109 protein-coding genes (2 of these 109 running past the window's edge) are annotated in these 111,122 nt (G+C 62.9%); 49 read left to right on the top strand and 60 right to left on the bottom strand.

The window, feature by feature from the left end:
• From argC to G405_RS0109955, 9 genes are all read right to left on the bottom strand, one after another.
• Positions 1 to 755, bottom strand: the 5' portion of a protein-coding gene (gene argC, locus G405_RS0109995; RefSeq protein WP_022701379.1) for an N-acetyl-gamma-glutamyl-phosphate reductase. The gene continues 190 nt to the left of window position 1, outside the view; the window shows 755 of its 945 coding nt (coding positions 1-755); the start codon lies at positions 753 to 755; its stop codon lies beyond the left edge, outside the window.
• Positions 752 to 2,107, bottom strand: coding sequence for an acetylglutamate kinase (locus G405_RS0109990; RefSeq protein WP_022701378.1), 1,356 nt, complete (start codon positions 2,105 to 2,107; stop codon positions 752 to 754). Before G405_RS0109990 ends, argC begins: the two co-directional genes overlap by 4 nt.
• Entirely contained in the window at positions 2,104 to 3,111 is a 1,008-nt protein-coding gene (locus G405_RS0109985; protein ID WP_022701377.1) for an N-acetylornithine carbamoyltransferase, read from the bottom strand. Before G405_RS0109985 ends, G405_RS0109990 begins: the two co-directional genes overlap by 4 nt.
• Positions 3,112 to 3,216: 105 nt before the next feature.
• A complete protein-coding gene (locus G405_RS15690) occupies positions 3,217 to 4,794 on the bottom strand; it encodes a L,D-transpeptidase family protein (protein WP_022701376.1) in 1,578 nt (525 codons plus the stop codon).
• 138 nt (positions 4,795 to 4,932) lie between these two features.
• Positions 4,933 to 6,057: a ferritin-like domain-containing protein gene (locus tag G405_RS0109975; RefSeq protein ID WP_022701375.1), complete on the bottom strand. Its 1,125-nt coding sequence runs from the start codon at positions 6,055 to 6,057 to the stop codon at positions 4,933 to 4,935.
• Between the two features lie 274 nt (positions 6,058 to 6,331).
• Positions 6,332 to 7,270: a sterol desaturase family protein gene (locus G405_RS15685; RefSeq protein ID WP_022701374.1), complete on the bottom strand. Its 939-nt coding sequence runs from the start codon at positions 7,268 to 7,270 to the stop codon at positions 6,332 to 6,334.
• A complete protein-coding gene (locus G405_RS0109965; protein ID WP_156861460.1) occupies positions 7,254 to 7,715 on the bottom strand; it encodes a hypothetical protein in 462 nt (153 codons plus the stop codon). The genes G405_RS15685 and G405_RS0109965 overlap by 17 nt, the downstream gene beginning before the upstream one ends.
• Before the next feature lie 130 nt (positions 7,716 to 7,845).
• Complete coding sequence (locus G405_RS0109960) at positions 7,846 to 10,578, bottom strand: TonB-dependent receptor (protein ID WP_022701372.1); 2,733 nt, start codon at positions 10,576 to 10,578, stop codon at positions 7,846 to 7,848.
• A gap of 324 nt (positions 10,579 to 10,902) precedes the next feature.
• Positions 10,903 to 11,358, bottom strand: a complete 456-nt coding sequence (locus tag G405_RS0109955) for a hypothetical protein (protein WP_022701371.1) — start codon at positions 11,356 to 11,358, stop codon at positions 10,903 to 10,905.
• A 100-nt stretch (positions 11,359 to 11,458) separates the two neighbouring features.
• Between G405_RS0109955 and G405_RS0109950 the strand changes: the two genes are divergently transcribed.
• The 4 genes from G405_RS0109950 to G405_RS0109935 all read left to right on the top strand — a co-directional run bounded on the left by G405_RS0109950 (position 11,459) and on the right by G405_RS0109935 (position 17,076).
• Positions 11,459 to 12,607 (top strand): PQQ-dependent sugar dehydrogenase, encoded by a 1,149-nt coding sequence (locus G405_RS0109950; protein ID WP_022701370.1) that lies wholly within the window; start codon positions 11,459 to 11,461, stop codon positions 12,605 to 12,607.
• Positions 12,608 to 12,743: 136 nt separating this feature from the next.
• A complete protein-coding gene (locus G405_RS15680) occupies positions 12,744 to 14,027 on the top strand; it encodes a serine hydrolase domain-containing protein (RefSeq protein ID WP_022701369.1) in 1,284 nt (427 codons plus the stop codon).
• On the top strand, positions 14,024 to 15,631 hold the full coding sequence (locus G405_RS0109940; RefSeq protein WP_022701368.1) for a GMC family oxidoreductase: 1,608 nt from the start codon (positions 14,024 to 14,026) through the stop codon (positions 15,629 to 15,631). Before G405_RS15680 ends, G405_RS0109940 begins: the two co-directional genes overlap by 4 nt.
• 11 nt (positions 15,632 to 15,642) lie before the next feature.
• Positions 15,643 to 17,076: a coniferyl aldehyde dehydrogenase gene (locus tag G405_RS0109935; protein ID WP_022701367.1), complete on the top strand. Its 1,434-nt coding sequence runs from the start codon at positions 15,643 to 15,645 to the stop codon at positions 17,074 to 17,076.
• On the opposite strand, the gene G405_RS0109930 is transcribed toward G405_RS0109935, so the two are convergent.
• Positions 17,073 to 17,858: an EAL domain-containing protein gene (locus G405_RS0109930; protein WP_022701366.1), complete on the bottom strand. Its 786-nt coding sequence runs from the start codon at positions 17,856 to 17,858 to the stop codon at positions 17,073 to 17,075. The two genes, G405_RS0109935 and G405_RS0109930, sit on opposite strands and share 4 nt — an antisense overlap.
• A gap of 127 nt (positions 17,859 to 17,985) precedes the next feature.
• Here G405_RS0109930 and G405_RS0109925 point away from each other — a divergent pair, with 127 nt between their 5' ends.
• Positions 17,986 to 20,301, top strand: a complete 2,316-nt coding sequence (locus tag G405_RS0109925) for a penicillin acylase family protein (protein ID WP_022701365.1) — start codon at positions 17,986 to 17,988, stop codon at positions 20,299 to 20,301.
• A gap of 8 nt (positions 20,302 to 20,309) precedes the next feature.
• The gene (locus G405_RS0109920; RefSeq protein ID WP_022701364.1) at positions 20,310 to 21,068 is read left to right on the top strand and encodes an SDR family NAD(P)-dependent oxidoreductase; all 759 of its coding nucleotides are present in this window, start codon (positions 20,310 to 20,312) and stop codon (positions 21,066 to 21,068) included.
• A 128-nt stretch (positions 21,069 to 21,196) separates the two neighbouring features.
• Here G405_RS0109920 and G405_RS0109915 read toward each other — a convergent pair whose 3' ends face one another.
• Together G405_RS0109915 and G405_RS0109910 are read right to left on the bottom strand one after the other, a co-directional pair.
• Entirely contained in the window at positions 21,197 to 22,981 is a 1,785-nt protein-coding gene (locus tag G405_RS0109915) for an N-acyl-D-amino-acid deacylase family protein (protein ID WP_022701363.1), read from the bottom strand.
• Positions 22,982 to 23,007: 26 nt separating this feature from the next.
• On the bottom strand, positions 23,008 to 23,943 hold the full coding sequence (locus tag G405_RS0109910; protein WP_022701362.1) for a bile acid:sodium symporter family protein: 936 nt from the start codon (positions 23,941 to 23,943) through the stop codon (positions 23,008 to 23,010).
• A gap of 194 nt (positions 23,944 to 24,137) precedes the next feature.
• Here G405_RS0109910 and G405_RS0109905 point away from each other — a divergent pair, with 194 nt between their 5' ends.
• A complete protein-coding gene (locus tag G405_RS0109905) occupies positions 24,138 to 25,859 on the top strand; it encodes a M28 family metallopeptidase (RefSeq protein WP_022701361.1) in 1,722 nt (573 codons plus the stop codon).
• A 69-nt stretch (positions 25,860 to 25,928) separates the two neighbouring features.
• Here G405_RS0109905 and G405_RS0109900 read toward each other — a convergent pair whose 3' ends face one another.
• The 9 genes from G405_RS0109900 to G405_RS15675 form a co-directional block, all read right to left on the bottom strand.
• Positions 25,929 to 27,587 carry an AbgT family transporter gene (locus G405_RS0109900; RefSeq protein WP_022701360.1) on the bottom strand — a complete coding sequence of 553 codons (1,659 nt, stop codon included), beginning with the start codon at positions 27,585 to 27,587 and terminating at the stop codon, positions 25,929 to 25,931.
• Positions 27,588 to 27,691: 104 nt separating this feature from the next.
• Positions 27,692 to 29,002: a TadE/TadG family type IV pilus assembly protein gene (locus G405_RS0109895; RefSeq protein ID WP_022701359.1), complete on the bottom strand. Its 1,311-nt coding sequence runs from the start codon at positions 29,000 to 29,002 to the stop codon at positions 27,692 to 27,694.
• A gap of 108 nt (positions 29,003 to 29,110) precedes the next feature.
• The gene (locus G405_RS0109890; RefSeq protein ID WP_022701358.1) at positions 29,111 to 30,379 is read right to left on the bottom strand and encodes a pilus assembly protein; all 1,269 of its coding nucleotides are present in this window, start codon (positions 30,377 to 30,379) and stop codon (positions 29,111 to 29,113) included.
• A 116-nt stretch (positions 30,380 to 30,495) separates the two neighbouring features.
• A complete protein-coding gene (locus G405_RS0109885; RefSeq protein WP_022701357.1) occupies positions 30,496 to 31,680 on the bottom strand; it encodes an LL-diaminopimelate aminotransferase in 1,185 nt (394 codons plus the stop codon).
• A 128-nt stretch (positions 31,681 to 31,808) separates the two neighbouring features.
• Positions 31,809 to 32,549 (bottom strand): M48 family metallopeptidase, encoded by a 741-nt coding sequence (locus tag G405_RS0109880; protein ID WP_022701356.1) that lies wholly within the window; start codon positions 32,547 to 32,549, stop codon positions 31,809 to 31,811.
• A gap of 12 nt (positions 32,550 to 32,561) precedes the next feature.
• Entirely contained in the window at positions 32,562 to 32,927 is a 366-nt protein-coding gene (locus G405_RS0109875) for a hypothetical protein (protein WP_022701355.1), read from the bottom strand.
• An 88-nt stretch (positions 32,928 to 33,015) separates the two neighbouring features.
• A complete protein-coding gene (locus G405_RS0109870; RefSeq protein WP_022701354.1) occupies positions 33,016 to 33,690 on the bottom strand; it encodes a hypothetical protein in 675 nt (224 codons plus the stop codon).
• A gap of 119 nt (positions 33,691 to 33,809) precedes the next feature.
• Positions 33,810 to 34,169 (bottom strand): hypothetical protein, encoded by a 360-nt coding sequence (locus tag G405_RS0109865; protein ID WP_022701353.1) that lies wholly within the window; start codon positions 34,167 to 34,169, stop codon positions 33,810 to 33,812.
• Between the two features lie 9 nt (positions 34,170 to 34,178).
• Positions 34,179 to 34,601 carry a DUF4345 domain-containing protein gene (locus G405_RS15675; protein ID WP_169447515.1) on the bottom strand — a complete coding sequence of 141 codons (423 nt, stop codon included), beginning with the start codon at positions 34,599 to 34,601 and terminating at the stop codon, positions 34,179 to 34,181.
• Positions 34,602 to 34,702: 101 nt separating this feature from the next.
• Here G405_RS15675 and G405_RS0109855 point away from each other — a divergent pair, with 101 nt between their 5' ends.
• Positions 34,703 to 35,662: an AraC family transcriptional regulator gene (locus G405_RS0109855; RefSeq protein WP_022701351.1), complete on the top strand. Its 960-nt coding sequence runs from the start codon at positions 34,703 to 34,705 to the stop codon at positions 35,660 to 35,662.
• On the opposite strand, the gene gltB is transcribed toward G405_RS0109855, so the two are convergent.
• Positions 35,659 to 40,167, bottom strand: coding sequence for a glutamate synthase large subunit (gltB, locus tag G405_RS0109850; protein WP_022701350.1), 4,509 nt, complete (start codon positions 40,165 to 40,167; stop codon positions 35,659 to 35,661). The genes G405_RS0109855 and gltB overlap by 4 nt on opposite strands.
• On the bottom strand, positions 40,164 to 41,603 hold the full coding sequence (locus G405_RS0109845) for an NAD(P)-dependent oxidoreductase (RefSeq protein WP_022701349.1): 1,440 nt from the start codon (positions 41,601 to 41,603) through the stop codon (positions 40,164 to 40,166). The genes gltB and G405_RS0109845 overlap by 4 nt, the downstream gene beginning before the upstream one ends.
• 276 nt (positions 41,604 to 41,879) lie before the next feature.
• Between G405_RS0109845 and G405_RS0109840 the strand changes: the two genes are divergently transcribed.
• Positions 41,880 to 42,065 carry a (2Fe-2S)-binding protein gene (locus G405_RS0109840; RefSeq protein ID WP_022701348.1) on the top strand — a complete coding sequence of 62 codons (186 nt, stop codon included), beginning with the start codon at positions 41,880 to 41,882 and terminating at the stop codon, positions 42,063 to 42,065.
• A 5-nt stretch (positions 42,066 to 42,070) separates the two neighbouring features.
• Here the strand turns inward: G405_RS0109840 and G405_RS0109835 are convergent, their stop codons facing one another.
• A complete protein-coding gene (locus G405_RS0109835) occupies positions 42,071 to 43,207 on the bottom strand; it encodes a hypothetical protein (protein ID WP_156861458.1) in 1,137 nt (378 codons plus the stop codon).
• 326 nt (positions 43,208 to 43,533) lie between these two features.
• Here G405_RS0109835 and bfr point away from each other — a divergent pair, with 326 nt between their 5' ends.
• From bfr to G405_RS0109815, 4 genes are all read left to right on the top strand, one after another.
• Entirely contained in the window at positions 43,534 to 44,016 is a 483-nt protein-coding gene (gene bfr / locus G405_RS0109830; RefSeq protein WP_028284717.1) for a bacterioferritin, read from the top strand.
• A gap of 196 nt (positions 44,017 to 44,212) precedes the next feature.
• Positions 44,213 to 45,022, top strand: coding sequence for a ZIP family metal transporter (locus G405_RS16585; RefSeq protein WP_022701345.1), 810 nt, complete (start codon positions 44,213 to 44,215; stop codon positions 45,020 to 45,022).
• On the top strand, positions 45,022 to 45,672 hold the full coding sequence (locus G405_RS15665; RefSeq protein ID WP_022701344.1) for a ZrgA family zinc uptake protein: 651 nt from the start codon (positions 45,022 to 45,024) through the stop codon (positions 45,670 to 45,672). The genes G405_RS16585 and G405_RS15665 overlap by 1 nt, the downstream gene beginning before the upstream one ends.
• Before the next feature lie 66 nt (positions 45,673 to 45,738).
• Positions 45,739 to 46,281 carry a DUF3299 domain-containing protein gene (locus G405_RS0109815; protein WP_233346021.1) on the top strand — a complete coding sequence of 181 codons (543 nt, stop codon included), beginning with the start codon at positions 45,739 to 45,741 and terminating at the stop codon, positions 46,279 to 46,281.
• 215 nt (positions 46,282 to 46,496) lie between these two features.
• On the opposite strand, the gene G405_RS0109810 is transcribed toward G405_RS0109815, so the two are convergent.
• Together G405_RS0109810 and G405_RS0109805 are read right to left on the bottom strand one after the other, a co-directional pair.
• Positions 46,497 to 47,039 carry a GNAT family N-acetyltransferase gene (locus tag G405_RS0109810; protein WP_022701342.1) on the bottom strand — a complete coding sequence of 181 codons (543 nt, stop codon included), beginning with the start codon at positions 47,037 to 47,039 and terminating at the stop codon, positions 46,497 to 46,499.
• Between the two features lie 5 nt (positions 47,040 to 47,044).
• On the bottom strand, positions 47,045 to 48,517 hold the full coding sequence (locus G405_RS0109805; RefSeq protein ID WP_022701341.1) for a sodium/proline symporter: 1,473 nt from the start codon (positions 48,515 to 48,517) through the stop codon (positions 47,045 to 47,047).
• A 159-nt stretch (positions 48,518 to 48,676) separates the two neighbouring features.
• Here G405_RS0109805 and G405_RS0109800 point away from each other — a divergent pair, with 159 nt between their 5' ends.
• Positions 48,677 to 49,621 carry a DMT family transporter gene (locus tag G405_RS0109800; RefSeq protein ID WP_022701340.1) on the top strand — a complete coding sequence of 315 codons (945 nt, stop codon included), beginning with the start codon at positions 48,677 to 48,679 and terminating at the stop codon, positions 49,619 to 49,621.
• Complete coding sequence (locus G405_RS0109795) at positions 49,618 to 50,766, top strand: aromatic ring-hydroxylating oxygenase subunit alpha (RefSeq protein ID WP_022701339.1); 1,149 nt, start codon at positions 49,618 to 49,620, stop codon at positions 50,764 to 50,766. The genes G405_RS0109800 and G405_RS0109795 overlap by 4 nt, the downstream gene beginning before the upstream one ends.
• Positions 50,767 to 50,770: 4 nt before the next feature.
• Here the strand turns inward: G405_RS0109795 and G405_RS0109790 are convergent, their stop codons facing one another.
• The gene (locus G405_RS0109790) at positions 50,771 to 51,394 is read right to left on the bottom strand and encodes a TetR/AcrR family transcriptional regulator (RefSeq protein ID WP_022701338.1); all 624 of its coding nucleotides are present in this window, start codon (positions 51,392 to 51,394) and stop codon (positions 50,771 to 50,773) included.
• A 195-nt stretch (positions 51,395 to 51,589) separates the two neighbouring features.
• On the opposite strand from G405_RS0109790, the gene G405_RS0109785 reads away from it, so the two are divergent.
• Positions 51,590 to 51,796, top strand: a complete 207-nt coding sequence (locus tag G405_RS0109785) for a twin transmembrane helix small protein (protein WP_028284715.1) — start codon at positions 51,590 to 51,592, stop codon at positions 51,794 to 51,796.
• Here G405_RS0109785 and G405_RS16580 read toward each other — a convergent pair.
• Positions 51,793 to 52,890: a serine hydrolase domain-containing protein gene (locus G405_RS16580; protein WP_022701336.1), complete on the bottom strand. Its 1,098-nt coding sequence runs from the start codon at positions 52,888 to 52,890 to the stop codon at positions 51,793 to 51,795. The genes G405_RS0109785 and G405_RS16580 overlap by 4 nt on opposite strands.
• Positions 52,891 to 53,054: 164 nt before the next feature.
• Between G405_RS16580 and G405_RS0109775 the strand changes: the two genes are divergently transcribed.
• From G405_RS0109775 to G405_RS0109760, 4 genes are all read left to right on the top strand, one after another.
• Positions 53,055 to 53,630, top strand: a complete 576-nt coding sequence (locus G405_RS0109775; RefSeq protein WP_022701335.1) for a cob(I)yrinic acid a,c-diamide adenosyltransferase — start codon at positions 53,055 to 53,057, stop codon at positions 53,628 to 53,630.
• A 158-nt stretch (positions 53,631 to 53,788) separates the two neighbouring features.
• A complete protein-coding gene (locus tag G405_RS0109770) occupies positions 53,789 to 54,397 on the top strand; it encodes a YceI family protein (RefSeq protein ID WP_022701334.1) in 609 nt (202 codons plus the stop codon).
• 288 nt (positions 54,398 to 54,685) lie between these two features.
• Complete coding sequence (locus tag G405_RS0109765; protein WP_022701333.1) at positions 54,686 to 55,435, top strand: electron transfer flavoprotein subunit beta/FixA family protein; 750 nt, start codon at positions 54,686 to 54,688, stop codon at positions 55,433 to 55,435.
• Between the two features lies 1 nt (position 55,436).
• On the top strand, positions 55,437 to 56,378 hold the full coding sequence (locus tag G405_RS0109760; protein ID WP_022701332.1) for an electron transfer flavoprotein subunit alpha/FixB family protein: 942 nt from the start codon (positions 55,437 to 55,439) through the stop codon (positions 56,376 to 56,378).
• A 77-nt stretch (positions 56,379 to 56,455) separates the two neighbouring features.
• On the opposite strand, the gene G405_RS16575 is transcribed toward G405_RS0109760, so the two are convergent.
• Positions 56,456 to 57,157: a CPBP family intramembrane glutamic endopeptidase gene (locus G405_RS16575; protein ID WP_022701331.1), complete on the bottom strand. Its 702-nt coding sequence runs from the start codon at positions 57,155 to 57,157 to the stop codon at positions 56,456 to 56,458.
• A 126-nt stretch (positions 57,158 to 57,283) separates the two neighbouring features.
• Between G405_RS16575 and G405_RS0109745 the strand changes: the two genes are divergently transcribed.
• On the top strand, positions 57,284 to 57,787 hold the full coding sequence (locus G405_RS0109745) for a hypothetical protein (protein WP_022701330.1): 504 nt from the start codon (positions 57,284 to 57,286) through the stop codon (positions 57,785 to 57,787).
• Positions 57,788 to 57,792: 5 nt separating this feature from the next.
• On the top strand, positions 57,793 to 58,032 hold the full coding sequence (locus tag G405_RS0109740; RefSeq protein ID WP_028284713.1) for a helix-turn-helix domain-containing protein: 240 nt from the start codon (positions 57,793 to 57,795) through the stop codon (positions 58,030 to 58,032).
• A 59-nt stretch (positions 58,033 to 58,091) separates the two neighbouring features.
• On the opposite strand, the gene G405_RS0109735 is transcribed toward G405_RS0109740, so the two are convergent.
• The 3 genes from G405_RS0109735 to G405_RS0109725 all read right to left on the bottom strand — a co-directional run bounded on the left by G405_RS0109735 (position 58,092) and on the right by G405_RS0109725 (position 59,825).
• Complete coding sequence (locus tag G405_RS0109735) at positions 58,092 to 58,664, bottom strand: hypothetical protein (RefSeq protein ID WP_022701328.1); 573 nt, start codon at positions 58,662 to 58,664, stop codon at positions 58,092 to 58,094.
• Positions 58,661 to 59,161, bottom strand: a complete 501-nt coding sequence (locus tag G405_RS15650) for a hypothetical protein (RefSeq protein ID WP_022701327.1) — start codon at positions 59,159 to 59,161, stop codon at positions 58,661 to 58,663. The genes G405_RS0109735 and G405_RS15650 overlap by 4 nt, the downstream gene beginning before the upstream one ends.
• A gap of 70 nt (positions 59,162 to 59,231) precedes the next feature.
• Positions 59,232 to 59,825 (bottom strand): TlpA family protein disulfide reductase, encoded by a 594-nt coding sequence (locus G405_RS0109725; RefSeq protein ID WP_022701326.1) that lies wholly within the window; start codon positions 59,823 to 59,825, stop codon positions 59,232 to 59,234.
• Between the two features lie 57 nt (positions 59,826 to 59,882).
• Here G405_RS0109725 and argH point away from each other — a divergent pair, with 57 nt between their 5' ends.
• Genes argH through G405_RS15645 form a run of 3 tightly spaced genes read left to right on the top strand, consistent with a single transcriptional unit; the run spans position 59,883 to position 64,107 of the window.
• Complete coding sequence (gene argH / locus G405_RS0109720; protein ID WP_022701325.1) at positions 59,883 to 61,337, top strand: argininosuccinate lyase; 1,455 nt, start codon at positions 59,883 to 59,885, stop codon at positions 61,335 to 61,337.
• On the top strand, positions 61,334 to 61,531 hold the full coding sequence (lptM, locus tag G405_RS0109715; protein ID WP_022701324.1) for an LPS translocon maturation chaperone LptM: 198 nt from the start codon (positions 61,334 to 61,336) through the stop codon (positions 61,529 to 61,531). Before argH ends, lptM begins: the two co-directional genes overlap by 4 nt.
• Before the next feature lie 47 nt (positions 61,532 to 61,578).
• Positions 61,579 to 64,107, top strand: a complete 2,529-nt coding sequence (locus tag G405_RS15645; RefSeq protein ID WP_022701323.1) for a DUF4175 domain-containing protein — start codon at positions 61,579 to 61,581, stop codon at positions 64,105 to 64,107.
• 3 nt (positions 64,108 to 64,110) lie between these two features.
• On the opposite strand, the gene G405_RS0109705 is transcribed toward G405_RS15645, so the two are convergent.
• Entirely contained in the window at positions 64,111 to 64,956 is an 846-nt protein-coding gene (locus G405_RS0109705) for a zinc-ribbon domain-containing protein (protein ID WP_022701322.1), read from the bottom strand.
• 68 nt (positions 64,957 to 65,024) lie between these two features.
• Between G405_RS0109705 and ftsE the strand changes: the two genes are divergently transcribed.
• The 5 genes from ftsE to G405_RS0109680 are packed head-to-tail and all read left to right on the top strand — an operon-like array spanning position 65,025 to position 69,006.
• Positions 65,025 to 65,744, top strand: a complete 720-nt coding sequence (gene ftsE, locus G405_RS0109700) for a cell division ATP-binding protein FtsE (RefSeq protein WP_022701321.1) — start codon at positions 65,025 to 65,027, stop codon at positions 65,742 to 65,744.
• Entirely contained in the window at positions 65,741 to 66,643 is a 903-nt protein-coding gene (locus tag G405_RS0109695; RefSeq protein ID WP_022701320.1) for a cell division protein FtsX, read from the top strand. The genes ftsE and G405_RS0109695 overlap by 4 nt, the downstream gene beginning before the upstream one ends.
• A complete protein-coding gene (locus G405_RS0109690; protein WP_028284711.1) occupies positions 66,634 to 67,209 on the top strand; it encodes a YdcF family protein in 576 nt (191 codons plus the stop codon). The genes G405_RS0109695 and G405_RS0109690 overlap by 10 nt, the downstream gene beginning before the upstream one ends.
• 28 nt (positions 67,210 to 67,237) lie before the next feature.
• Positions 67,238 to 67,966: a lysophospholipid acyltransferase family protein gene (locus G405_RS0109685; protein WP_028284710.1), complete on the top strand. Its 729-nt coding sequence runs from the start codon at positions 67,238 to 67,240 to the stop codon at positions 67,964 to 67,966.
• Complete coding sequence (locus G405_RS0109680) at positions 67,963 to 69,006, top strand: DUF2125 domain-containing protein (RefSeq protein WP_022701317.1); 1,044 nt, start codon at positions 67,963 to 67,965, stop codon at positions 69,004 to 69,006. Before G405_RS0109685 ends, G405_RS0109680 begins: the two co-directional genes overlap by 4 nt.
• 76 nt (positions 69,007 to 69,082) lie before the next feature.
• On the opposite strand, the gene hisC is transcribed toward G405_RS0109680, so the two are convergent.
• Together hisC and G405_RS0109670 are read right to left on the bottom strand one after the other, a co-directional pair.
• On the bottom strand, positions 69,083 to 70,162 hold the full coding sequence (gene hisC, locus G405_RS0109675; protein ID WP_022701316.1) for a histidinol-phosphate transaminase: 1,080 nt from the start codon (positions 70,160 to 70,162) through the stop codon (positions 69,083 to 69,085).
• On the bottom strand, positions 70,159 to 70,944 hold the full coding sequence (locus G405_RS0109670; RefSeq protein ID WP_022701315.1) for a class I SAM-dependent methyltransferase: 786 nt from the start codon (positions 70,942 to 70,944) through the stop codon (positions 70,159 to 70,161). Before G405_RS0109670 ends, hisC begins: the two co-directional genes overlap by 4 nt.
• 104 nt (positions 70,945 to 71,048) lie before the next feature.
• Here G405_RS0109670 and gloB point away from each other — a divergent pair, with 104 nt between their 5' ends.
• Positions 71,049 to 71,816, top strand: a complete 768-nt coding sequence (gene gloB, locus G405_RS0109665; RefSeq protein WP_022701314.1) for a hydroxyacylglutathione hydrolase — start codon at positions 71,049 to 71,051, stop codon at positions 71,814 to 71,816.
• Here gloB and G405_RS0109660 read toward each other — a convergent pair whose 3' ends face one another.
• Entirely contained in the window at positions 71,817 to 72,938 is a 1,122-nt protein-coding gene (locus G405_RS0109660) for a hypothetical protein (RefSeq protein ID WP_022701313.1), read from the bottom strand. It lies immediately after the preceding gene.
• A 62-nt stretch (positions 72,939 to 73,000) separates the two neighbouring features.
• Here G405_RS0109660 and G405_RS0109650 point away from each other — a divergent pair, with 62 nt between their 5' ends.
• Positions 73,001 to 73,453 (top strand): cupin domain-containing protein, encoded by a 453-nt coding sequence (locus tag G405_RS0109650; protein ID WP_022701312.1) that lies wholly within the window; start codon positions 73,001 to 73,003, stop codon positions 73,451 to 73,453.
• 9 nt (positions 73,454 to 73,462) lie between these two features.
• Here the strand turns inward: G405_RS0109650 and G405_RS0109645 are convergent, their stop codons facing one another.
• Positions 73,463 to 74,194 (bottom strand): DUF4908 domain-containing protein, encoded by a 732-nt coding sequence (locus tag G405_RS0109645; RefSeq protein WP_084683456.1) that lies wholly within the window; start codon positions 74,192 to 74,194, stop codon positions 73,463 to 73,465.
• 70 nt (positions 74,195 to 74,264) lie between these two features.
• Entirely contained in the window at positions 74,265 to 74,987 is a 723-nt protein-coding gene (gene phbB, locus G405_RS0109640; RefSeq protein WP_028284708.1) for a beta-ketoacyl-ACP reductase, read from the bottom strand.
• 205 nt (positions 74,988 to 75,192) lie between these two features.
• On the opposite strand from phbB, the gene phaR reads away from it, so the two are divergent.
• Together phaR and G405_RS0109630 are read left to right on the top strand one after the other, a co-directional pair.
• Positions 75,193 to 75,789, top strand: a complete 597-nt coding sequence (phaR, locus tag G405_RS0109635; protein WP_022701309.1) for a polyhydroxyalkanoate synthesis repressor PhaR — start codon at positions 75,193 to 75,195, stop codon at positions 75,787 to 75,789.
• A gap of 94 nt (positions 75,790 to 75,883) precedes the next feature.
• The gene (locus G405_RS0109630) at positions 75,884 to 76,240 is read left to right on the top strand and encodes a hypothetical protein (protein WP_022701308.1); all 357 of its coding nucleotides are present in this window, start codon (positions 75,884 to 75,886) and stop codon (positions 76,238 to 76,240) included.
• A gap of 182 nt (positions 76,241 to 76,422) precedes the next feature.
• Here the strand turns inward: G405_RS0109630 and G405_RS0109620 are convergent, their stop codons facing one another.
• Both G405_RS0109620 and G405_RS0109615 read right to left on the bottom strand, forming a co-directional pair.
• Positions 76,423 to 76,911 carry a hypothetical protein gene (locus G405_RS0109620; RefSeq protein WP_022701306.1) on the bottom strand — a complete coding sequence of 163 codons (489 nt, stop codon included), beginning with the start codon at positions 76,909 to 76,911 and terminating at the stop codon, positions 76,423 to 76,425.
• 60 nt (positions 76,912 to 76,971) lie between these two features.
• Positions 76,972 to 77,700, bottom strand: coding sequence for a glycosyltransferase family 2 protein (locus G405_RS0109615; RefSeq protein ID WP_022701305.1), 729 nt, complete (start codon positions 77,698 to 77,700; stop codon positions 76,972 to 76,974).
• Positions 77,701 to 77,811: 111 nt separating this feature from the next.
• On the opposite strand from G405_RS0109615, the gene G405_RS16570 reads away from it, so the two are divergent.
• The 3 genes from G405_RS16570 (at position 77,812) to G405_RS0109600 (ending at position 81,071) form a co-directional block, all read left to right on the top strand.
• Complete coding sequence (locus tag G405_RS16570; RefSeq protein ID WP_169447514.1) at positions 77,812 to 79,515, top strand: ArnT family glycosyltransferase; 1,704 nt, start codon at positions 77,812 to 77,814, stop codon at positions 79,513 to 79,515.
• Complete coding sequence (locus tag G405_RS0109605) at positions 79,512 to 80,414, top strand: hydroxymethylglutaryl-CoA lyase (protein ID WP_022701303.1); 903 nt, start codon at positions 79,512 to 79,514, stop codon at positions 80,412 to 80,414. The genes G405_RS16570 and G405_RS0109605 overlap by 4 nt, the downstream gene beginning before the upstream one ends.
• Before the next feature lie 102 nt (positions 80,415 to 80,516).
• A complete protein-coding gene (locus tag G405_RS0109600) occupies positions 80,517 to 81,071 on the top strand; it encodes a DUF305 domain-containing protein (RefSeq protein WP_022701302.1) in 555 nt (184 codons plus the stop codon).
• Between the two features lie 13 nt (positions 81,072 to 81,084).
• Here G405_RS0109600 and G405_RS15635 read toward each other — a convergent pair whose 3' ends face one another.
• Genes G405_RS15635 through cysS form a run of 4 tightly spaced genes read right to left on the bottom strand, consistent with a single transcriptional unit; the run spans position 81,085 to position 84,255 of the window.
• Complete coding sequence (locus tag G405_RS15635) at positions 81,085 to 81,969, bottom strand: glycosyltransferase family 2 protein (protein ID WP_022701301.1); 885 nt, start codon at positions 81,967 to 81,969, stop codon at positions 81,085 to 81,087.
• Between the two features lie 14 nt (positions 81,970 to 81,983).
• A complete protein-coding gene (yidD, locus tag G405_RS16820; protein ID WP_084683453.1) occupies positions 81,984 to 82,340 on the bottom strand; it encodes a membrane protein insertion efficiency factor YidD in 357 nt (118 codons plus the stop codon).
• A 52-nt stretch (positions 82,341 to 82,392) separates the two neighbouring features.
• Positions 82,393 to 82,827, bottom strand: a complete 435-nt coding sequence (locus G405_RS0109590; RefSeq protein ID WP_022701300.1) for an iron-sulfur cluster assembly scaffold protein — start codon at positions 82,825 to 82,827, stop codon at positions 82,393 to 82,395.
• Positions 82,828 to 82,866: 39 nt separating this feature from the next.
• Positions 82,867 to 84,255, bottom strand: a complete 1,389-nt coding sequence (gene cysS, locus G405_RS0109585) for a cysteine--tRNA ligase (RefSeq protein ID WP_022701299.1) — start codon at positions 84,253 to 84,255, stop codon at positions 82,867 to 82,869.
• A 291-nt stretch (positions 84,256 to 84,546) separates the two neighbouring features.
• Between cysS and folE the strand changes: the two genes are divergently transcribed.
• The gene (folE, locus tag G405_RS0109580) at positions 84,547 to 85,176 is read left to right on the top strand and encodes a GTP cyclohydrolase I FolE (protein WP_022701298.1); all 630 of its coding nucleotides are present in this window, start codon (positions 84,547 to 84,549) and stop codon (positions 85,174 to 85,176) included.
• Between the two features lie 61 nt (positions 85,177 to 85,237).
• On the opposite strand, the gene G405_RS0109575 is transcribed toward folE, so the two are convergent.
• Positions 85,238 to 85,870, bottom strand: a complete 633-nt coding sequence (locus G405_RS0109575) for an FMN-dependent NADH-azoreductase (RefSeq protein ID WP_022701297.1) — start codon at positions 85,868 to 85,870, stop codon at positions 85,238 to 85,240.
• A gap of 105 nt (positions 85,871 to 85,975) precedes the next feature.
• Between G405_RS0109575 and G405_RS0109570 the strand changes: the two genes are divergently transcribed.
• On the top strand, positions 85,976 to 86,842 hold the full coding sequence (locus G405_RS0109570) for a LysR family transcriptional regulator (RefSeq protein ID WP_022701296.1): 867 nt from the start codon (positions 85,976 to 85,978) through the stop codon (positions 86,840 to 86,842).
• 61 nt (positions 86,843 to 86,903) lie between these two features.
• Here the strand turns inward: G405_RS0109570 and sppA are convergent, their stop codons facing one another.
• From sppA to G405_RS0109555, 3 genes are all read right to left on the bottom strand, one after another.
• On the bottom strand, positions 86,904 to 88,769 hold the full coding sequence (gene sppA, locus G405_RS0109565) for a signal peptide peptidase SppA (RefSeq protein ID WP_022701295.1): 1,866 nt from the start codon (positions 88,767 to 88,769) through the stop codon (positions 86,904 to 86,906).
• A gap of 96 nt (positions 88,770 to 88,865) precedes the next feature.
• Positions 88,866 to 90,593: an alkaline phosphatase D family protein gene (locus G405_RS15630; protein WP_022701294.1), complete on the bottom strand. Its 1,728-nt coding sequence runs from the start codon at positions 90,591 to 90,593 to the stop codon at positions 88,866 to 88,868.
• 136 nt (positions 90,594 to 90,729) lie between these two features.
• Positions 90,730 to 93,063 (bottom strand): TonB-dependent receptor, encoded by a 2,334-nt coding sequence (locus tag G405_RS0109555; RefSeq protein WP_022701293.1) that lies wholly within the window; start codon positions 93,061 to 93,063, stop codon positions 90,730 to 90,732.
• Positions 93,064 to 93,249: 186 nt separating this feature from the next.
• On the opposite strand from G405_RS0109555, the gene G405_RS0109550 reads away from it, so the two are divergent.
• Positions 93,250 to 94,254, top strand: coding sequence for an RluA family pseudouridine synthase (locus G405_RS0109550; protein WP_028284705.1), 1,005 nt, complete (start codon positions 93,250 to 93,252; stop codon positions 94,252 to 94,254).
• On the opposite strand, the gene G405_RS15625 is transcribed toward G405_RS0109550, so the two are convergent.
• On the bottom strand, positions 94,251 to 95,138 hold the full coding sequence (locus G405_RS15625; RefSeq protein WP_022701291.1) for a bile acid:sodium symporter family protein: 888 nt from the start codon (positions 95,136 to 95,138) through the stop codon (positions 94,251 to 94,253). The two genes, G405_RS0109550 and G405_RS15625, sit on opposite strands and share 4 nt — an antisense overlap.
• Positions 95,139 to 95,212: 74 nt before the next feature.
• Complete coding sequence (locus tag G405_RS0109540) at positions 95,213 to 95,731, bottom strand: GNAT family N-acetyltransferase (protein WP_022701290.1); 519 nt, start codon at positions 95,729 to 95,731, stop codon at positions 95,213 to 95,215.
• A 215-nt stretch (positions 95,732 to 95,946) separates the two neighbouring features.
• Here G405_RS0109540 and rpoH point away from each other — a divergent pair, with 215 nt between their 5' ends.
• A complete protein-coding gene (gene rpoH, locus G405_RS0109535) occupies positions 95,947 to 96,837 on the top strand; it encodes an RNA polymerase sigma factor RpoH (protein ID WP_022701289.1) in 891 nt (296 codons plus the stop codon).
• Here rpoH and G405_RS0109530 read toward each other — a convergent pair.
• Positions 96,834 to 97,568 carry a lysoplasmalogenase gene (locus G405_RS0109530; protein ID WP_022701288.1) on the bottom strand — a complete coding sequence of 245 codons (735 nt, stop codon included), beginning with the start codon at positions 97,566 to 97,568 and terminating at the stop codon, positions 96,834 to 96,836. The two genes, rpoH and G405_RS0109530, sit on opposite strands and share 4 nt — an antisense overlap.
• A 154-nt stretch (positions 97,569 to 97,722) precedes the next feature.
• Here G405_RS0109530 and G405_RS0109525 point away from each other — a divergent pair, with 154 nt between their 5' ends.
• Complete coding sequence (locus tag G405_RS0109525; protein ID WP_022701287.1) at positions 97,723 to 98,736, top strand: DUF481 domain-containing protein; 1,014 nt, start codon at positions 97,723 to 97,725, stop codon at positions 98,734 to 98,736.
• A 9-nt stretch (positions 98,737 to 98,745) separates the two neighbouring features.
• On the opposite strand, the gene G405_RS0109520 is transcribed toward G405_RS0109525, so the two are convergent.
• Positions 98,746 to 100,044 (bottom strand): trypsin-like serine peptidase, encoded by a 1,299-nt coding sequence (locus tag G405_RS0109520; protein WP_022701286.1) that lies wholly within the window; start codon positions 100,042 to 100,044, stop codon positions 98,746 to 98,748.
• A gap of 165 nt (positions 100,045 to 100,209) precedes the next feature.
• Here G405_RS0109520 and G405_RS0109515 point away from each other — a divergent pair, with 165 nt between their 5' ends.
• On the top strand, positions 100,210 to 100,773 hold the full coding sequence (locus G405_RS0109515; RefSeq protein ID WP_022701285.1) for a hypothetical protein: 564 nt from the start codon (positions 100,210 to 100,212) through the stop codon (positions 100,771 to 100,773).
• 6 nt (positions 100,774 to 100,779) lie between these two features.
• Here the strand turns inward: G405_RS0109515 and G405_RS0109510 are convergent, their stop codons facing one another.
• From G405_RS0109510 to G405_RS15620, 3 genes are read right to left on the bottom strand one after another with little or no spacing between them, the layout of a single operon-like run.
• On the bottom strand, positions 100,780 to 101,595 hold the full coding sequence (locus G405_RS0109510) for a PhzF family phenazine biosynthesis protein (RefSeq protein ID WP_022701284.1): 816 nt from the start codon (positions 101,593 to 101,595) through the stop codon (positions 100,780 to 100,782).
• The gene (locus G405_RS0109505; protein ID WP_022701283.1) at positions 101,595 to 102,668 is read right to left on the bottom strand and encodes an NAD(P)/FAD-dependent oxidoreductase; all 1,074 of its coding nucleotides are present in this window, start codon (positions 102,666 to 102,668) and stop codon (positions 101,595 to 101,597) included. Before G405_RS0109505 ends, G405_RS0109510 begins: the two co-directional genes overlap by 1 nt.
• Positions 102,665 to 103,108: a thioredoxin family protein gene (locus G405_RS15620; protein WP_022701282.1), complete on the bottom strand. Its 444-nt coding sequence runs from the start codon at positions 103,106 to 103,108 to the stop codon at positions 102,665 to 102,667. The genes G405_RS0109505 and G405_RS15620 overlap by 4 nt, the downstream gene beginning before the upstream one ends.
• A gap of 262 nt (positions 103,109 to 103,370) precedes the next feature.
• Between G405_RS15620 and G405_RS0109495 the strand changes: the two genes are divergently transcribed.
• A complete protein-coding gene (locus tag G405_RS0109495) occupies positions 103,371 to 104,558 on the top strand; it encodes an acyl-CoA dehydrogenase (RefSeq protein WP_022701281.1) in 1,188 nt (395 codons plus the stop codon).
• Between the two features lie 82 nt (positions 104,559 to 104,640).
• On the opposite strand, the gene G405_RS0109490 is transcribed toward G405_RS0109495, so the two are convergent.
• Entirely contained in the window at positions 104,641 to 104,856 is a 216-nt protein-coding gene (locus G405_RS0109490; RefSeq protein WP_022701280.1) for a hypothetical protein, read from the bottom strand.
• 187 nt (positions 104,857 to 105,043) lie between these two features.
• On the opposite strand from G405_RS0109490, the gene G405_RS0109485 reads away from it, so the two are divergent.
• Both G405_RS0109485 and G405_RS0109480 read left to right on the top strand, forming a co-directional pair.
• Positions 105,044 to 105,826 carry an enoyl-CoA hydratase/isomerase family protein gene (locus tag G405_RS0109485; RefSeq protein ID WP_022701279.1) on the top strand — a complete coding sequence of 261 codons (783 nt, stop codon included), beginning with the start codon at positions 105,044 to 105,046 and terminating at the stop codon, positions 105,824 to 105,826.
• Positions 105,827 to 105,914: 88 nt separating this feature from the next.
• Positions 105,915 to 106,667 (top strand): GntR family transcriptional regulator, encoded by a 753-nt coding sequence (locus G405_RS0109480; RefSeq protein ID WP_022701278.1) that lies wholly within the window; start codon positions 105,915 to 105,917, stop codon positions 106,665 to 106,667.
• Between the two features lies 1 nt (position 106,668).
• Here the strand turns inward: G405_RS0109480 and G405_RS0109475 are convergent, their stop codons facing one another.
• The gene (locus G405_RS0109475) at positions 106,669 to 107,841 is read right to left on the bottom strand and encodes a CaiB/BaiF CoA transferase family protein (RefSeq protein WP_022701277.1); all 1,173 of its coding nucleotides are present in this window, start codon (positions 107,839 to 107,841) and stop codon (positions 106,669 to 106,671) included.
• A 211-nt stretch (positions 107,842 to 108,052) separates the two neighbouring features.
• Here G405_RS0109475 and G405_RS0109470 point away from each other — a divergent pair, with 211 nt between their 5' ends.
• Positions 108,053 to 108,319 (top strand): hypothetical protein, encoded by a 267-nt coding sequence (locus G405_RS0109470; protein WP_022701276.1) that lies wholly within the window; start codon positions 108,053 to 108,055, stop codon positions 108,317 to 108,319.
• 36 nt (positions 108,320 to 108,355) lie between these two features.
• Here the strand turns inward: G405_RS0109470 and soxR are convergent, their stop codons facing one another.
• Positions 108,356 to 108,802: a redox-sensitive transcriptional activator SoxR gene (gene soxR, locus G405_RS0109465; RefSeq protein ID WP_022701275.1), complete on the bottom strand. Its 447-nt coding sequence runs from the start codon at positions 108,800 to 108,802 to the stop codon at positions 108,356 to 108,358.
• Between the two features lie 94 nt (positions 108,803 to 108,896).
• Here soxR and G405_RS16565 point away from each other — a divergent pair, with 94 nt between their 5' ends.
• Together G405_RS16565 and G405_RS15610 are read left to right on the top strand one after the other, a co-directional pair.
• Positions 108,897 to 110,045, top strand: coding sequence for a questin oxidase family protein (locus G405_RS16565; protein ID WP_022701274.1), 1,149 nt, complete (start codon positions 108,897 to 108,899; stop codon positions 110,043 to 110,045).
• Between the two features lie 48 nt (positions 110,046 to 110,093).
• Positions 110,094 to 110,582 carry a prepilin peptidase gene (locus G405_RS15610; RefSeq protein ID WP_022701273.1) on the top strand — a complete coding sequence of 163 codons (489 nt, stop codon included), beginning with the start codon at positions 110,094 to 110,096 and terminating at the stop codon, positions 110,580 to 110,582.
• On the opposite strand, the gene G405_RS0109450 is transcribed toward G405_RS15610, so the two are convergent.
• Positions 110,579 to 111,079 (bottom strand): hypothetical protein, encoded by a 501-nt coding sequence (locus tag G405_RS0109450; RefSeq protein WP_022701272.1) that lies wholly within the window; start codon positions 111,077 to 111,079, stop codon positions 110,579 to 110,581. The genes G405_RS15610 and G405_RS0109450 overlap by 4 nt on opposite strands.
• Positions 111,080 to 111,081: 2 nt before the next feature.
• Positions 111,082 to 111,122 carry the final stretch of a type II secretion system protein N gene (gene gspN, locus G405_RS0109445; protein WP_022701271.1) on the bottom strand. Its footprint extends 700 nt past the window's final position, so only the last 41 of its 741 coding nucleotides appear in the window; its start codon lies beyond the right edge, outside the window; its stop codon occupies positions 111,082 to 111,084.

Genomic DNA, 111,122 nt, shown 5'->3' with positions numbered 1-111,122 from the left:
TCATCCTGAACCCGGATCAAAGGCTGAGCGCCAAAGGCATCCTCATAGGCTGATCGGAACGCGTCCGCCGTCACCGGCTCGGAGAACTCCATCTGCGCGGTCAGCACGATGCCGCGGAAAAACGCCGCCACATGAGGGCTGAAACGCACCTCATGACCCAGATGACGGCTCATCTCGCGCTCATGGATATGCCCGATCAGCGCATACGGCATCAGATTGTCTTTGAGCGCGGTCACATCATTGCGGCGGTTCGGCGTGGTGCCGGCGCCGGAATAGCCGGAAACGCCGAACAGATGCGCTGGCCCCGCCAGCGCTTTGCGCATCGGGGCAACCGCCAATTGTCCGGCGGTGGCGTAACAGCCCGGATTTGAGATGCGCGTCGCGCCCTTGATCGGACCTTCGCCGTACAATTCCGGCAGGCCATAGACCCAGGTCTCGTCAAAGCGGTAATCAGCCGACAGATCGACGATGACCGTGTCCGGCTTCACCGCCTCGATCGCCGCCACATAGGGGGCGGCCTGACCATTGGGCATGGCGAGGATCACGCCGTCGCACTGGCGTTGAGCCACCTCTTCAGGGCTCAGCGCCTCAAACAGAAGGCCCGCAGGCGCTTCCGGGGCGAGAGCTGTGACCGGTTGGCCGTCCATGGCTCGAGACACGGCGAAATCGAGCGACAGATCATCGCGCTCCGCGATCAATCGGATCAGTTCGCGCCCGGTATGCCCGCGCGCGCCGACCAGTCCGAGGGTTTTCATGAGCCGCCCTCCTCAAGAGTCGCCGGCAGCGCAGCGATCCGCTCGACCCGCGCCGGGATTTTGGACAGATCATCCTCGCCGCGCCAGAACACCGTCCACGGCCCCGATTTCACCGCGCCATGACAGGTCGCGAAATAGAACTCGTTGACCGGATTGTTGGTGCGTGAGCGCCAGTAGAGCCGCGGCGCATACTCAATCAGACGCCGCCAGACAGCGCCGCCCAGACCCTCGCCGCGCGCTTCATCCAACACGGCGAACTTGTCGAGATAGACCATGTCGTCCAGACGCGTGGTGATCGCCGCCGCCCGGTAGTTTTCGGTGACGAAGGCATGATCAAAGTCGATGCTGTCGAAATATGAAGCGACCGGCGCGCGCCCGAACGCCTTTCGGATCAATTGCCGCGTGCGCTCTTGATCGAGCTGATCCAGCTTCTCGAGTTCCAGCATGCGCTCGCCGCGGCGCACCAGCGTTCCTGACCCGGCATGAGTGAACAGCTCTTTGGCCAGTTGATCCGGCCGGGTGATCGACACCGAGCTTGAGAGCGGCAGGTCATCGAGCAGGCGCTTGATCTCCTGCAGTTTCAGCCGCATGCCGCCCGCCACCCAGGATGACGCCATCAGGTCATCATAATCGGTGGCGAGGTTGATCGCGGAAATCGGTTGCTTGTTCGCATCCAGCAGCGCGCCCGTGCCGGTCAGGAAAACGACCTTGTAGGGCTGAAGCTTGTGCACCAGCGCGCGGACAGCGCTGTCCGCATTGATATTGACCAGACGTCCGTCAGCAGTGTCGCCCAGACAGGTCAGGATCGGCGCCTGACCGGCTTTCGCCGCCGCCGCCACCAGATCCAGCCGAACACCGGTGGGTTCGCCCACCCGGCCCAGCCCCGCCTCGTCGATCAGCTCGGCCTCAAAAACTCCGGAGGGCACCGCCGCCGCCCGGCCGCCGCAATCGCGCACGGCTTGCACCAGTTTCACATTCACCGCAGTCAGCGTGTCACGCACCACGCCAATGGCTTCAGGCGGGGTGATGCGCAGGCCGTCCTTGCGTTCTTCAGGGAAGCCCGCCGCCTCCAGCGTGGCGTTCAGTTGCGGGCCGCCGCCATGCACGACAATGGGCGCAAGCCCCACCGATTGCAGGAAAGCGAGCGCGGCGGCGAGCGCATCAAGGTCTTCCTCGATGATCGCGCCGCCGACCTTGACGACCGCAAAGCGTTCCTGGTCCAGCTCGGAAAAGCGGTTGAGATATTCGCGGATTTCCTTGCCGTCGCGCATATTGGACAACAGCTGCACGATGGCCGACCGGACCGGCGCATTGGCGCCGCCCCGTTCGGGAAACGATTTCACCTCAGTCATCCATCAGAATCCTGAACCAGGCGCTCCATCATCGCCTTTTGAACATGCAGGCGGTTCTCCGCTTCCTCGATGCCGAGGAAGGCCGGACTGTCGACCACGGAATCCGCAATTTTCACATTGCGGCGCATGGGCAGGCAGTGGCTGACGGTCGCATTATCGGTCAACGCCATCTTGGCGTCGTCGATCATGAAGCCCGCCCCTTTGGCGCGGTAGGGGGCTTCCCCCTCCCAGGCGCCGTAGAACGGCAGCGCACCCCAACTTTTGGCGTAGACCGCATGCGCACCAGCATAGGCTTCTTCAACGTCAGTGGTGACGGAGAAACGCGCGTCATTCTCACCGCAGAAGCGCTCGGCGGCGTCCATGTAGCGCTCATCAAGCTGATACACGTCATCGGGGATCAGCATCCGCACATTCATGCCCATCTTGGACGCCATCAGGATCGCGGAGTTGGCGACCGCGGTGTTGAGCGGCTTGGGATGCGGCACCCAGGTCAGAAGGAAATCCTTGCCCGACACATCGCCATGACGGTCCTGCAGCGCCAGCATCATCGCCAGCTCCTGACACGGATGGACAATGGTCTCCATATTGATCACAGGCACCGTCGCATGCTTGGCGTAGGCCGTGATCAGCGGATCTTCACGCTCGGCTTCCCAGTCCTGGAACTTCGGGAAACAACGAATGGCTATCAGGTCGGCATAGCGCGACAGAACGCGCGCGGCTTCCTTGATATGCTCTTCAGGACCGCCATCCATGATAGCGCCCTCTTCAAACTCCACTGGCCAGGTCTGGCCCTGCGCATCGAGAATGATGGCGTGACCGCCCAGCTGATGCACGCCGATGTCAAAGCTCGAGCGGGTGCGCAGCGAGGGATTGAAGAACATCAGGGCGACCGACTTGCCCTTCAGCGCATCGCCCATCGGGCTGGATCGGAGCTCTCGCGCACGATCAAGGATCGATTGCAATTCATTCCGGGACCAGTCTTCCGTCGACAGGAAATGGCGCATGGCTGCGGACCTTTGTCTGAACAAACAAAGTCTGCGGTGTAGTCAGAGACGACGAACTTGGCAAATACCGTGTGTAGACAGGCCGCCCCTGAACGGCTCCGCCTGTCAGGGCGAAGGGACGGCCCCCGGCTCGGGCTCATATTCCGGCTCGGTCCCCGGCTCAGCCTCCAGCTCACTCTCCGGCTCGCCCTCGACTTCCTCGTCAGCCTCGGCCTGCCGCTGCTCGGGCGGGATATACAGCGGTGGGTCCGACAAGGCTGCAACCAGGGCCGCATCACGGTCGTACACGTCATGAATAAAGCGGATCCGCCCCAGCTCATCAGACACAGCCGTAAAATAAAGGATATGAACCGGAACAACATAGCGAAGCCGGATGCGCCGCGTCTGGCCGGAGTCAAAGGCCCGGACCACCTCTTGTGCGCTCCAGCCCTCGCCCGCCAGAATCCAGATCGCAAGGTCTTCGGGGTTCTGAACCCGCACGCAGCCTGAGGAATCGTCACGCTGGGCGTTGGCGAACAATTCGCGATGCGGCGTGTCGTGGATGTACACATTATGCACGTTCGGGAAGAGGAATTTGACTCGGCCCATGGCGTTGTTCGGCCCGGGCACCTGAATGACCCGGTAGCGCCGGTTCGCCCAGTCCGCCTCATAGGGGTTTGTCCGCGCGCCGGTATCGAGATCCACTAGGCGATACCCCTGAGACAGAGCATAGGCGGGATTGGTGCGGAAACTGCGCAGCCAACGCGAGCCCAGGCTGGTCGGCGTCAGCCAATAGGGATTGATCTCGATGATGGACATGTCTTCAGAGAATATCGGCGTACGTGAATAGCGTCGTCCGATCATCACCTCATGGGTGCGCACGACCTCGCCATTTTCCCACGCCTCCAGACCATAATCGGCGATGTTCACTCTGATATGCCGCGCGCCCAACTCAGAGGGCAGCCAGCGCCAACGCTCCAGATTGACCCGGATCTGGTTGATGCGGCGGGCATCTCCAGCGTTCAGCTCCGACAGGGTGGACGCCCCCGCCTCGCCATCCGCCGCCAGATTGTGACGGGTCTGGAACCGGATCACCGCGCTTTCAAGCCGTGCGTCAAACGGCGCGCCCGGTGCGGTCTCGCCCGACAACAAGCCCAGTTGCCGCAAGCGGGCGCGCAAGGCGTCAACCCGCGGCCCCGCATCTCCCAGGCTTAGCGCTCCCTCGCCAGGGGGCACGCGTATTGGCGCGTCCTGCAAGGCCATGCGGCGCACCAGTTCAGCCCGCAAGGCCTGATAGTCGGGATGAGACGGCGCCAGCGCTTCAAGGCTTTCATATATCCCCGCCCCTTCGCGCGCCTCGGCGTAAACCGTGAGCAAGTCCACATCTTCGATGGGCGCGGTCCAGTCAGGATCGAGCGCGCGCGGATCAACCACGCCAAAGGCCAGATCTTCAGCAAGGGCGAACCAGACGGCGCGGGCGCGTTCATCACGGCTTTCGCCATAGGGTAAGGCACGCAAGGCGTCTGGATGCGGATAGGCGGACGGATCGAGTCCATGCGTCCACGCTTCAGCCAATGCATAGCCCAGCGCATCCACTTCCGCATCGGTCCAGCGCGCCGTCCAGTTGCGGCCCGTCGCTTGCGCCTGGCTGGCGCACAGCCAGATCAGCAGCGTGAGACCCGCAATCCAATTTCGCCAGACCATGATTGGTACGCCCCCTCAGACGGGCAAGTCTTAACAGGCGTTAAGGTCTCACTCCAGCAAGCAAGCGTCAAAAAAAACGCCGCCCCAGCGGAAATGCCAAGGCGACGAGTGAGGCAAGCTCAGAGCTGAGCTGTGAGGTTACTCCGCAGCCCCGGCCGCGCCCTCGGCCGCCACGGCGTGAATATAATCCCGGCGGGCCTTGGCGGCGTCCACCTGGCCGGTGCGGTCTCCGTCGATTTCACGGGCGATGCGCTCGTCTTCATCCTGAAGCGCCTGCGGGTCGAGTTCTGCGAAGTGCAGCACGCCCATATCTTCATACGCGCGCTGAATCTTCGGCCCCCACAGGCCGATATCCTTGACGATCGGCACGATGCGCTGGAACAACATGGTGCGGTAGAGTTTGACGATTTCGGAGTTCTCGGTGAATTCCTGGCACTCTTTTTCGGGCAGACCCAGGACCTCATAGATTTCCTTGGACTGTGTCATGCGATCCCGCATCAGATAACAGGCTTCAACCAGAAACTCCTCGCGCTCATCGCGTTCCTTCTGGGTCAGCTGAGGATAGTAATCGCGCAGCGATAACCGGCCGAAGGCCACATGCCGCGCCTCATCCTCCATCACATAGGCGTTGACCATGCGCGCCAGCGGGTTCTGCGCCAGGTCGCGGATGGTGCCGAAAGCGGCGAGCGCCAACCCTTCAATCACCACCTGCATGGCGAGATAGGTCACATCCCAGCGCGAATCTGACAGCGCGTCATTGACCAGCCTTTGCAAGGGATCGGTCATGGGATAGGCGACGCCGAACTTGCCCAGCAGCTTGCGATACGCCTCCACATGGCGCGCCTCGTCCATCACCTGGGTGGCGGCGTAGAACTTGGCGTCGAGATCGGGCACCGCCTGTACGATCTTGGAAGCAGCGAGAAGCGCCCCCTGCTCACCTTGAAGAAACTGCGAAATATTCCAGGCTTGAGTGTGGCGGCGCAAATCAATGCGCTCGGCCTTGTTCATCTTGTTCCAGACATCCGAGCCATAGATGGAGACCGCCTCGTCGGGCATCTCCATCGGGTTTTCAGGGTCCAGATCCAGCTCCCAATCGATGCGGTCCACCGCATCCCACTGCATGTCCTTGCCCTTTTGATACAGGTGCATGAGCGTGGTGCGGCCTTCGTCGAAGCGCCAGTCGAACACGGACTCAAATTCGTTCGGCACATGCCAGTGCGGGTCGATCCCGGGCATGGGATAAAGGTCACGCAAAGCCGTCATCAGGTCCTCCTGCCTGTTGCGAGAGGAGCCTGCGCGTCCGCGAATCTGCGATGAGCCGGACGCGCCAGCTCCACGCCGTCTGCTTGTCTTCGGCAAGCAATGAACGGCGTTCACTTCTCGACTTTGGATCAAGAGGCCGCTCTGTGTCCAGCACAAGACCGGGCATTTTCAATAAAAAAGGGAATTAATTTCGCCGCATAGCAGCATAGAATTCCAAGGCGATCCACGCTGTGCGTTGATCAATATCACTCTTCTTGCTTGCTGCACTGCACGCCTATTCGGCGGCGACAGGCGGATGCTTGTCAGACCGCGATGAAACGTCGCCCCCTTGTTCTTCCAGCCAGCGGGCCTTCAGCATGGCGGAGGTGTCCCGGCTGCCATCCGGCGACCATCCCGGCGGTCCAAGCCAATAGCCCAGCACTTCGCGTGGCGAGCGCGCCGTGCGGACATCCTTGATGATGCCCCACCATTCATGCAGACAGATCGTCAGCGGGTTATGGGTGCCCAGATTGCGAACGATGCCATAGCGGATCTCTTCTTCGTCGGTTTCAGGCTCGAACGTGCCGAACATCCGATCCCAGATGATGAAGACCCCCCCGTAATTGCGGTCCAGATAGCGCGGATTGGTGGCATGGTGGACCCGGTGATGGCTGGGCGTGTTCATCAGCCATTCCACAGGCCCGGGCAAGCGTTTGATCGCCTCGGTGTGGATCCAGAATTGATAGATCAGGTTGAACGCCGCCACGAAGGCGATCATGGCCGGCGGGAAACCGATCAAGACCAGCCAGCTGCCCAGAAAGATAAATTTCAGGGTCAGCGGATTCAGCCAAGGCTGCCGCAAAGCGGTCGATAGATTGTAGTGCTGGCTGGAATGATGAACCACATGGTCCGCCCACCACCAGCGCACGGTATGCGCCCAGCGATGGCTCCAGTAATAGACGAAATCATCCAGCACGAAGGCGATGACGAACCAGTACCAGGCCCAGCCAATGTCCAGGATCGCAAACTGTTCGACGAAGACGAACCAGGCCACAACGATCCCGCCCAGAAGCACGCCCGACACCGTATTGCCCAGCCCCATAATCAGACTGCCGGCCGTGTCGCGGGGCTCAAACCGGGTCCTGCCTGTCATCCGCCCGTAAATCATCTCGGCGATGACCAACAGGATGAAGCCGGGGATGGCCCATAAGATCGGATCAGGCAGATTTGGCATAACGCGCCTCATTTCCGGGTGCGCCGCCTGGCGCACGCACAAAGTCTTGCAGACGGTCCGCCCAGTCTGTCGCCTGACCGTCCCGGCCAAGCTCCAGCACCGCACGCGGCAAGGTGTAATCATAAAGCGTCAGCGTCAGGGTCGTCCCACTCACCTGGACCGAGCGCACCTCCCCAGGGCGTAGCGCGCGCACGACAGCATTATCGCCGCGCGCCAGAACCAGGCCCACGCGCCCGCCATCGGCCTCAAGACACAGATAACCGCACCGGTCAGGGGTCAAAACCTGTTGGCCCCCGACCTGGAAACCCATCACGTCGCGCTTGAGAAAGCGTTGCGCCTCACCTTCGGTGTTCAGACGCAAGCGTGTCCAGCCAAGGGCCATGTTCAGCAAAATGATCAGGCCGATGCCAAACGCCGCCCCGATTAAGGCGAGAACATCTGTCATGCTTTCATTCATGCCAAAAATTGAACGCTGTTCACCTCAAAAAAGCAAGGGGTAAAGCAAGGGGGCCTCACAAAGAAAAACGGCGCCGGAAAACTCCAGCGCCGTTGATCCATTACTCAGTGCGCATCGCCTAGAAGCGGGCGCGCAGGGTCACGCCATAGGTGCGCGGGTCGCCGGGATAGATGTTGAAGCTCGATCCCAGATAGCCCACCGACGGGAAGCCGCCCTTGGCGTAGTCTTCCTCGGTGAGGTTACGGCCCCAGAACTGCAGCGCCCAGCTTTCATCCGCCGCCGACAGCGTCACAGACGCATTGTACAGGGTGAAGGCGTCCTGATTGGCGATCGCCCGCGGATCCAGGCTCGCCACCAGATTGAAGTCCGACGTGTGCTGGGCTTCACCGCGCAGGATCAGGTCCAGGCGATCATTGACCGGGTGGGTGTAGGTGCCCGTGAAGGACGCCACCAGCTCAGGATTGCCGCGCTCGACGCCAGACAGGTCATTGAACGTGCCGGACTGACCCTGATCATTGACCCGCGGGGCGTTACAATTGGCGAAGGTCGGATCGGCCGGATCCCAGACCGGGCCGAACAGCGGCGAGCTGTCCGGGCAAGGGGCGAAGGGATATTCGCCGAACTTGTCATCCAGCAGATAGGTGCCGCCCAGAGTGAAGAACAACCGGTCGGTCGGCGCATAGCTGAAATCGAACTCGATGCCGCTGACTTCGATGGAGCCGGCGTTGTCGAGCGCGAAGCCCGTGCCCACAAAGGCCTCGGACTGGAAGTCTTCGATTTCCTGGTTGAAGTAGGTGACCGCATAGACGAGCGAGCCGTCCAGAAGCGAACCTTTCGCGCCCAACTCCCAGGACGAGGCGGTTTCATCCTCGAACTCGAAAATGCCGGTTTCCGCCGCTTCATAGGACAGGTTGAACCCGCCCGGTTTGAAGCCGGTGGAATAGCTCGCATAGATGTTGAACGTATCGGTCACATCATAGCTGAGGATGGCGTTGTAGGAGAAATTGTCGTCCGAACGAGACGTCGGATACTGGCTGGCGTCCACGGGTCCAAAATTCTGGAACGCAGCGAAGCCGTTGAGCAGGTTGAACGGCGTGTTGGCCAGAAAAGCCGCCACGGTCGGATCATATACCACGAACGGATTGGCGAGCGTCGCGCCAGGAATGCCGGAGGCCTGAAGCGCGCCTTCCAGCTGCGCCGCAAGGGTCGGATCGCCTGCGGCTTGCTGCGCCAGAACCGTGGTCAGCAGGAACGGGCACGAATTGCCGTCCGGGAAGGACGGGCAAAGCGACGCCTCAGGCAGGCGCAAATTGGCGCCCAGAGAGGTGAAGCTCAGAGCCGAGATCGGATCATTGATATTGATCCGGGTCTCCATCTCCTTGTCTTCTTCGGTGTAGCGGCCGCCAATCGTCAGGGTCAGACGATCCGTGAAGTTGATGTCAAACTGACCGAAGGCGGACCAGGACGTGGTGTCGTACTGGTAGTTCTCCTGCTCGAGCGCATCGCCTTCCTGCAGATAACCGCCGGCAGGCAGCAAGGGAACATTGTTGACGCCTAGCTGGTTGTTCGCACCCACCAGGAACTCGGTCAGCGTGACGCCGCCCGTGCCGGCCGGCAGACCAAAGGCTGCAGCCAGATCGGCCACTTGCGCGGCAGACGCCAGGTCGAAGAACGCCTTGGTGTCCGCGCCATAGACGAGACGCTGATTGAACTCGAGTTCGTTCTTGTAATAGAACCCGCCAAACATCCAGTCGATGAATTGGCCGCCATTTGAGGTGAAGCGCAATTCCTGGGTGAAGCTGTTGTATTCGTTATCGATATTGCGAGCGCCCAACAGATCGATATCGGAGAAGTCCGCATCGATGTTCTGGGATTCGTCATAGGTGCGATACGCGGTGATCGAGGTGAAGGTGAACCCGTCAAACTCATGATCGATCTGGGCGGACAGGCCGGCCGTATCGAGTTGAGTGTTCACATTGCCGTCGACCGCCATCTGACCATCAAAGGGATCGGCGGGCAGCGCCGTGCCGCCCAGCGCGATGATCGCGGCCTGGTCGATCGGGTCGTAATATCCGAACGGCGCCGCGCAGCAATTTTCATCAATGACGCCCATATCGGCGATGATACGCACTTCGGTCGCGTCAGTCGGATACCACATCAGCTGACCGCGATAGGACTGGCGATCGCGGTTGTTGAGCTCCTGGCGCTGCGCCACTGGCGAAACATTGTCCAGGTAGCCGGTATTGGTGTGGGTGGTGGCGTCCAGACGGAAAGCCAGCACGTCTTCAACAATGGGGCCGGTGACCGTGGCCTTGGCCACGAACTGGCCGAACTCGCCAAAGGTGACTTCTGCGTCACCGCCCAGTTCGAACTCGGGCTCCTTGGTGATGAAGCTCACCACGCCCGCCGGCGTGTTGCGGCCGAACAGCGTCGATTGCGGACCGCGGATGACTTCAACGCGCTCGATGGACAACAGATCGTTGATCGCTGCGCCTGCACGCGGGCGGTACACGCCGTCCACAAACACGCCCACAGAGGGCTCAAGCCCTGGGTTGAAGCTCGACGTACCGATGCCGCGCAGACTGAATTCGGTATTGGTGGAGGAGGCGAACTCGGCCACGCGCAGAGACGGGACGAGGGTTTGCAGATCCGCAGCGTCGCGGATTTGCGATTGCTGGATCGCGGTATCGGTGACAACTGCCACAGATACCGGCGTTTCCTGCAAGGTCTGTTCGCGTTTTTGCGCGGTGACGGTGATCACGTCCGGCTGCTGCGCCAGCGCTGGCGCAGCGACAACGCCCGCAGCGAGCGCCGTCGCCCCGAGAACGGCTGCTTTGGTCAAACGGTTCATACAGGTCTCCTCCCCTGATAGGTCTGGCGTCGCGATATTCTGTGTAGGATCGCTGTCCGCACTTACGCTTAGCTTATGCAGGCTTTGATCATTTTGTCATGCAAACTTCTTCTCAAGACCAGCCAAGCGTTGCGCAAACAGCACAGGCGCAGCCATAGCGTGCAGTGCAGCATTATCCTTATATACCTGAGATAGCTTATGTTTTTTGAGATAATGATTTTATGCTGCGCACAATAGATCATGCTATCAGGCATGACAGGCATTCATCGCCGCATCATGCGCCTTGAGACCGTGCCGCCATCGTTCGGCTTAGGAATCAGTCTTTTATGCTGTGTGTCTGGACCGCGGCGGCGCGGTCAGAAGGACGAAGACCACCCCCGCTAGGCCGCCCATGACCGCCTGGGTGAGCAGCCCCGCCATGCTGCGCGCGCCCGCAATAACCTGCACCCCGAAAAACACCTCTTTCATCAAGGTCAGCATCACCAGCATGCACACCAGCCCAGCCGCGCTGAACACCCATCCGCGCGGCACGGGCAGCACGCGCCCGGCCAGCGCGGCGACCGGCAGGGCGATCGCCAACCCGAGCGCAATGAAGATCGCATAGAGCGGCCCCAATCCGGTCAGGTCATCAACGACCATGGAGAGTGCATCCGCTGCGCCGATTTCCGCGCCGACCGCCATCAACCCCGCCAGTACGAACAGGCTTTGCGCTATGACGGCCAAGGCCACCAGAACCAGCACTGTCGCCAGATAGGCGCCGAAAACCCGCAATATCGTCATGGCCCATTCCCCCTTTGCGCGCACCGGTCATAGCGCTCATAGTGCTTTGAACTCGCGATTAAAGCGAGAGTGCCGCAAACACACGCGTGAGGGAACCATCATGATTCGGCTGATCCAATCCGTCATCGCCCCGACCGGGCTCGCGCTTGTTCTCGGCGCCGTCAGCGCCTGTTCCCAAGCGCCTGAAGCGGCGCCGCCTGCGGATGATCTCGACCCTGCAAGCTATCAGGTCGAACTGATCGCGGACGGCCTGCTCACCCCCTGGGACATGGCCTTCCTGCCCGATGGGTCCGCGTTGATCAGCGAACGCAATGGCGGCGTTAAACACCTCCGCGATGGCGTGCTGAGCGATGTGCCGGGCGGCCCGGATGACGTCTTCGCCGAAGGGCAGGCCGGACTGTTCGACCTGGCGCTGAGCCCGGACTTTGAAACTTCGGGCGTCGTTTATCTCAGCTATGCCTCCGGAACGGCGGACGCCAATACGCCCGCGCTCTATCGCGCCCGGCTCGAAGCGGACCGTCTGGTGGATGGCGAAACGATTTTCCGCGCCGACCCCTTGCGCAGCACAAGCGCTCATTATGGCGCACGGTTGGCTTTTTTGCCGGACGGCACGCTTTTAATGACCGCCGGAGAAGGCTTCGCCTACCGCGAAGAGGCCCAGGTGCGCAGCAATCATCTGGGCGCCGTGCTGCGGCTGAACACGGACGGTTCGGCGCCGACCGACAATCCCTTCGCCGATGAAGGCGGGGCCGCGGCCTATGTCTACAGCTATGGCCATCGCAATATGCAAGGCATCGCGCTGGACGCCGCAACGGGTACGATCTGGACCCATGAGCACGGTCCGCAAGGCGGGGACGAGCTGAACGCGCTGAACGCCGGCGCCAACGCCGGTTGGCCGATCGCCACCATGGGCCTGGATTACAATGGCGCGCGCATCTCGCCTTTCTTCGACCATGAAGGCTTTGACGCGCCGGAATGGGTGTGGACGCCCTCAATCGCACCCAGCGGGATGGCGCTTTATGACGGCGACCTCTTCGCCGACTGGCGTGGCGATCTGCTGGTGTCAGCGCTGGCGGGCCAGGCGCTGCACAGGCTGGATCTGGAAGACGGCGTCGTGGTTGGCGAAGAGCGCCTGCTCGCCGAGCGCGGGCAAAGAATCCGACAGGTGCTCAATGGTCCGGATGGCGCAATCTGGCTGCTGGCGGAATCCCCGGACGGTCAGGTTTTGCGGCTGACACCGGCGGAGTGACCGCGCGCCCGCGCAGACATGGACAGCCGGTTTTGACTGGCGCTCACTCTCTGAAAGGTGTTCACTCAAGGCTAACTGATTTGCCCGCCCCGCAGATTGCGGCGAGACCGGGCGAACATGTTCGGGGAGAGATTAAATGAAGCGTTTCCTGACAGCCGTAGTGGGCGCGTTGGTTTTGCTCGGGCTCGTGGGCGCAGGCTGGTATTACAGACCCTGGTCCGATTATGCGCCGGCCAAGATCCGGTCGCTGGACGACCCGGACCAGTATCCGCTGACCTATCAGCGCATGGACGAATTCCTGCCGAGCACCGGGATCGACGCCGTCGCGCCCTCGCCTTTCCCTCGCGACGTTCAATCGCTCGACATCACTTATGAATGGCAAGGCGAAACCAAAACGCTCGCCGAATACCTCGCCGAAGCCAAAGTCACTGGTTTGACCGTGCTGTCTGACGGCGAGGTGATCGCCCAGACCTATGCGTATGAGGCGGACGCCCAGTCACGTTTCACATCCTGGTCTGTGGGCAAGTCCTTTGTCGCCACCTTGATCGGCAAGGCGCTGCATGAAGGCCTGATCGAGAGCCTGGACGACCGGGTGGACCGGTATGCGCCGCAATTTGCCGGGACTGATTATGGCGCGACCAGCCTGCGCCATCTCCTGATGATGTCGTCGGGCATGGCGTTTAACGAGGAATATAGCGCCGACGCCCCCTCCGATGTGCGGCCGCTCTTTTTCAACGCCTTCATCATGCGCCGCAATCCCGACGACATGATTGCTCTGATCGAGCGCGATCGTGAGCCGGGCGAGGATTTTCATTATATCAGCCCCAACTCCCATGTGCTGTCGGCGGTCGTGCGTGGCGTCTATGAGGGCCGCCTCGCCGAAATCATGCAGCGGGAGCTGTGGGAACCACTCGGCATGAGCGATCCGGCGACCTGGCTGCAGCACAAGCCGGGCCCTGAAGGGGTCGCCATCGGGTATTGCTGCCTGCAGGCCAGCAGCGAGGATTATGCGCGCCTCGGCCAGCTCTACCTGCAGGACGGCGTCTGGAACGGCGAACGCCTGTTGCCGGAAGGCTGGGTGGATCTGGTGTCCACGCCGCCCACGCCGTCGCATGAGCCCGGCGCCAGCCGCTACGCCCATCGCGGCTATGGACTGCACTTCTGGATCCCGGAAAACTATGACCGTGAATTCTACGCCGCCGGGGTGTTCGGCCAGTATATCTGGATGGATCGCAACCGTGATCTGGTGATCGCCCAGAATGCCGGCGATGCGGACTGGGGCGAGCGGAACGTAGAAATGACAGCCGTCTTTCGCGCCATCGCCGAGACCGTCGCGCCGCTGACGCCTGCTTCGTCCACAGCCCCCATGACGCCTCCGATGGAAGGCGAGGTTCAGTCTCAGGACGGAGAGCCGCAATGAGCCGCGCAGACGACATGGAGTTTGATTATGTGATCGTCGGGGCCGGCTCGGCGGGATGCGTGCTCGCCGACCGACTCAGCCAGGATCGCGACGTGACCGTCTGCGTTCTGGAAGCTGGCGGATCCGACAACAAGGCCGTCATCAAGACGCCCATGCTGCTGCAGTTCGCCATCACCAACCCGGCGATCAACTGGGATTACTGGACCGAACCGCAGAAAAATCTCGGCGACCGCAAGCTCTACTGGCCGCGCGGCAAGGCGCTGGGCGGCTCCTCTTCGATCAACGCCATGCATTACATGCGCGGCGCGCTAGAGAATTACGACGATTGGGAAAGCACGTACGGCGCCGAAGGCTGGAATGGCGATGCGGCGCTGGAGGCCTTCAAGTCTGTCGAAAACAACGAAAACCATGGCGCGCCCTTTCACGGTCAGGGCGGCCCGCTGAACGTGAAGACCATTGGTCCGCTCAATCCGCTGACCGAGCGCTATTTCGAGGCCTGCCGCCAGCGCCAGATTCCTGACAATCCGGATCATAACGGCGCTCGGCAGGAAGGGTTCGGCCCTTATCAGGTGACCCAAAAAGGCGGCAAACGCTGGTCTGCGGCGGACGCCTTTCTCAAACCCGCAATGAACCGCCCCAATCTGACCGTCGTCACCGGCGCCCTGGCCCATCGCATCGTGATCGAGAAGGGTGAAGCCCAAGGCGTGCTGATCGAGACCGACGGCGAGATGCGCACCGTCACCGCCAAGCACGAAGTGATCCTGTCAGGCGGGGCGATCAATTCGCCCCATCTTCTGATGCTGTCAGGCATCGGCCCGGCCGACCATTTGCGCGAGCACGGAATCAGCGTCGAACACGATGCGCCCGGCGTCGGTGAAAACCTTCAGGATCATCTCGACATTCTTGCGCGCGCCCGAACAAAATCAGCGACCTCGATTGGCTATTCAGCGCGCAAATTTCCCGCCACGGCCCGTGATGTGATGCAGTGGGCGCTAACCGGCACCGGCAAGTTCACCGTCAACCCGGTCCAGGGCTGCGGGTTTGTGCGCTCCAGCCGGGCGCGGGATCTACCCGACATCCAGCTGGTGTTCATCCCGGCGCTGGCCAGCCCGCACGGTCGTGACACCCTGACAGGACACGGGATCAGCCTGCACGCCTGTCACCTCTATCCGCAAAGCACCGGACGGCTCAGGCTGGACAGTGCGGACCCGCGCGCGCCGATCCGCATTGATCCCAACTATCTCGACCATGAGGAAGATGTTGAGGTGATGACGGACTGCCTGGAGATCGCGCGCGACCTGCTGCTCAGCAGCGCGTTCGATGGCGAGTTTGATCATCTTGACCTGCCTGCAGACCCCCGCGCGGGCCGGGCCAGTCTGACTGATGAAGTCCGCCAACGTGCCGAGACGCTCTACCATCCCACCTCAACCTGCGCGATGGGGGGCGGAGCGCTCTCTGTCACCGATCCGCAATGCCGGGTGCGCGGCGTGAAAAGCCTGCGCGTGGTGGATGCGTCCGTCATGCCGCGTATAGTCGGCGGCAACACCAATGCGCCCACCATCATGATCGCCACACGCGCCGCCGATATGATCCGTGCGAGCTAGGAGACAGCCTCATGCCTGACACCAATATGCAGACCGCCACGGGCTCCATCGACGCCATGCAGGCGATCTTTCATCAGCAGAAGGCGGCGTTCGAAGCTGAACGCCATCGCCCGCTCTCTGACCGCAAAGCGGATCTGGAGAAGATCGAAGAGCTGGTCAAAACCCGTGGCGACGAGTTCGCCGCCGCCATCGACGCCGATTTCGGTCGACGCTCCAAGTCTGAAACCGCGTTGGCGGAGCTGGGCTTCACTATCGCCACGGCCAAACACAGCCGCCAGCATCTGACCAAATGGGCGAGCTCAAAGCCTGTCTCGGTGCCAATGACGCTGGCGCCGGGCAAGGCCTATGTGCGGCGTGAACCCAAGGGCGTGGTCGGCATCGTCTCACCGTGGAACTATTCCATGCAGCTGGCCTTCGCCCCGCTGGTCGCCGCGCTCGCAGCGGGCTGCCGGGTGATGATCAAGCCCAGTGAGTTCACCCCGCGCACCGCCGCATTGATCAAGTCCACCCTGGGCGAGTTGTTCAGCGAGGACCATGTGGCGGTCATCGAAGGCGGCGTGGAAGAGGCGAGCGCCTTCACCGCCCTGCCCTTTGACCATCTGTTCTATACCGGCTCCACTCAGGTGGGGCGCATCGTCGCCAAGGCCGCCGCGGAGAACCTGACCCCTGTGACGCTGGAGCTGGGCGGCAAATCGCCAGCCGTGGTCGCGCCGGATTTTGACGGCGCGGAAGCCGCAAAGACCCTGGCCTGGGGCAAGTTCCTGAACGCCGGCCAGACCTGCGTCGCCCCGGATTACGCACTGGTTCCGCGCGGGTCTGAGCAGGACTTCGCCAAGGCCGTGATGCATGAAACCGGCGAGATGTGGCCCGATGTGGCCACCAATGGCGACTACACCGCGATCATCTCCGAACGTCATCATGCCCGCTTGAGCGAGATGGTCGAAGAAGTGCGCCAGGCCGGCGCCGAAGTTCACCAGCTCGCTTTCAACAAGGCGGATGCCGGCAATACACGCATCTTCCCGCCCACCGTGTTGGTCAATCCTCCGCTCGACTCCAAACTGATGCAGGAAGAGATCTTTGGCCCGATCCTGCCTGTTCTGGGGCATGACGGACTGGAAGACGCTGCGCGCTTCATCAATGAACGCGACCGGCCTCTGGCGCTTTATGTCTACGCCAAGTCCAAGCAGACCGCGCGCGATTTTCTCGGACGGACGATTTCAGGCGGCGCGGCGGTCAACATCCCGCTTCTGCACCTGTCAGTGGAAGACCTGCCGTTTGGCGGCGTCGGCGCCTCCGGCTATGGCAGCTATCACGGGGAAAGCGGGTTCCTGACCTTCACCCATGAGCGCGGCGTGTTTGAAGCGCCGGTCTGGCACCCCAGCCGCCTGATCCGCCCGCCCTACGGCAAGATGTTTGAATTCTTCAAGAAGCTGCAAGCGGGCTAGCTTGCGATCGACCAGTTGATGTCAGAAATCGCCGGGGCGTCGTCCAGTTGCGGTTTGGAGAAATAATACCCTTGGAACAGGTGAATTCCCAGATCGAACAAGGCGCGCGCCTCGGCTTTGACCTCAATGCCTTCGGCGATGATCTTGATGTCAAAGCGCTCACAGATGTCCACCATGGCCGCCAGGATCGTACGCTTGACCGGGCTGATATGAACATTGCGCACCAACGCCATATCCAGCTTGATGATGTCTGGCATCACAGCCGCGAGAAGGGTCAGGCCCGCACCGCCGGAGCCGAAATCGTCCAGCGCCGTGAGGAAGCCCATATCCTTGTACGAGCGCACGATCATGGCGAAATGGTCGGGGTCGTTGACCGCTTCATGTTCCGTCATCTCGAACATGATGCGATTGATCGGAAACCCGTTCGCCGAAGCCGCCGCCAGGGTGGTCCGCAGGCACGTCGCGGGATCGTAAACGGCATTGGGCATGGTGTTCAGAGACAACAGCTCAGGCCGATCCGACAAAGCTGTACTGGCGGATTTGAGCGCCTGGATACGGCAATGCCGGTCAAAGGCGTGCATGTTGTCTGCGGTCACTTTGGACAGGACCGAGCCCGCAGACTGCCCTTCCGCGCCGCGCACCAAAGCTTCCTGCGCAAAGATCGTGCGCGTCTTGAAGTCGATGATCGGCTGAAACGCGAACCGCAGCCGCTCAGGGATCAGCTCAGCGCATCGGCAGACTGTTTCTTCGCACACAGGAGCAGCGGTCTTCGCGATGTTCATGGGACACCCTTGAATTTTTTTGTGACGATAACTGACACAACTTAATGAAGAATGTTCCGCCTGAAGAACGGGGCGCCAGATCTATGGCGCATTTAGAGTGACGACTTGGCCCTTGGGGAGGCCCAACATGAAAACCTGGATCATCCGCATAGTATTCGCAGCGATAGCGCTGGTTCTGATCACCGTTCTGGGCGTCAGCGCCTGGATGGTGGAGCGGTTTCACGCCTCCAAGCCCCGCCAGTCCGGCGAGGTCACGCTTTCCGTGCTGGATTCCCCCGCACACGTTGTGCGCGACGCCAACGGCATCGCCCACATTTTTGGCGACAGCGACGCCGATGTGATGGCGGCGTTGGGCTATGTGCACGCCAGTGAACGCTTTTTCCAGATGGACATGGCCCGGCGCTATATGCGCGGCGAACTCTCCGCCTTGTTTGGCGAGGAGTATCTGCGCGCCGACGCCCAGACCCGCACCTATGGCTTCCGTCGCCTGACCGAAGAGATCGTCGCCAACGCATCCGCAGACACCCGCGCAATGATGCAGGCCTATATCTCCGGCGTGAACGCGCGCCTGGCCGAGGGCTCGGTCGCGCCTGAATACGCTGTGCTTCGCACCGCGCCTGAAGCGTGGAGCCTGGAAGACAGCGCGGCGATTGTCGTGCTGCTGGCCCATGATCTGGCCGCTGGGGCGGGCGCTGACATGGATCGCGCCTTGCTCGACGATATTCTGTCCGCCGAGCAGCTCGCGCAGTTCACCCTGAACTTCCCCGACTGGGCGCCGACCATGCTCAAGGCCGAGGATATGCGCGCCCGCTTCGGCGAGGTGCAGACGCTGCCCCTGAGCGAGCCCGCCCAGCCGAGCGCGCAACCCGACAACCAGCCAGGCTCGAACGCCTGGGTGGTCTCTGGCGAGCGCTCTGAAACCGGACGCCCATTGCTGGCGAACGACCCCCATCTGGGCCTGAGCACCCCGGCGATCTGGTACTATGTGCGGCTGAACCTGTCTTACGGACCGGTCATCGGCGGCACCGTGCCGGGCGCGCCCTTCGTCATTCTGGGGCGCAACGCCCACGCCGCCTGGGGCTTCACCAATACCGGCTTTGACGTGATCGACATTCTCGAACGCGATCGCTCAGCCGAAGAGATCACAAGCCGCACCGAAACCATCCAGATCAAGGGCCGCTCCGACCCTTATGAGCTGACCGTCGAGGAAACCCGCGACGGCCCCGTGCTGGACCCGGAATGGTTTGATCTGCGCGGCTTTGACGAGGACGCCATCGTGGTGCGACGCTCCACTGTGACCGCGCCGGGCAACCGCGTGGCGGACGCCACCCTGGCGATCATGCAGGCGCAGACCTTTGACGAATTTGTCGAAGCGGGCCGCGGCTGGACCGCCCCCATGCAAAACATGCATTTCGCCAGCGTGGACGGCACGATCGGGTACACGACGGCGGGTCTATTGCCGATCCGCGATGAGAGCGGCGAGTGGACGGGCTTTATCCCGTTTGAAGAGCTGCCGCGCGTGCGAAACCCCGAAGGCGGGTTCATCGCATCGGGCAATAATCTGGTGGCGGGGCCAGACTATCCGTATCCGCTGCCGGGCTCGTACGCGACCTATCGTGCGCCGCGGATCGAGCGTGAGCTCATCGCGCGCGACCGTCATACGCTGGAAAGCTTCGCCGCCCTGCAAATGGATGTGACCAGCGAGCAGGCCCTGCGTCTGTTGCCCGTGCTGCTGGGGTCCGAGCCTGAAAGCCAGCTGGGAGCGGAAGCCCTGGCGCGGCTGGAAGCCTGGGACGGCGCGCTGGACATGGATGCGCCAGAAGCGCTGATCTATTCGGCCTGGCTGCGCGTCTTGTCCGGCGCAATCTGGAACGATGAGCTTGATACGCTCGCCTCCGCCTTCAACCAGCCGCGCCGCGCCTTCCTGGAAGAGGTTCTGGCCGGTGAAGCCTCGGCCTGGTGCGATGACGTGCGGACGGATGCGGTGGAGAGCTGCTCCATCACCGCCGGGCTGGCGCTCGACGCCGCCATGGCGGAAACCGCGGACGCCTTCGGGCCTGACATGAACAGCTGGCGCTGGGGCGACATGCATGTGGCCGATTTCGACCACCCGTTTGATTCCCTGCCGCTGATCGGGTCCATGTTCGCCAACCGCGTGCCCGTCCCCGGCGACGGCGCGACGATCAATGTGGCGCATTTCAGCTATGACTCAGGCAGTTATGATGTCTTCCACGCCGCCTCGCTGCGGGCGATCTATGATTTGTCAGACCTCAACAACTCGCTGTACATGTTCGCGCCGGGCCAGTCGGGCCACCCGCTCTCGGACCATCATGGCGACCTCGCCCCGCGTTGGGCGGCGGGCGAGTATTTCGAGATCCGGGATGACTGGGCCGTTGAAACCGCGCCCGAAGGCAGCCATGTGCTGACCCTGACGCCGCAATAGGACCCGCCATGATCAGCCTTGAGAACCAGACCCTTTTCGTCACCGGCGCCTCCCGCGGCGCCGGCGCCGGCATCGCCCGCCAGATCGCCGAAGCCGGCGGCAAGGTGATCCTGGGCTATGCCCGCAACACCGAAGCCGCCAAGGCCATGGCCAGCGAGCTGGGCGATCAGGCCATCGGTCTGGTGCAGGCCGATTTCTCAGCCCCGGACGCCGCCGAACCCGCCTGGAACGAGGCGAAATCCCTCGCTGGCGGCCCGATCCACGGCCTGGTGCTCAATCACGGCGTTTTTGAAGCGTCCAACGTCCACGACCCCGCCGACATCTGGCGGCAGAACTGGGCGCGCACGCTTCAGATCAATCTGCAAAGTTGCGCCGATCTCGCCCGGTGCGCGGCGCAGGATTGGGTGGACAGCGCGCAGGGCGGATCGCTGGTGGCGATCAGCTCTCGCGCCGCGCATCGTGGCGACGATGCGGACCATCCCGCCTACGCCGCGTCAAAAGCCGGGCTGATCGCGATGATCAAGACGCTGGCGCGCGCCTATTCTGGCCGGGGGCTGCTCGCTTACGCCATCTCGCCAGGCTGGATCGACACGGAAATGGCGCCGCAAGCCCCAGACGACCGCAAGGCCGCCCTCTCAGAAGTCCCCTATGGCGATATGGCGAGCCCGGATGAGCTGGGCCGCCTCTGCGCCTTCCTGCTGTCCGGCGCGTGCAAAAGCGCCACCGGCGCGACCTTTGACGTCAATGGCGCAAGCTATGTGCGTTAGGGGCTGAGACAGAGCGAGTGAACTCCTGGGGGAGCGTCAGCGAAGCCCCGGGACCTCGCTCCACAAAAAGCGCCACATCCTGATGGAGGCCCCGGCTCTGCGCTGCGCTTGGCCGGGGATTCACTTCTCTACTCCGCCGCCAGCGCTTCCTGTCGCCCGGCGCGGACCAGACGCCCGGGCCGAGCCTCCGTCACCTGATCATCCCGCACAACGACTTCACCGGAGACAATTGTCGCGCGATAGCCTTCAGCGTCCTGCAGAAGGCGCTGGCCGCCCGCGGGCAGGTCTTTGACCAGGCGCGGCGGGTGCAGGCGTAGCTTTTGGTAGTCGATGACGTTGAGGTCGGCCTTCATCCCCGGCTTGATCCGGCCGCGGTCTGACAGGCCCAGATAATCGGCGATGTCGCCGGTCAGCATCTGCACCGCGCGTTCGGGCGCAATACGCGGCCCACGGGTCCGGTCGCGGGTCCAGTAGCTCAACAGATAGCTGGGGAAGCTGGCGTCACAGACCGTGCCCACATGAGCGCCGCCATCAGACAGGCCCGGAATGGCGAGCGGGTGCTGCATCATGGTCAGCACATTGTCATAGCTCAGCTCGGTATAGTTATAGATCGGCAGATAGATCAGCTCGCGGCCGTCGCGGGCGATCACCGTGTCGAACAGCTCCTCCCACACCGACACGCCGCGCGCTTCGGCCTTGGCGCCGATGGCGTTCTCAGGCGGCTGCTCGTAATCGGGGTTTTCCGACAGGGTGAAGAGCTTGCCCGCCACCATCTCCATGTTTTCGATCAGAAGATCGGCGATGGGCGGGATCGAGCTGCCGGGACCGGCGAGCTTGTCTGATTTCTGGCTGAGGATCTTCTTGCGGAAGGCGTCGGTCTTCATCACCGCCACGCGCTCATCGAGCGGCAGATCGGCGATCTCCTTATAGGCCGGGAAGCCCATGAAGGGATGGAAGGTGCATTGCAGCCCGAGGAAGACGCCGATGGCGCGCGGGGCGACCTGGGCGCGCACGGTGTAGCCTTCTTCATCCAGCGCCTCGAGCCCTTTGAGGATTTTACGCCATTGATCCGGCGCGAAGTCGCGCTGCATCAGGGACATGGAGAAGGGGCGACCGCCGGCGGCGCGGACATACTCCTCGACCACTTTCCACTCCTCCTCGAACCGCGACTGGTCGCGCTCAAGGTCAAAGTCGGAGACGGCCTGGATGACGCCATGGTCGCGGCCCTTGAAGGCGCTGGCGATGCCGGTGAGTTCCTTGGTGGTGGCCTCGCTGGCCGGGGTCCAGTCGCCATCTGCGGTGCGGTGCAGATCTGACCGTCCGGTGGCGAAGCCGATGGCGCCGGCGTCCAGCGCTTCAGAGACGAGGTCGCGCATTTTCGCGATTTCCTCGTCATTGGCCTGCTGGTCAAAGCTGGCGCGCTGATCCATCACATAAACCCTGAGCGGATCATGGCCGACCATGGCCGCCACATCGAGGGTGCGCGGGGTCTTCTCCAGCGCGTCGAGATAATCGGGGAAGCTCTCCCAATCCCAGCTCAGCCCTTCGGCGAGCGCAGTGCCGGGAATGTCCTCCACCCCCTCCATCAGCTTGATCAGGCGCTCATGGTCGCTTTCGCGCACGGGCGCGAAACCGACGCCGCAATTGCCCATGACGGCGGTGGTCACGCCATGCTTGATCGACGGCTCCATGCGGTCGTCCCAGGTGGCCTGGCCATCATAATGGGTGTGCACGTCGATAAAGCCCGGCGTGATGATGCAGCCCTGGGCGTCGATCACCTCGTCGGCGTCGCCCGGCGCCTCGCCCACCGCAACGATACGGCCCGCCTTGATCCCGACATCGCCAATATAAGGTGAGCCGCCCTCGCCCTCATGGATCATGCCGCCGGTGATTTTCAGATCATAAGTCGCCATGGAAGCCTCCCGTAGAAATCATTGTTTCAAGGCGCCGTTCGGGCGCTCTTCTGTGCGCGGACCGCATCGAGCCCGCGATAAAACCCGGCGAGCATGCCGCCGCTGAACAAATGCCAGACCGCCCAGAGCGCGGTGATGGCCGCCGCCCCGCCCACGCCTTCAAACTGGCCGAGCAGGATCACAAGGCCGAGCCCGGTGTTCTGGATACCCACTTCGAAGGTCACCGAGCGACGTCCCGCCACGTCATACTGCAGAGCGCGCGCCGACAGCGTCCCGACGCCGAACGCGACGGCGTTGTGGATCATCGCGATCACCAGCACGGTTCCCGCCGTCGCGGTGAACAAAGCCCAGTTGGAGGCGACCCCGCCCACAACCATCACCGCCAGCCCGAACAGGCCTGCAGCCAGAAAGACCGGGCGCAGCCAGTGAGCCAGACGCGGATAGCGGTGCGCAATGCCCATCCCAACCGCCAGGGGCACGGCCAGCAACACAGTCATCTGCAGCACGAAGGGAATAGGCGACACCTCGATCGCATCCACCAGCGCGTCAGCGGGCGCGTAAAGCGAGGTCCAAAACAGGATCGAGATCGGCGTCAGAAGCGCGGCGGCGAGGCTGGAGGTCGCCGTCAGCGAGACTGAAAGCGCGGTGTCGCCCCGCGACAGATGGGTGAAGAAATTGGAGACATTGCCGCCCGGGCAACACGCCACCACGATCATCCCAAGCGCGATGGAGGGGGGCGGGTTCAATACATAGAGAAGTCCAAGCGTCGCGAGCGGCAACCCCAGAATTTGCGCCGCCGCGGCGCCCAGAAACCTGACGGGGCGCTGTTTGACCATGGCGAAGTCCGCCACATGCACGTTCAGCGCAACCGCGAACATCAAAACGGCCAGCAGCATCGGCAAGATCACTTGCGATCCGGGCGCCAGCTCAATCTGCACGGCGTCTAACGCAGCTATGTCCATAGCGCGCTGTCTCCTCCCCTGTGACCGGGTCTGCGGTCCCGATCCGCCCTCGCCTCTGAAACGGACAAGTGAACGGCGTTCACTTAATCCTCGCATCCTTTGACGCGTCCTGTCGAGACCTCGTCATGCCGGGCTTGCACGCGTATGGGATCAATGCACGATGCAACGCAGAGAATTTCATGTGGGGAGTCACCATGTTACGTTACTTAATAACGTCGAGCTTGGCCGCGCTGGCGCTGACCGCCTGCAGCCAGCCCGCCAACGCGCCGGCAACAGATGAGCAAAGCGAAGCCGCGCCCGCTGAAACGCAAGCCAGCAGCGCCTACCCGGCACATCAGGCGAGCGATGCGGCCATCACCGAAGCGGATTTCGCTTATCGGATCAGCGCGCTCGCCGATGACCGGTTTGAAGGGCGCGGCCCGGCGTCCGAACATGGCGAGCAGGCGGCGACCTGGATCGCCGAGGAAATGGACGCCGTCGGCCTTGAACCCGCAGGTACGGACGGCTGGTTCCAGCCTGTCCCGCTGATTGAATCCACCCTGGATGAAAGCGCGTCGAGCTTTGACATCACTGTGGATGGCGAGGCCATGGGGCTTCAGACCAATGTGGACGTGGTGTTCTGGTCCCAGAACCCTGAAGAACAGGTCAGTCTGGACGCGTCCGAGCTGGTGTTCGTGGGCTATGGCGTGGTCGCGCCCGAATATGGCTGGAACGACTATGAAGGCGTGGACGTCACCGGCAAGACGGTGGTCATCCTGATCAACGATCCGGGCTTCGCCGATCCGGACGCCGGCTGGTTCAACGGCTCGGCCATGACCTATTATGGCCGCTGGACGTATAAATACGAGGAAGCCGCCCGCCAGGGCGCCGAAGGCGCGATCATCGTCCACCAGACCGCCCCGGCCGCCTATCCCTGGGGCACCGTGCAATCAAGCTGGACCGGGCCGCAGTTCACCCTGGCCTCCTCCGCCGGTCAGGAACGCGCCGACGTTCAGGCCTGGATCACCGAGGACAAGGCCGTCGAGCTGTTCTCAGCGCTCGATCTCGATTTTGCGGAGCTCAGCGACGCCGCTGTCAGCCCGGATTTCACGCCGGTGGATATGGGCCGGGCGACGATGAGCGCCTCGCTCACGAACTCCCTGCGCACCCTGACCTCCAATAATGTGGCCGGGCAGGTCGAGGGATCCGAACGTCCGGACGAATACGTGCTGTTCATGGCCCATTGGGACCATATCGGCGTGCGCCTGAACTTCTCCGGCGACGACCAGATCTATAACGGCGCCATCGACAACGCCACCGGCGTCACCGCCATGCTGGAACTGGCGGAAGCCTACGCCAAATCGGACACGCCGCCTGAGCGGTCCGTGATCTTTGTCGCGGTCACCGCTGAGGAGCAGGGCCTTCTGGGATCGGAATACTACGCCCAGAACCCGCTGGTCCCGCTGGATCAGACCGTGGGCGGTTTCAACTTTGACGGCATCCTGCCGATCGGCCGTACGGAAGACATCGTGGTGATCGGTTATGGCGCGTCCGAACTTGAAGACCTGCTGCGCACAGAAGCGGAAGCGGACGGCATGTATCTCAGCCCCGATCCGAACCCGGAAGCGGGCTATTTCTACCGTTCCGACCATGTCACGCTCGCCCGTCGCGGCGTGCCGATGCTGTATGCGGATTCCGGCTCTGTCGCTGAAGAAGGCGGCGCCGAATATGGCGCACAGATCGAAGCGGCGTACCGCCTGCAGGCCTATCACAAGCCGGCTGACGAGTTTGATCCCAACTGGGATATGGGCGGTTTCGTGCAATCCACCGAGCTGGTCTACCGCGTCTCGCGCCGCCTCACGGACTCTGAGGACTGGCCGAACTGGTATGAGGACAACGAGTTCCGCGCCATCCGCGATGCGATGATGGATGAGTAGGCAACCCTAGACGCCGACAGCAGAAAGCCGGGCGGTCCTCCGCCCGGCTTTTTTGTGTCCGCCAGTGTCTTACTGCGCCGGATACAGCGTTGGCGAACCCGGGCCGACCGGCAGGTCCAGCACGAAGGCCCAGGTGAAGAAGAAACCCGACCAGGTCAGCAAGAAGAAGATCGAATAGGGCAGCATCATCGCGATCAACGTGCCAACGCCCAGATTTTTGTCATAGCGCGTGGCCCAGGCCAGGATGAGGCCGAAATAGCTCATCATGGGCGTGATGATGTTCGTGGAGCTGTCCCCGATCCGGTAGGCCGCCTGGATCACCTCCGGCGAATATCCGATCAGCATCAGCATGGGCACGAAAATGGGCGCCGTCACCGCCCATTGGGCCGAAGCCGAGCCCAGAGACAGATTGATCACCGCACACATCAGAATGAAGAAGAAGAACAGGGCCGGCCCGGTCATGCCGGTCTCTTGCAGGAAGTTTGCGCCCGTCACCGCGGTGATGGCGCCCAGATTGGTCCAGCCGAAAAAGGCCACGAACTGGGCCGCAAAGAACACCAGGACGATGTAGAGCCCCAAGGACGCCAACGCCGCGGCCATGGCGTCGATGATGTCGCGATCGGTCTTCATGGTGCCTGCGACACGGCCATAGGCGTAGCCCACGGCGATGAAGAAGATCAGGATCCAGACGACGAAGCCGGAAAAGAACGGCGACCGCATGACGCTGCCGGTGTCGGGGTCGCGCAACACCCCCCAACCGGGCAGAGTCTCCGGGACTGATCCGCCGGCTAGCAAGGGCATCCAGGCGGGAAAGCGTACATCGGGCAGCAGCGTGTAGGCCATGACCGCCAGTACGGCCAGGAAGGCGAGCCCCGCAGCGCCGAGCCCTTTTCTCTCCGGCTTGGCCAGAGGCTCCATCATGGACTTGTTCAGGATCGTCGGATCGGCACGCTCGGGATTATAAGCGCCGAGCTTGGGCTCGACGACGAAGATCGACACCAGCGAGCCTACAATCGTGATCAGGAAGGTGGACGCGATCATGAAAAACCAGTTCGCCGTCGCATTCACCGTATAGGCCGGGTCAACCAGTTGCGCGGCTTCTTCGGTAATGCCCGCCAGGAGCGGATCGACCGTCCCGATAAGCAGGTTCGCGCTATAGCCCCCTGACACCCCGGCGAACGCCGCCGCCATGCCCGCCAGCGGGTGACGCCCCAGCGCGTAGAAGATCGCGCCAGCCAGCGGGATCAGCACCACATACCCCACTTCGGAAGCGGTGTTTGAAACGATGCCGGCGAACACAACCGCCACTGTCACCACATGGCGCGGCGCGCCCAGCACCATGGCGCGCACGGCGGCGGACAGAAGGCCGGACTTTTCCGCGACGCCAACGCCCAGCATCGCCACCAGCACCACGCCAAGCGGAGCGAAGCTGGTGAAGTTCTCGGTCAGGCTGGTGAAAATACGCCGGACACCATCGCCATTCATCAGGCTGACCGCCCGGATCATGCCGTCCTCGGCGACGCCTCGAGACCCTGCAGGACGTGGATCCTCGACCGCCACGCCCATCCAGCCGAACACGCCCGAGAGAAGGACGATGCCCGCCGCCAGCAAGGCGAACAGGGTCACCGGGTGCGGCAACAGATTGCCCAGCCATTCCACAGCATCAAGGAAGCGTGTGAACGCGTTGCGCTTGGGCGCTTCAGGGGTTTGAGGCTGCGAATCCGCCATCTGTGACTCCATTGTGAATTTCAGGACACAATGAAGTCTGAGACGCCATGTTTTTCAACCGCAAGGAAACAAGGGATATTCAAGCCCCCTTCTTTTCTTGTCTCTTAACGGGTCAGGCGCAGGCGATTGATGTCGGCGGCGATGGAGGAAAACGCCTCGGCGATGTCGAGATTTTCCACCTGATAATAGTTCTGGGGCTTGTTGGCGCAGTTGCGCATCAGATCGCGATTGGTGTCGCCGCTCAGTTGGAACGCGATGGTGTAGATCTGCACGCCGTTCTCTTCGGCGACGTCACAAGCCTCGGCCATGTTCTCACGCGCCTGACGCGCCGAATAAATCTCATAACTGCGCGTGCCGGTCCGGCGACGGCCCCGCCAGTCGTAATAGGTATACTCTTCGGTCCGGTATTGCGCCGTGGCCTCACCGTCGGTCATCACGACGAGGATCTTGATCGTATCACGATCCGCATAGGAGGCTGGACGATCGGAGAAACTACCGCCCAGTTGCCCGCGCCAGGACGGGTCCAGCGCCCGAGCGCCCCACATTGTCGCCACGTCGAGACCGGTATTGCCGCTGGCGCGCAGGGAGTTGATCAGGCCGCGCAAACGCCCCTCATTCTGGGAGAGGAATTCAGATTCCATATTGCTGCGCGGGCAGAACGACGAGTGATTATTGTTCCACTGGATATCGCCATTGTACTCCGTGTACGCCATCTGCCGGTAAGGCAGCTCCATCTCGATCGGATAATCTGTTCCCATATCGACACAGCCTGACCGGCGTCGCTCATTATTGCGCCCGTCAATCAGATCGTCATTCACATCGCTCGGCGTCCGCACGCCGCCATTATAGGGGATGACAGAGATCGACGTGCGTTCCGCCGCATCTGCCGCCAGCACAATTTCCACAAACTCGTTCGCCGCATCGATCAGCGCATTGATCTTGCTGCCGCCCATGGAGCCCGACACGTCGAGCACCAGGGAAATCTCCACATCGCGCACCTGTTCGATGGCTTCGGAGAAGTGTTCCAGAGTGAGAGAGTTGATGCCGACCAGGCCCAGTATGGTGGTCGGCATGGAAACGCTGGCGGTCGCGGTCACGATGCGTGAATTGAGCGAGATGTCCGCGTTCACATCCAGCTGAAGGCTCGCCAGCAATTGCGGATGATCTTCCAGCGCGGCTTCCACATAGGCGCGCACCACATCAGCAGGGGCGCGATCCTGGGTCAGGGACGCCGCCGCCAAGGCGCCGGAATCCAAAGCGCTTTGCAGTTCAGAGCTGACCGTGGCGCTACGTGAAAAATCGAGCGCGCCGCCCACTGCCGTCACAAGAACGCCCGAGCACAGCGCCATGATGATGGCCACATTGCCGCGGCGGTCCGAAGACCAGCCAGAAAGAAAACTCAGGAGCGCCTGCATCTGAACGCCTTCGCCAAAACCGTTCCAAGCCGGAACATGCGAAGGTGGAGCTTGCAACAAACAGACCAAAAACCAGTTAAAACAATGGTTTATGAAAGATTAACAACTCTAGCGCGCCAGACGCAGGCTGTTGAGGTCCGCTGCAATGGCGTTAAAGGCGGAGGAAATGTCCAGGCTCTCGACCTGGTAATAGTTCTCGGTCTTGCTGGCGCATTCGCGCATCAAGGTGCGGTTGGTGGAGCCTGAAACCTGAAAGGCGATGGTGTAAATGTGCACGCCCGCGGTTTCCGCGTCGTCACACGCCGCTTCCATGTTCGCGCGCGCCGTAGCGGCGCTGTAAAGTTCGTAAGTGTACCAGTCGCCTTGCCAGTTTTGCGCCCGCCGATACTGGGCGGTGGCGGCGCCGTCCGTCATCACCACCAGAACTTTCATTGTGGATGTATCGTCATAGGCGGCCGGACGATCCGAAAAATCTCCGCCCAGACGCCCGCGCCAGACCGGATCGAGCGCCCGCGCGCCCCAGGCCGTCGCCAGATCAAGTCCGGTGTTCCCGCCTGCACTGAGCCCTTCGATCAGATCCAGCAAGACCGAACGGGTCTGCTCTAAAAACACCGTGGCCTCAGATTGATCCGGGCAGAATGAAGACGACCGCCAGCCGCGCTGGTCTCGATCCTGCCAGTCCAGCCAGTCATAACCATCAGACGCCAACTCCATCTCGACCGGGTCTGTGACCCCCAGCTCGATGCAGCCGCTATCATTGGGCGTGCCCGGCAAAAGGTCATTGGTGACTGTCGCCGGCAGACGCACCCCGCCATTATAGGGGATCACGGACAGGCTGGTCAGACCGTCCAGATCAGGGTCCATCATCAACAGGACAAACTCTTCGGCAGCGTCGCGCAAAGCGGAAATCTTGGAGCCGCCCATGGAGCCCGAAATATCAAGCACCAGCGAAATCTCCAGATTGCGCACCCGTTCATTGGCTTCCGAGGTGCGGTTCAGCGTCAGCGCGTCATAACCGATCAGGCCCAGCATCAAGGTCGGCACGCTGATCACGGCGTCGGCGGTCACCTCGCGTGAATTGATCGCCGTGTCCGAGCTGACCTGAACATTCAACCGCTCCAGCACGCCGTTATGTTCTGACAGGGCGGCGGTGATGTAATTGCGCACGACCGTTTCAGGGTCTTCGCCCTGGGTCAGCGACGCCGCCGCCAGAGTGCCGGCGTCCATGGCCGACTGGATTTCAGAGCCGATGGTGAAGGTGCGTGAATAGTCCAGCGCCCCGCCGACGCTGACCACCATCGGGGCCAGCAGCATGGCGAACATCATCGCCACATTACCGCGTGCATCGCTGAAAAATTTCGCCAGAAGCGAGCGCATGTCCAGACCCTTATTCGCGCCCTTGCGCAAAACGGATCCAGACTTCGCTTACCCCTATTAAAACATTGAAAAGAAACAGGGTAAATGCTGCGTTCACCCTGTTTCCAATCAAGGCGTTAGCCCTTGGCGAAAAAGCCTTTCAGGGCGCGGGCGGCCTGGCGGATACGTTGCTCGTTCTCCACCACGGCCAGGCGCACATGGGTGTCGCCGCGCTCGCCGAATCCCAGCCCCGGCGCCACCGCCACATCGGTCTCTTCCAGCAGCTTCTTGGCGAACTCCACCGAGCCCAGATGCGCGAAGGGCTCAGGGATCGGCGCCCAGGCGAACATGGTCGCGGGGGGACTCGGGATATGGAACCCGGCGCGGCCAAAGCTCTCCACCAGCACGTCCCGGCGTTTCTTGTAGGTCTCGCGCGCTTGCGCCACATGGTCCTGCGGCCCGTCGAGCGCCGCCACCGCCGCGATCTGGATCGGCGTGAACGCGCCATAATCAAGATAGGATTTCACCCGCTTGAGCGCATCCACCAGACGCGCCGAGCCCGCCGCAAAGCCCATCCGCCAGCCCGGCATGGAATAGGTTTTGGACATGGAGGTGAACTCCACCGCCACATCCTTGGCGCCCTCGACCTCGAGGATGGAGGGCGGCGGATTGCCGTCAAAATAGATCTCGGAATAGGCAAGGTCGGAGATGAGAACGAGATCGTTCTCTTTCGCGATCCGCACCGCTTCCTTGTAAAAATCCAGATCGACCACCTGCGCGGTCGGGTTGGACGGGAAGTTCAGCACCAGCGCCGACGGCGCGGGAATCGAGCGGCGGCAGGCATGCACCGCCTCGCGCAAGAAATCCTCAGGATCCTTGAAGCCCACCGGACGAACGGCGGCGCCCGCGATCAGGAAGCCGAACATGTGGATCGGATAGGAGGGATCGGGCACCAGGATCACATCGCCCGGCGCGGTGATCGCCTGGGCCAGGTTCGCAAGGCCTTCCTTTGAGCCCAAGGTCACGCACACTTCAGTGTCGGGGTTCAGCCCCACATCGAACCGGCGCTCATAATAGCGCGCCAGCGCCTTGCGAAGCGACGGTACGCCCTGGCTGGCGGAATAGCGGTGCGCGCGCGGATCCGCGGCGACTTCGGCGAGCTTGGCGATGATGTGCGGTGCGGGGGCAAGGTCAGGATTGCCCATGCCGAAATCAATGACGTCACGGCCTTCGGAGCGATAGGCCTGCTTCATCCGGTTCACTTCCGCGAACACATAAGGCGGCAAACGCCGCTCGCGGTAAAATTCTTCGTCGTGGGACATCGGTCAAATCGCCCTGCTGTACTGCAACATGCAGCCTACTCCGCCCGCCCCACAGGGCGTCAATGGGGCGCAGCTGTGGCGAAGCGAAGAATTGCACGGACAAAATCACGCCAACCCGGATAGGGCGACTAAAACGCCCCGCCCGCGGGCCGCGTATCGCGCAAGGCGCGCTGACGTCGCCGCTGATCCGGCATCAACTCATCGAGCAAGCGATGAAAGCGTGGCGAGTGATCCATCACCAGAAGATGGCACGCCTCGTGCGCGCAGACATAATCAACCAGACTTTCAGGATAGGCGATCAGGCGTGCGTTCATGCGGATCGAGCCGTCAGACGAACACGACCCCCAGCGCGCCTTTTGCTCGCGCACGCTGACACGCGGGCGTTTCGCGCCCAGCGCCTCGGCATAGGCCTCAAGCTTGGGCGTCATCAGATCGAGCGCCTCACGCTTGCGCCAGCGTTTCAGTGCGGCCAGCACCGCCTTGCGGCTTCCGGCAGGGTCGAGATGGCGGTCCACGCAGACGACCACCGCCTCCGCCTCGCGCATCACCGTGCTGCGCGCCTTGTCATGGGGACGCACGGTCAGGCGCAACTCCTCGCCCAGCCAACCGATCATTTCGCCGTCCACGCCTTTCAGCGCCGGCGGCGTGCGCGCTTGCCGTCGCTCCAGCCGGTCGATCACCCAGGAGGCTTTCTCGCGCACGACGGCGTCCGCCTCGCGCACGCTCACGCGTACGGGCAAAGTCACCGTCAGGCCGTCCTCGCTGACTTTCAGACCGATCGTCTTGCGCCGGGCCGAGCGTTTGAGCGTGTACATCAGCGCCCGGTCGGCCAGCTCGATCTGGCGCATCTGCATGTCAGGCCCGGCCATGCTGGCGACCGCCTAAGCCGTGCGCGGCGCGGTCAGCGCCACATAGTGCAGCCCCAGCAGCATCACCGCCCCGCCCACAAAGAGCCCGGCGAAGGGCGCATAGCCCACCTGCCCGACGACCAGCGCCATCACGGCCATGACCAACCCGTACACCGCCAGCGCCAGAACCACGATCCGGCCCAGCGCGCGGTCTTCCGCGCCGCGCCAGCGCGCCCGCGAGGTCCAGGTCAGAACCGGCAACACCACGAGAGCAAGGCCCAGCGCCAGATAGGCCGGCAAACCCGCGCCCGCGAGCGCGCCCTGGGCCACAAGCCCGCCCGCGCCCGCCAGCATCATCAGAACGCCCCAGACCAGGGGATGATTGATACGTTGCAACATGGGGCGAGCTTAGAACGTGTCGCCGACCCGCGCCAGATGAGGCGTTGGTCGCAGATGGGGAAAACGAACGAAACGCCCGCGCCCCGTCCTACTCGGTCGAGCGCACCGCGATCCGCTCCTGGGCGCGATCGAGCACGCCTTGGGAGAGCCCGGCCCAGAGCGGTCCCTCAAGGCGGGTTTCGATGATCTCGGCCATGGTCGAGCCCGTGGGCTCCAGATCCTCGATATAAATGATCATCAGCTCTTCCCGCGCGGTGTCGGGGTCCAGCAGATGCTTCATCGTCGCGTTAATGGTTTCCGCCGGCAGGGTGTAGCCCGCCTCGGCCAGCACGGCGCGCATCATGGCGTTATCCGAGCCGGGCTCGGGCGCATCGCTCGCGCCCTCTCCGAAACGGGCCCGAACGAAGAATTCGGCCTCGCCAAGCGTGCGCGTTTCCAGATCCGAGAGGTGAAAGTCATAGCTCGCCTCGGGCCGGTTCGGCAGATAGGCCTCAAACTGGATCCAGTAGAGCCGATCCACGATCCGGTCCTCTCCCGCTTCCACAAACAGGTGCATCTCTGCATCCACGACATCATAGAGCGCCCAGCGGCGCCCGCCCGCATAGACCGCGGTCTCGGGCAACTCAATGCGCGCGTCCGGCTGATAGGACGAAGACAGTGTGGCGCCTTCGGCCTGACGCATGGGCGCGGGCCAGGGCGCGTCGCAGTCAGTGGCGGCGCACGCCTGCAGGGCGAAGGTCAAAGCCAGAGCGCTCAAAGTCATGGGGTAGTCCGATGCTGTTCAAGTGTCGCGGGTGCAACCGTCAGCAGAGCGGACAGGCTCAGCTAAAGCCAATGAAACATTGGTAAGATCAGGGGTGTGGGGCTCCGGTCAGAACCGCTTCAGCTTGCGCCCGGCAGCTTTCGCGCCATCACCGCCAAGCCCACAAAGCCGACCAGACCGCCCAGTTGCAGGCCGATGCCGATCACGGCGGGGCCAAAGAGCAAGGCGGCGATGACGCCGCTGACCAGTGCTGCCCCGAGCGCGGCGAGGCTCGTGCGCGTTCGCCAGAGGGTGGGCGCTGCACGCCAGCGCTCACGATTGATGAAACCGACCCCGATCAGCGCTGCCGTGCCGACATAGGGCCCGAGCAGCGCGCTCCAGTGCGTGGTCACCAGAAGGCCCGCCGAGGCGGTCCAGGCGAGACCGATGACGAGCAAAGCCGCCGCCAGCCAGTAAGGGGTCTGCAAAAGGCGTGTCATGACCGAAGCCTAGGCGGGTTTAAGCCCCGCTTCCAGTGTGGAGGACTCCGATAGCGCTCCCATCGCCCAGACGCTGGCGAAGCCCAGGACCAGTTCGATCCCGAAAGCAGCGAGCAAGCTGGCATCGGGCATGCCGTCAATGGCGATAGAGACCAAGCGCCCCAGCGCCCAGCCGAGCAGAATGAGGGCGCTCACTCCGCTCGCCGCTCTCGTCCAGAGCCCCAAGGCGGCTGATGCCAGCACAAAACCGCCGCCCAGGGCCAAGCCGCCGCCCGGCGCGCGCAATTCGCTGAGCAAATTGGGATCGGAACTGAGCGTCACCCCGTTCAGCGCAAACATGGCGTGCGGGTCGGAGATCAGCATGGCTCCGACCCCTGTCAGCACGACGCCGTTGATCCCGAGCAGTGCGCGAATAATCCCGTGTGTGTTCATGGCGTTTCTCCTGTCCAAAAGCCGGGTGGAGATTGCATTCGCCGTTGCGAACAGGCCATGCTCGTCCATCCGAGAAAATTGACCCTCCGTCCGGGGTTTTCATGAGCACGCCCAACACAGACCCTCGCCCCCGACCCGATCCGCTGACGGCTCTGCTTGATCAGCTGAAGCTGACGGGGACCTTGTATTGCCAGACCGACATGGCGGCGCCCTGGGGCATCGCCCTGCCCGCGTTTGAGGGCTTGTCTCTGATCGCCATCGTCCTCGACGGCGCTTGTCAGCTGCAGCTGGACGGCGAAGCGCCTGTTCTGCTGAAAGCAGGCGATCTGGCGCTTATTCCCAACGGCGTGCGCCATGACCTTTTCAGCGATCCTGAGGCTGACAGGGTCCCGCTGGACAAGCTGGACGTGACGCCGCTGAGCCAGAGGTATGAGACCCTGACGCTGGACGGCCCCGGCCCGCGTGCGCGCATCACTTATGGCGTGGTGCGCTTTGATCAGGTTCTGGGCGCGCAATTGATGGCGCATCTGCCCAGGCTGATCGTCTCAAGAGGCGCGGAGGCGGAAGACAGCTGGATCACCTCCACGCTGGCGATCATCGCGCGGGAATCCGAACAGCTCTCACCGGGCGGCGAAGCGGTGATCACGCGCCTGACCGATGTGCTGGTGATCCAGCTGGTCCGCAGCTGGCTCGCGACTGAAACCCGCGCGCAGACCGGCTGGCTGGCCGCCCTGCGCGATCCGCATCTGGGCCGCGCCCTCACCGCGCTTCATGACCAGCCGCAACGTGACTGGACATTAGAGGCGCTCGCGCGCGAAGCCGGGCTGTCGCGCTCGATCTTCGCCGCGCGTTTCACCGAACAACTGGGCCAATCCGCCATCAGCTATCTCACCCAATGGCGGCTGCATCTGGCCCATCGCGCCCTGTCAGACACACGCACCCCGATGATCGAGATCGCCGAAGCTGCGGGCTACAGCTCTGAAGCCGCGTTCAGCCGCGCCTTCAAACGCCAGTTCGGTCACGCCCCTGGCGCCGTGCGGCGGGACGCTGACCCCGCCTAAGCGCGCTTCTCCTGCGCTTCCATGCCGGTCGCCGGCGGAAAGGGGACGATGTGGCGGATGGCGGTTTTGCGGGTCTCCCAGTCATTGAGGATCGCGGCGGCGTGCAGGCTGCCGGTGGCGGCGTAATGATCCTCGATCAGGGCGCGGCAGCGGGCCTCGGCCTCGCCCGCCAGCACGTGAACACCGACGCTTTCAGGGTTGAGACGCGGCTCCAGCCGGTTGGCTTCATCGAGCACAAAGGCTTCCCCGCCGGTCATGCCGGCGGCGAAATTGTCCCCGACCTTACCCAGAATCACCGCAACGCCGCCGGTCATGTATTCACAGCCATTGGCGCCGCAGCCTTCGACCACCACGGTCGCGCCGGAGTTTCGCACCGCAAAGCGCTGGCCCGCCCCGCCCGCGGCGAACACGCGGCCTGACGTGGCGCCATACAGCACGGTGTTGCCGATGATGGCGTCGCCGGGGCGATGCTCCTTGCAGCCGCCAAAGGGGCGGATGGCGATCGTGGCGCCCGACAGGCCCTTGCCCACATAATCATTGGCGTCGCCTTCAAGCTCGATCCGCAAGCCCGTGGCCGAGAACGCGCCGAGGCTTTGCCCCGCCGAGCCGCGCAGGCGCAGGGTGAGCTGGCCGTCTTCGAGCCCGTCCGGACCAAAGGTGCGCACGATTTCAGACGACACCCGCGCGCCCACGGCGCGGTCGGTATTCTTCACGTCATAGACAAGCTGCATCTTCTCACGCCGTGAGAAGACCGGCTCGGCGTCTTTCAGGATCTGCTCATCCAGCGCCGGAGCGACCGGGTTGCGCTGGGTGCGGGTCGAGCGCGGCGGCCGCGCCTGCGGGTCCACGCGCACCAGAAGCGGATTGAGATCAAGATCATCAAGATGATCCGCGCCGCGGCTGACCTGATCGAGCAAATCCGCCCGGCCGATCACGTCTTCCAGACGCTCAGCCCCGAGGCCCGCGAGAATCTCGCGGGTGTCGCGGGCGATGAAGGTCATCAGATTGACCACGTGGTCGGCGAGCCCGGAGAAGCGCTTTCTCAGCTCTTCATCCTGGGTGCACACGCCCACCGGGCAGGTGTTGGAATGGCACTGGCGCACCATCAGACAGCCCAGCGCCACGAGCGAGGTGGTGCCCACCCCGAACTCTTCCGCGCCCAGCATGGCGGCGATCACCACGTCGCGCCCGGTGCGGATGCCGCCATCCGCGCGCAAGGTGACCCGCTCGCGCAAGCCATTGAGCGACAAAACCTGATGGGCTTCAGACAGCCCCAGCTCCAAAGGCGCGCCGGCGAACTTGATCGAGGTTTGCGGGCTGGCGCCCGTGCCCCCGACGCTGCCGGAAATCAGGATAATGTCGGCATGAGCTTTCGCCACGCCCGCCGCCACCGCGCCCACGCCCGCCGCCGAGACGAGCTTCACGCACACGCGCGCAATGGGGTTGATCTGCTTGAGGTCGTAGATCAGCTGGGCGAGGTCTTCGATCGAATAGATGTCATGGTGCGGCGGCGGGCTGATCAGGGTCGCGCCCGGCGTCGCATGTCGCATCTTGGCGATGAAACCGGTGACCTTGAAGCCGGGCAATTGCCCGCCCTCGCCGGGCTTGGCGCCCTGGGCGACCTTGATCTCGATTTCGCGGCACTGGTTGAGATATTCCGCCGTGACGCCGAACCGGCCCGACGCGACCTGTTTGACCGCCGAGTTCATGTTGTCGCCATTGGGCATCGGGTGATAGCGCGCGGGGTCTTCCCCGCCCTCGCCCGAGACGGACTTGGCGCCGATCCGGTTCATGGCGACGTTCAAAGCGCCATGGGCTTCCTGGCTCAGGGCGCCGAGAGACATGCCAGGCGTGACGAAGCGCTGGCGGATCTCGTTCACGCTTTCACAGCGCGACAAATCCACAGGCGTGCTCACGGGCCGCGGCTCCAGCAGGTCGCGCAGCTGGATGGGCTGGTCCTCATGATTGAGTTTCGCCACATAGGCGCGGTAGGCGTCGTAATCCTCGTTGCGGACAGCCTTTTGCAACAGGCTGATCGAGGTCGCCTCCAGCGCGTGGGCCTCGCCCGAGCTGCGCTGGCGATAGAACCCGCCCACCGGCAGGCGCACGGCGTCGTCATGACGCCAGGCCCAGCGATGAAGTTCTGCGAGCTTTGATTCCAGACCCGCCAGACCAATGCCGGAAATGCGGCTGGTCACCCCGCCCAGATATTCGCTCGCCACGGCGCGGCTGAGGCCCAGCACTTCGAAATTACACCCGCCGCGATAGGAGCTGACGACGGAAATGCCCATTTTGGACATGATCTTGAGAAGCCCCGCATCAAAGGCGGTCTTCATGTTGCGCGCCTTCTGCTCAGGGCTCATCCCCGACAGAGTGCGCTCGGTGCGCGCGGCCACGGTTTCAAACGCCAGATACGGGTTCACCGTGGTGGCCCCAAGGCCCACCAGCACCGCCAAGGCGTGCGGGTCGGTGACTTCAGAGGTGCGGGCATTGAGCGAGCAATAGGTGCGCAGGCCCTTGCGTGTGAGGTGAGTGTGCACAGCGCCCACCGCCAGCGCCATGGGCACGGGCGCAAAGCGCTCGTTCTGCCGCTCATCGGTCAGGATCAGGTGCTGGGCGCCGCCTTCGCTGACCGCCGCCTCGGCTTCGGCGCGAATGCGGTCGAGCGCCGCTTGCAGCCCTGCGCCGGAACCCGTGGCGTCAGCGGCCGGCAGAGTGACGTCGATCAGCGCGACCCCCTCGCCCAGAATGGCGCGCAGGCGATCATACATGCCGTTGGTCAGAACCGGAGAGTTGAGCACGAAGACATCGGTTTGCGCCGCGTCCTCCTCGAGCACGTTGCCCAAGTTCTTGAACCGGGTTTTCAGGCTCATCACCCGGCCTTCGCGCAGCGGGTCGATGGGCGGGTTGGTGACCTGGGAGAAGTTCTGCCGGAAATAATGGCTGATCGGGCGATAACGATTGGACAGCACCGCCAGCGGGCTGTCATCGCCCATGGATCCGATGGCTTCCTTGGCGTCCTCGGCCATGGGCGAGAGGATGATCTCGATCTCTTCCATCGTCATGCCGGCGGCGGCCTGGCGTCGGGCGCGCTCGGCGTCCTCAAAGAGGAGAGGCTCAGGACCGGGCCCGACTTCGGACTCGATCTCGCGGACGTTTTTCAGCCAGTCTTCATATGGATGCTTGGCGGCGAGCTGATCGAGCATTTCGGTTTCGCGCAAGAAACCGCCTTCGGCCAGATCCACAGCGATCAGGCGCCCGGGCGCCACGGCGCCGCGTTCAATGACGCGCGACGGTTCGAGCTCGGCCATGCCGGTTTCAGAGCCGACGGTCAGAAGTCCGTCTTCAGACAGGCTCCAGCGCAGCGGACGCAGACCGTTGCGATCAAGCCCCGCAATCGCCCAGCGACCGTCGCACGCGATCACAGCGGCAGGCCCGTCCCAGGGCTCCATCACAGAGTTGCAATACTCGTACAGCCCGCGCCAGGACCCGGGCATGATCTCGCCGCGCTTGGACCAGGCTTCGGGGATCAGAAGCGTTTTCGCCATGGGCGCAGAACGACCCGCCCGCACCAGAATCTCAAACACCTCGTCCAGCGCCGCGGAATCCGACGCGCCGGGGCTGATCACCGGACGGACAACATCCTCGGCGTCCTTGAACGCGGAATGGGCCATGAGGATCTCATGGCTTTTCATCCAGTTGCGATTGCCCTTCAGAGTATTGATCTCGCCATTATGGGCGAGCATGCGGAAAGGCTGGGCCAGCTTCCATTCCGGGAAGGTGTTCGTCGAATAGCGCTGATGGAAGATCGCAAAGGGCGACACGAAGCGGGCGTCGCGCAGATCAGGATAGAACTGGTCGATGGCCTCGGCCAGGAACATGCCTTTGTAGACCACGTCGCGTGCGGACAGCGAACAGACGTAAAGCTCAGGCACGGCCTCGGCGCGGGCGCGTTGCTCGATACGGCGGCGCACCAGATAGAGCGTGCGTTCCAGCTCGTCCGCGTTCCGGTCGGTCGCGTCTTCAAACAGGATTTGTTCAATCGCCGGACGCGTCGCCGCAGCCTTGGCCCCCAGACAGGATGGGTCCACCGGCACCTGACGCCAGCCAAACAGGCGCAAGCCCGCGCGCAGCACTTCGGTCTCGACGATGGTGCGGCCCTTTTCCTGGGCGCCAAAATCGGTGCGCGGCAGGAAGACCATGCCGACGCCAATAGCGTGATCGCTGGGTTCATGCCCGGTGCGGGCCACCGCCGCCTTGAAGAAATCCTGCGCAATGCCAAGCCGCAGACCGGCGCCGTCGCCGGTCTTGCCGTCCGCGTCCACTGCGCCGCGGTGCCAGACCGCCTTCAGGGCTTTCAGACCCAACTCCACGGTTTCACGCCGCGGCTCGCCCTTGATGTCGGCGATCAGGCCGACGCCGCAGGCGGAGCGCTCGCTCTCAAGCTCATATGCGCCGGCGTCAATCAGGCGCTGGCGTTCGGCGAGGTAATCAAACTGGCTCATTCGGCTGGCTCCGCAATCGGCTGCGCCTGCGCAGAGCGCGCGCCCGCCATCAGATCGGCGTGGATGGTCTCAGCGGCGTCCAGGCCGTCTTTCACAGCCCAGACCACCAGGGAGGCGCCGCGCACGGCGTCGCCGCCCGCATACACGCCCGGCAGAGAGGTGCGGCTGCGGTCGGTCACGCGGATCGCCCCGCGCGGGTTGAGCTCAAGCCCGTCCGCGCCCAGAGTCTGGGGGAAGTTTTCCGGCTCGAACCCCAAAGCCGCGATCACCATGTCGGCGGCGCGATCTTCTTCCTGACCGGCCATCGCCACCGGACGACGGCGGCCCGAGGCGTCAGGCGCGCCGAGGGTCATTTTCTGAATGCGTACGCCGGAGGCGGTCTCGGCATCGCCGAGAATGGCGGCGGGAGCGCTGAGCCAGTCAAACATCGCGCCCTCTTCCTCGGCATGGACCACTTCACGAGCCGAGCCGGGCATGTTCACGCGGTCGCGTCGGTACAGGCACGCCACGCTGTCCGCCCCCTGACGGATGGCGGTGCGCACGCAATCCATGGCGGTGTCCCCGCCGCCGATCACCAGAACGCGCTTGCCGCTGGCGTTCAGGCGACCGCCCTGTCCGCCCTCATCGCCAAACCCCGCCTTGTTGGAGGCGGTGAGATAGTCGAGCGCCGGAACCAGGCCGCGCCCGCCGCCGCCCGGACACGTCAGGGCGCGCGCCGCATAAGCGCCCGCCGCCACATAAACCGCGTCATGGCGTGATCGAAGTTCGGTCAGGCTGGCGTCCCGGCCCACTTCGAAACTGAGCTTGAACACCACGCCGCCCTCTTCCAGGCGCTGGGTGCGGCGCTCGACCACGGATTTGTCGAGCTTGAAGTTGGGAATGCCGTAGATCAGCAAGCCGCCCGCGCGATCCTGACGCTCATAGATCGTCACGTCATGGCCATGCTGGGCCAGACGCTCGGCGGCGGACAAACCCGCAGGACCCGAGCCGACAATGCCCACGGACAGACCAGTCTTGCGCGCCGGGCGGATCGGTTTGACCCAGCCGTTTTTCCAGGCGGTCTCGGTGATGAACGTCTCCACCGAGCCGATGGTGACCGCGCCATGGCCCGATTGCTCGATCACGCAGGCGCCTTCACACAACCGGTCCTGCGGGCAGATCCGGCCACAGACCTCTGGCATGGCGGAGGTGGCGGAGGAGCGCTCATACGCCTCTTCCAGACGCCCTTCGGCGACCAGCATCAGCCAGTCGGGAATGTCATTGTGCAGCGGGCAGCCCGATTGGCAGAACGGCACCCCGCATTGCGAACAGCGTTCGGCCTGCGCCTCACCCTGCTCCAGGCTGAAAGGCGTATAGATCTCGTCAAAGTCGGTCCGGCGCTCGTCTGCGGACCGTTTGTCCGGATAGCGCTGGTCCGTGCTTGTGAATTTCAGCACAGCCGTCTCCTCATGCTGTCCGCGACGTCTTTGTGACGCTCTTTGTTCGGACTTTCTTGCTGCATTGCATCATGAGAAAGCCAGTTAGCGCAAGCATGAGGCCGTTCAATCAAACACGGTTTGCTTCAGAATCCAGTGAAACAAGGGCGTTTACACCTGTTAAACTTTTGGCAGTCGCGCCCTCCAGATCGCCGTTGACACTCATTCGCAAGAATGACTATATTAGTTGCGAATGATTTGCGTACACACTCGCAACCCGCATCACGGATCTGCTCCATGTATGTTTGCCTCTGCAACGCGCTGAAATGCACCCAATTCAAAGCCGCCGCCAAAAACGGCGCCGGCGATGTGCCGAGTGCGTTCAAGGCGTGCGGCGCCAAGCCCCGATGCGGCCGGTGCTTTGAAGAAGCGGCGCGCGTGATGGGTCATGACCGGGCTGAAACGGCTGGCGCGGCGGCCTGAGCCGTTTATTCGGCTGGAAGCGGCGCGGCTTGAGGCTCAAGCGTATCTGAACGCTCAGACAACATGGACAACGACAAAGGCTGCACGAGCGGCAATCGCGTCAGCATGGGCGCGATGAACGGTCCGCTATACCATCGCACGCCCAACTCCCTAAGCACCATGAAACTGGTCTGTCTCGCCACCGCGGCGGCATAGGTGTCAGCGCCCAGACGCGCTGCGCGCGCGACCAGTTGCGCCAGTTTGTCTTGCAAATCCGAGCCGATGGGCGAGCCCCGCGTGAGGTCCTTCATCGCGCCGCCGAAGGCCTGCACGCCGCAGCCCTCATAGCGCTCGATCTCGAACTCCAGCGTATGACACTGCACCAGGCATTTGATCTTCAAGGTTCTGAGCGTGCCGGTAATTTCCTGTAGTCGGCTGATGGGCGCGCCGTCCGGCGTGCCGTCTATGCGGATGGTCACCGCCTTGTGCAAATGCTCCGGCAAGGCGCGAAGGCGGGCATAGTATTCCTGTCTGTCATGAGGCTCGACCAGGGTGCGGTAATGCGGGGTCAGGCACACGGCGGCGGAATGCCCTTTCGCCCAGCACGCCTCCAGCGCGTCAAGCACCAGCATCTGGACGTCAAAGTCGCGCTGCGCCGTCACATGCGCCTCAAACGGGTATTCATGCCGGTGGCCGAACCGAAGCACGCCCCCGACATTCCTGACAGGCAGGCAAAACGACGAGATCAAGGCTTGGCGCGTCAGGTCATAGACCGGCTCATAGGCTACACGAGTGCGCAGGGTTTCAGGATGAAGCGCTTGCTCTTCCTTCTGTCCTTCTGAAACGCCCGGCTTTGTGTCTGAAACCTGACTGACGCCCTGGGCGGCGAAAAAGGCGGCGAGTTCGCTCTGGTCAAGCCTCAGCGCCCGAGAGCTGACCTTCAGCTTGCGAAAAATCTCATCGCCCACATAAAACCGGTTGAGCTCTTCGGAAATCCAGGCGGCTTGCGCTTCGGCCGCATTGGCCCGCTCCGTGTCAAAAATGACCAGAAAGCCTTCATCGCAGCGGAACAGCACGTCACTGGGTTGCAGGCGTCGCGCGATAAACGCTTCGCTGACATCAAAAATTTTAGTCTTGAGGTCTTCCCAGCGATTCCCAGCCACGTTCTTAATCAAGTCCAGATTAATGATCTGAAACTGACCCAAGGCGACACTTTTGGCGCCGCGTAGCTGCTCTCTAATAGAGGCAAGAACATCCGCCGGTCTCGGCATATATATGACCCTCTTATTTTGAGGTAATCTGCCAGAATTTTGCACCCCGGACCATCAGATTGGTGAGACATCGTGAAGAAAAGCTGACACCACCTGGGTAGAGCGACGGCTTTGGTGCAACTCAGTATCAGTGACGAAGATAATTGGCCCAAGCCCCTTCCCTCACAGGCCAAACTCGCTAGTTTCAAGTCTTGATTTTCAACACAATGGAGACGGCCATGAAGGGCGATCCCAAGGTTATCGAGCACCTGAACAAGGCGCTGCGCCTGGAACTGACAACGGTCAACCAATACTTCCTTCATGCGCGCATGTTCAAAGACTGGGGCTTCGCAAAGATCGCCAAGGTCGAATACGAAGAATCCATCGACGAGATGAAACACGCCGATGCGCTGATCGAGCGCATCCTGTTTCTGGAAGGCCTGCCCAATGTTCAGGATCTGGGGAAGGTGCTGATCGGCGAGACCCTCAAGGAGTGCCTGGAATGCGACCTTGAGGCGGAGCGCCGTGCGCATCCGGTTTACAAGGACGCCATCGCGTATTGCGAACAGGTCGGCGATTACGGCAGCCGTCAGCTGTTTGATGAAATCCTGAAATCTGAAGAAGAGCATATCGACTATCTCGAAACCCAGCTCAGCCTGATCGAGAAAGTGGGCGAAGAACGCTATATGCAAAGCCAGATGTCGCCCGGCGAGATGGGCTGAGGCTGTCAATCAATCCAGACTTTGAAACGCCGCCCCCTGTCAGGGCGGCGTTTTCATTTCCAGACCTTGCACCCCTTCTCTACGGGCATTCACACAGCCCTGCCCAAGGGGCGTTCGTACAGCCCAGCACGCTTGCCCCTGTGAACAGGAGCCGCTATCAGAGTGAAACAATATAACACTCAGGTGTCCCGCTTCCGTGTCTGCCGCCTATCTCCTCACGCTCAGCCTTGGGCTGACCGCCGCGCTTGTCTGCGCCCTGGCGCTGATGCTCGTGCATCGCGCCAGCGGCTTTACGCGCGCCAATGCGCCCCTGTTCGCCGCCTTCTCTGGCGGCGTGGTGGTGACGCTGGCGCTGGTGCGGCTGATCCCCGAAGCGCTGGTCTTGCATCCCTATGCAGGATGGCTGGTGCTGGCCGGGTTCGGCTTCGGGCTGGTGCTGCATGTTCTGGTGGGCGCCACCATGCAGACGCAGACCACAGCCGGCCGCATGCGGGCGCTGGCGCCCGTTCTGGCGATCGCCGTGCATTCCACCCTGGACGGGACCGTCTACGCCGTCACCTCCGCGATTGATCCCTACACGGCGATCAGCACGGCGACGGGTCTGATCCTGCACGAAATGCCGGAGACGCTGATCTGCTTCTTGCTGCTTCAGCGTGGCGGCTTCTCTGATCGCGCCGCCACCGTGTTGGCGTTTTTGGCGGCGGGCGCGACCACCCTTTTGTCCGCGGTCATTTCAGGCCCGTTCGCCCTCAGTGTTGACCCAGCTCTGCTGGGCATGCTGTTCGCAGTGGTCGCGGGTCTGCTGCTGCAGGTGGGCGCCTCCCACCTATTGGGGGAAACCGCGCAAGCGGGCTGGCTCAAGGGCTTGAGCGCCGTTTTCGCGGGCGCCGGCGTCGCCGCCATTATGACGCTGGGTCATTCAGACGGGCATTCTCATGACTCCCATGGACATGGGGCGTCGATCCTGCCTGACTTCCGATATTCTCATTCCCAAGGAGACCGCTGATGCGTTTGGGTATCGCCTGCCTCACCGCCTGCCTTCTGTCTTCAACCGCTCTGGCGCAAAGCGCGGACCCGATGCGACAGCTCGGCGCGCACGTGCATGGCGCGGCGCAGCTGGCGGTCGCCGCAGATGCGGACGGCGCCGTGCTGGCCGAGCTGACGACGCCTGCGTTCAATCTTTATGTCTTCGAACACGCGCCCGAGACCCCTGAGGACCAGGCCGTGGTCGCGCAAGCGGCGCGCACGCTGGCGAGCCCCTCCATGATCGCCCTGTCCAGCGCCGCACAATGCACGCTCACAGGGACGCAAGTCGGCGGCGGCCCCGCCGAAGCATCCAACGATCATCACCATGAGCATGATCATGAAGCTGATAATGAGCACATGCATGAGGATGCATCAGCCCCCCATGACCACCATGACCATGATGATCATGATGATCACAGTCACGACGACCATACGAACCATGGCCATGCCGATGTGGTGGTGAGCTGGACGTTTGATTGCGCCCGCCCCGAGCGCCTCACAGAGGTGGACCTGTCAGGCCTGTTTGAGGCGTTCAATCCGTTTGAAACGGTGGAAGTTCAGTACTTTGACGGCGCACGCGCCGCCGCGCAGGACCTCACCCCGGCCAGGCCCGTTCTGCGTCTGGACTAAGACGCGCACTCTTTTCAGCCTCGTAACTTGCGCTTCAGGATCAGCGAGCGCATTTTGCGAGGCATGATGCGCAAACTTCTTCTCTCCGCCTTTCTGGCTGGCGCCGCGCTGACCGGCGCGACCGCAGCCGTTTCCATGGACCGCGCCGAAGCGCAGTCCACCCCGCAATTCCTGGACCTGTCCTGGGCTGATCTGTTGCCTGAAGGCGAAGCCGAGCGCATCGCCCAATTGCAACAGATGCAGGCGATCCAGAACGGCATGGACCATTTCGGCGCCGACCGGATGCCGCAGGTGCAGACCTTCAACACGGTGGACGCGCTGGACGGTCAGATCGTGCGCCTGGGCGGCTATGTGCTGCCGTTTGACTTTACCGGGTCGCAGGAAATCAGCCGCTTCTTGCTGGTGCCCTATGTGGGCGCCTGCATTCACGTGCCGCCGCCGCCGCCCAATCAGCTGGTCTATGTGCATGCTGAAGAGCCCATTCGAATTCAGGGCTTATGGGATCCGGTCTACGTCAAAGGCGTGATGCACACTGATCGTCATGACAATGATCTGGGCGACACCGCCTATACGATCGAGCTGACAGAAATCCTGCCCTACGAGAGCTAGGACGCACGCTTTCGTGTGCGCTCGTCCCATTTTCGGCGCCGTATCGAACAGTTCCGGACACAGAGTTCCGCGAACGTGTAATGGCTGAGCTGCACGCTCTTTGCGTGTACCAGCTTGGGGCTCGTCTTGCGTGTACCAGCGCGGCACACAATCGTCAGAGGGGGGCGATCGAAGCCTGCGCGACCGCTCGGCGGGTCCCACCCGCGCCCGCGCTCTTACGGAGCGGCGGGCCGGTCCCTCCAGTACAGCGTCACGGGCGTTCCGCTCAGATCGGCAGTCTCCGCGCGCCCGAAGCCCAGCTTCTCCGCCACTCGGATCGACGCGGTGTTCTCATCTTGAATGATGGCGCAGGTCAAAGGCGCCTTGAGCACGTCATCGGCCCAACCCATCACCGCCTGCATGGCTTCTGTCGCATAACCGAGACCGTGAAAGGCCGGTGAAATGACATAACCGGCGTCCGGCACGCCTTCGATGGAAGGCGTCATGTCGCGCTTGAAATCAGCCAGCCCGGCCTGCCCCACAAAGCGTCCGCTCTCTCGCTCAATCACCGTCCAATAGCCATAGCCCAGCAAGGCCCAGAGGCCCGGAAAGCGTAGCAGCCGCGCCCAGCTGTCGCTGCGGCTCGACGGCTTGCCGCTGATATAGCGCACGACGTTTTCATCACCCCAGAGCGCCGCGCTGGGCTCAAAATCCTCATACAGCGTCTCGCGCAGGATCAGACGCTCGGTGGTCAGGGTCGGGCAAGCGGTCGCGGTCATTGACGTCAGCTCCGGGATTGGCGGAAGGTGAAGAGGAGGACGAGCGGGATCAGCCAGGGGAAGATCCGCTCGAACGGATCACCGGGCGTGCTGGCCAGGCGCGATAAAAGCGCCGGAAGACCACCCAAAGCCTCACCATTGACCTGCCCAAAGACGTAAAACACCACCGTCAGCACAAAGCCGGACACGATCGAGGCCAGAATGGCCAGCCCGCGCGGCTCCACCGAGCAGACGCGCATCAGGATGACAGGACCGAAGGCTGCGCCCAGCGCCGACCAGGAAAACAGCACCCGGTCAAAGATCGACGCGGGCAGGCTGAGGGTGAGCGCCACGGCCAAGGCGCAAAGCACGGACATCACCGAGCGGCTAATCAGCATTTCGCGGCCCGGAAAACGCTGCGCCAGCCCCAGATCGTTCACCGCCGCCGCCGAGGCCGCGATCAGCAGCGAATCCACAGTGCTCATCACCGCAGACAGCACGGCCGCTATGACGATCCCCGCCAGCACTGCGGGCAAGACCATCGCGGCGATCTGGTAAAACAACGCCTCGCCGTCCGCAGCGTCCATGACGAGCGCTCGTCCAGACAACGCCAGGATCGCCATGCCGGCGTGGACGATCACGCCCCAGCCGATGGCGATTGCGAAGCCGCGCTTGCGCGCCCTGTCATCACGCACCGCCATTAGACGCGCCAGCAGATGCGGCTGGCCAAGCGCGCCCAGCCCGATTGAAGCGAGCCCCGTCGCAAAGCCGATAAAGGCGAACACTCCGCGACCGCCCATGGGATCCAGATAGGCGGCGGGCATGGTTGCGGACAGCGTTGTCCAGACACCGTCAATCCCGCCAGCACTGATCAGAGCCAGCAGCGGCAACACCACCGAGATCACAGCCATGACGCCCGCTTGCAGGGTGTCAGTCAGCGACACCGCCCAGAAGCCGCCCATCAGGGCGTAAATCAGGATGACCCAGGCGCCCAGCAGCACGCCTTCCCAATGAGTGAGGTTGAACTGGCTTTCAAACGCGATCGCCGCGGCGCCGAACTGGGCGGCGATATAGACCATGAAGGTGAGCAAAACGAGCAGACCCGCCAGGCTCCGCACCCAGACCTTCCAGCGCCCCGCGCCCGCCGCCATGTAATCGCTGGCGGTGATGTGTTTGTCCTGTGCCGACGCTGCGCGCAGGCGCGGGCCGAAAAACAGCCAGATGACGGCATAGGCGCCCAGAATGCCTGGCACCATCCACAGGGCCGGCACCCCCTGATCATAGACAAAACCGGTATACCCCAGCAGCACCCAGGCCGAAGAGGTGGAGGCGGCGTAGGACAGGCCCGCCACCCACGGTCCCATCTTGCGGCCGCCCAGAAAGAAGTCGGTTTCATCATGGGTGAAGCGCGACGCCAGCACCCCGATCGAAATCAGCCCCAGCTTGTAAGCGATCAGTGTGATCAACACGACGCCGGCGGTCGATCCAAGATCATCCATGCGTATCCCCCATCTCTTATGGCCGACTATGCAAACTCAAAGCGCTGGCGCACAGCCCCTTTCTGCGCCGCAAGCGTAAAGACAAAACTGGACAAGCCCCCAACCGGTCCAGCAAATGGCCTGATCTGATTGCGCTCACTCTCTGTCAGGCGTTCGCCCATGCCGAATTCTTCGTCTACGCGCCTGCAAGTCCCCGGCGTCGTCGTGCTGGCTGTCAGCGCCGCCATCCTGGGATTCGCGTCCATTCTGGTGAAAGCGTCAGACCTTGGCCCGCAAGCCATCGCCTTCTGGCGTTTGTCGCTGGGATTGCCGCTGCTCGCGGCTCTGCTGGGCCGACGCCTCTGGGCACGGCGACGCGCAGGCGAACCGCTCCAGCTCAAACCGCCGGGCTGGCGCGCCCTGGCGCTGGCGGGCGTCTTCTTTGCCGGCGATCTCGCCTTCTGGCACGCCGGCATCAAGATCACCACCGCCGCCAATGCGACCTTGCTGGCCAATCTGACGCCCATTCTGGTGGCGATCGCCGCCTGGTTCCTGTTTCAGGAACGTCCCACGCGCGGCATGTTCGTCGCGGGCGTACTGGCGATTTTGGGCGCGGTGTGCCTGGCGGGCGGCAATGTGCGCTTCGCCCCTGAACGGGTCAGCGGAGACATCCTCTCCGCCCTGACCGCCGTCTGGTACACCGGATACATTCTCAGCATCCGCGCGGCGCGCAAGGCGGGCGCTGCGACGGTTGAGGTCATGTTCTGGTCCGCTTTCGTGGGCGCGCCCATCGCGCTTCTGGTGGCGACCGGTTTCAATGAACCGCTCTTGCCGCCGGACCCTTCAGGCTGGTGGCCGCTGCTGGCGCTGGCGCTGATCGTTCATGTGGGCGGTCAGGGCGGGGTCGCCTATGGGCTGGGCCACACGCCCGCCGCCCTCGCCACCTTGATCATCCTGATCCAGCCCGTGGTCTCCGCCTTTGCAGGATGGGTTTTGTTCGGCGAAGCCTTCACACCGCTGCAATGGATCGGCGCCGCGCTGGTCATGGTCGGCGTTTACGCCGCACAACGCGCTGGCGTTCAAGTCTCGACCCCGGGCGCAGGCGCGGCTAAACCCGACCCATGACCGACACCGCCGCTTCCGCCTCCGCCAGCGCCCCGGGCGCCTCGTCCACGCCCAAGACCGGCGACGACCCGTTCCGCGCTTTGGGCGGCCCGCTGATCCGCGACATCTGGTATGTGGCGATGACGTCTGACGAGCTGAAAGCGGGCAAGCTCTACAAGAAGAAGTTCCTGAGCGAACCCATCGTCATGGGGCGCGACGGGCGCGGCGCCCCCTTCGCCCTGCGCGATCTGTGTCCGCACCGGGCCGTGCCGCTGTCTTCAGGACAGATGCTGGACGAGCCCGATGGCGGCAAGACCGTGGAATGCCCCTATCATGGCTGGCGCTTCCGCACGGATGGCGGCTGCGCACATATTCCGTCACTGGTGGAGGGGCAGCCCTTTGACCTGAGCAAGATCCAGGTGCGCAAATACGCCCTGCGCGAACAGGACGGGCTGGTCTGGATCTATATGCCCACCGACCCGGCGAGCGAACCCGACAGCGAACCGCCGCGTTTTGAGAATATGGTGCTTCACAAGGGCCAGAGCGAAGGCAAGGTGAAGTTCGTCCAGCGCGCCGAACTGGCCTGTCACCAGGACCACGCCGTGATCGGCCTTCTGGACCCGGCCCATACGCCTTTTGTGCACAAGAGCCCGCTCTGGCGCAGCTCCAAAACGCTGAAGGAAAAAGAGAAGCATTACGCGCCCAGCGAGATGGGCTTCACCATGCTCTCTCACAAGCCGGTCAATTCCTACATTTACAACATTATCGGCGGCGAGATCCGGGTGGAGATCCAGTTCCTGCTGCCCGGCCTGCGCTCGGAATCCATCCGCAACGAGAAGTACGGCTTCATCGGGCTGGCGGCGATCACGCCGATTGATGAAAATCTGTGTGAAATCCGCGAGATCATGTACTGGGACGTGCCGATCCTGAACCTGGTGAAGCTGATCGCCCGTCCCTTCACCCATGCCTTCCTGCAGCAGGACGCCCGGATCATGAAGCTCCAAGGCGAAGGCCTGTCCTATGATCCGCCGCTGATGCAGATCCCGGACGCCGATACGCTGATGGTCTGGTACCGGCGGCTCAAGCGCGAATGGATGAGTGCGAAGGCGGAAGGCCGGGCGTTCAAGAACCCCGTCAAACCCGCCGTCCTGCGTTGGAGAACCTAGACGCCTAGCGCGTCAGAATTCCCTCGATCACCAGGCGGACGCGCTCCTCGAGAGACACCATGGGACGCTCTTCGTATTCGCTGCGGCGCTTGGCGCGCATCGCGCCCAGGAACTGATCGCTGAGGACAGCGATAATCGTGTCCGGGCTGACATCCTGTCGCAGCTCACCAGAGGCGATCCCTGATTCAATGACGCGACGGATAGGCCGCCAGGCGAGCTCCATCTGGTCAAATGCAGCTTGATAGGTGGGGTCGGCCACCATCCAGCTATGGCCTACTGCGGCGGCGAACAGCTCGCTATTGCGCGACTGGGCTTCAAGCATGATCTGCAACAGCGCGATGATCCGGTCAGCCAGACCGCCTGACAGCGCCGCTTCCATCTGCTCGACAGATTCCGCAATGATTTCGACTTCATTGCTCAGAATAGCCATCAGCAAAGCCGCCTTGGAGGGTTCCGCGTTCAGAACGGTCCCCGGAGACACGCCGGCTTCATCGGCGATGGCCTTGATGGTCGCCCCTTCATAACCTTGGGACAGGAAGACTTTTTCGGCCGCTTCAAGAACAGCGGCCTTCGTCGCTTCGCGCCTCATATCACGGCGCGTTACGCGGCCCCCGGCAAGATCACGCATTTCGTTCGTCCTGGCGTTAAATGCATTCATCGATTCGCGGAGTATGAGGGCTTTCCATTCAGATGAACAGGCAGCGCCTTCATTATGCCCGCCAAAGGCGAGTATTATTTATCCTATCGCGGAAGTAGTGCGACCTTCTGACTGGTCTGAGACCGCGCCATTGCCAGCTTGAGGCTTCCAGCCTACATGAGCGACATGATCACAGTCGTCGATATCCTGCTCTACATCCTGCTCGTTGTCGTCTTTGTTGTCCTGTGCGTCGGGATTTTCTCCCTGTTCAAGGGTGGAGAGTTCGGACGGTCCTGGTCCAACAAGCTCATGCGGGCGCGCGTGGCGATCCAGTTCGTCGCCATTCTGGTGCTGGTCGCCGGCTTCTGGCTGAAAAACCAGCTGGGCGCCTAGGGCGTCTCCGCCTCCAGCATGTGCGTCAGCGCGTCTCCCAGAACCGGCGACATTTGCTGAATCCGTCCATCATTGACGACAGCCGCCGCAGCGCGGCCTTGCACCGGATTGATGCGCGCCCGGATCAACCACATGGTATTGGAGCCGCTATGGCCCAGCGCGCCCTCTGAGGTGACGCCCCATCCCATGGCGTAGGCTTCCTCTCCCACTGGCCGATGCAGGGTCTCCCAACTGCGCGCACTGAGATACGGCCCGTCTTCAGCGGCCAGATGCGCCTGAAGAAAATCCAGCACGTCATCAAGGGTCATATGCGCCCGGCCCGCCGAGTTTAAAACGGGCGGGTTATCCGCTCTCTCGTCCGGCTCTCGCGCTGACAAACCGCCAAACAAGCCCGCGCCATGACCACGCGGCTGGTCATTCGCGCCCACCTCGCCCGGCGGCCCCCAGCCTGCGCTGTCCATGCCCAGGGGTGAGAACACCTCTTCGCGCATCAGCGTCTCGTAAGGCTGGCCCGCGGCCTGCTCCATCATCAATGCGGCGATGACATACCCGGCGTTGGAATAAACGAACGCGCCGCGCGGCTGTGCCGGCTCTTGCGCCAGAATGATTTCGGCGTAGCGGAGACGGTCCTCCTGAACGTCGCGGCTGTCATCGGATCCCAGAAAACGAATCGTCGAGAACCGTCCCAGATTAGCCGGCAGCCCGGAGCGATGGTGCAGCAGATCCGCCAGCGTCGCCGGTCCGAACTCCGCACGGATTTCAAGCCCCAAGTCTGACAGCGCCTCGCCCAGCGTCGTGTCCCAATCGATCACGCCCGCTTCCACCAGGCGCGCCGCAAGCGTCGCCGTCATCGCCTTGGTGTTTGACCCCAGATGCCACAGATCGTCTGACGTCACTTGGTCTGGCGCGTCCAGACTGCGCACGCCTGCCACGGCGACGCTGCGCTCCCCGGCGCGCGTCACCCACGCCACGCCTGCAGCCGGAGCGCCGCTTTCCGTGAGCGCTGAATCCGCAACTGACTGCAACTCCGTCAGCGGCTGGGCATGGGCGACCGGCAGGCAGGCCAGCGCCGTCGCAGCGAACAAGACTTTCATGTCAGGCTCCTGATGTGTGTTACGCAAAGGTGACTTTTTGAGTTCTGCCAGCCTGAAAAGCCCCCGTCAAGAGTAACTTCTAGGTGACACCAATGGGCGGCAGCCGCCCATTGTCCTAGTTCAGTCCGCTCGATAGTTTGCCCGTGCAATCAAAGGAGAGCGCCATGGTCCGGCTCACGAAAATTTATACGCGCACCGGTGACAAGGGCCGCACCCGGCTGGGCGATATGAGCGAGACCGACAAGCACGACCTTCGGGTCGAGGCCTATGGCGCGGTGGACGAACTGAACGCCGCGTTAGGCCTGGCGGTTTGCGGCGCAGGAGACGACCACCCGCTGACGCCTGAGCTGACGCGCATCCAGAATGACCTCTTTGATCTGGGCGCGGATCTGTGCGTACCGGACCGGGGTGAAACGCTCGACTGGGAGCCTCTGCGCATGACGCCTGCGCAGACCGACTGGCTGGAAGCGCGCATCGACGCCCACAATGAAAAGCTGGAACCGCTGGACAGCTTCATTCTGCCCGGCGGCGCGGAATTGTCCGCGCGCCTGCATCTGGCCCGCACCATCGCCCGCCGCGCCGAACGCCGGACCGTCGAGTTGGCGAGCCGGGGCGACGTCGTGGGCGCGCCGGCGATCACCTATCTCAACCGTGTGTCTGATTATCTGTTCGTGGCGGCGCGGATCGCCAATGATGACGGCGCGCGCGATGTGAAGTGGATTCCCGGCGCGAACCGCTGACGCTCGAAAACGCCGCCCGCTCACCAACTCGTGAAGCGTTTCCATTCCGGAAACAACGAAATTCACGCCAGACGGGTAGCAATAGGCGGGCGCCCCTCCCTATGTATCAGCGTGCGGCCCGTCGCCGCAGTTACGCAGTTCACATATAGGGACAGAGCATGATGAAGACCGCATACGCCGCCGCCTCGCTCGCGGCCTTCCTGGGCGCCGCCGCACTCACCCCCTCAGCTTTCGCTGATCCGGTCGAGTACGAGTTTGACAAGACTCACACTGCGATCCGCGCGACCTGGACCCATCTGGGGTTCTCCCATCAGGCCATCCAGTTCACCGATTTCGACGGCGTTCTGATGCTGGACTTTGAAGAGCCTGCGAACTCCACTGTGGACGTGACGTTCAATCTTGCAGACGGCTTCTGGGTTGGCGCAGATCAGGACCGTTTCGTGGGCCATCTGAGCTCGCCGGACCTGTTCAACATCGCCGAATATCCGACCGCGCGCTTTGTCGCCACCGGCTTTGAAACCGAGGATGGCGAAACCGGCCAGATGATGGGCGATCTTACGCTGCTGGGTCAGACCCATCCGGTGACCCTGGACGTTACGCTGAACCAGCGCGGCCCGAACCCGTTCTCCGAGACCCCCACTGCAGGTTTCACAGCCACCGGCGAGATTCTTCGCTCGCAATGGGGTCTGGGCTACGCGGCCCCGGCTGTCTCTGATGAAGTCCGCATCGAGATCAACACCGAGCTGACCGTCGTCACTGAAGAATAATCAGCCAGAAGCGTCTTGTTTCTGATGGCGCGATCAACGGCCGGCCTCCATCGTGAGCGCCGGCCGTTTTCATGTCCGCTCCCCGCAGGGTGAGGCGGCTGTCGCAGGTTCCGAGTGCTGCGCTGCAACGTCTTGTCCGGACCTTCAGGCATGCCGCGTTGACTTATGGGGGTGGCAAGGGCAGTTTCCGCGCCTAAGTTCAAGCCTGACCATAGTCGGCGCCAGGTCTCGGGAGCAATCGGCTCCCTCGCGCCGAGCAGTTCAAACGAAGAGAAACCGGAGCCGTCGATGAAGATCCTCGTCCCCGTCAAACGGGTAGTCGATTACAACGTGAAGGTCCGCGTCAAACCGGATCAGACCGGGGTCGACCTGGCCAACGTCAAGATGAGCATGAACCCCTTCTGCGAGATCGCTGTCGAAGAAGCGATCCGGCTGAAGGAAAAGGGCGTCGCCGAAGAGATCGTCGTGGTCTCCATCGGTCCGGCCCAGGCTCAGGAGACGATCCGCACTGCGCTCGCCATGGGCGCGGATCGCGGCATCCATGTGACCACGGACGCGACGGTTGAACCGCTCGCCGTGGCGAAAATCCTCAAAGGCGTGGTGGAAGCGGAATCCCCCGAGCTGGTCCTTCTGGGCAAGCAGGCGATTGACGACGACGCCAACGCCACCGGTCAGATGCTCGCCGCCCTGATGGGCTGGCCGCAGGCCACCTTCGCCTCTGAAGTCGAGAAAACCGATTCCGGCTTCAAGGTGACCCGCGAGATTGACGGCGGTCTGCAGACCCTCGCCATTCCGTCCCCGGCGATCATCACCACCGATCTGCGCCTGAATGAGCCGCGTTACGCGTCTCTGCCCAACATCATGAAGGCCAAGCGCAAGCCGATCGACGCCAAGACCCCGGACGATTTCGGCGTGGACATCACGCCGCGCCTGGACGTGGTCAAGGTCTCCGAGCCGCCCAAGCGTGAAGCCGGCGTCAAGGTCGAGACCGTCGCAGAGCTGGTCGACAAGCTGAAGAACGAAGCGGGGGTGATCTAAAATGACTGTTCTGGTTATTGCTGAGCACGACAACGCGGAACTCAACGACGCCACGCGCGCCGCTGTGACCGCGGCCTCCAAGATCGGCGGCGACATTCATGTGCTGGTCGCCGGCAAGGGCGCGAGCGCTGTTGCCGACGCCGCCGCCAAACTCGACGGCGTCTCCAAGGTCCTGCACGCGGATTCCGACACGCTCGAGAAGAAGCTCGCCGAAGCCATGGAAGCCGTCGTGGTCTCCATCGCTGGCGATTACGACGCCATTCTCACCCCGGCGACGACCGTGGGTAAGAACTTCATGCCGCGCGTCGCCGCCAAGCTCGACGTGATGCTGATTTCCGACATCACCGCTGTTGAAAGCGCTGACACCTTCGTGCGTCCGATCTATGCGGGCAATGCGATGCTGACGGTGAAGTCCAACGACGCCAAGAAAGTCATCACCGTGCGCCCGACCACCTTTGAAAAGGCGGGTGATGGCGGTTCGGCGTCCGTAGAGAGCCTCGACGCGCCTGCGGCTTCCGCCAACTCCGAGTTCGTCTCCGAAGAGCTGTCCAAATCGGACCGCCCCGAGCTGACCGCCGCCAAGATCGTCATCTCCGGCGGTCGCGGCATGGGCAATGGCGAGAACTTCGCCATTCTCGAAAAGGTCGCCGACAAGCTCAACGCCGCCGTCGGCGCCTCGCGCGCCGCTGTGGATGCGGGCTTCGTGCCGAACGACTATCAGGTCGGCCAGACCGGCAAGGTCGTCGCGCCTGAGCTGTACATCGCCGTCGGGATTTCCGGCGCGATCCAGCACCTGGCCGGCATGAAGGACTCCAAGGTCATCGTCGCGATCAACAAGGACGAGGAAGCTCCGATCTTCTCCGTCGCCGATTACGGTCTCGTCGCCGACCTGTTCCAGGCTGTGCCCGAGTTCGAAGCCGAGCTGGGCAAAGTCGGCCTCTAAGCCGCGGCTTCAGCTGAAAACAGAAAACCCCGGAAGCCGCGCTTCCGGGGTTTTTTGTGCTTTCTACCCGCTGAGCCCTAACCGGCCGAGGCCGCGATCATGCTCACCGTGTTGATCAGCCCGTGCGCGATGACGACCGGCAGGAGATTGCGTTTACCGAACAGGAACAGCAATCCCATCAGGAAGCCCACAATGCCGGTGACCACCAGGCCATAGAGCCCTTGAGAGGGCATATGCATCACGCCGAAGGCCAGAGCGATGATCAGGCTCGCCGCGACCCCGGCCCGGCGGGTGTCTCCCAGCGCCCGCATCAGCGTGTTCATCAGAAAACCGCGAAACAGCAGCTCTTCGCCAAAGGCGGCGTTGATCCACATGACCGCCAGCGACAGCGCCAGACTGAGCTGGGCGTTCGGCCCCTCCACCAGAAGCGAGGACGCGGCTGCTGGGGGGCTGATAAGGCCGGCGGCGCTCAACAGGGAGACGGGCAGGGCCACGCCCGCAAAGATCACCACCCCTCCGACAAGGCCGGTCAGCCCACCCTTGAGGATCGAGCGAGGACGCGACAGCCCCAGACTGTCCAGCGCACCCCGGCGCTTACACACGAACCCCATCACCCCAAGCGACAGGATCAAAGACGCCCAGACGCTCCAGGAAATGGCGTAACCGCCTATGGCGGCATGCCCGAGGGTGAATTTGAGGGCGTAGCCCACAAGGAAATAGCCGCCGATGATGGCGACTATGCTCAAAGCCGCTTCGCGCAGCTGAACCTGACCGTTCATGTCTGATCTCGTTTTTCTGTTCGACACAACCAACCGGCTGTGCGAGCTTACCTCGCATCTCTTTGCCGGATTGCGATTTCTTTAAATCGTATTTAAATTTATGTCAATCGGAGTTGGATTTCCAGCATGTCTCGGTCACGTCTTTTGCAAGCGGGCATTCTGCTTTGGGCCGCGCTCGTCCTGCTCGCGCATCTGTCGTACTGGTTGGGCGCCGCGTTCAATCTCGACAGCAGCTGGTTCCAGGTCGTCTACAGCCTTGGCGCGTCTGGCCCGCACGTTGGCCTGAGCGATTTCATCCTGACGAGTCTGACCACAGCGGCGCTACTGACCGTGCTCTGGCTATTGCGGGGCGCGGTCCGCGCCCTCGATACGGCGCAGGAACGACCCGACGCCGTCATCAGCGCGATCACCCGGCTGGCGCTAGGTCTGGCGGTCTATGCTGGACTGAGTGTGGTCGGGGACGTCCTGCTCGCAAGTCTCGCCAACTGGCGCGCGGGCGCTGTTGGCATCGCACTCGTGCTGGACATGCAGTCCCTGACTTTTCTTGCGATCAGCCTTGTATTGTTTCTGGTCTGCCGTGAGCTCAGACGCGGGCAGGCCGCCCTGTCTGAAAACCAGCAGTTTCTGTGACCGCCATGCCCCTGATCATCAATCTCGACGTCATGCTGGCCAAACGGAAGGTGAAGTCCAAGGATCTCGCCAAACATCTGGGCCTGACCGAAACCAGCCTGTCCCTGTTCAAGTCCGGCAAGCTGAAGGGCATCCGGTTCAAGAATCTCGAGATGATGTGCGAGTATCTTGACTGCAAACCCGGCGACATTCTCGATTACGTGCCCGGTCCCTCCGAAGCGCCTTCCGACACGCCCGAGGACTAGACGCTAAAGCGCCGAGAACGCGCGCTCGACCGGCCAGCCTTCTGTTTCTGGACGCCAGACTACAGATCGGCCGGCTCGACCATCCCGTCATCCTCGTCTGGCGCAGCTGCGCTGAAGCCGCCTCGTCGCGCCTGTTCCAGAGTGGTCAGGTGCAGGATGTCCCGAGCCATCTGGGCGCCGATATAGGCATAGGAAATCACGCCGATCACAACGGTCATGAAGGACGCCGCCAACGCGGCGAATTTCCAACTATCGAACTCCGAGGCCGTCTCAAACACACCCATGAGCCCGCCCTCGATGATCTGGTTGAAGATCACGAGAACCGTGATGGGCGCCGTGAAATTGACGATGGCCGTATACCGGAACGCCGCCTCGGCCTGCTCCTTGTTCACAACCGCCAGTCCATTGAAATAAGACAGCCCCGCGGCCCCCAGGCCTGACAGCCCTTGCGCCAACATCTTTGACTGGTTTGAGCGCCGTAGAGCCTTCACGCGATTATTGCGCGTTCTGCCGTTGAAGCCGATCAGAGCGCCGAGGTTCAACGCTGAACGAAGGATAGCCAATACACCATGCTGTTTCTGGGCCTGATCAAACAGAGCCTCAGCCGCTGCAATATCTTGTGAGTGTGTCATTGCGCCTCGAATGCTCGCTCAACCGGCCAGTCTTCGGTTTCAGACCGCCAGGCCAGGCTCGCAACTTTCCACACGCCCTCTTCGCGCGCCAGCACGATGGTGTTCACGCCGGTCGCAAAGGTCTCGCCCGTATCCGAACGGGTCGCTTCATAGGCGCTGAGAATTGTGGCGAGGCCGCCATAGACATGGGTCTGTCGACGGGTTTCAGCTTCGGTGAACCCCATCTCGGACAGACGCTCAGCATTGCGGCTGACATACTCCTCGACAGTCAGCGTCACCACGCGCTCCTCGCCTTCGGGCATAGGCGCCAGCACGGTCATCTGCGCGCCGTCCAGGAACATCGTCCGAAAACGCTCCCAGTCCCGCGGCTCCCCCACCGGACCGGATATCACCTCATAGAGCGCCTCAACGGCCTCGCCGGGCGTCTCCTGAGCGTGCGCGGGCATGACCCAGCTCAGTGCTGCGACACCCGCGCCAGCGATCAACAGGTTTTTCATGAGACCGTCCTCCCCAGACTGAAAACCTCATTGGGGACGCTCTATCGCGCAAAAGGCAAGTGAATGCGGGTTAATACCGCTCCAGCGCCGCCTCGATCAGGGCGTAGGCGTCCGGGCTGTTCCATTCCGCCTCGCCCGCAACGCGGCCGATCTCGACGCCGTTGCGATCATACAGAATGGTCAGCGGCAGGCCGCGATTGGCGCTGCCCATGACGCCGAAGGCGATGCTCATGCCCGGATCAAAATAAAAGTTCAGATGATCAAGCTCATACTCTTCGAAAAACGCCTGCGGCTCTTCGATCCGGCGATCCATGGAGATGGTCACCACCTCAAAATCATCTGAGCCATACGCCCCCTGCAGCTCATTGAGATAGGGCATTTCGACAACGCAGGGCGCGCACCAGGTCGCCCAGAAATTGACCAGCAGGATCTTGCCGCGCATGTCGGCCAGGGTGATCTCATCGCCTTCGCCGGTGATCAGCGTGTTGCGCGGCTGCTCGGGCGCTTCAGGCACGGTGCGAAACTTTGACATTTCGCCGGTTGCAAAACTGTCGAGCGGACCATGGGTGGAACTGACAAGCGCGCTGGAAATGACGTATAGGATGCCAGCAACGCCAATCGCGCCGACTGTGAGAATGCCTGTTTTCAAACTCGGCGCTTTCATAGCGACCCTCTTTCCTACCGGTTCCGCTTCAGAACCCCGCCCAAGGACGCATCGCCCATGACCGAAGATGTAAAATCCCAGAACGCAAAAGCTAGCGGCATCTGGGGCGGCCGATTTAACGCCGGACCTTCCGCCGTGATGCAAGCGATCAATGCGTCTGTGGACGTGGACAAACGACTTTTTGAACAGGATATCGCCGGATCCCTCGCCCATGCCCGGATGTTGGCCGCCTGCGGCGTGATTTCAAGCGAAGACGAGCATGCCATCTCGTCCGGCCTCATCGCCATCCGTGATGACATCATCGCCGGTGAGTTTGAGTGGAAGCCCGAGCTTGAAGACGTCCACATGAATATCGAGGCGGCGCTGAGAGAGAAAATCGGCGCGCCTGCGGGACGACTTCACACCGCGCGTTCGCGCAATGATCAGGTCGCCACCGATTTCCGGCTGTGGCTGCGCGGCGCGCTCGATGACGCCGCCCAGGGCCTGCGCGCTTACCAGGAAGCGCTGGTCAAACAGGCCGAAGCCCATGCCGACTGGGTCATGCCGGGCTTCACCCATCTTCAGACCGCGCAACCGATTTCTCTGGGCCACCACCTTCTGTGCTGGGTCGAAGCGGCGGAACGCGACCGGGGTAGGCTTCTGGACGCCCGTGATCGTCTGAATGAAAGTCCGCTGGGCGCTGCGGCGCTGGCGGGGACCGCCTTCCCGATTGATCGCAGCATGACCGCCGCCGCGCTTGGCTTTGACGTGCCGATGGCGAACTCGCTGGACGCGGTCTCCTCGCGCGACTTCGCGCTGGAGGCTCTGGCCGCCGCCGCCATCACGGCGGTGAACCTGTCGCGCTTCGCCGAGGAAATCGTGCTCTGGACGTCGGGGCGGTTCGGCTTCGCCCAGCTGACGGACGCCTTCTCCACCGGCAGCTCGATCATGCCGCAAAAGCGCAACCCGGACGCCGCCGAGCTGGTGCGCGCCAAGCCGGGCCGGATTTCTGGCGCGCTGCAAGGCCTGATTATCGTCTGCAAGGGTCTGCCGCTCGCCTATTCCAAGGACATGCAGGAAGACAAACAGCTCGTCTTCGATGCATTCGACGATCTGGCGCTCGCCATCGCGGCGATGACCGGCATGGCGGCCGATCTGAGCTTTAATCGCGAGACGCTGGAAGCGGCGGCGGGGGAATCCTATTCCGACGCCACGGATCTCGCCGACTGGCTGGTGCGTGAGCTGGGCATGCCCTTCCGCGACGCCCACCATGTGTCGGGCTCGGCCGTGAAGGCCGCCGAAGCCAAGGGCCTGCCGCTGAAGGATTTGCCGCTATCAGACTATCAGGCCATCGAGCCGAAGATCGACGACCGGGTCTTCTCGGTCCTGTCCGCCCGCGCCTCGATGGAAAGCCGCACCAGCTATGGCGGCACGGCCCCGGTCCGGGTTATGGAACAGGTGAAAGCCTGGCAGGAGCATTTCGAATTCGAGCTGGACCTCTATGCCAGCGGCGATGATGGAGAGACGGCATGAAACGACTGACCCTCGCCTTTCTGGGCTTCGCGGCGGCTCTGGTGCTGTCCGGGTGCGGCATTCGCGGCGATCTTGAACGCCCGCCGCCCTTCTGGGGCGCGGACGAACGCACCGCGGACGAGCGCGCCTATGAGAATGATGAAGCGTCTGAACAGGTTGAACCCGAACCCACTGCAAGTGAGCAAACGCGCTAGGCCATTCCCCCGTGCAAACCCGCGCCTGACGGTCTAGCTTTCACATCATGCGACGCGCCACCGCCTTCTTCCGAGCCCGCGCCGCGCTTTTATGGGAGCGCGCCGCCCCGGTGCTGATCGGCCCGGCGGCTCTGCTGGGCCTGTATCTCGCGCTGGCTCTGTTCGGCGTTTTCGAGCGTCTGGGTGATCCATGGCGTCTGATCAGCCTGGCGCTGACCCTTGGCGGCGCCGCCGCCTTCATCCGCTGGCGCCTGCCTGCCTTTTCCTGGCCGAACCAGACCGAAATCGAACGCCGGATCGAGGATGATAGCGGCCTGACGGACCGCCCGTTCGAGGCTATGCGCGATGTTCCGGCGTCCGGCGATCCAGCCCTGTGGGACGCGCACATCGCGCGCATGAAGGCCCGGCTCGAACACGCCCATGCGCGTCGCCCGAAAGCGGCCTGGGGCCGACTTGATCCTTATGGTTTGCGCGCCGGCGTCATGCTGGTTCTGCTCACCGGCGCGTTCCTGTCCGGCGAGCTGGCGGGACCGCGCCTGTCGGACGCCTTTGCGCCACGCCTGCTGGCGGGCGGAGGACAGGATGCGCGCGTGGATCTGTGGGTTGAGGCGCCGGACTACACAAACCGCCCCGCCTTGTTCCTGCGCGACCGGCGCAGCGCGGAGATTCCTGAAGGCTCGGTGCTGTTCGCCCGCATCGCAGGCCTGAACCGCGCGCCCAGCATTTCCGGCGCGCCATCCAGCACCGAAACCCTCTCAGACGGCGTACAGCTGGCGCGCATCGAACCGCAATCAGATGGCGTGATCAGTCTGCGCGCCGGGCGTTTGCGCGAAACTGTCGATCTAACCCTCATTGAGGACACGCCGCCCCGTCTGACCTTCGCCGCGGAACCCGAAGGCGATGCACAAGGCCGGCTGAAACTCGAATTCGTCGCCGAAGACGATTACGGGCTGGAGACGATTTATCTTGAATACGCCCAAGCAACGGGCAGCGACGGCGCGACCGTGTCAGACTTCAAGCGCTATGAGATCAGCCCCGGCCAGATCCGTCCCTCCGAGGAGGACGGGTTCAGCCTGGCCGAGATCGACTTGTCGCGCGATCCGCTCGCCGGCGAGCGCGTGGTGATCCGTCTGGCGGGCGTCGACGGCGCCGGTCAGCGTGGGCAAAGCGGCGACATGACGATCACCCTGCCCCAGCGCGTGTTTCTGGATCCGCTGGCGCGCTCTGTCGCCAGTGAACGCCGCCGCTTTCTCCAGGTCTCAAACGATTATGCGGCCATGCCCGACGGACCGCCGCGCAATACCGGCTTTCTCGATGATCAGCCCCGCCGCCGCCTGGAACGCGCGCCGGATGAAGTCCAGCGACTGGCGCTGGCGCTGAACGCCGCCAGCGACGCGCCGCCGCGCTATTTCGATGATCCCATCGTCTGGATGGGACTCCGGACCGCCTTGATGGAAGTCCGCCGGGCGCGTGAGTTGGGCGAACTTGATCATATGGAGAGCGATCTGTGGGAGATCGCCCTGCGTGCGGAACTGGGCAGTCTGGCGGATGCGGAAGCCGCCCTCGCCGCCGCCGAACGCGCTCTGGCGGATGCGCTGGCGCGTGGGGCGGACCAGATCGAAATCTCCGCTCTTCTGGATGCGTTCGAGCAGGCCATGGACCGTTATATGCAGCTTCTGATGCGCGAAGCCGCCGAGGCGGGCCGCTTCGCCGAGGGCGGAGGCGGCGGCATGAGCGCGGACATGCTCGAGCAATTGCTGGAAGCCCTGCGTGAAGCGACGGAGCTGGGCGATACGCAAGGTTCGCGACAGGCTCTGGCCATGCTCGCAGAACTTCTGCGCAACATGCAGGTGACCCTGGGTCAGGGCGATGGCGACGGCGAGGGGGAAAGCGCCGCAGCTCAGGCCCTGCGCGAAGCATTGGAAGAGTTGAGCGAAACCATCACCGAACAACGCGGTCTGATGGAGGATACCTTCAACGCCCAGCGTGACGGCCAACAGGGCCAGAACGGCGAGACAGGCCGCGATCCCCTGTCTGATCCGCTGGCGCCGGGCGAGGCTGAGCCCGGCGGCGGACCTGAAGATGATGGCGCCCAGAGTTTTGAGCGTCAGGACAATGGCGGAGGCGCGAGCCTGCGCGATCTGGCCGGGCCGCAAGAAGACCTGCCCGGCAGCCTGGACGATGTGGACGATTCACTCTCCGGCGGGGAGGCCGGGGAAGAGGCGCGTCAGGCGCTCGATGACGCACGCCGCGCCATGGAGGACGCCGCCCGCGCCCTGCGCGAAGGCGATGGCGAGGATGCTCTGGCGCGACAGGATGAAGCGCTGGCGGGTCTGCGCAGCGCCGCCCAGTCCGCAGCCCAGGCGCTGGAAGAAGAACTGCGCCAGGGCGAAGACGGCGAGGGCTCAGATCCGCTCGGCCGCGGCGCTGCTGAAGGTCAGGACACCAATTTACCCAGTGAAAGCGAGCGCCAGCGCGCCCGTGACATCTTGGAAGAACTGCGCCGCCGCGCCGCCGAACGTGGCCGCCCCCAGGAAGAGCTCGATTATATCGACCGCTTGCTGGAGCGTTTCTGAGCCTCAGTGATGCTCGGATGCATGCGGTTCGGCAGATGGCTGGCCATGATCTGAAAACCCATGTTCGCCTTCTGCAGCCGGTGTCTCGTGTGATGTTGGCGCAGCGTGGGTTTCACCCTCATGCGCCTGAGCGTCTGCGAGATCGGCCACACCCGCTTCCGCAATAATCACCTCAACCCGCACAGCGCTCTCGGGCACGGTGTCCAGGCTGGTGTAGAACCGCTCGGCGCCGCCGCCCGGCAAAACCGCAGATTCCAGCTGCACCGGCCAGCTGTTCAGAACCGCGCCGTGTGAATCAAGCACACGGGCGTTCAGCGGCACGGTCGGGCGTTCCCCGCCAGTGATGTTCTCCAGAACGCCTTCCACATACAGCCCGCCGTCTTCAAAGCTGGCGGTCAGCATGCCCACTTCCAGGCCGTAGGGATTGATGTCCATGCCCACCGCCGCATAGGCGCCAGCGGTACGCGGCCAGGTCTGGACGATATTGACGCGGAAGATCACCGCGCTGATCAGGGCGACAGCCACACAGGCGGCGACGCCTGCCCAGCCTGCGCCTTCGACAGCCATGGCTTGCTTGCGGCGCTGTTGTTCGGCGCGGGCGCGCACGGCGGCGGCCGGCTTTTCGCGAATGGACGGCGCAGGATCGTCTTCAAACTCCGCAGCAGAGGGTTCGGGAGCCGCCTCGCTCACATCAAAGCTCGGCTCCACGGGTTCGTTCAGCGTCAGGCCTTCATCTTCCACGACCCAAGAGTGCGCGCACGCGGCGCACTTCACCTTATTGCCGCGGGCGGCCAGGGCTGCTGCATCCACGCGATATTTCGCCTCGCAGCTGGGACAGGTCACGATCATGGACGGACGCCTCGCTTGTCCTGCATAGTCAGTTTCGAATTCTCGCCAAGCTGCGGTACGCCAGACCCATGAGCTCAAACCCGAACGATACGACACCAGAAGCTCACGCCAATGAGACGACAGTGCGCTTTGATTCCGTGGGCATGCGCTATGGTCGGGGGCCCGAAGTGCTCAGCGACCTAAGCTTTGAGTTACCAAGCGGAAGTTTCCATTTCCTCACCGGTCCGTCCGGCGCGGGAAAGTCTTCTCTGCTGCGACTTATTTATCGCGCTGAACGGCCGTCCCGCGGGTTGATCAATCTGTTCGGCCGGGACGCCTCGCTTTTGCCGCGCGACGCCCTGCCGACCTTGCGTCGGCGAATCGGCGTGGTGTTTCAGGATTTCCGCCTGCTCGACCATCTCACCGTGTTTGACAATGTGGCCTTGCCCCTGCGTGTGGCGGGTCAGGCGCGCTCCGCCTATGCCGAGGATGTGGCTGAACTCCTAGCCTGGGTAGGGCTGGGCGAGCGTATGGACGCGTTCCCCTCGACCTTGTCAGGCGGCGAACAACAGCGCGCTGCCATCGCCCGCGCCGTCATCTCAAAGCCGGATCTTCTGATTGCGGACGAGCCTACGGGCAATGTGGACCCGGAAATGGCGCGCCGTCTGCTGCGCCTGTTCGTCGAGCTGAACCGGCTGGGCGCAACCGTTCTGATGGCCACCCACGACCTGACCCTGGTCAACAGCCTGAACGCCCCGGTTCTGGAGCTGTCTGACGGCCGGCTGGTGGGCAAGGTGCGCGCCGCATGAGTGAAAAGCAGAGCAAATCCCCGCGCGTCGCCCCCTTGCTGCCCCCTGATTCGGGGCGAGACCGGCCCTTGTTTGCGGTGGCGGCCATCCTGGTCTTTCTCGCCTGCCTCTCCGCCTTTGGCGCGGCAGGCGCCTGGCGCGCCGCGGATGGCTGGACCGATCAGCTGACCGCTGAAATCACGGTGCAGATCCTGCCCGGTGATGGGCGGGACGCGGATGCGGACGCCGTGGCCGCCGCTGAGGCCATCGCCCGCCTGCCCGGCGTGACAGGAGTGACCGCGCTGGATCGGGCCGAGGCCGAGCGCCTGGTCAGCCCCTGGCTTGGCTCGGCGGATTTGCCTGAAGACCTGCCCATCCCGCGTCTGGTCGCGGTTCAGATCGACGCCGAGGCTCCACCGGCCACAGGCGCAATTGAAGCCCTGTTATCTGACGAACCCTATGAGATCCTGGTGGATGATCATCAGCGCTGGGAAGATGCGGTGCAGCGCGCCGCCAACGCCGTGCGCTATTTTGCGCTGGGACTGGTGCTGCTGTTGACGGTCGCCGCCGCCGCCGTGGTCGCGTTCGCCGCCCGCGCCTCGCTCGCCGCGCGCTGGGATGTGGCGGAAGCCCTGCATCTGGTCGGCGCGCCGGACCGCTATGTCACCGGCCTGTTCCAGGAACGGTTTTTCTTTCTGGGCCTGAAATCAGGGCTGGCGGGCTCAGCCGCTGCAGCGCTCGCCGCCCTGGGGCTCGCGCAAGCGGGGGCAGCGTCAGGCGGTTTGTTCTTCGTCCCCACGCTGGAGCTGGGCTGGAGCGCCTTGCTGATCCCGCCCCTGGCCGCCCTGATCGCGGCGCTGATCGCAGCCCTGGCGGCGCGCTCCGCCGTCGCCAGTGATTTGAAGGCGAGATGGATATGAGCAGCGGACGGTTCTTCAGGCTTGCCGCCTTCATCCTGCTGACCGCCTATGTGGTGGGCTTCGCCCTGTTCGTGCGCCAGGCGCGCACCTTCATGCCCGAGGCGACGGTTCGTGCAGAAGCCATTGTGGTGCTCACAGGCGGACCGAACCGGGTCAGCTCAGCCGCCGCCTTGTTGCGAGACGGATCAGGCCAGCGCTTGTTGATTTCAGGGGTGAACCCCGACAGTCCGCCCTCCGACATCGCCGCCGCCGCCGGCGCGTCCGAAGACCTGTTTGAATGCTGTGTGGATTTCGGATTGCAAGCGTCTGACACCATCGGCAATGCCGCCGAGACCGCCGCCTGGGCGCGGTCACACGGCTATGAGCATCTGATCGTGGTCACCAGCGATTATCATATGCCGCGCGCCTTGTTAGAGCTGCAGGCGGCCATGCCGGATGTGCGCCTGAGCGCCTATGGCGTGCCCGCGCCGGCGCCCTGGAGCGGCGGCCACGAGGCCCGGCGCTGGATGGTGGAGTATGTAAAATACGCCGCCGTCTATGGACGCGAACGCTTTCGCACGCTTTAAGCGCTTCTGAACTGTCGGGGAGATGCCTGTGGCCGCACTCAGGTCAGCAATTTTTGTCGTCTGGATGTATGGGCTGATGCTTGTGATGGGCCTGTTATGCGCGCCCTTCTTGCTGGGGCCGCGCTCTGGCGTAAAAGCCTGCATGCGGCTCTATCTGGCGCTGGTGTTCGGCGGCCTGCATTGGATCTGCGGCATCCGTTACGAGGTGCGGGGCCGCGAGCACCTGCCTGAGGGCGGCGCGCTGATCGCCTCCAAACACCAGTCCATGTTTGAGACCCTGGCCTTCTGGGCGATTCTCGACGATCCCGCGATCATCCTGAAAAAGGAATTGTCCTACCTGCCCGTCTTCGGCTGGTACGCGATGAAGCTCAAAAACATCAAAGTGGATCGCGCCGCCGGGGCCAAGGCTCTGCGCAACATGCTCAAGCAATCGCGGGAGCGGGCGTCCGAAGGTCGGCAGGTGGTGATCTTCCCCCAAGGCACCCGGCTTGAGCCGGGTGAACACGACACCTACAAGCCGGGCGTGATCGGACTGTACAACGCCATGAAAACACCCTGCGTGCCCGTCGCGCTCAATTCGGGTCTGTACTGGCCGCCCCATGGTTTTGTACGCAAGCCCGGACTGATCATTGTCGAGTTTCTGCCCGCTATTGAGCCGGGACTGAGCAAAGACGCCTTCATGACCGAACTTCAAACCCGGATTGAAACCGCGTCCGACGCCCTGTTGACGGACACGAACCAGAAAGACGCAGCATGATCGGCAAACCGGCCACCGACACACCGCCGTCACGGCTTGGTCTTTACGTGCCTTTCGCCCTGCTGGCGGCCGCGATCCTGGTGCACGCGGTCTACTGGGTCATGATGTCCGGGCGGATCCATCAATCGGCGCAAGCCTGGATCGAAGACAAGATCGAAGCGGGATACGCAATCGAGTACAGCGCGATGAACGTGCGCGGTTATCCGTTCCGCTTCACCCTGCATCTGTCTGACAATGACGTCTCGGCTCCCGCAAGTGCTGGGGGCTGGCGCATTTCTGTCGAGCACGCCACCGCCAGCGCCCAGTTCTACAACCTCAATCACTGGATTGTCGGCCTGGACGAGCGCGTGGTGCTGGACACTGTGATCGGCGCCGAAGACGCGCAGTACGAGCTGTTGAGCGAGCAGGCGCAGTTCAGCCTGATGACCCGGAACGGCGTCACCCGCCAGATCGGAGCCGAGATCACGGGCCTCACGGTGCAAGCGCTGTCAGGACCGCAACCGCTGGCCTCCGCCGTGGACCGCCTCGCGATGACCGGGCGCATGTCAGAGACCGGAGAACTGCTCAGCGGGTTTATTGTGGAAGGTCTGCGCTTTGACGCCTCCCGACTGGACAATCCGCTACAGGCTGCGTTCGGCGAGACTGTCCAGCTGTTGCAGCTCGACAGTGTCCTGACCGAATTTGACACCCTGTCTCTGGAGGGCGACCCGCTGGCCTGGACCCGCGCGGATGGACGTCTGATCATCCGCCAGACACGTCTGGACTGGGGCCCGGCGGCGTTGACGGGTTCGGGAGAGGTGACGCTGGATCGCCAGATCCGCCCGGCCGGACGGCTGAGCGTGGTCGTGTCTGATCCTGAAAGTCTGATCTCGGCCCTGGAAGACGCCCGGCTGGTCTATGACGAACAGGGCGCAGCCTTGCGCCTCGCCGCGATGATGGCGCCGCGTCGGGATGAGGGCATCGCCCTGCCCTTCCTGTTGCAAGATGGCGGTCTGTTCCTGGGGCCGGCCCGGATCGGCGATCTGGGCGCACTGAATTAGGCTTCTTGGCTGAGGGCATAAAAAACCCCGGACGGTCAGACCGTCCGGGGTTTTTCTAATTGATCGAGGAGCCCGGCTAGCCTTGGGTGAACGCCGTCAGCGCATCCACGACAGCGCGGTTATGCGCGTCCAGCCCCACAGAAATGCGCAGCGCATTGGGCAGGCCATAGGGCTGTACGCCGCGTACGATCAGACCACGTTCAGCGAGGAATTTATTGGCATCGTCAGCGGTCTTGCCCGGCGTTTCAGGGAAATGGACCAGCACGAAATTGCAGACCGACGGCGTCACTTCGAGACCCAGGCCGCCCAGTTGCTGGGTCAGGAAGGCGAGCGACTGATCGTTATGCGCTTTTGATTTCGCGACGAACTCGACATCCTGGATCGCTTCAACGCCAGCTTCGATCGCCGGCAGGTTGACGTTGAACGGGCCGCGGACGCGGTGAATGACGTCCACCACCTCTTTGGGGCCATACATCCAGCCCAGGCGCAGGCCGGCGAGGCCATGAATTTTAGAGAAGGTGCGCGTGACGACCACATTGTCGTATTCGCTCACCAGCGCCAGCGGGTCTTCATAATCCGGCGCATCGACAAACTCGCCATAGGCGCAGTCGACCACCAGCAGCGTGGACTCCGGAAGACCTTCGCGAAGACGGCGGATTTCCGAGCCCGGAATCCAGGTCCCGGTGGGATTGTTGGGATTGGCGAGGAACACGATCTTGGCGTCATCGCCCGCGGTCTCGATCAGCGCATCCACATCCGCCGTGTAATGCTTTTCCGGGGCGGAGACGATCTCGGCGCCCGATTGCATCGCCACCAGACGATAGACCAGAAAGCCGTACTGGCTCTGAACGACCTTGTCGCCCGGCGCCAGATAAGCCTTGCCGATCAGCTGCAGCAATTCATCCGAGCCGGCCCCGCAGACGATCTGTTCAGCCTTGATGTTCTCCATCTTGGCGATGGCTTCGCGCAACGCGGTCGCGCCGCCGTCCGGATAGGTGTGCAGGACGCTCGCCGACGCCTTGAACGCCTCGGCGGCTTTCGGGCTGCACCCCAGCGCGTTCTCGTTGGAGGACAGCTTCACCGCCCCCTCGGGCGCGGCGGCGCCGGGCACATAGGGTTTGATGTCGAGAAGACCGGGACGGGGCTGAAGCGTCATGATGCGCCTTTCTGCTCATCTGAATGCGAGGTCGTATCTGAGCGAGGAGATAGCGCGGGCCTTGTCGCGCCTTCAAGGCTCTTTCTGCGCACACGCTGCGTCGCGCCGCCCGGACGCACCGCGCCCACATGCTTGACCGCCTCGCTGAGGATCAATCCCCCGAAGGCCGGCCAGAGCCGCTCACCTGTCGACTCAAACGCGCGGACAGTCTTGGGGCCGCAGGCGAACCGCCAGGGCGGCGCGTAGAGCGCGCGTGACCAGGCGACGGGTTCAAACAGAGCATCGCTGAGCAAACCGCCAAGCTGGCTGCGCGAAAACGGTCGGCCGTGCCCAAACGGCGTTGAATCTACACGCGACCACAATCCTGAGCGATGCGCGGCGATCACCAGCAGCCGGCCTTCAGGGGCCATCACACGCCACACTTCTCGCAGCAGACGCGCCGGATCGGCGGCTTCTTCAAGAGCGTGCACCAGGATGACGCGATCAAAGAGGGCCTCTTTGAAACCAAAACGCTGTTCATCGCCCAGCATGGTCAGGCCGCCCTTGCCCACGCCTTGCGCCGGCCAGGGCACCGCCCCCTGTGCGGCGGGCATGAAGGCGATGGCGCGGCGCGCCCTGTCGCTGAACGGCTCAAGAAAAGGCGGCGCATAGCCAAAACCGAGCATGTCCAGCCCCTCCACATCCGGCCAAAGCGCCTGGATCCGGCGCTGCACCATGTCGCGCGCCGCCCGGCCGGGGGGCGTGCGGTAAAAGCGGGCGATGTCCAGCGCGTCGGTTCGCATCAGTCAGCTCATGGAAACAGGGTTCAGCCCCATGCTAGGCTGTTCCCTTCATCTGGGTAAGGCTTGGCTCCATTCAAAGAGTCCAATCTGTGAAAGGCGACTTCATGGCGCTCGAAATCCGGCAGTTTCCCTGCCTTCAGGACAATTACGGGTTTCTGGTCCGGTGCTCCGAAACCGGAGAGGTCGCTGTGATCGACACGCCCGAAGCCGAAGTCATTCTTGAAGAGGCCCAGACGCTGGGCTGGCCGATCTCCGCGATCTGGAACACCCATCACCATTGGGACCATGCTGGCGGCAACGCCGCCATAGCCAAAGCCACCGGCGCGCAGATCATCGCGCCGCGTGCTGAACAGGCGACGATCGGTCATGTGGACCAGCCGGTCAGCCCCGGCGACACGGTGATGCTGGGCGATGAGCGCGCGCAAGTGATTGATGTGGGCGGCCACACGCTGGGCCATGTGGCGTACTGGTTCGAGGATGCGGGGGTGGCCTTTGTGGGCGACAGCCTGTTCGCGTTGGGCTGCGGCCGGATGTTTGAAGGCACGCCCGAGCAAATGCAGGCCGGGCTGGCGCGCCTTCGCAATCTGCCGCCGGAAACCGTGATCTATTGCGCCCATGAATACACCCAGGCCAACGCCCGCTTTGCGTTGAGCATCGATCCCGACAATCAGGCTTTGCAAAGCTATGCGCGCCGCGTGGACGCCTTGCGCGCAGACGATCAGCCGACCATCCCCACCGTTCTGGCGGCGGAGTGCGAAGCCAATCCGTTCTTACGATGGGATGATGAGGGGCTGCGGGCGCGCCTCGGCCTTCAAACGGCCAGCGATGCGCAAGTTTTCGCCGAATTGCGGCGGCGCAAGGACACGTTCTGATCAAGCCGCCTGAGCGTGCGGCTCCAGGCTGAGCGCAGCGTCGAAATCTTCAAGCAGGCTGCGTGCTTCGGCGACCGGCAGGTCACAGGCTTGTCTGTCGCCGACCCAGAAGCGCCAGGAGGCGCACACATGCTGGATGCGGCTCATATCCTCGCCCATTTCCACGAACATATCCGGCGCCATGATCAAAAATTGCGACAGGGCGGCGCCGTCGCCATCCTTGATGAAGCGTGAGAACTGCTCATGGTATTGCGACAGGCGGTTCTGGACCCGCGCCCAGCGCTGTCCCGCCAGCCGGGCGAGTCCGCCCATGGCCTGGCGATACTCATCGCGGTCACTGGCGTTCAGCTGTCCCAGATTGAGCTGCTTGAGGGATGCGATGAACTCCGACAATTCCGTATTGCAGCTGCCCGCGCGCCAGCAATAGTACAGCGTGCCCTTCCAGCCGTTGACGCCGTCGCGATACTGTTCGGGCGACATGTTCAGCGCCAGACGCAACACATCGAGCTTGGAAGAGGTGTGATCCTCAAACAGGGTCGACGCCAGCTTGCGCGCCTTGGACAGTGAGCCATCCTGATCTGAATTCATCGCCCGGCGAACCAGAAGATTGATCTGACCCGCCACAAACTCGCTGATGGCGCTGAGCTCACGCTCGTTCATCTCGAAATACGCGTCAGACACCGGGCGCTTATCCAGACGGAAATGGTCAGACAGCAAATACGGGTCAAAAGACGGCAGCTTGGACAGCTCGCGCAGGCGCGTGATGTCTTCACGGAAACGCGGCAAGGCGCGCGACACGCCCAGATGGCTGCTCAGCTTCTCATCCAGAGCCGGGTCCTCGACAAAAATGCTATGACCGCCGGTATCCAGATTGCGTTCGGAAATCGGGATGATGATCTTCGTGGCTGAGATGCGTGCGCCGCTCAGCTGTTCGCGCTCCCACGGCCGCAAAGTGTGTTTCACAATGAAGCTGGTGTTGAGGCGTTTGGTGTTGAACATGGCGGTCTTGCTGGTCATGCCCAGCGGACCGGCGCATTCGTGAACCGACAACAAATCAATCACACGGCTTGTCGAGCCGCCTGATTTGAGCAATTTCAGTTTTCCGAACGTGTTCTGGGCCATGGACCTGCACCTGTTCTACTTTGAGAATGCTTTGCAAATTTCAGGCCAAAAGGAAGTGCATCATGACGCCAACCGGTGATTTGGGCGTGAACGAGATCATTCGCATGCTCGGCATGAGGCCCCATCCGGAGGGCGGCCATTATGTCGAAACCCATCGCGCCGAGCCGGGACCGGACGGCCGGTCGCGCTTCACCGCGATCTATTTTCTGCTCGCTGCTGACCAAGTTTCAGCCTGGCACAAGGTCGACGCCGCCGAAACCTGGCTGTGGCAAGCCGGCGCGCCCTTGTCGTTGAGCTGGAGCGAGGATGGCGTCTCCGCGCGCAATCAGAGGCTTGGCCCCAATCTGAGATCTGGTGAGCGACCGCAACTCGTCATACCGCCGCACGCCTGGCAGACGGCGGAATCGCTGGGCGCCTGGACTCTGGTCAGCTGTCTGGTCGCGCCCGGATTTGAATTTGAGGGATTTGAACTGGCGCCAAAGGACTGGCGCCCCGGCCCGGACGGCGCGCCCTAGCTGAGCCGATCAGCGGCTCTGACTCTCAAGGCTCTGACGGATCAGGGCCGAGCTGGGTCGCCCGCCATACCCCATGGACGGGGTGATGGAGATGTCCAGAACTTGCCCGTCATAGGACACGCGCGGACGCTCGCCGACGCCCAGCCGAACAACTTGCAAGTCGCGGACACTGCGCCGCGGCGCCAGATCCGCGCCCCGACGCACCATGCGCATGGCGTCCGCCATATACGCGTTGCCTTCAGGATCAAGCGCAGTCAGCTCGGCGCGCACCTCGTTGCGAGACAGCTCTGCAAGCGCTTGCGCCATATCAGTGGCGGCACGCTCCAGTGCGGAGTCTTCCATGGGCTGGACTTCAAAACCTCGCGCCTGGCCGACCGGTTCCACAATCACGCCATCAGGCCGATCAGAGGGGAAATAGGTCCAGCCGCCCAGATTGGACTGCCGCAACATCACGCGTCCGGTATCTGTGAGCCAGACCTCGCCGCCCCCCGCTGCGCGCGCCTGATGCACGGCCAGCACTTCGTCATCGCTGTCCGCCTGGATCAGCGGCATACGCGCCGAGCGGTCAAAAATGAAGCCGCCACGACCATCAGCGCGCTCGAACCATAGCGAGCGCTCCACGGCCTGAACCTCCTGCCCCAGCATGCGCCGGAACGGGTTGGGTTGAGCGACGCCTTCTGCAGTCCCCAGCGCACATAGCCCGGCGCCAATGACAAGAAGGCCAAAAATACCACGTTTCATGGCGATGGAGATTAAGCCGCTTCAGGGCGATTTCGAGGCGCAAGCAAGGTGTGTCTGCGACCGATGACAGTTAGGCCATGTACTGACCGCCATTGGCGGTCAATGTGGCGCCCGTGATGAAGCCCGCATCGTCAGAGGACAGGAACACCACGCAACGCGCGATCTCCTGCGCTTCGCCCAGACGACCCACAGGTATCGTGGAGATAATCTGCTGCCTCACATCTTCGGGAACCGCCATCACCATTTCCGTGGCGATATAGCCGGGGCAAATCGCATTGACGGTGATGCCCTTGCGCGCGCCTTCCTGCGCCAGCGCCTTGGTGAAGCCCAGATCCCCCGCCTTGGCGGCGGAATAATTGGCTTGAGCGAACTGGCCTTTCTGGCCGTTGATGGAAGAAATCGTGATGATCCGCCCAAAGCCGCGCTCGCGCATGCCCGGCCACACAGGGTGGGTCATATTGAAAACGCCGCTGAGATTGGTGTCGATCACCTCTCGCCATTGCTCAGGCGACATTTTGTGAAAGGGCGCGTCACGGGTGATGCCGGCGTTGTTGACCAGCACGTCCACAGGACCCAGCTGGCTTTCCACCTCTTTGAGGCCCTCAACGCACGCATCGTAATCGGCGACTGACCATTTGAAGCTTGGAATGCCGGTCTCTTCGGTGAATGCGGTTGCGACTTCGTCATTGCCCGCATAATTGGCGCCGACAGAATATCCCGCCGTTTTCAATGCAATCGAAATTGCGCGCCCGATCCCTCGTGTACCGCCTGTCACCAAAGCTGTTCGCCGCATTACGATTTCCCCTTTGTCCTTCAGTACAAATCCGGGTTATGCTGCGCAGCATAACAATGTGGCGCGCGCAGCAATCCAGCTGTGACGGCCACACTCCGACCCCTGGCGCCGCCCCTATGATTAATGACGTTGAATTGCAGCTGAGTCGAGCCGGATGTTGTGGGACCATCGGAGTATCCAAGAGGGATCTTAGGGAGGACACCGCGTGACCGAGACCAAGAAGTCTGACGTCGTAACCATCAAGAAGTATGCGAACCGCCGCTTATACGACACGTCCGCAAGCCGTTATGTGACGTTGGACCATCTGCGAGAACTCGTCCGGGAGGGCCGTGACTTCAAGGTCATCGACGCCAAATCGGGAGACGATCTGACGCGGGGCGTTCTGGCCCAGATCATCTTCGAAGAAGAATCCAAGGGCGAGACGCTGCTTCCGGTGGAGTTCCTGCGCCAGCTGATCTCGTTTTACGGAGACTCGATGCAATCCATGGTCCCCAGCTATCTTCAAATGTCGATGGACACCTTATCGCGCCAGCACAAAGCCATGCGCGACAAGATGACCGGCGCCATGGGGGATGCGATGGGCGGCAATTCCATGGCTATGCTTGAAGAACAGACCAAGCGCAACATGGCGATGTTCCAGCAGGCGATGTCGATGTTCACGCCCTTCTCCACGGGCGCCGGCATGGGCGACGCGCCCCCCGCACCCGCCTCCGACAACCCGCGCAGTGACGATGTGCAATCTCTGCGCGCCGAGCTTGAAGCCATGCGTCAGAAACTTGATCAGCTAGCGGACAAGGACTGATCCGTTCCGTTTTGAAACGCGAACACGGTTAATGACGCGTTTAGAGACGTAAACGAAGCGTTAAACTTGGCCTGGACCTTGCTCGGTTCAGGTCATGTTTGTTTCTGGTTCCAATTCTCCGCGCCGTCTGGCGCTGCCCGCGCCCGCCCGCTCTCGCGCCGATCAGGTTCAGCCTGCGACGCCGGGCGCGCCGAGCCGGCGCGAGGATCGCCGCGCGTCGGGCCGACCGGACCGTCGCGCAGCCAAACGTGACGCAGAGCTGGCGCCTCCCCCCGCCGTCTCCCGTGCGACAAGCGCGGTGGGGGTTCAAGTTCAGGCAGACTTCCCGCACCCGCGGCGCGGCCTGCGGGCAGACGCCAGTGAACGGACGCGCTATGCCCGCGCCTATGACAGCGCCCAGCAGACCCTGAGCGGCCAACCCGGCCCCCGTTCGCAGGAGCGGTCGGCATGAGCAGGCTCTACACGCTGAAAGACCTTCAGGACCGGTTCAGTCCGTTGTGGGATGGCGCCTGGGTCTTCGCGCTGTTGTTCGTGATGATCTGAGACCCGAAGCAAGAGCGCAGGCTTCGCCTGAAACACAAACGGCCGGCTCCATCATGGAACCGGCCGTTTTCATTACGTCAGACTTGTCGACTAGCCGGCGCCGAGATCGCGGCGCGCCGAAATGGCCGTCACGGTGAAGCCCGCCACCACATCCAGAAGACTCATCACGATGAGCAGGAAGAAAGTGGAGGTGGCGAAGACCGGAACCAGCAGGAAGAGCAGAATGCCCACCAGCAAGGTCGCCATGGACAGACCATGATTGAGCAAGGACGACGTGCCCGAACTGGCGGATCCCACCATTTCAATAAACAGCATGGCCAGAGCCAGCGTGAGGATCAGGTCAGCGGCGGACACCGCCCACTCTCCGCTGGGCAGGCCCAGGGTGATCAGCGGATTGGTCAGCATGGACGCGCCTTCGCCGCCAAAAAAAGCGTCGCTATAGGCAACCAGGGCATAAACCGCCATGGGAATGAGTAGTTTCGGAAAAATCGTAAACACGTTGAGCCCCCCGCTCTGTTGAACCTGCGCTTCAGAGCTGGCGAGCCCCACAGCGACACCTGAACCCGTCGGACCGGTCATGACCGTTCTCCTATCCCCGTCGCCCGTCCACCACCGGCGCCGAAGATCTCGGTCGCCTGATCAGGCCTCGTCCCAGCCGCCGGGCTGACGCGCACGACTGTTAAGCCACATCATACCTAGCATATCGCTCAAAGAGGCGAAAAGACGTCCCAGATTGGTATATTTCGATTGGCCGGCGGTGCGTGGCCTATGGCCCACATCCCGAAAGCCCACATCAAAGCCTTCGCGCTTCATCAAGGCGGGGAGGAAACGGTGCTGGTGATCAAAGAAGGGCAATAGCAAATAGGCGTCCCGACGGAAGGCCTTGAGCCCGCAGCCTGTGTCGTCGGCATCGTCATTCAGCAAGGCTTTGCGCACGCCATTGCCAAGCCGCGAGGCGGTTTTCTTCCACGCGCTGTCCTGGCGTCCCACGCGGCGCCCCGCCACCATTCCGGTGGTCTCCGGCGCCGCTGTCAGGGCGTCGATTAGGGTCGGAATATCGGCGGGCGGGTTCTGGCCATCGCCATCCAGCATGCAGATCAGCGGCGCCTTGGCGGCCAGAACGCCGGTGCGGATCGCACGAGACTGGCCGGCGTTCTTGCGGTGCGTCACGATCCGCAGCGTCGGGATGGTCTCCTTCGCCGCCAGCAATTCAGCCAGCGTCTCATCGGTGCTGGCGTCATTGACCAGAACGATTTCGTGCGACCGGTCCTTCAGAACGCTATAGATTTCTTCGGCAAGACGCGCAGCGTTACCTGCCTCGTTATGCATCGGTGCGATAATACTCAGCTCTGGGCGGGGATCAGTCATGAAACGCTTCGTCTTGGACGGACTTGCTTGAAGAATATCTTGCCGCGTTTCATACCGATTATTCACACAGACGCACGACCTTTTTCTTTTTTCTCTGCGCCCGGGCCGTTCATGTCGTTGCAAGATCGCCTGATAAACACCGAATGGGCCAGCCTGTTCATCGCCGGCCTGGCCCTGATCGCCAGTCTTCTGGGCGTATTTACCTTGCCCGTGCTCGACCGCGACGAAGCGCGCTTCGCTCAGGCCAGCGCGCAAATGCTTGAAAGCGGTGATTTCGTCGAGATCCGGTTTCAGGACGAGCCGCGCCACAAAAAGCCCATCGGGATCTACTGGCTGCAAAGCCTGAGCGTCGCGGTGACCACCGGGCCGGAGGCGCGTGACATCTGGGCCTACCGACTGCCATCGGCGCTCGGTGCGATCCTGGCTGCGCTGAGCGCCTTCTGGGCGGGCCGGCGCCTTTACGATCATCGCACGGGCGTCTTCGCCGGGGCGCTGGTGTCCGTCACGTTATTGCTGGCGTCGGAAGGCGGCATCGCCAAGACCGACGCGCTTCTGTGCGCCATGACCGGGCTGAGCTTTCTCGCCCTTGTCGAGGTCTGGTTGGCGAAAACGGACTCTCACCGCCGCCGCTGGGCGATGTTGATGTGGGTGTTTGTGGCGTTGGGAGCGCTCATCAAGGGCCCGGTAACACCCGCCATGATGGGGCTGGCGGTGGTGACGCTTTGCGCGCTCGAACGCCGCGTGATCTGGCTGAAAGTGTTCTTCTACTGGCCGGGCCCGGTGCTGGCCGCGCTGATCCTTCTGCCCTGGCTGATCGGCGTTCAGATTGCGACGGACGGCGCCTTCCTGTCCGACGCGCTGGGCGGCGACATGGCGCCCAAGCTGGTCTCTGGCCATGAAGGCCATGGCGCGCCGCCGGGCAGTCATCTGTTGCTCCTCCCCATTCTGTTCCTGCCCGCGATCGTCAGCCTGCCTACGGGACTGGCGAGCCTGGTCAAGGATTGGCGCGACCAGACGCAAGACGCACAAGCCGCGCGCCTTCTAGTCGCCTTTATCGCGCCTGCCTGGCTGCTGGTGGAGCTGATCCCCACCAAGCTGCCCCACTACCCCTTGCCGATCTATCCCGCCCTCGCCGTCATCGCCGGGCTCGGTCTGGCCCGCTGGGGGCGGGTGAAACGCCGCTGGCGGCTTGTGGGGCTGGGATTGCTGGGTCTGGGCGTCCTTTTGGCGAGCGGCCTTCTGATCGCGCTCGCCTGGCGGTTTTCCGGCGCGCAATGGGCGGCCTTTCTGGCGACCGGGATCATGGTGTTTTGCGGGCTCGCGGCGACCTTCGCGCTTTACATGCGACGCTATGATCTGGCGTTGATCGGTCTGGTGGTGATCGGGCTCAGCTGGCATGGGCTGGGCCGGGGCGTGGTCGCGCCATCGGCCGAAATCCTGTTCCCCTCCGGCCCCGCAGCAGCGGAAGTCGCGGACATGCGTGCGCTTGTCGGGGATGCAGAACTGGTCTCCACCTACACCGAGCCCAGCTTCGTCTTCCTGACGCGCGGCGCGGTGCATTTGCGCGATGCGGATGAGATCGCTGCAGATCTGGCGGCCGGGCGCCTCGATTTCTCCACACCGCGACTTTACGTATTTGATCTGAGCCGCTGGAGCGATAATGCGGCGGAGACCCTGCGCCCGTTTGTGCAGCGCGCCTGTGCGGTGCGGCTTGTGGACGGGTTCAATTATTCACGCGGCGACGACACGGTGTTGCTGATCGCCGCGACCGGCTGCGACGCCAGCGCCGCCGAAACTTCTGGGAGCAGACCATGAGCCGTTCTATCGAGATCGTTGAAGTCGGACCGCGCGACGGCCTGCAAAACGACCCGGTCCTGCTTGAAACCTCCGTAAAGCTGGACTTCATCGACCGGCTGATCGACGCCGGGGTCAAGCGCATGGAAGCGGCGAGCTTCGTCAATCCCAAGGCGGTGCCGAAAATGGCGGACTCCGTCGCCGTGATGGAGCAGGTCCACCGTCACAAGGGCGTGTCCTTCATCGGGCTGGCGCTCAATGAGCGCGGCATGCGCCAGGCGATCGAGTCGCGCTGTGACGAGATCAATTACGTCATGGTCGCTTCTGAAGGCTTTGGAAAGCGCAACCAGAACGCCACCCCACAAGACACCGCCGATCTGCTGGACCGCATCGCAGTGCTCGCCCATGATGCGGGCATCCCGCTTTCCGCCACCATCTCGGTCGCGTTCGGAGACCCGTTTGACGGTGAGGTGGATCCCGCGATCCTGGGCGAGCTGGCCGGACGCGCCGCAGCCGCCGGGGCGACCGAAATCGCGCTGGGCGACACCATTGGCGTTGCGACGCCCTGGCAGGTCAGCAAAGCCGTGGAGATCGTCCGCAAGGCCGCGCCGAAAGCGCGCCTGCGCCTTCACTTTCACAACACCCGAAACACCGCCATCGCCAATGTCTACGCCGCCGTCGAGGCAGGCGTGGATGTGATCGACGCGTCAGCGGGCGGGATTGGCGGCTGTCCGTTCGCTCCGAAAGCAACCGGTAATGTGGCGACCGAGGACGTGGTTTACATGCTCGAACGCGGCGGGTTCAGCACCGGCATTGATCTGGACAAGATGATTGAGACAGCCCACTGGCTCGAACAGGTTGCGCTTAAACACCCCATCGAATCCGCGCTCAGCAAGGCAGGGCCGTTTCCACCGCGTTGACGCCCTGCGTCCGGCGCGTCTGTTTTTCAGACCCAAATCTCGGAACAACTGCGCCTGAACAGCGTTGCAAGTCCTCCTAGTTTTTCGAAACTGAGGGTTCTGATGACCGACAACAACAAGTACTGGCGCTTCGCCGCCATGATCGGGACGTCATCCCTGATCATGTTCATCCTGATGTATTTCAACACCTTCGCATTCGAGCATCTACGCTGGAGCGAAACCCGGTTCTACATGACCTTTGTAATGGGCGCGGCGATGGCGGTGGTCATGCTCTCCTTCATGCTAGGCATGTACAAGAACACCAAACTCAATCTCGGCATCTACGCCGGCAGCGCCTTGGTTTTCATCCTGGCGCTGTTTCTGGTCCGATCCCAGGTCACTGTCGGCGACCAGTCCTACATGAGGGCGATGATCCCGCACCATTCCATCGCCATCATGACGAGCGAACGCGCAGCTCTTGAAGACGCTCGTGTGCGCCAGTTGGCCGATGAAATCATTCAAGCTCAACGGCGCGAGATCGAGGAAATGAACTGGTTGATCCGTGATATCGCCGAAAACGGCGTCGCGGCCACAAACGTCGAGGCGAACGCTCGTCCGGTTCCAGAGTTCGGAGACGATCTCACCGTGCAAGATGCGGCAGGTGCTGATACGCCCTAGGGCTGCTTGTCCTTCAGAGATCGGTCGCTGACAGCTTGGCGCCAGAGCGCGCCTGCAGGCGCGAGACAAGCGAACGCGCCAGCGCGCCCATCAGAAAGACCGGTCCCAGCACAAAGCCCTGCACCGGACCGATCAGGCCGCCATGCAGGGTGAAATAGCGCGCCAGCCCCAGCGCCTTGAAGATTTCCACCTTCACCTGGCTGATCTTGGAGGTTGATCCCACATGGGCGATCTCCACGCGCGGTTCAAACACGACCTCACCGCCCGCGTCCCGGGCGCGCTTGCAGATGTCGATATCCTCCACATGGAGGAAATAACCCTCGTCAAACCCGTCAAGCATCTCAAATCCATGGCGGGTCATCACCATGGCCGCCCCTGAAACCGTCGGCATCTGCACCGGCTCGCCGGGAAGCGGTTCATGTTCGCGGTGAAAGGCGCACGACAGACCCAGGAACCCCGTGAACGCAGAGCCCAGGGTCAGGGCGCCGCGACGAGCCCCGCGCTGCTCCTTGCCATCAGGTCCGATCAGACGGGCGCCGATAATGGCGGGCTCGGTTCGCCCCTGCAGGGTCTCGCGCAGGCGGATGGCGTCGCCCGGTTTCAGAACCGCATCCGGGTTGAGGAACAACAGAACATCGCCTTGGGCGGACTTCGCTCCGATATTGCAGCCGCGGGAGAAGCCCAGATTGGCGCCGGTATGAATCAGCTTCAGCCGCCCGTCATGACGGGCGCGCTGTTCAAGCTGGTCGACCATGTCGGACGGATTATCGTGATTGACGAGCACAAGCTCGTCCACATCGGGCGCCGCCAGCACGGAATCCACGCACTCAAGCAGGACGTCACCTGTGCGAAAGGTCACGATGACCGCCGAGATGCCCGATCGGACTGGTTGATCCACGTCCGTTCCCCCACTCATTCACGATCCGGCGTTTCACCCGCCGGATGTATGTAGCCTTGCCTGTCTCGCACTGGCCCCTCGCGCAGCGCCCAGACTTTCCACCACGCCGTTCTCGGGCGAGGTGCGGGAGCCGGGTCATATCCCCAGCTGCCGCCTGGCCGGCACCGAAGCACTCGACCCGCCGCCAGCCAGGAGCCGCGCCACAACCCTTGTTCGCGAACGCAATCGGTTGCGTAGTTCGAACAACTGGGCTGATGTCGGCAACGCACGCCAAACGCGTAAAGGATCGGAGACAGTCCGATTTGATAAGCGCGCAGCAATACCAGTCCAACGCGAGTCGGCAAGCGTGCAAGTCCAGCTCGTCTACACATTAGAAGCCCAGTTCCGCACGTGATCAATCCAAAACTCGTTCCGAGTCCCCTATTAGGCCTGAGTTTGAGCGAGCGCCGCCTCAAAAGCCTCCAGCGCCGCGTCAAACGCCAGCAGTATAGACCCATGACGCTGGCGATAGGCGGCGGCGGGCTGAAGCGCGACCAGGGCGGAAAACCGGCCGCCTGGCGGCGGCGCACCCTCTTTCAGCATCGCCCGTAGCGCTTCCCGCGCGGCGCGAATTTCGTCCAGGTCAGCCCCGATCGCCGACCGGGCGAACACGCTGGCGCTGGCCTGGCCCAGCGCACAGGCTTGCAGCTCAAGCCCGATTTCGGAAATACGCCCTTCATCCAGTTTGAGGTCCAGCGTCAGCTCGGACCCGCAAATCCGGGAGACCTTGTGGGCGCTGCCATGGGGAGCGCTCAGGCGGCCGATATGCGGGATATCAGCCGCCAGTTCGAGCAGGTCGTTGGAATAGATGTCGCTCATGAGCGTTATGTCCGCTCCCAAGCGGTCGATTTCAAGGCCTCAGCCCTTCAGCCGCCAGGTGGCGCCTTCCGGACCATCATCCACCTGAACGTTTTTCGACGTCAGGATTTCACGGATGGAGTCCGCCTTGGCGAAGTCCTTGGCCTGGCGCGCTTCAAGACGCTCTGCGAGCAATTGGTCGATCTCCGCACGCAGCGCTTCATCGACCGTATCGAGACCAAACCAGGCGTCAGGGTCCGCTTCAAACAATCCAAGCAGGCGTCCCGCCGCCAGCAGTTCGCCCTTGGCTTGCGCCTGCTCTTGCTCGCTCTCGGCCTTGTTGGCGCGACCGGCGATCTCAAACAGCGCGGCCAGCGCCTTGGGGGTGTTCAGATCATCGAGCAGCGCCTCCAGCACTGCCGCGGGCACGTCCACCTCAGCCGCCTCGACATCCTTGAGCCGCCGCAGGACGCCATACAGACGATCCAGCGACCGCTGCGTGACCTCGAGAAGCTTGGCGTTCCAGTCCAGCGGCGCCCGGTAATGGCCCGTCATCAGGGCGTAGCGAATGGTCTCGCCCTTAACCCCGGCCTGCAGCAGGTCATTGGGCTTGATCACATTGCCCAGAGACTTGGACATCTTCTCGGACGCCATGGAGAGGAAGCCGTTATGCAGCCAGTAATTGGCCAGCGCCGCGCCGCCATGGGCGCAGACAGACTGGGCCACTTCGTTCTCATGGTGCGGGAAGACGAGGTCTCCGCCGCCGCCATGAATGTCGATGGTTTCCCCCAAGGTCGCCTCGATCATGGCCGAGCATTCAAGATGCCAGCCCGGACGTCCCGCCCCGAAAGGCGCGTCCCATTCCGGCTCACCCGTTTTGGAGGGCTTCCACAAAACAAAATCAGCAGGGTCACGCTTATAGGGCGCGACTTCCACACGCGCGCCCGCGATCATGTCTTCCAGATCCCGCCCAGAGAGCTTGCCGTAATTGTCATAGGCGCTGACGGAAAACAGCACATGCCCTTCGGCGGCGTAGGCGAAGCCGTCCGCCATCAGTTTTTCGATCATCGCGATCATTTGCGGCATGTGCGCGGTGGCGGCCGGTTCCAGTGAAGGCGGCAGGATCGCCAGAGCGGCGCTGTCTTCGCGATAGATTGCGGCGTATTTGTCCGTGATCACGGAAATATCAACGCCGGCGTCAGCCGCCGCCTTGTTGATCTTGTCGTCCACGTCGGTGATGTTGCGCGCATAGACCACATGGTCCGCGCCATAGATGTGTCGCAGCAGACGGAACAGCACGTCAAACGCCACTGGCGGGCGGAAATTTCCAATATGGGCTTCAGAATACACCGTCGGACCACACACATACATCGTCACCCGCTCTGGATTGATCGGGACGAAGTCGCGCTTTTTGCGAGCGGCGGTGTCATACAGTCGAAGGACGGTCATCTGAGCTTTTCCAAAAGTCTGAGCGCAGCGCAGGGATTTGCGTTGCACCAGTGCGCCGGTCTACAACGTCGCTCGCTTGGGAAAAAGACTTCTTACGGCATTGGACATTTCAAATGCCGAAACTAACTAAGCGCTGGACGCGGTGATCACCGCTTCCCGGAGGAAACCATCTAGACCCGGCACGCGCCTGCGGCTCCGACCGTCACGCCCTTGCTGGATCCGGAAACCGGTACTTCGTCGTCGTGTCTGTGTTGATGCGGCGGCGCCCGTCAACGAAAGGATCCGCCACTCATGGACGCCATGACTGATAAGAAAAACCTGGTGAACGTCACCGACGACAGCGTCGTCCGCCCGACCCGCGATGAAGCCGAAGAAGCCGTGCGCACCCTGTTGCGCTGGGCCGGCGATGATCCACGACGCGAAGGCCTTCTGGAAACGCCCAAGCGCGTTGTGAACGCCTATAACGACTGGTTCCGCGGCTATGACGAAGACCCGCACAAGATCCTCGGCAAGCGCTTTGAGGACGTGCAGGGCTATGACGACATGGTCATGCTGACCAATATCGACGTGGAGAGCCATTGCGAGCACCACATGGCGCCGATCCTGGGCACCGCGTGCGTTGCGTATCTGCCCGACCGCGCGGTGGTGGGCATCTCCAAGATCGCCAAGGTGGTCGAGGCCTTCTCCAAGCGCCTGCAGACGCAAGAGACCATGACCGCCCAGATCGCCGATGCGATCGAAGACGCCATGAGCCCGCTGGGCGTCGCCATCTTCGTGGACGCCAAGCACCAGTGCATGACCACCCGCGGCGTGCACCACCCCAACGTCTCAACGATCACCACCATGTTCCGCGGCGAGTTCAAGGCGAACGCCGAACTTCGCCAGCGCTTCATGAATCTGTGCGAGCAATCCAAGCGCTAGGCGCGGATAACACCGCAATCAGGAAAAAGCCCGGGAGCGCAGCTCCCGGGCTTTTTGTTTTTCAAAGGCTTGCGCCCAGAGCGCTGGCTCGCTCCAGCGCCGCCTGCATGGAGGCCTGAAAGCGGTCATCGGCGAACTCCTGATACTCCACACCCACATGCTCGACCCGGTCCGCGCCCAGATAGCCCGAGACCGCTTGCACATGGCCCACCAGATGGCCCTGCCCGTCCCGCACGCCGCCCGGCTCAAAGCCGAACTCGCCCCAGGCCGTCGCCAGAACAAGCGTCTTGCCTGACAGGACCGGTTTCAAGGGAAAGTCGCCACGCGCCAGGTCAAAGGTGAAGGTCTCGTCCTTGCGTACGACGCTGTCCACCCAGGCTTTGAGACCCGCCGGCATGCCGTAATTATACATGGGGGCTGTGATCAGGATGATCTCCGCCTCGCGAAGCTCGGCGATGGCCTGATCACTGTGCGCCAGAAGCTGTGCTTGCGCGGCGCTTCTGTCCGCCTCAGGCGTGAAGGCCGCCGCCACCCAGTCGGACGTGATGATGGAGGGCGGGTTCAGCCCCACATCGCGTTCGGTCAGTTTGACCGTGGGATGAGTTTTCTGGAGCGCCTCCATGAAGGCGTCTCCGATTTTCCGGCTCAACGAGCCGTCCTTCCGGACACTCGAATCCACTCTCAAGACATGCATTTTCTTCACCTCTAATCCTTTTTAGGGTTGAAAGAGGCTTATGAATTTCAGCATATCGCGCTAGTGCGCTATAGAGATGACTTCAATTAGAGATGAGATTTTCTCATGTCCGCTCATACCTCCCATCGCGCGCTGCGAGCTTTCGAGGCCGCTTCGCGACACGGAACCCTGGCGCGCGCCGCCGAAGAGCTGGGGGTGACGCCAACCGCGCTGTCACACGCCATCAAGGCGCTGGAGGCTCAGCTGGGCCTGCCATTGCTCATCCGCTCATCTCGCGGCGTGACCGCCACAGCTGAAGGCAGGCGATTGGCCGAACGCCTGGCCGGCGCGTTCAGGGAGATCGACATCGCCCTGTCCGAACTCGAACCCCAATCAGGACGCATAACCCTCGCCGTGACCCCCGCCTTCGCCAGCCTGTGGCTGGCGCCCAGGTTGGCCCAGCTCGAAGCGGAGCTTCCCGATTTGAGCCTCCGGATCGAAACCTCCTATGCGCCTGTCGACCTGAAACGCGCGACCCAGATTGATCTCGCGATCCGCTATGGGCCGGTCCGTGGGGATGAGGACATCCTCGTGGAAGATGAATTTGGCGCCTTCGCCACGCCCGCCCTCAGAGACAAGGCGCTGGCCGGGCGCAGCGTGGATCTGCTCAGCCCAAGCTGGCGGATGCCGATTGGCGCTGCCCCCACATGGCGAGATCTGTCAGAGCCGGCGGGCCCGCGGATCAAGATCGCGCAGGACCGCGCCTTCGAGGATGAACAGTTCGCCGTTCAGTGCGCGCTCGCAGGACAGGGCGTGCTCTTGGGCAGCCCCCATTTGCTGAGCCTTCTCATCCAGCGCGGCTTGCTGGTTCCTGTGAGCCCTGTCATGCGGCTGAAAGGCCCCGCCTACAAGATCGCCGGTCGGGAGGAAGCGCTTCAGTCCGGCAAGGTCCGCAAATTCCTGCGCTGGCTTCGCGCCCAGTTTCGGGGCTGACCCCCAACAAAAAAGGCCCGGCTGAACCAGCCGGGCCTTCTCGTTTCAGAGATGCGTCAGCCTATGGGTTGATGCGGAAGGCGTTGCACTCCACGCAGCTGGCGTAAACGCCGTTGGGATCGTTCATCATGTTGATGGTTTCGATCTCGTCCTGCGCGTCGCGGGCCATATCGCCCAGCCAGCCCGAACCCAAGAGCCCTTCGCCGAAGACGGCGAGACGGGCGTCCTGACCCAGCATTTGCAGGATCTGCGCGAAGGGATCGACCTCGTCGCGGAACTCCACAACCCGGTAATCGCCCTCTTCCAGACCCGCGCGCTCGGCGGCGGCGGCGATGGCGTCGTCATAGCCGCCGATAGAATCCACAAGGCCCCGGTCAAACGCTTGCTGGCCGGTCCAGATGCGACCCTGAGCCACGGCGTCCACTTCATCGCGGGTCATATCGCGCGACTCCGCCACGATGGACAGGAAGCGCTCATACCCCGCCTCGATGGAGCTTTGCAGCACGGTGTCCCATTCCTCGGTCACGCCACCGAACTGGGACGGCTGACGGGCGGTCGCAGTCGTGGCGACGCCGTCCTCATAGACGCCGATCTCGGCCAGAGAGTTCTCAAAGGTCGGGATGAAGCCGAAGATGCCGATCGAGCCGGTGATGGTGGTCGGCTCCGCCCAGATCTCATGGGCCGGCGTTGCGATCCAATAGCCGCCCGAAGCCGCCACGCCGCCCATGGAGGCGATGACGATCTTGCCTTCAACACGAGCCATTTCCAGCTCTTCGCGGATCAGTTCGGAGGCGAAGGCCGAGCCGCCGCCTGAATCGATGCGCAGAACAATGGCGCGAACATTGTCGTCAAGACGCGCCCGACGCACCAGCTCGGCATGCTGATCACCACCGATCACGCCGCCATCGCCATCACCGTCGACGATGCCGCCCACAGCCTTGATCACGACGATCTTGTCCGCAGGGACCAGCTGGAACTCGCGATTGGCTTCCACATAGTCAAAGAAATTGCTGGCGACGATGCCGCCGGTTTCATCATCACGGCCATAGCGTTCCGCCAGTAGATCGCGATACGCGCCGCGGCCGATCACATGGTCCACGAGACCAGCGTTCAGCGACACGGCAGCGGTGTCGCCATTCTGGGCCACAAGCAGCTCCGGGAAGGTGTCGGCATAGGTCTGCAAGGCGCCGTCAGACAGACCGCGAGCCGCTTCAACACGCTCCTGATAGGCGTTCCACAGATCGCCGAAGACGTAGAGGTTCGCCTCGGCGGCCGGTTCCGACATCTCATTGCCCAGATAGGGTTCAAGAGCGGATTTGAAGGTGCCGACGCGATAGACGTTGAGCGTCACATACAGACGATCCAGCAGGGAGCGGAAGAAGGTGCGATAGACCGCATAGCCGTTGACGCTCGCACCGCCCATGTCATGCAAATAGACCGAGCTGGCGTGCGCCGCCAGGAAATAGCCGCTCATCGAGAAATTATCGCCATAGACGATGATCTCTTTGCCGGCCTCGCGGAAGGCCTCCATTTCGTGAGCGACCTCATGCAGGGCTGCGGGATAGCCGCCGCCAAAGCGCTCCAGGTTCATCACAATGGCGGTGACGTCATCGTCCTCGGCAGCCTGGCGGAACCCATCGATAACATCGCGAAGAAGCACTTCCTCGCCCGGGCCGCCGCCCAGCAAGGACGCGGTGAAGGCGTCATTGGGCGACAGGGTGGTGGGTTCTTCCACGATCGGACCTTCAGGCGCAAAGATCAGAACGCCGCTATCGGCCATGTCGAACTCGTCACTGGAGAACAGGCTGCCGATGAAGGCGATCAGGAAAAACCCGATCACGAAGATCCCGAAGACGCGCAATATTCCGTGCTGGAAGGCGCCGATATAGCGCCAGATGCGCGCCACAATGTTTTCGTCAGACGACATGGGAACCCCTTATTTCACCCCCGAATGAACGTTCACGTTGGCCTACGGCCCTGGCCCTGTCTAGGCGTATGAACCTTAAAATGATGCAACCCCCGGTCAGGCGCCAGGCAGTCGCTCGACCGTCGGCACAGACCCGCCAGCAGCGGGCGTGACGCGCCAACGGCTGTCGAGCCCGGCTTCAAAGGCCGTATCCTTGATGGTGGAGACCGTAACAAAGTCCGCGATCGCCTCGTCCGGCGTCAGGGTCAACAAGACAAAGCCCTTGGCGTACACGCTGTGGTGAAGGATGTGCGGGTTGGCCTGCAGGGTCATCTGGCCGAAATCCACGCTCGGCGCATTGACGAATTCATAGTCGGACGGACTGGTCACCGAGGTGACGCCAAATTCGACGCCGACACGCTCTCCGGCTTCGGTCTTCAGGTCCACCGTCCAGAAATTATGGCTATCGCCGGTCAGCACGATGAAATCGGCGTTGGCGTTTCGGGCCGCTTCAAACAGACGCTCACGTTCCGCCGGGAACCCGTCCCAGGTGTCCAGCGTCATGGGAACGCCAAACTGGGTCTGACGGGCAAAATCCCAGATGTCGCCACCCGCAATCCGCATGCCCCAGCGCAGCCAGAACGGTGTCTCCCGCGTATAATCCGGCGCGGTGGCCGACCCCATCAGCACCTGATTGGCGAAGATGCGCCACGGCTTGCCCGCGGCCACTGACTGTTCGAGCGTGCGAATGACAAAATCAAACTGCTCGGCGCCCAGCAAGGTGCGGTCCTCGCCGCCGACCGTCTCGTCCAGCCAGGCTTGTACCTGCGCCTGCACCTCGGGGTCTTCAGGGTCGGAATCGAGCGGTATGGGGAAGCCCTCCATCGTCATTTCCTGAGACCGCGCCAGCAGCCGGCTTTCCAGGAAGATCAGCGTGGCCAGATCGCCGATCTCCAGAGCGCCATAACGCGCCAGGCGATTGTCGGGCTCACGCACCGGCAGCCAGCCATAATAGGCGCGCATGGCGTCGTTCACGCGCACTGGCCAAGGCCCCTCGCCTTCATCGGGGTCATGATTTTCCGCGCCCGTGCGATGGGCGTTGTTCGCCGTCTCGTGATCGTCCCAGATCGTCAGCCAGGGCGCAGCGGCTTTCAGCGCCTTGAGGTCCGGATCGGCGTTATACTGGGCGTAACGCAGCACATAATCTTCATAGCTGACGATCTCATGGGCGGGTTCGACCACCCGGCCCAGACGCTCATCGTCGTCCATGGCGTATCCGCCGCGGCCATATTCGTAGAGATAATCGCCCAGATGCACGACCAGATCGATATCGCCGCGCTCGGCGGCCGCGCGATAGGCGTTGAAGAAGCCCGCCGGATAGTTCGAGCATGAGAACGCGGCGATCTTGAAGCTGTCCACCGCGCCTTCAGGCAGGGTGCGGGTCTGGCCCGTTTCGCTCAGCTCGCCGCCAAAGGAGAAGCGGTACCAATACGTCCGGCCCGGCTGCAGCCCGTCCGCCAGCAATTTGAACGGCGTCATGGCGCGCACCGCTTCGGCGGCGGGCGCCGCCTCGGCGTCGATCAGGACGGACTGGAAGTCGGGGTCTTCCGCCAGCTGAACCCGCACGGGAGCGTCAAGGCTGTCGGCGGTGATCGCCGTCCACAGCATGATCGAGCTCTGATCGGGATCGCCGCTGGCGACGCCGTGCTTGAAAGGCCCGTCTGCGGGCGGGCGCGGCGCAAAGCTGGGCGCGGCGCTCTCGCGGCTGCAGGCGGTGGCCGCCAGTCCCAGTCCGGCGACGCCCGCCAGCGCCGCCCGGCGCGTGAGTTTCATTTCATCCGACATGGTCTTCCCCCCGATTGCGCTCATCCACGACGAGTCGCGGAAAAGTAGAGAACAAATAAGAAGGCCGGCGCAAGGCCCCTCTCCTTGCGCCGGCCACAGCCCCGTCCCCCCAGACGAGCCTTTTCGTCTGGCTGACCTAGAAGGTCGCGCCGACGCGGAAGCCGTAAGTCAGCGGCGAACCGGCGATGAAGCTCGGCAGACCAAAGCCGGCGCCGGTATTGCCGGCGTCGATCAGGTATTCCTCATCGGTCAGGTTGTTGCCATAGACTTCCGCGTAATAGCCCGCGTCCGCGCTCTCATAACGCACACGCGCCCGCAGCAGGCCGTAAGCGTCCTGACGCACGCCGACGAAACGATCATTGTCGTTATCGGTGAAGACGTGGGACTGCCAGGAATAGCTCGGCAGCACGGTCAGATTGCCCCAATCGCCCGCCGCGACTTCCCAACGGCCGCCCAGAGCGACCGAATGCTCCGGCGCGTAGCGGAAGCGATTGCCGCCCAGCGCCTGCGGCTGGCCGCCCGACGTGTCGTTGAACTTGGCCATGTTGTAGGAATAGCTGACCATCAGGTCGAAGGTGTCGGTGACGCGGAAATCGCCCTGGATCTCGGCGCCGGTCTGGGTGGCTTCACCATTGTTTTGCGGGGTGAAGGTCGCCGTCAGCGGATCAAAGACCGAGGTGCGGAAGTTTTCGTACTCGGAGCGATAAACCGAGGCGGTCAGCGTGCCGCGATCAAGCGTGACGAAGGCGCCCGCTTCCAGCGAGTCCACAATCTCGGCCGGGGAGGTCGAGAACAGGGTCGGCGAGTTGCTGTCGAGCGACAGCAGGTCGGGGCTGCGGCCGCGGGCATAGCTGACCCAGGTGTTGATGCGGTCGGTCAGCGTGTAGGCCGCGTTCACACGATAGGTCCAGGCGTCGAAATCGGCAGTGTCGGTGAAGGCTGCGCCGCCCGGCGTCGCCGTCAGGATCAGGGCCGGACCGAAGGTCACGCGGTTCGGGCCCATGGCCGTGCCGCCATAGCCGGTCGAGCTCTTGCTCTCATCGGTGTAGCGCACGCCCGCGGTCAGGGTCAGACGATCCGTGACGGCGTAGGATGCGTCCGCGAAGAAATCCAGTGCTTCGGTCGAGCCGGCGTTGGCGGATTCCTCGTAATAGTTCGGACGCAGCGGCACGAAGCCGAGGCCGCTGGTCAGAGCCGCAATGGAGTACGGGAACGGGTTGGTCACATCCGTGATGGCTGAAACCGGCACGCCCAGGGCGCCCGCGATAACCGCCGGATCGCCGAACGAGCCCGCGCCGACGAAGAAGGCCTGCACAGCGGCTTCGTTGTAGATGCCCGGAATACGCTGGGTGTTGGCTTCGTAGAAATAGGTGACGCCGCCGAACGCGGTGAGCGGGCCGCCATTGTCAAAGCTGAGGCGCATTTCATGGCTGGTCTGACGACCAGTTGCGTCCTCAGCAAAGTTCAGGAATTCGATGCCGCCGCCGATCGGATCAAAGATCTCGAGAGAGTCATAGGCGCGATAGCCGGTGACCGTGGAGAGGTTCCAGCTTGAGTTGATGTCCCAGCTGGTGAGCGCAGTGACGCCCCAGACCCAACGGTCCAGACCCAGGCCTTCATCGCCCAGGAAGCCGTCAATGACGCGCAGGTCCGCAGCCGTGTAGGGCGAGGTGTCGCCGCCCACGGGCGCCAGAACGCCGGACTTGAACGAGGTGCCCGGACCGCTGTCCTGCTGCCAGTTGGCGATCAGGTCGAAGCTGAAATTGCTCATCGGCTCGCCCGACAGAACCAGACGGCCCGCCAGGACGTCACGGCCCTGCAGGTCGTCGCCGTCGCCGAGATTGTCGATATAACCTTCGCGCACACGGTTCACCGCGGCGAAGCGCAGACCATAATTGTCAGCCAGGGCGTAGTTCACATGGCCGCCGACTTCATAGGCGTTGAAATTGCCAAGGCCTGCAAACGCGCTGGCGGAGTTTTCAAACTCGGCCTTGTTCTGGATGATGTTGATGCCGCCGATCAGCGCGCCGCGACCAAACAGGGTCGGCTGCGGGCCTTTGGCGACTTCCAGGCGCTCGATATCAAACAGCTCCACATAAGAGCCGCGCGAACGCGAGATGGACAGGCCGTCCTGGAACATGGCCACGCGCGCTTCGGCGGTGGCGACGCCGCTATCGGTGGTGATGCCGCGCAGGGAGTAGCCGGTATTGTTCGGGCTCTGCTCCTGAATGACGAGACCCGGGGTGAACAGGGCCATGTCTTCAAGATTGCGGATGTCGAGACGTTCGATCAGCTCTTCGTTGAACGCCGAGACGTTGATCGGCACATCGGCCAGAGACTGTTCGCGGAACTGCGTGGTCACCGTGATCACATCAGTGACCTGGGAATTGACCTCTTGTGCGAAGGCGGGCGCGGCGGGCGCAAGCGCGATCAGCGCAGCGCAAGCAGACAAGCGAGCTTTGAACGTCATTGTAAGGACCCCTGAACTTGTTACATAGCGTTCACCGGAATGAACGCTGACCTGGTGCTGTTAGGGGCGAAGTGTGACGCTTCGCTAACGGCTCGGACAAAGAATGGTTACGGTTCGGCTTAATACAGGTGACGTCACCCAAAAGCCACTCAATATGCATAAACGAATAGGCGCATTCATTTGAAACTGAACGAAAATACGCCCAGAGAACAGGTTGCGGCCGCCGAAGATTCCGGCGCGCGCCTGGACCGCTGGATGGCCGGAGTGTGGGACGACCTCTCCCGCTCGCGCTGCAAGGCGTTGGTCGAGCAGGGCTGTCTGAGTGTGGATGGCGAAGCGCTGACCGATCCGTCTGCGAAAGTGCGCGAAGGCGCAGTGTATCGTCTCGACGTGCCCGCCCCTGTGGAAGCGACGCCGACACCTGAGGACATTCCGCTGGAGGTCCTGTTTGAAGACGACCATCTGATCGTCATCAACAAGCCCGCGGGCATGGCGGTGCATCCCGCCGCCGGACACTGGACCGGCACGCTGGTGCACGCCCTGCTGTATCATTGCGCCGGATCGCTGTCAGGCATTGGCGGGGTGGAGCGCCCAGGCATCGTGCATCGCCTGGACAAGGACACCTCCGGCGTCATGGTGGCCGCCAAGACCGACAAGGCGCATCAGGGCCTGTCCGAGCAATTCGCGGCCCACACGGTCGAACGCGCCTATCTGGCTTTCACGCGCGCCGCACCGCAACCCCGCACAGGGCGGATCGAAACGCGGCTGGCGCGCTCCAGCCATGACCGCAAGAAAATGGCGGTGATAGACAGACCGGAGTCGAACGCCGGCAAACACGCCATCACCAATTACGAGACGCTGAAAACCTTTGGCCAGGAGCCGGGCAAGTCTGTGGGCCATCCCATGTGCGCTTTGGTACGCTGCCGTCTTGAAACCGGGCGCACCCACCAGATCCGGGTGCATATGGCCCATATCGGCTGCCCGTTGCTGGGCGATCCGGTCTATGGGCGGGGCCGCTCCACCCCGCTGGCGAAACTCGACAGCGGCAAGGACTTCAAGGATTTCCGCCGCCAGGCGCTGCACGCCGCCGTGCTGGGCTTTGAACACCCCGTGACAGGCGAAGCTGTAAGATTTGAAACCGAGCTGCCCAAGGACATGCAAAGGCTGGAAGGCTTTCTGGAGCGGATCTAACGCGCCATCGCCCGGGCGCGCACCGCCGCCTTTGACCAGCGCCGCGCCCACAGGATGAATACGCCCGCCGTGGCGAACATCATCAGGCCGTAGATCGCTGCGGGCATGGCGTAGTCGATATCGCCCAGGAGCGAGCTCGCCACCACAATGGCGAGCGTGGCGTTCTGCAAGCCGCACTCCAGCGTCAGCGCGATCCGCTGGCGCATCTTGAACGCCATCCAGCTCGACACAGCGAACGCGACCGCCATGGCGGCCACATTCAGCGCCAGTGACACCGCGCCTGCCTGGGTCAGGCGGCGCAGGGTTTCGCCCAGCCCTTCATTGATGATGGTCGCCAGAACGACCGCGGTGAACACCAAAGCTGACATGAAGCGTGAATTGCGTTCCAGCCCCAGCGCAACGCCAGGCGCCAACTTGCGCAACACCATGCCCAGCGCGACCGGGATCACAGTCAGCGCGAAAATCACCACGCCTGTGGACACCATGCCCACCTGTGGCGCGTCCGGCCCCATGAACAGCGCCAGCGCCACCATCAAAACCAGCGGCACGGTCACCACAGACGCCAGCGACGTGATCGCGGTCAAAGAGACCGACAACGCCACATCGCCCCGCGCCATATGGGTGAGCAGATTGGATGTGGTTCCGCCCGGACAGGCCGCCAACAATACCACGCCCACTTTCACAATCGGCGGGATCGGCAAAAACGCCACCAGCGCGATGGCGATCAAGGGCAGCGAGATGAATTGCAGCGCCGTGCCCACGAGAAACGCCCTGGGCTGGAGCGCGATGCGTTTGAAATCAGCCGCCGTCAGCCCCACCCCGAGGGTGAACATGATAAAGGCCAGGGCGAGCGGCAGCAGAACTTGGGCGAACAGAGTATCCATGCCCACACCCTAAAGCGCTTAAGAGAGCGCATAAAGGCATATTTCAATTGTGGTTTTTCTGTTCCCTGGGGCGCTCACACCGTCAGCGCCAACACCCAGTCGTCATAGATGCGCCCACCCACATCAAACTGGCGCGTCCCGATTTTTTCAAACCCCATACGGTCATAAAAGGCGAGCGCCCGGGTGTTGCCCTGATAGACGCCCAGCAAGAGGCGTCGGGCGCCTGCGGCGCCCGCATGATCACGCGCCGCGTCAAGAAAACGCCGTCCCAGGCCCGAGCGATGCAGGCTCGCAAGAACATAGATACGCTTGATCTCAAGATCGGCGGCGCGTGTTTCAACCGGCAGATCGGGCTCGGTCAGGTGAAGATACCCCACGGGCGCCGCACCAGGGTCCTGTTCGGCCAGCCAGAGCGCCTGGCCGGGCGTTTCAAGCGCCTGCGCATAAACCTCCGGCGTATGCCGCTCAGCGCAATGACGAATGATGGCGCCGCCGTCCACGACGCCGGCATAGCTTTCCAGAAATGTCGCCGCGCCCACAAGGGCAAGGGCGTCCTGATCGCCCGGACGGGCCTGTCGTACTGAGATATCCATAAGCGGAGTTTTCACGAGGCCCGTCCGTCAGGGCAATACATTGTTTCCGTGAGACGCCTTAATCCGGGCGCCGTTTTTTGCTTTAATCTCAAGGCCTGACGGATTGTGTTTCAGCCTCACTGGCTTGTGACCCCTGTTAATCTGGAAATGGGCTACCTAAATGAACGCGGCGCTGCTCATTCTGTCGGCGCCAAGGGCTCACTGGGGAGTGACACATGGCGAATATGAAATCAGCGCTGACAATGTCGCCGGAAGCCGGTCTGTCGCGGTATCTCGCGGAGATCCGCAAATTCCCCATGTTGGAAAAAGATCAGGAGTTCATGCTGGCCAAGCGCTGGCAGGAGCATGAAGATTCCGACGCCGCCCACCAGCTTGTCACCTCCCATTTGCGCCTCGTCGCCAAGATCGCCATGGGCTATCGCGGCTATGGCCTGCCGATCGCGGAAGTGATCAGCGAAGGCAATGTGGGCCTGATGCAGGCAGTGAAGAAGTTTGATCCCGACAAGGGGTTCCGCCTGGCCACCTACGCCATGTGGTGGATCCGCGCCTCGATCCAGGAATACATCCTGCGCTCCTGGTCGCTGGTGAAAATGGGCACCACGGCGGCTCAGAAGAAGCTCTTCTTCAATCTACGCCGGATGAAAAGCCAGATGCGCGCGCTGGACGAAGGCGATCTGCACCCCGATCAGGTCGAGCATATCGCCACCAAGCTGGGCGTCACTGATGACGACGTGATCTCGATGAACCGGCGCCTGTCCGGCCCTGACGCCTCGCTCAACGCGCCCATGCGCGCGGACGGCGAAGCGGAATGGCAGGACTGGCTGGCCGACGATGATGCGGACGACGCCGAGGAAGAGCTGGCGGAATCTGATGAATTCAGCACCCGCATGACCCTGCTGCAGGAGGCCATGGGCGCGCTCAACGAGCGTGAGCAGAACATCATTCAGGAACGTCGCCTGACCGAAGAGCCGAAAACCCTCGAAGATCTGGCGCAGGTTTATGGCGTCAGCCGCGAACGCATCCGCCAGATCGAGGTGCGCGCGTTTGAAAAGCTGCAAAACGAGATGAAGCGGCTGGCTGAAGAACGCGGCCTGATGCCCGCCTAGGCGGAGACTTCCGTGTCCACGGTTTGAGCTTTAGCCTCAGCCCTGGCGCGAAGCACGCCCAGGGTGAGGCAGAGCTGCGCCGCGTAATAGGTGACCCAGACGATCACCCCGCCCCAATCGAGGCTGTCTTCAAAGACCAACACGTCGCCGAACCAGCGCATGGCGATGACGGAATCTGAAACCACGAACAACAGCGCGCCGATGATGATCAGATTGGGACCTTTGACCAGGCCCGCCGCCATCGCCATGACGAGTATGATGCCCAGATAAAGGCTGACAGGCACGGTCAGCGCGCCCATGCCGGGGCTGAGCCACAACCACATGGCGACGCCGAAGACAAACAGGCCGCCCGCCAGGACCAGCCCTTCGCGCTTCAGACCGCCGCTCACGACCATGAGGGCGAAAATCGAAATATATGTCAGGTGCGCCGCGCCGAAAAAGCCGATCCCGGCCTCCAGCTGGGGCGGGCTCATCGCCAGCGCATAATCGCCGCCTGCTGACAGCATCAGCGCCAAAGCCAGCACCGGCGCCCGCTTCAAAAGCGCGAATACGCCGAGCAAGATGATCCCCAACGCCTTGGTCAGCGCCAGGCCCGGCATGGAATAGGTGGTCAGATCCAGGCCCAGATAAATCACCGAGGCCGCCACAGACACCCACAGATAGATGGGCGCCGCCCAGTCCGGAAACAAAGGCTCGGTGCGGGCGTAGCGATCAGCGACAGGGTCGGTCATAAACGGTCTCGTCATGTTTGGGCGCCATTCAGGTCAAAGGCGTGCCGCTTTCCTGCGCAAGCGTCAAGTCGCCGGGCCATTTTGCACGCCCGGGGATTTGTCACATTTCGTCTGATGTGTTTGATATTACGCCCGTGTCTGGAGCCTCTCACCGATGATCTTGCCCGCCCTCGCCGCCTCCGCGCTCGCCCTGTCCCCGGCGGAGGGGCTAGAGCCGCCCTATCAGGCTTTGCTGATGGCGGCGGCGGCCGAAGACGACATCGCGATTTTCACCAATGCAGTGACCGTGCTGGCGCTGACCCGGTCCGCGGAGCGCATTGCAGCGGGCGCAGCGCGCATCTCACACAGCCATGGCGTGATCGCCCGCCGTATTCTCGGCCTGCCGGTGGCGCCCGTGACCCCGGCGCCGGAGCCGGCCGTAATCGCCGTTGAAACTGACGCAGGTCTGGACGCGGCGCAGGCGTCCAAAATCGACCCGTTCTGGATCGCGGCGCCGGCGAGCGCCGTCGAGCTGATCACCCGGGCGCACTCTGAACTCTGGACGGGCAAGGTTCGTCTGGGCGTGCGCGCAGATAGCGGCGACACTGAGCGTCTGGACTATACCCTTGGCCTGGATGCAGAACGTGAGCTGGTCGGCTGGGGCTTTGAGACCAGCGCGATCTATTCCTACTCGGAAACCGACGACAATGTGGGACGCGACGAGCTGATCGTGAAAGCGCGCGGCGAACGCGAAGCCGGGGAGCGCTGGACCCTGTTCGCCAACACTGAATGGGAGCGCGATCAATTATCGGGCTTTGACTGGACCGGGTTTCTGGGCGTCGGCGCCGGCTATCGCGCGCTGCAGAGAGACGCTGTCGAGTGGACGCTGCGCGCCGCGCCAGGCCTGCGCTATATCAGCGAAGTGGATAATGGCGACTATCTGGAGGGCGCGTTCGATCTGTTGTCGGACATGGAGCTGCAGCTCAGCGACACCATGCGCCTTGAATCTGAAACGCGACTTCTGGCCTCCAATAGCGCGCGCGCCGACCAGTTGTTCCGCCTGAACACCGATCTGGGCGATTTATGGTCCCTGGAGGTGCGCTATCGCTATCGCTATGAGTTTGACCCGGAACCCGGATTCGAGGCCGGTGACAGCCGCACCGACCTCGCTTTGATCCGGGAGTTCTAGGCGCTCGACCTATTTCTTGATCGGCTCAGGCTTGCCCGGTTTGCCAGGGCCCTGGGCGCGCAACCCGCCATTTCCGATCCGGCCCGCGGCAAAATCCTCAACCATCGGCGCCCAGCGATCTGACCGCGCGGCGATATAGATGAAGGGGCCGTCCGGGTTGGAGCGGAAGTTTGAATCCGTCGCCACAATCCGCCATTCGCCATTGCGCTCGGTCATGAAGGGCGAGCCTGAATCGCCCCGTGTGGTGTCGCAATTATGCGCCATCGTATTGTCGTCAAAGACCTCGATGATGCGGCAATCGAGATTGCCTGACAGGTTCGACCCGGTATCCCAAGAATACCCCGCCTGACGGATCGGGGCGCGCAAGGCCGCGCGCGGCCCCTGGTCATCCACCAGCGCTTCATAACCCACATGACCCAGCTCGGCGCCCAGAGGCTGGTCCAGACGCAAGAGCGCCCAGTCCGTCCCGTCCAGCGTATCGCCTGCGCTGAACGCCGCTTCGTCCCAGTCATCATCCATCAAATAGTCGATCACGCGCGCCGTTCGCGCGCCGCCGGGCAAATTCTCGCCTGTCCGGAAAACGCCAGCCGCATCGATGCGTCCGCCCTCGGAAATGCAATGCGCCGCCGTGACCAGCACGTCCTCGCCAATCAAGGTCGCGGTGCAGGTTCCGCCTGCGTCAAACTCGATATAGCCGACCACGCTCCAAGGAAACACGCCAGTGTCCATCAAGACCCTGTCATCATTGCCGAAATAATGATCCTGGATGGACATGGGACGTTCGCGGCCAATGCAATCGGCGCGATCAGACCGTTCCGCACAGGCGCCATTACCCACGCCGGGCTCTTCACAGATGCCGTTAAAGGCCGTGTCGCACTGATCGTTGCGAAAGCGCAGTTCAATCAACGGGCCGCAATCGGTGCGGTCTGTGGCCTGAACGCAGGCGCCGGTGCCAAAGCCCGGTTCATCGCACTCGCCATCATTGGCCCACTGGCATGAATCATCCTCGACCCCCGCCATCAATCGCCAGCAATCAGACCGGTCGGTGCCCGCTGAGCAGGCGCCGGTGCCCAGCCCTGGCTCATCGCACTCATTGTCATTGGCGTAGCGACAGCTGTCATCCCCGGCGACGGCGCTTGCGCCCGCCACGGGATTTGCGCCCGGCTTGGTCACCTGATGCAGCAGGCGCTGGTAATCGCGACTGGAGAACGCGTCGGTCGAGCCTTGCGGCCAATCAAGCTGCTGGGCCTGCGCGCCGCCCGCGAGCAGCAAGAGCCCCGCCGCAGCGGCCAAGACGGATTTGATCATAAGCTGGTCCCCAATGAATCTGCGGCGCGCCCCCGTGCGCCTTTGAGCCATAGTATCGTTCATCTGGTTGAATAGAACATGAAAGCCTGACCCAGCCCACGTTCAGGCGCGCACTGGCAGTGTCATCCCATCAGGCCGCCAGGCCCTCGATGAAGGAGAGACACCATGCATATGTTCGCCAAACTTGCTGCGGCCGCCGCCTTCGCGGGACTGGCCGTCACTGCAGCCCCTGCCGTCGCCCAGACGGCGACCGCCAGCGTCACGACGGCGGCGACTGCGACCGCTCAGGGTTACGGCCGCCAGCGTGGATATGAACCGCATCATCGCGGCGGTCGCTGGAATGGCCCGGAGGGTCATTTCATCGTCTACGCCAGAACCTGTCCGGATTTGCGCGAAGATCGCCGCGACCGTCGCTATGACACGGGCTGGCGCGACCGCCGGGAAGACCGACGCGACCGCCGCGTCATCGACTGCCCGGATCGATCCTGGGAGTATGTCCCCAGCCGCCGTGAATTGCGCCAGGGCCGCACCGGCGAACGGCTGCGCCCGGATCGCGCGTATCTGGACCGTCGCACAGGCGAGTTCTTTGTGGAAACCCGCTGGGGGCCGGTGCCGGTCCAGGTGGTGCGCGGCCGTCACGGTCGGGATCATCATGCAAGGGGCCGCGACCGGAATTGGGATCATCATGATCGCGGGCGCGGACGGGGCCATGGCCGAAGCCGTCACTAGGCCCCGCTAGATCCGGATCACGCCATCCAGATACCGTTTGGCGGATCCGACCAGCAACACACGGCCCGCCGCTCCGGCGCGCACTTCCAGCGCGCCAGGGCGCGGGCCGACTTGCCGGGCCTTGAGCGCCGTTTCCCCTAACCGCTCGAACCAGTACGGCGCCAGCGTGCAATGCGCCGACCCTGTCACAGGATCTTCGTCGACGCCGCTGGCCGGACCGAAGAAGCGCGACACGAAATCGGTCGCCCGGCCTGGCGCGGTTGCTATGACATTGGTGCGCGTGGCGGCCAGCGCCTTGATGTCGGGATTGAGACCGACCACCACAGCCTCATCCGCATACACCAGCATCTGGTAGCGATTGCCGTGCACGCGCTCGATTTCATAAACCGCTTCGGGCGCAGTCCCGCCCATGGCCGCGACCACAGGCGCATCCGCCTGCCCCGGCGTGTACCCGATCTGCGGGAAATCCATCTGATAGCGGCCATCGTCCAGCCGGATGACCTTCAATAATCCCGACAGGGTATGAAAGCGCGCTTCAGGTCCCATTACCCGTCCGGTTTCAAACAACCAGGCAGCCGAGGCGAGCGTCGCATGCCCGCACAGCTCCACTTCCAGTCCGGGCGTGAACCAGCGCAGCGCCCACTGGTCTTTCTCGCCCATGGCCTTCAGATAGGCGGTCTCGGACAGATTGTTTGATTGCGCCACGCCCAGAAGATCGGCGTCGGGCAGGTCGCGATGCAGCAGCACCACGCCTGCCGGATTGCCGGTGTGCGGAGTGTGGCCATCGGGAAAGGCATGCATCTCGGCGTAGGGAAATTCCATCAGTGCTCCACCCTGTAACGTTGCAGGAAACGGCTATCGAGCCAGCGTTTGAGGTGCAAGGCCGGCTTACCTGAAAACGCCAGATCGCCATAGCGCGCCAGCCCCGTCCCGTCGCCCACATCCAGTATCGACAGCCATCTTGACTGCGGCGTGTAATGCCGGCGCGCCTTTTGACCCAATGCGGCGTTGATCAGGTTCTGGATCAGGATCGGCGCCGCGCGCACGCCGAACACGCCCAGCTTGGGCCGGGGATGGTCCACAATGCGAGCGCAATCGCCCGCTGCGAACACCGCGGGATCCCCGGTCCAAGATAGATCCGCGTTGACCGGCAAACCTTCCTCGGGCGCCTCCAATCCATCGGGCACATTGGCGCTGAGCCCGGTCGCCGCCACCAGAATGTCCACGGGCGCGACCTTGCGCTGCCCGAAATGCACCAACCCCATGGACAGATCCTCGACCCGATGGGGCACATACTCCACGCCGCAGCGCGCCATCGCCTCCAGAGCCAGGCGCCGCGCCCGATCCGGCCAGCCCGGCATCAGCTCAGGCCCGGCGAGCAGGGTTTGCGGGCGGGCGCCCAGGCGTCTCTGCAGGCTGGCCATGGACAAGGCGATCTCGACGCCTGTCGCGCCAGCGCCCGCCACCGCAAGCCGCAACTGACCGAGATTGGCCTCCAGCGTTGCGCGCAGTCCCGCCAGCGCGCTGACAGGTTTGACCGGTATCGCGCCCGCCGCGAGCAAGGGCGTCTCGGCGATGCGGCTACCCGTGTTCAAGGACAAGACGTCATAGGCGCGCCGCTCGCCATCCTGCAAGGTGACGGTCCGCGCTTGCGGGTCCACCGAGACGACGCGTTGGCGCACATGATCGAAAGGTCCTTCGAGGTCGGACGGGTTCAGGCGAGCGGCGTCCGGGTCCAGCGCGCCCGACAGCATTCCCGTCGCAGCGCCAGAATACCAGAAGGCGCCGGGATCGATCAGGGTCAGAGACAAACCGGCGTTGGCGAAGCGGCGCGCTTTCTTCAGAGCCTCCATATGGGCATGCCCCGCGCCGACCAGCACCACCTGGCGTGTCATGGGGCGGGCGCCTCGGCGTAGACAGCGAGAAAGTCCGCAAATTCCTGCGGGCGGCGAGACCGGGCGGTGCGCCAGTCATAGGCGCCGCCAGGATTGATCACGCGGCCATCAGAATCCGCCACGATGATGGCGGGAGCGCCTTCAACCTTGTCCAGGCCATAGCTGGCGGCCAGGTCGAGATTCTTGCCGTACCGGCCCACGTCAATCAGCACGACCTCATAGCGCTCGCTCAGAAAGTCCTGCAGCTGCGGCAGGGCGAGAACGCTGGCGAAGCGGCGCGCATCCGGGCACCAGTCCGCGCCGAACACCGCCAGCACCCGCTTGCCCGAGCGGGCGGCGTATTCGGCGTTGCCAAGCGCGCCCCTGGGATCAGGCGCCGAAGCGTAAGGCGTCGCCGTATCCGCAATGTCAGTGCTGTCAGGCAGGATTGGGCGTTTCATCAAGGCGCTCCGGACTCAGGCGTCAAAACAGCCCCAAACCTGCGCCTTTCAAGGGTAAAGGTCCAGATGGCCGCGGCGGCGCTCCTCTTCACGCCTGTGTTAACGGCTGAAAATCTCAGCCCAGCCCCTACGGCTCGCTTGCCCGCACGTCCTTCACTCCGCTACCACCCTCCGCGTGGACAAAGACAGGCCGTCGGCCCGGCTGGCCTTGGGACCAGTGACGGGCCATATAAGGCTTCAAGAGACGAAGAAGGATATCCCCATGGCGGCGAAAGACACCGGCCTCAGCTTTTCCTGGGAAGACCCGCTGCATCTGCAGCAGCAGCTGAGCGAAGACGAACGCATGATCGCCGACAGCGCCCGCAGTTATTGCCGCGAGAAGCTGTTGCCCCGCGTGGTCGACGCCTATCGCGAGGAAAGCTTTGATCGCGCCATCATGACCGAGATGGGCGAGATGGGCCTTCTGGGGGCCACCGTGGCCGAGGAATATGGCGGCGCGGGCCTGTCCCATGTCGCTTACGGGCTGATCGCGCGCGAAGTGGAAGCCATTGATTCCGGCTATCGCTCGGCGATGAGCGTGCAATCCTCGCTCGTCATGTATCCGATCGAGGCGTTCGGCACCGAAGAACAGAAACACAAATACCTGCCCAAGCTCGCCAGCGGCGAATATGTGGGCTGTTTCGGCCTGACTGAACCCGATGGCGGCTCAGATCCGGGCGCCATGCGCACCACCGCCAAAAAGGTCGATGGCGGCTATGTGCTCAACGGCGCGAAGATGTGGATCACCAATTCGCCGATCTCTGACCTGGCGGTGGTCTGGGCCAAGCTCGACGGCGAAATCCGCGGCTTCATCGTCGACAAGGGCACGGACGGTTTTGATTGCCCCAAGATCGAAGGCAAGCTCAGCCTGCGTGCGTCAATCACCGGCTCGATCTCGCTTAGTGACGCGTTTGTGCCTGAAGAGAACCTGCTGCCGCACGTCAAAGGCCTGCGCGGGCCGTTCTCTTGCCTGAACAAGGCGCGCTACGGCATCGCCTGGGGCGCCATGGGCGCGGCTGAATTCTGCCTGCACGCGGCCCGCGACTACGCCATGGACCGCGTCGTGTTCGGCAAGCCGATCGCCGGCACCCAGCTGGTGCAGAAGAAACTCGCCGACATGCAGACCGAGATCGCGCTGGGTTATCAAGGCGCGCTGCAGCTCGGGCGTCTGATGGACCAGGGCGCCTGGCTGCCTGAAGCCATCTCCATGATGAAGCGCAACAATTGCGGCAAGGCCCTGGCCATCGCCCGCGAGGCGCGCGACATCCATGGCGGCAACGGCATCGCCGAGGAATACCATATCCTGCGCCACGCCATTAATCTGGAGACGGTGAACACCTATGAAGGCACTCATGACGTGCACGCCCTGATCCTGGGCCGCGCCATGACCGGGCTTCAGGCGTTTTCCTGATCCACCCTCGCCATCACAACAAAAAACCCCGGCGCCGAAGCGCCGGGGTTTTTTTGTCTTGGGTCTATCTGAGGTGAAACGCTTAAGTGCGCGTTTCCCAGTACGGACGCCGTCCTGTCAAGTTCAACGCCAGCGGATCCGGCCGAGTGAGCCGGCCAGTGGCGAACAGGACGACCAGGGTCAGCGCCATGCCGACCAGGGCCAGTAGGCTTGTCACTTCTGCAGACGCCAGACGCGGCGCCAACACAGCAAAAGCCAACCAGGCGGCGATCAGACCCACACCAACAAAATGAGACATGCGGACCTCCTATGATTGCTCACCGTTATAAAACTGTCACTTTCCGATCGGGGTGTCAAGTTTTTTGACAGGACACGGACAATTTTTTCGCACCGGAGACATTACGCCTCACCCCTAATTTCTTGACGATTCACTGCAATCTGGCGCAAGAAACAAATCAGTTTGGAAGACGTTCCAGGGCAAAACCATGCACGATGAACCGGTCTATCTCACCCGACACGACGCGGTCGCGTCCCTGGTGCTCAACCGGCCCGCCAAGCACAATGCGCTCACTGAAGCGATGTGGCTGGAGATTTCGGAGCTTTTGGCGGAAGCCGAAGCGGACAGCGATATCCAGGTTCTCATTGTCCGCGGCAAAGGCGGCGCATTTGCGGCGGGCGCGGACATCTCTGAATTTGAGGACGTCTACGCCACGCCCGAGCGTGCGGAAGCCTATTCGCGCGCTATCGGCGCCGCGCTGGATGGTCTCGCGGACTTTCCCAAACCCACGATCGCATCCATTGAAGGCGCGTGCGTGGGCGGCGGCTGCGCGCTCGCCTTGGCCTGTGATCTGCGTTTCGCCGCCCAGGGCGCACGCTTTGGCGTCACCCCGGCACGGTTGGGGCTTGTGTACCCTTTCAACGATACGCGCAGACTGGTGAACGCGGTCGGGTCTGCAGCCGCCAAGGATTTGCTGTTCACCGCGCGTTTGATTGATGCAGAGACCGCCCTGCAGATCGGCCTGATCAATCGGCTGACGCCTCCGGGAATCCTCAAGGAAAGCGTCAACGAATATGTCAGCCATATCACCCGCGCCTCCAGCCACACCGCAAAAATCACCAAACAGATGATTGCGTTGATCGAGGCCGGGCAGGATCAGGACTGCGAACAGACACGGGCGCTGTTCCTGGAAGCGTTTTCCGGCGAACATTTCCAGGAGGGTTACAAAGCCTTTCTGGACAAACGGCGTCCGGACTTCCCCAAGCCCTGATCCTCGTGTTGCCCTGCACCATGCAGGCGCGCCTCGCATTCCTGGATGCAGCGATTATGTTAGCGCGACTTTCAGGCGGGAGGATCCTGTGTCCGATCATTCAGGCGTAGAACCGATTTCCAGTGCGCCGCGCTATATGACGCTGGCGGAAACCCTTCGCTCCGGGATCGCATCCGGCCATCCGGCGGTCGGCGAGCTGTTACCCACCGAGCATGCTCTCACCGAACAATACGGCGTCTCGCGTCATACCGTGCGTGAAGCGCTGCGCCTGCTCGCAGAGGCGGGGCTGATCGCGCGCCGCCGCGGCGCCGGCACCGTCGTCGTCGCCTCCGAGGCGCGCGCGGGTTTCGCCCAGCGTCTGGGCAGCGTGGATGACCTGATGCAGTACACGCGTGCGGCGCGTCTGAAACCGATCCGTCAGCATACGGGCCCGCTGGACCCTGCAGTGGCGCGCGCCTTCGGCGTGGCGCCCGGCAGCGACTATCTGCATGTGCATGGCCTGCGCGGCCAGCCCGATCGGGCGCCCCTGGCTCTGACCGACATGTATATCCGGTCCGACCTGGCGCCGCCGGTGGACGTGTTCGTGGAACTGAATGGCGGCGTCACCGAATGGATGGCGACCGAACGCGGCGCGCCCACGGCCCGGATCGAACAGACGATTTCAGGCGGACTTCTGACCGATACCGAAGCGGAAGCGCTGGATGCGGAAGCCGGCACCGCGGTGCTGCGCACCATGCGGCGCTACTATGACAAGGGCGGACGCATCATCGCCCTGTCCGACACTGTGCATCCGGCGGATCGCTTCACCTATGAAATGACCATGCAGCGCGAAGTGGACTAGCCTATTCCGCCGCCCGGTCTTCATGGGATTCAGACAGCATTTCATCGAGAATGGCGCGCGTATCCTCGCCCAGCTTCGGCGCGCGGCGCGTCGGCGTCGGCGCGCCGTTGATGCGGAATGGATCGCGCACCATTTTCAGCCCGTCGGGCTTGTCTGGATGAGGCACCGTCTCGATCATGTGCCGCGCCTGGGGCGAGGCGAGCGCACACGCCATTGAATTGACCGGCGCCACTGGCGTCACGCCCCCCAGCACCGTCATCCATTCCGCTGTAGAGCGCGTGGACAAAAACGCATCCAGCTCATCCTGCAGCTTCGCCCTGTTCGCCCGGCGCGCCGCCATGTCGGCATAGTGCGGATTGTCCAGAAGATCCGGCCGCCCCACCGCCTTGCAGAACGCGCCCCAGAATTTCGGCAACTGGCACATCACGAAGAGCCAGCCATCCGCGGTCCGGAACAGCTGGCTGGGCGCCACCGAAGGATGGGCCGAGCGTTCAAGGCGCTCGGCGCATTTGCCCTCGTTAAGGAACCAGGTCGCTGAATAGGAGAGCTGATGCAGGGCCGCATCAAACAGCGACACATCCACATCACAGCCCCGGCCCGTGCGTTTGGCGCCCAGCACCGCCGACACCAGTCCCAGCGCCATCATCGTGCCGCCCATATAATCAATCATCGACATGCCAAAACGCGTGGGCGGCGTGTCCGGCTCTCCGGTCATCGCCATCAAGCCCGCTTCAGCCTGCATCAGATAGTCATATCCTGGCCAATGCTTGCGCTCGCCCTGCCGGCCATAAGCGGACAGATGTGCGCAGACGATGTCCGGCTTCACCGCGCTGAGATGGGGGTAATCCACTTTCAGTTCTGAGGCCTGGTCACCGCGCAGATTGTTGGCGCAAGCGTCCGCGCTCATCACCAGCCGGTCAAAGATCCTGCGATCGCCGCGATCCTTGAGATCCAGCGACATGGAGCGCTTTCCGCGGTTGAAGGTCTGGAAAAACTCGCTGTCATGATCGCCAAGAAAATAAGGCCCCGCGAGGCGCGCGCTGTCGCCGCCGACCGACGGGTTCTCGATCTTGATCACGTCAGCCCCCAGTGAGGCCAACAATTGCGTGCCATATGGCCCCGCGCCGTACTGTTCGAGGGTGAGAATTCGAAGACCGCTCAGAGGCTGATGCATGGGGAACCCACAGTCTCACTTTCCATTTCCCGAAAATGTTAACGGAAAGACAGAAAGTGTCCAAGCGCATCTACGACTTTAGCGTGAACAGTCTCAATACGATCTTGTTTTCAGTCTCTTGCTGCAGGCCGCAAACGAGACAGAGGGTCGCATTCCCCCATCACACAGAGCCTGACAAGGTAGGAAAACATCCTCTGAAAGAGACATTGAAATGAATCACAAGCACCGCAAAACCCTGCACGCCCTGTTCGCTCATCCTGAACCCGCCAACCTTGCGCCCGCCGATGTGGAGCATGTTCTGGTGGAGCTGGGGGCCGAGATCAGTGAGCGGTCCGGCGCCAAGTTCGCTGTCTCTCTGGGCGGTCATACCGCCAATTTCCATCACGCCTCTCACGCCCTGCCCAAGGATGAAGTCCGGCAGATGCGCAAATTTCTCGAAACGGCTGGCGTGGATCCAGAACGCGATTACCCACTTTAATCCCGCATGGCGCGACTGGCTCTGTTCGATGCAGGGTCAGTCCGCCAGCAAGCGTCTGGGGCCGCTGCCCTGTTTGCCCATTTTGTCTCCGGGATTGTAGAGCTGGCAGGTTTCCAGCGACAGGCAGCCACAGCCGATACAGCCGTCAAGCCGGGACCTGATCCGCTCCAGCTCCGCCATGCGCGCGTCCACGCGCGCCTTGATGCCCGTCGAGATACGCGCCCAGTCCGCCTTGTTCGGGGTCCGGCCTTCGGGCAGTTGATCGAGCGTGCTGCGTATCTCCTCGAGACTCAGGCCCAATTGCTGCGCAATCAGGATGAAAGAGACGCGCCTGATGTCGGCGCGCGCGAACCGGCGCTGACCGGCATTGGTGCGATAGGCGTGCACCAGCCCGCCATCGGCGTAATAGCGGATCGCTGAAACCGCGACTCCCGTCCGCGCAGACAGCTCTCCAATGGTGAGAAGTTTTTGACGCGGCGCCATCAGATTGTTTTTCCTTGATTTTAAAACCTTGACCTCAAGTTAGCTTGAGAAACTACGCTTGCCAACATCACGAGTTTGAGTGTTGGAGTTCCCCATGACCGCCGCCCTTGATTGCCCTCAACCGCATGTCCGCAACTGGCATGCGGATCGCGCCCTGTCCCAAGCCGCCGGAAGCGCGCTGAAAACCCGCCCTGATTATCGCCATCATGACGTCGCGCTCGAACATCTGGACGCGCTTTCACCGGTTCTGACCAATGGCTATTACAATCACGCGCCCATGGTGGTGGAGGCCCTGAGCGCCATGGGACAAGGGCGCGAAGCTCTGGCCTGGCTGGACCGCGAACAGGACAGCTTCACCCCGGTGGACGCCCGGACCGGCCCTATCGATCCCGATGATTGGCGCGAGCTGATCGCCGCCCGCGGCCGCTATGCTGACTGGCGCGCTTATTTTCAGGACGCCCTTGAGACCCAGCCCTGGCGTGAAGTCGCCGCCATCTGGGTGAACCGGCTGACATTCGGCTTTTCAAGCTCGGCCGCCCATGGCGTGCTTCAGACCGCCCATGCTGTCCGCGCCTTGCAATCTGACGCGACGCCCGCACGCTTGCGCGCCCTCGCGAACGCGCTGGCGGGATGGGCGAGCCGCCATAGCTCGCTGCCCATCAAGGACCAGCCAAACCAGGGCGTTCTGGATTTTCAGGCGGCTCTGAGCCGGATCCAGCCGTTAAGCGATAAGCATGCGCCGGGCGAAGGCGCGATCACCGCCGGATACGCCCAACTGGTCCACGCGCCAGGTTTCGCCGAGGAGGTGAGCCTTGTGGATCTGTCCGGCGATCTGAACGCCCGGTTTGACGCGCTCATGGCGGTGATGGCGAAACTCTTTCTGTCGCTGGCGCGCACGCCCTACACCGTCATTGTCTTCACCCATGCGGTGACCGGAACCGCCGCCGCCCGGACCCTGTCACAGATCGTGCCTGACGCCGTAGGCCGGCAACTCCTGTTCAGAGCCTTTGAACATGGCGCAGCGCTGAAGACGGCGTTCACGCCACTCGCTCTACAAAGCGAAGCCCCGCGCAAGCCCCTGGCGCCCGGCGATCCCGCCCGGCGCGCCGCCCGCCATGGCGACGATCACATGATCAAGCTGACCGAGGCGGTGCTGGACGCGTACAGACGTACGCACAACCCTGTGTTTCTGGAGGTGATCGCCCAGGCGTTCGCGGTTTTGCCAGAGCCGGAGGCACGTTGACCTGTCGCCGAAACTTGGCGAAAGCGCGTCAGAAGGGGATAAGGCGATATGTCCGCTGTCCTCAGCCCCCTTCTGACCTTGATCCTGTTGGGCGCCTTGATCACCCTGTCGGTGATTGACGCCCGGCGGTTCATTCTGCCCGACCGGATCACCTTGCCGCTGATTGCGGGCGGGGTGATCGCGGCGGCCCTTCTGGGCGCCCCGGTCTGGCTGCATGCTTTGGGAGGCATCGCCGGGTATTCCGCGCTGGTTCTGATCGAGAAGAGCTATGAGCGCCTGCGCGGACGGCCCGGGCTGGGCCGGGGCGACGCCAAATTGTTCGCCGCCGCAGGCACCTGGTGCGGCGCGTTGGCCTTGCCCGCAGTCCTGTTGTTTTCAAGCCTGGCGGCGCTGGTATACGCGCTCACTTTGAAGCTGATCCTGCGCAAGCCTGTCACGGCCGACAGCATGATCGCCTTTGGCCCGTTTCTGGCCTTCGGGATCGCTCTTGTCTGGCTGTTGCAGCAAAGCGGCCTGTCTGGTCCCGCCGGGTTCTAGAGCCGCGACGCTGCGAGACGATCCGCGCCTTGGCGGCACGAATACACGCCGCCCAAAGGCCGCACGGTTTCAGAGCCATCGCTCTCGCGCACCCGCAACAGGACATTGGTCAATCTGGGCCCCGACCCGGTCTCCTCGTCCACCTCCCCGGTCAGCGTGAAAGTCTGATCGCGGGTGGGGCCGGCATACACCCGGGAAAAGCTTTGCCCCATCACGAAGGCGCCCGATTGAGCCGCCACCTCCAGCTCGTGCACCGCGCCGTCATGGACAATCAGGGCGCGTCGCGCGCGTTCGTCCTCAAACACCACAAACGGATGACGCTCCCCCACGCCAAACAGGAAGACGCCGCATGAGCCGTCCGGCAACGATTGCGGCGGCAGACTGGTCACGCGCTCTGGAGCGCTTTGAGCCGGCGCAGGCGCCGGGCCGGGCTGGAGGCCGGTCGCAGCGCAAGCGCTCAACGCCAGCGCGCTCAAACCTGCAATAATCCACCGCATGCTCAACTCTCTCCCATCGCGCCGCTCTCGGCGACCCAGTCCG

Origin of the sequence: Oceanicaulis alexandrii DSM 11625, assembly GCF_000420265.1 — a bacterium.
In the GTDB taxonomy this organism is placed as follows: Bacteria; Pseudomonadota; Alphaproteobacteria; order Caulobacterales; family Maricaulaceae; genus Oceanicaulis; species Oceanicaulis alexandrii.
Note: the sequence above shows the minus strand (reverse complement) of the source record. Positions and strands in the feature narration are given on the sequence as shown.

What these genes read in the sequence shown, in the direction of transcription:
- G405_RS0109990 (WP_022701378.1), bottom strand. Translation starts at nt 2,107, where the DNA reads ATGACTGAGGTGAAATCGTTTCCCGAACGGGGCGGCGCCAATGCGCCG.
- G405_RS0109985 (WP_022701377.1), bottom strand. Translation starts at nt 3,111, where the DNA reads ATGCGCCATTTCCTGTCGACGGAAGACTGGTCCCGGAATGAATTGCAA.
- G405_RS15690 (WP_022701376.1), bottom strand. Translation starts at nt 4,794, where the DNA reads ATGGTCTGGCGAAATTGGATTGCGGGTCTCACGCTGCTGATCTGGCTG.
- G405_RS0109975 (WP_022701375.1), bottom strand. Translation starts at nt 6,057, where the DNA reads ATGACGGCTTTGCGTGACCTTTATCCCATGCCCGGGATCGACCCGCAC.
- G405_RS15685 (WP_022701374.1), bottom strand. Translation starts at nt 7,270, where the DNA reads ATGCCAAATCTGCCTGATCCGATCTTATGGGCCATCCCCGGCTTCATC.
- G405_RS0109965 (WP_156861460.1), bottom strand. Translation starts at nt 7,715, where the DNA reads ATGACAGATGTTCTCGCCTTAATCGGGGCGGCGTTTGGCATCGGCCTG.
- G405_RS0109960 (WP_022701372.1), bottom strand. Translation starts at nt 10,578, where the DNA reads ATGAACCGTTTGACCAAAGCAGCCGTTCTCGGGGCGACGGCGCTCGCT.
- G405_RS0109955 (WP_022701371.1), bottom strand. Translation starts at nt 11,358, where the DNA reads ATGACGATATTGCGGGTTTTCGGCGCCTATCTGGCGACAGTGCTGGTT.
- G405_RS0109950 (WP_022701370.1), top strand. Translation starts at nt 11,459, where the DNA reads ATGATTCGGCTGATCCAATCCGTCATCGCCCCGACCGGGCTCGCGCTT.
- G405_RS15680 (WP_022701369.1), top strand. Translation starts at nt 12,744, where the DNA reads ATGAAGCGTTTCCTGACAGCCGTAGTGGGCGCGTTGGTTTTGCTCGGG.
- G405_RS0109940 (WP_022701368.1), top strand. Translation starts at nt 14,024, where the DNA reads ATGAGCCGCGCAGACGACATGGAGTTTGATTATGTGATCGTCGGGGCC.
- G405_RS0109935 (WP_022701367.1), top strand. Translation starts at nt 15,643, where the DNA reads ATGCCTGACACCAATATGCAGACCGCCACGGGCTCCATCGACGCCATG.
- G405_RS0109930 (WP_022701366.1), bottom strand. Translation starts at nt 17,858, where the DNA reads ATGAACATCGCGAAGACCGCTGCTCCTGTGTGCGAAGAAACAGTCTGC.
- G405_RS0109925 (WP_022701365.1), top strand. Translation starts at nt 17,986, where the DNA reads ATGAAAACCTGGATCATCCGCATAGTATTCGCAGCGATAGCGCTGGTT.
- G405_RS0109920 (WP_022701364.1), top strand. Translation starts at nt 20,310, where the DNA reads ATGATCAGCCTTGAGAACCAGACCCTTTTCGTCACCGGCGCCTCCCGC.
- G405_RS0109915 (WP_022701363.1), bottom strand. Translation starts at nt 22,981, where the DNA reads ATGGCGACTTATGATCTGAAAATCACCGGCGGCATGATCCATGAGGGC.
- G405_RS0109910 (WP_022701362.1), bottom strand. Translation starts at nt 23,943, where the DNA reads ATGGACATAGCTGCGTTAGACGCCGTGCAGATTGAGCTGGCGCCCGGA.
- G405_RS0109905 (WP_022701361.1), top strand. Translation starts at nt 24,138, where the DNA reads ATGTTACGTTACTTAATAACGTCGAGCTTGGCCGCGCTGGCGCTGACC.
- G405_RS0109900 (WP_022701360.1), bottom strand. Translation starts at nt 27,587, where the DNA reads ATGGCGGATTCGCAGCCTCAAACCCCTGAAGCGCCCAAGCGCAACGCG.
- G405_RS0109895 (WP_022701359.1), bottom strand. Translation starts at nt 29,002, where the DNA reads ATGCAGGCGCTCCTGAGTTTTCTTTCTGGCTGGTCTTCGGACCGCCGC.
- G405_RS0109890 (WP_022701358.1), bottom strand. Translation starts at nt 30,379, where the DNA reads ATGCGCTCGCTTCTGGCGAAATTTTTCAGCGATGCACGCGGTAATGTG.
- G405_RS0109885 (WP_022701357.1), bottom strand. Translation starts at nt 31,680, where the DNA reads ATGTCCCACGACGAAGAATTTTACCGCGAGCGGCGTTTGCCGCCTTAT.
- G405_RS0109880 (WP_022701356.1), bottom strand. Translation starts at nt 32,549, where the DNA reads ATGGCCGGGCCTGACATGCAGATGCGCCAGATCGAGCTGGCCGACCGG.
- G405_RS0109875 (WP_022701355.1), bottom strand. Translation starts at nt 32,927, where the DNA reads ATGTTGCAACGTATCAATCATCCCCTGGTCTGGGGCGTTCTGATGATG.
- G405_RS0109870 (WP_022701354.1), bottom strand. Translation starts at nt 33,690, where the DNA reads ATGACTTTGAGCGCTCTGGCTTTGACCTTCGCCCTGCAGGCGTGCGCC.
- G405_RS0109865 (WP_022701353.1), bottom strand. Translation starts at nt 34,169, where the DNA reads ATGACACGCCTTTTGCAGACCCCTTACTGGCTGGCGGCGGCTTTGCTC.
- G405_RS15675 (WP_169447515.1), bottom strand. Translation starts at nt 34,601, where the DNA reads ATGAACACACACGGGATTATTCGCGCACTGCTCGGGATCAACGGCGTC.
- G405_RS0109855 (WP_022701351.1), top strand. Translation starts at nt 34,703, where the DNA reads ATGAGCACGCCCAACACAGACCCTCGCCCCCGACCCGATCCGCTGACG.
- gltB (WP_022701350.1), bottom strand. Translation starts at nt 40,167, where the DNA reads ATGAGCCAGTTTGATTACCTCGCCGAACGCCAGCGCCTGATTGACGCC.
- G405_RS0109840 (WP_022701348.1), top strand. Translation starts at nt 41,880, where the DNA reads ATGTATGTTTGCCTCTGCAACGCGCTGAAATGCACCCAATTCAAAGCC.
- bfr (WP_028284717.1), top strand. Translation starts at nt 43,534, where the DNA reads ATGAAGGGCGATCCCAAGGTTATCGAGCACCTGAACAAGGCGCTGCGC.
- G405_RS15665 (WP_022701344.1), top strand. Translation starts at nt 45,022, where the DNA reads ATGCGTTTGGGTATCGCCTGCCTCACCGCCTGCCTTCTGTCTTCAACC.
- G405_RS0109815 (WP_233346021.1), top strand. Translation starts at nt 45,739, where the DNA reads ATGCGCAAACTTCTTCTCTCCGCCTTTCTGGCTGGCGCCGCGCTGACC.
- G405_RS0109810 (WP_022701342.1), bottom strand. Translation starts at nt 47,039, where the DNA reads ATGACCGCGACCGCTTGCCCGACCCTGACCACCGAGCGTCTGATCCTG.
- G405_RS0109805 (WP_022701341.1), bottom strand. Translation starts at nt 48,517, where the DNA reads ATGGATGATCTTGGATCGACCGCCGGCGTCGTGTTGATCACACTGATC.
- G405_RS0109800 (WP_022701340.1), top strand. Translation starts at nt 48,677, where the DNA reads ATGCCGAATTCTTCGTCTACGCGCCTGCAAGTCCCCGGCGTCGTCGTG.
- G405_RS0109795 (WP_022701339.1), top strand. Translation starts at nt 49,618, where the DNA reads ATGACCGACACCGCCGCTTCCGCCTCCGCCAGCGCCCCGGGCGCCTCG.
- G405_RS0109790 (WP_022701338.1), bottom strand. Translation starts at nt 51,394, where the DNA reads ATGCGTGATCTTGCCGGGGGCCGCGTAACGCGCCGTGATATGAGGCGC.
- G405_RS0109785 (WP_028284715.1), top strand. Translation starts at nt 51,590, where the DNA reads ATGATCACAGTCGTCGATATCCTGCTCTACATCCTGCTCGTTGTCGTC.
- G405_RS16580 (WP_022701336.1), bottom strand. Translation starts at nt 52,890, where the DNA reads ATGAAAGTCTTGTTCGCTGCGACGGCGCTGGCCTGCCTGCCGGTCGCC.
- G405_RS0109775 (WP_022701335.1), top strand. Translation starts at nt 53,055, where the DNA reads ATGGTCCGGCTCACGAAAATTTATACGCGCACCGGTGACAAGGGCCGC.
- G405_RS0109770 (WP_022701334.1), top strand. Translation starts at nt 53,789, where the DNA reads ATGATGAAGACCGCATACGCCGCCGCCTCGCTCGCGGCCTTCCTGGGC.
- G405_RS0109765 (WP_022701333.1), top strand. Translation starts at nt 54,686, where the DNA reads ATGAAGATCCTCGTCCCCGTCAAACGGGTAGTCGATTACAACGTGAAG.
- G405_RS0109760 (WP_022701332.1), top strand. Translation starts at nt 55,437, where the DNA reads ATGACTGTTCTGGTTATTGCTGAGCACGACAACGCGGAACTCAACGAC.
- G405_RS16575 (WP_022701331.1), bottom strand. Translation starts at nt 57,157, where the DNA reads ATGAACGGTCAGGTTCAGCTGCGCGAAGCGGCTTTGAGCATAGTCGCC.
- G405_RS0109745 (WP_022701330.1), top strand. Translation starts at nt 57,284, where the DNA reads ATGTCTCGGTCACGTCTTTTGCAAGCGGGCATTCTGCTTTGGGCCGCG.
- G405_RS0109740 (WP_028284713.1), top strand. Translation starts at nt 57,793, where the DNA reads ATGCCCCTGATCATCAATCTCGACGTCATGCTGGCCAAACGGAAGGTG.
- G405_RS0109735 (WP_022701328.1), bottom strand. Translation starts at nt 58,664, where the DNA reads ATGACACACTCACAAGATATTGCAGCGGCTGAGGCTCTGTTTGATCAG.
- G405_RS15650 (WP_022701327.1), bottom strand. Translation starts at nt 59,161, where the DNA reads ATGAAAAACCTGTTGATCGCTGGCGCGGGTGTCGCAGCACTGAGCTGG.
- G405_RS0109725 (WP_022701326.1), bottom strand. Translation starts at nt 59,825, where the DNA reads ATGAAAGCGCCGAGTTTGAAAACAGGCATTCTCACAGTCGGCGCGATT.
- argH (WP_022701325.1), top strand. Translation starts at nt 59,883, where the DNA reads ATGACCGAAGATGTAAAATCCCAGAACGCAAAAGCTAGCGGCATCTGG.
- lptM (WP_022701324.1), top strand. Translation starts at nt 61,334, where the DNA reads ATGAAACGACTGACCCTCGCCTTTCTGGGCTTCGCGGCGGCTCTGGTG.
- G405_RS15645 (WP_022701323.1), top strand. Translation starts at nt 61,579, where the DNA reads ATGCGACGCGCCACCGCCTTCTTCCGAGCCCGCGCCGCGCTTTTATGG.
- G405_RS0109705 (WP_022701322.1), bottom strand. Translation starts at nt 64,956, where the DNA reads ATGATCGTGACCTGTCCCAGCTGCGAGGCGAAATATCGCGTGGATGCA.
- ftsE (WP_022701321.1), top strand. Translation starts at nt 65,025, where the DNA reads ATGAGCTCAAACCCGAACGATACGACACCAGAAGCTCACGCCAATGAG.
- G405_RS0109695 (WP_022701320.1), top strand. Translation starts at nt 65,741, where the DNA reads ATGAGTGAAAAGCAGAGCAAATCCCCGCGCGTCGCCCCCTTGCTGCCC.
- G405_RS0109690 (WP_028284711.1), top strand. Translation starts at nt 66,634, where the DNA reads ATGGATATGAGCAGCGGACGGTTCTTCAGGCTTGCCGCCTTCATCCTG.
- G405_RS0109680 (WP_022701317.1), top strand. Translation starts at nt 67,963, where the DNA reads ATGATCGGCAAACCGGCCACCGACACACCGCCGTCACGGCTTGGTCTT.
- hisC (WP_022701316.1), bottom strand. Translation starts at nt 70,162, where the DNA reads ATGACGCTTCAGCCCCGTCCCGGTCTTCTCGACATCAAACCCTATGTG.
- G405_RS0109670 (WP_022701315.1), bottom strand. Translation starts at nt 70,944, where the DNA reads ATGCGAACCGACGCGCTGGACATCGCCCGCTTTTACCGCACGCCCCCC.
- gloB (WP_022701314.1), top strand. Translation starts at nt 71,049, where the DNA reads ATGGCGCTCGAAATCCGGCAGTTTCCCTGCCTTCAGGACAATTACGGG.
- G405_RS0109660 (WP_022701313.1), bottom strand. Translation starts at nt 72,938, where the DNA reads ATGGCCCAGAACACGTTCGGAAAACTGAAATTGCTCAAATCAGGCGGC.
- G405_RS0109650 (WP_022701312.1), top strand. Translation starts at nt 73,001, where the DNA reads ATGACGCCAACCGGTGATTTGGGCGTGAACGAGATCATTCGCATGCTC.
- G405_RS0109645 (WP_084683456.1), bottom strand. Translation starts at nt 74,194, where the DNA reads ATGAAACGTGGTATTTTTGGCCTTCTTGTCATTGGCGCCGGGCTATGT.
- phbB (WP_028284708.1), bottom strand. Translation starts at nt 74,987, where the DNA reads ATGCGGCGAACAGCTTTGGTGACAGGCGGTACACGAGGGATCGGGCGC.
- G405_RS0109630 (WP_022701308.1), top strand. Translation starts at nt 75,884, where the DNA reads ATGTTTGTTTCTGGTTCCAATTCTCCGCGCCGTCTGGCGCTGCCCGCG.
- G405_RS0109620 (WP_022701306.1), bottom strand. Translation starts at nt 76,911, where the DNA reads ATGACCGGTCCGACGGGTTCAGGTGTCGCTGTGGGGCTCGCCAGCTCT.
- G405_RS0109615 (WP_022701305.1), bottom strand. Translation starts at nt 77,700, where the DNA reads ATGACTGATCCCCGCCCAGAGCTGAGTATTATCGCACCGATGCATAAC.
- G405_RS16570 (WP_169447514.1), top strand. Translation starts at nt 77,812, where the DNA reads ATGTCGTTGCAAGATCGCCTGATAAACACCGAATGGGCCAGCCTGTTC.
- G405_RS0109605 (WP_022701303.1), top strand. Translation starts at nt 79,512, where the DNA reads ATGAGCCGTTCTATCGAGATCGTTGAAGTCGGACCGCGCGACGGCCTG.
- G405_RS0109600 (WP_022701302.1), top strand. Translation starts at nt 80,517, where the DNA reads ATGACCGACAACAACAAGTACTGGCGCTTCGCCGCCATGATCGGGACG.
- yidD (WP_084683453.1), bottom strand. Translation starts at nt 82,340, where the DNA reads ATGTGTAGACGAGCTGGACTTGCACGCTTGCCGACTCGCGTTGGACTG.
- G405_RS0109590 (WP_022701300.1), bottom strand. Translation starts at nt 82,827, where the DNA reads ATGAGCGACATCTATTCCAACGACCTGCTCGAACTGGCGGCTGATATC.
- cysS (WP_022701299.1), bottom strand. Translation starts at nt 84,255, where the DNA reads ATGACCGTCCTTCGACTGTATGACACCGCCGCTCGCAAAAAGCGCGAC.
- folE (WP_022701298.1), top strand. Translation starts at nt 84,547, where the DNA reads ATGGACGCCATGACTGATAAGAAAAACCTGGTGAACGTCACCGACGAC.
- G405_RS0109575 (WP_022701297.1), bottom strand. Translation starts at nt 85,870, where the DNA reads ATGCATGTCTTGAGAGTGGATTCGAGTGTCCGGAAGGACGGCTCGTTG.
- G405_RS0109570 (WP_022701296.1), top strand. Translation starts at nt 85,976, where the DNA reads ATGTCCGCTCATACCTCCCATCGCGCGCTGCGAGCTTTCGAGGCCGCT.
- sppA (WP_022701295.1), bottom strand. Translation starts at nt 88,769, where the DNA reads ATGTCGTCTGACGAAAACATTGTGGCGCGCATCTGGCGCTATATCGGC.
- G405_RS15630 (WP_022701294.1), bottom strand. Translation starts at nt 90,593, where the DNA reads ATGTCGGATGAAATGAAACTCACGCGCCGGGCGGCGCTGGCGGGCGTC.
- G405_RS0109555 (WP_022701293.1), bottom strand. Translation starts at nt 93,063, where the DNA reads ATGACGTTCAAAGCTCGCTTGTCTGCTTGCGCTGCGCTGATCGCGCTT.
- G405_RS15625 (WP_022701291.1), bottom strand. Translation starts at nt 95,138, where the DNA reads ATGGATACTCTGTTCGCCCAAGTTCTGCTGCCGCTCGCCCTGGCCTTT.
- G405_RS0109540 (WP_022701290.1), bottom strand. Translation starts at nt 95,731, where the DNA reads ATGGATATCTCAGTACGACAGGCCCGTCCGGGCGATCAGGACGCCCTT.
- rpoH (WP_022701289.1), top strand. Translation starts at nt 95,947, where the DNA reads ATGGCGAATATGAAATCAGCGCTGACAATGTCGCCGGAAGCCGGTCTG.
- G405_RS0109530 (WP_022701288.1), bottom strand. Translation starts at nt 97,568, where the DNA reads ATGACCGACCCTGTCGCTGATCGCTACGCCCGCACCGAGCCTTTGTTT.
- G405_RS0109525 (WP_022701287.1), top strand. Translation starts at nt 97,723, where the DNA reads ATGATCTTGCCCGCCCTCGCCGCCTCCGCGCTCGCCCTGTCCCCGGCG.
- G405_RS0109520 (WP_022701286.1), bottom strand. Translation starts at nt 100,044, where the DNA reads ATGATCAAATCCGTCTTGGCCGCTGCGGCGGGGCTCTTGCTGCTCGCG.
- G405_RS0109515 (WP_022701285.1), top strand. Translation starts at nt 100,210, where the DNA reads ATGCATATGTTCGCCAAACTTGCTGCGGCCGCCGCCTTCGCGGGACTG.
- G405_RS0109510 (WP_022701284.1), bottom strand. Translation starts at nt 101,595, where the DNA reads ATGGAATTTCCCTACGCCGAGATGCATGCCTTTCCCGATGGCCACACT.
- G405_RS0109505 (WP_022701283.1), bottom strand. Translation starts at nt 102,668, where the DNA reads ATGACACGCCAGGTGGTGCTGGTCGGCGCGGGGCATGCCCATATGGAG.
- G405_RS15620 (WP_022701282.1), bottom strand. Translation starts at nt 103,108, where the DNA reads ATGAAACGCCCAATCCTGCCTGACAGCACTGACATTGCGGATACGGCG.
- G405_RS0109495 (WP_022701281.1), top strand. Translation starts at nt 103,371, where the DNA reads ATGGCGGCGAAAGACACCGGCCTCAGCTTTTCCTGGGAAGACCCGCTG.
- G405_RS0109490 (WP_022701280.1), bottom strand. Translation starts at nt 104,856, where the DNA reads ATGTCTCATTTTGTTGGTGTGGGTCTGATCGCCGCCTGGTTGGCTTTT.
- G405_RS0109485 (WP_022701279.1), top strand. Translation starts at nt 105,044, where the DNA reads ATGCACGATGAACCGGTCTATCTCACCCGACACGACGCGGTCGCGTCC.
- G405_RS0109475 (WP_022701277.1), bottom strand. Translation starts at nt 107,841, where the DNA reads ATGCATCAGCCTCTGAGCGGTCTTCGAATTCTCACCCTCGAACAGTAC.
- G405_RS0109470 (WP_022701276.1), top strand. Translation starts at nt 108,053, where the DNA reads ATGAATCACAAGCACCGCAAAACCCTGCACGCCCTGTTCGCTCATCCT.
- soxR (WP_022701275.1), bottom strand. Translation starts at nt 108,802, where the DNA reads ATGGCGCCGCGTCAAAAACTTCTCACCATTGGAGAGCTGTCTGCGCGG.
- G405_RS16565 (WP_022701274.1), top strand. Translation starts at nt 108,897, where the DNA reads ATGACCGCCGCCCTTGATTGCCCTCAACCGCATGTCCGCAACTGGCAT.
- G405_RS15610 (WP_022701273.1), top strand. Translation starts at nt 110,094, where the DNA reads ATGTCCGCTGTCCTCAGCCCCCTTCTGACCTTGATCCTGTTGGGCGCC.
- G405_RS0109450 (WP_022701272.1), bottom strand. Translation starts at nt 111,079, where the DNA reads ATGCGGTGGATTATTGCAGGTTTGAGCGCGCTGGCGTTGAGCGCTTGC.